At 62.6% G+C, this 113,903-nt stretch carries 105 protein-coding genes and 1 pseudogene (1 of these 106 running past the window's edge); 54 read left to right on the forward strand and 52 right to left on the reverse strand.

From position 1 onward, the window contains the following. Nucleotides 1-336 precede the first annotated feature (336 nt). Nucleotides 337-666 (forward strand): hypothetical protein, encoded by a 330-nt coding sequence (locus tag PBDP_RS13125; RefSeq protein WP_046062717.1) that lies wholly within the window; start codon nt 337-339, stop codon nt 664-666. Nucleotides 667-670: 4 nt separating this feature from the next. Here the strand turns inward: PBDP_RS13125 and PBDP_RS13130 are convergent, their stop codons facing one another. Further along, entirely contained in the window at nt 671-2,536 is a 1,866-nt protein-coding gene (locus PBDP_RS13130) for a sigma-54-dependent Fis family transcriptional regulator (RefSeq protein ID WP_212802355.1), read from the reverse strand. Nucleotides 2,537-2,893: 357 nt separating this feature from the next. Here PBDP_RS13130 and PBDP_RS13135 point away from each other — a divergent pair, with 357 nt between their 5' ends. From PBDP_RS13135 to PBDP_RS13155, 5 genes are all read left to right on the forward strand, one after another. Continuing rightward, nucleotides 2,894-3,967 (forward strand): ATP-NAD kinase family protein, encoded by a 1,074-nt coding sequence (locus tag PBDP_RS13135; RefSeq protein ID WP_109756190.1) that lies wholly within the window; start codon nt 2,894-2,896, stop codon nt 3,965-3,967. A 2-nt stretch (nt 3,968-3,969) separates the two neighbouring features. Next, complete coding sequence (locus tag PBDP_RS13140; protein WP_109756189.1) at nt 3,970-4,947, forward strand: thiamine pyrophosphate-dependent dehydrogenase E1 component subunit alpha; 978 nt, start codon at nt 3,970-3,972, stop codon at nt 4,945-4,947. 35 nt (nt 4,948-4,982) lie between these two features. Further along, nucleotides 4,983-5,999 (forward strand): alpha-ketoacid dehydrogenase subunit beta, encoded by a 1,017-nt coding sequence (locus tag PBDP_RS13145; protein WP_109756188.1) that lies wholly within the window; start codon nt 4,983-4,985, stop codon nt 5,997-5,999. Beyond that, nucleotides 5,999-7,111: an acetoin dehydrogenase dihydrolipoyllysine-residue acetyltransferase subunit gene (locus tag PBDP_RS13150; RefSeq protein WP_212802356.1), complete on the forward strand. Its 1,113-nt coding sequence runs from the start codon at nt 5,999-6,001 to the stop codon at nt 7,109-7,111. Before PBDP_RS13145 ends, PBDP_RS13150 begins: the two co-directional genes overlap by 1 nt. Nucleotides 7,112-7,195: 84 nt before the next feature. Further along, nucleotides 7,196-8,260: a 2,3-butanediol dehydrogenase gene (locus tag PBDP_RS13155; protein ID WP_232200268.1), complete on the forward strand. Its 1,065-nt coding sequence runs from the start codon at nt 7,196-7,198 to the stop codon at nt 8,258-8,260. Between the two features lie 69 nt (nt 8,261-8,329). Here the strand turns inward: PBDP_RS13155 and PBDP_RS13160 are convergent, their stop codons facing one another. The 16 genes from PBDP_RS13160 to PBDP_RS13235 all read right to left on the reverse strand — a co-directional run bounded on the left by PBDP_RS13160 (nt 8,330) and on the right by PBDP_RS13235 (nt 23,986). Continuing rightward, on the reverse strand, nt 8,330-8,884 hold the full coding sequence (locus tag PBDP_RS13160) for a DinB family protein (protein ID WP_212802357.1): 555 nt from the start codon (nt 8,882-8,884) through the stop codon (nt 8,330-8,332). Between the two features lie 266 nt (nt 8,885-9,150). Further along, entirely contained in the window at nt 9,151-10,068 is a 918-nt protein-coding gene (locus PBDP_RS13165; protein ID WP_109756185.1) for a dihydrodipicolinate synthase family protein, read from the reverse strand. Between the two features lie 135 nt (nt 10,069-10,203). Next, nucleotides 10,204-11,268 carry a trans-3-hydroxy-L-proline dehydratase gene (locus PBDP_RS13170; protein ID WP_212802358.1) on the reverse strand — a complete coding sequence of 355 codons (1,065 nt, stop codon included), beginning with the start codon at nt 11,266-11,268 and terminating at the stop codon, nt 10,204-10,206. A 119-nt stretch (nt 11,269-11,387) separates the two neighbouring features. Beyond that, a complete protein-coding gene (locus PBDP_RS13175) occupies nt 11,388-12,110 on the reverse strand; it encodes an amino acid ABC transporter ATP-binding protein (protein ID WP_109756183.1) in 723 nt (240 codons plus the stop codon). After that, nucleotides 12,103-12,753, reverse strand: a complete 651-nt coding sequence (locus PBDP_RS13180; protein WP_116832231.1) for an amino acid ABC transporter permease — start codon at nt 12,751-12,753, stop codon at nt 12,103-12,105. The genes PBDP_RS13175 and PBDP_RS13180 overlap by 8 nt, the downstream gene beginning before the upstream one ends. A 12-nt stretch (nt 12,754-12,765) precedes the next feature. Continuing rightward, on the reverse strand, nt 12,766-13,434 hold the full coding sequence (locus PBDP_RS13185; protein WP_109756181.1) for an amino acid ABC transporter permease: 669 nt from the start codon (nt 13,432-13,434) through the stop codon (nt 12,766-12,768). After that, nucleotides 13,427-15,205 (reverse strand): cis-3-hydroxy-L-proline dehydratase, encoded by a 1,779-nt coding sequence (gene lhpI, locus PBDP_RS13190; RefSeq protein WP_212802359.1) that lies wholly within the window; start codon nt 15,203-15,205, stop codon nt 13,427-13,429. Before lhpI ends, PBDP_RS13185 begins: the two co-directional genes overlap by 8 nt. 10 nt (nt 15,206-15,215) lie before the next feature. Next, entirely contained in the window at nt 15,216-16,034 is an 819-nt protein-coding gene (locus tag PBDP_RS13195) for an ABC transporter substrate-binding protein (RefSeq protein WP_212802360.1), read from the reverse strand. 233 nt (nt 16,035-16,267) lie between these two features. Then, complete coding sequence (locus tag PBDP_RS13200) at nt 16,268-17,017, reverse strand: AraC family transcriptional regulator (RefSeq protein ID WP_109756178.1); 750 nt, start codon at nt 17,015-17,017, stop codon at nt 16,268-16,270. A gap of 187 nt (nt 17,018-17,204) precedes the next feature. Then, a complete protein-coding gene (locus tag PBDP_RS13205; RefSeq protein WP_212802361.1) occupies nt 17,205-18,461 on the reverse strand; it encodes an NAD(P)/FAD-dependent oxidoreductase in 1,257 nt (418 codons plus the stop codon). After that, on the reverse strand, nt 18,458-18,694 hold the full coding sequence (locus PBDP_RS13210; RefSeq protein ID WP_116832234.1) for a 2Fe-2S iron-sulfur cluster-binding protein: 237 nt from the start codon (nt 18,692-18,694) through the stop codon (nt 18,458-18,460). The genes PBDP_RS13205 and PBDP_RS13210 overlap by 4 nt, the downstream gene beginning before the upstream one ends. Next, nucleotides 18,687-19,802, reverse strand: a complete 1,116-nt coding sequence (locus PBDP_RS13215; RefSeq protein WP_212802362.1) for an NAD(P)/FAD-dependent oxidoreductase — start codon at nt 19,800-19,802, stop codon at nt 18,687-18,689. Before PBDP_RS13215 ends, PBDP_RS13210 begins: the two co-directional genes overlap by 8 nt. Continuing rightward, nucleotides 19,799-20,731, reverse strand: coding sequence for a 4-hydroxyproline epimerase (locus tag PBDP_RS13220; protein ID WP_212802363.1), 933 nt, complete (start codon nt 20,729-20,731; stop codon nt 19,799-19,801). Before PBDP_RS13220 ends, PBDP_RS13215 begins: the two co-directional genes overlap by 4 nt. 124 nt (nt 20,732-20,855) lie before the next feature. Continuing rightward, nucleotides 20,856-21,776: a hypothetical protein gene (locus PBDP_RS13225; protein WP_212802364.1), complete on the reverse strand. Its 921-nt coding sequence runs from the start codon at nt 21,774-21,776 to the stop codon at nt 20,856-20,858. 133 nt (nt 21,777-21,909) lie between these two features. After that, nucleotides 21,910-22,581 (reverse strand): GntR family transcriptional regulator, encoded by a 672-nt coding sequence (locus PBDP_RS13230; protein ID WP_109756172.1) that lies wholly within the window; start codon nt 22,579-22,581, stop codon nt 21,910-21,912. Nucleotides 22,582-22,819: 238 nt separating this feature from the next. Next, on the reverse strand, nt 22,820-23,986 hold the full coding sequence (locus tag PBDP_RS13235; protein WP_212802365.1) for an MFS transporter: 1,167 nt from the start codon (nt 23,984-23,986) through the stop codon (nt 22,820-22,822). Between the two features lie 137 nt (nt 23,987-24,123). On the opposite strand from PBDP_RS13235, the gene PBDP_RS13240 reads away from it, so the two are divergent. Both PBDP_RS13240 and PBDP_RS13245 read left to right on the forward strand, forming a co-directional pair. Further along, entirely contained in the window at nt 24,124-25,515 is a 1,392-nt protein-coding gene (locus tag PBDP_RS13240; protein ID WP_212802366.1) for an aminotransferase-like domain-containing protein, read from the forward strand. A gap of 258 nt (nt 25,516-25,773) precedes the next feature. After that, entirely contained in the window at nt 25,774-27,921 is a 2,148-nt protein-coding gene (locus PBDP_RS13245) for a TonB-dependent siderophore receptor (protein WP_212802367.1), read from the forward strand. A 51-nt stretch (nt 27,922-27,972) separates the two neighbouring features. On the opposite strand, the gene PBDP_RS13250 is transcribed toward PBDP_RS13245, so the two are convergent. After that, the gene (locus PBDP_RS13250; RefSeq protein WP_212802368.1) at nt 27,973-28,707 is read right to left on the reverse strand and encodes an SDR family NAD(P)-dependent oxidoreductase; all 735 of its coding nucleotides are present in this window, start codon (nt 28,705-28,707) and stop codon (nt 27,973-27,975) included. Between the two features lie 304 nt (nt 28,708-29,011). Further along, nucleotides 29,012-29,218, reverse strand: coding sequence for a tautomerase family protein (locus PBDP_RS13255; RefSeq protein ID WP_212802369.1), 207 nt, complete (start codon nt 29,216-29,218; stop codon nt 29,012-29,014). Between the two features lie 128 nt (nt 29,219-29,346). Between PBDP_RS13255 and PBDP_RS13260 the strand changes: the two genes are divergently transcribed. Then, nucleotides 29,347-30,270, forward strand: a complete 924-nt coding sequence (locus PBDP_RS13260) for a LysR family transcriptional regulator (RefSeq protein ID WP_109756167.1) — start codon at nt 29,347-29,349, stop codon at nt 30,268-30,270. Between the two features lie 177 nt (nt 30,271-30,447). Here the strand turns inward: PBDP_RS13260 and PBDP_RS13265 are convergent, their stop codons facing one another. Further along, nucleotides 30,448-30,882 carry a nuclear transport factor 2 family protein gene (locus PBDP_RS13265; protein WP_212802370.1) on the reverse strand — a complete coding sequence of 145 codons (435 nt, stop codon included), beginning with the start codon at nt 30,880-30,882 and terminating at the stop codon, nt 30,448-30,450. Between the two features lie 219 nt (nt 30,883-31,101). On the opposite strand from PBDP_RS13265, the gene PBDP_RS13270 reads away from it, so the two are divergent. Beyond that, nucleotides 31,102-32,004 (forward strand): ADP-ribosylglycohydrolase family protein, encoded by a 903-nt coding sequence (locus tag PBDP_RS13270; RefSeq protein WP_212802500.1) that lies wholly within the window; start codon nt 31,102-31,104, stop codon nt 32,002-32,004. A gap of 640 nt (nt 32,005-32,644) precedes the next feature. Next, nucleotides 32,645-33,007: a DUF6124 family protein gene (locus tag PBDP_RS13275; protein WP_212802371.1), complete on the forward strand. Its 363-nt coding sequence runs from the start codon at nt 32,645-32,647 to the stop codon at nt 33,005-33,007. Nucleotides 33,008-33,125: 118 nt separating this feature from the next. Here PBDP_RS13275 and PBDP_RS13280 read toward each other — a convergent pair whose 3' ends face one another. Then, a complete protein-coding gene (locus tag PBDP_RS13280) occupies nt 33,126-34,022 on the reverse strand; it encodes a LysR family transcriptional regulator (RefSeq protein WP_212802372.1) in 897 nt (298 codons plus the stop codon). Between the two features lie 90 nt (nt 34,023-34,112). Here PBDP_RS13280 and PBDP_RS13285 point away from each other — a divergent pair, with 90 nt between their 5' ends. The 3 genes from PBDP_RS13285 to PBDP_RS13295 all read left to right on the forward strand — a co-directional run bounded on the left by PBDP_RS13285 (nt 34,113) and on the right by PBDP_RS13295 (nt 38,600). After that, nucleotides 34,113-35,534, forward strand: coding sequence for an MFS transporter (locus PBDP_RS13285; RefSeq protein WP_240337729.1), 1,422 nt, complete (start codon nt 34,113-34,115; stop codon nt 35,532-35,534). Beyond that, nucleotides 35,531-36,805, forward strand: coding sequence for a glucarate dehydratase family protein (locus PBDP_RS13290; protein ID WP_212802373.1), 1,275 nt, complete (start codon nt 35,531-35,533; stop codon nt 36,803-36,805). The genes PBDP_RS13285 and PBDP_RS13290 overlap by 4 nt, the downstream gene beginning before the upstream one ends. A gap of 610 nt (nt 36,806-37,415) precedes the next feature. Further along, on the forward strand, nt 37,416-38,600 hold the full coding sequence (locus tag PBDP_RS13295; protein WP_109756162.1) for a porin: 1,185 nt from the start codon (nt 37,416-37,418) through the stop codon (nt 38,598-38,600). 145 nt (nt 38,601-38,745) lie between these two features. Here the strand turns inward: PBDP_RS13295 and PBDP_RS13300 are convergent, their stop codons facing one another. The 11 genes from PBDP_RS13300 to PBDP_RS13350 all read right to left on the reverse strand — a co-directional run bounded on the left by PBDP_RS13300 (nt 38,746) and on the right by PBDP_RS13350 (nt 47,965). Continuing rightward, entirely contained in the window at nt 38,746-40,242 is a 1,497-nt protein-coding gene (locus PBDP_RS13300) for a nitrite reductase (protein WP_116832247.1), read from the reverse strand. Continuing rightward, on the reverse strand, nt 40,239-41,081 hold the full coding sequence (gene cobA / locus PBDP_RS13305) for a uroporphyrinogen-III C-methyltransferase (protein WP_212802374.1): 843 nt from the start codon (nt 41,079-41,081) through the stop codon (nt 40,239-40,241). Before cobA ends, PBDP_RS13300 begins: the two co-directional genes overlap by 4 nt. A 39-nt stretch (nt 41,082-41,120) precedes the next feature. After that, entirely contained in the window at nt 41,121-42,299 is a 1,179-nt protein-coding gene (gene nirJ, locus PBDP_RS13310) for a heme d1 biosynthesis radical SAM protein NirJ (protein WP_212802375.1), read from the reverse strand. 29 nt (nt 42,300-42,328) lie between these two features. Next, a complete protein-coding gene (ahbB, locus tag PBDP_RS13315) occupies nt 42,329-42,865 on the reverse strand; it encodes a siroheme decarboxylase subunit beta (RefSeq protein WP_116832249.1) in 537 nt (178 codons plus the stop codon). Further along, nucleotides 42,840-43,283, reverse strand: coding sequence for an Lrp/AsnC family transcriptional regulator (locus PBDP_RS13320; protein ID WP_163853895.1), 444 nt, complete (start codon nt 43,281-43,283; stop codon nt 42,840-42,842). The genes ahbB (PBDP_RS13315) and PBDP_RS13320 overlap by 26 nt, the downstream gene beginning before the upstream one ends. Further along, nucleotides 43,276-43,788 carry a siroheme decarboxylase subunit beta gene (gene ahbB / locus PBDP_RS13325; protein ID WP_212802376.1) on the reverse strand — a complete coding sequence of 171 codons (513 nt, stop codon included), beginning with the start codon at nt 43,786-43,788 and terminating at the stop codon, nt 43,276-43,278. The genes PBDP_RS13320 and ahbB (PBDP_RS13325) overlap by 8 nt, the downstream gene beginning before the upstream one ends. Next, nucleotides 43,785-44,243 (reverse strand): Lrp/AsnC family transcriptional regulator, encoded by a 459-nt coding sequence (locus tag PBDP_RS13330; protein ID WP_109756155.1) that lies wholly within the window; start codon nt 44,241-44,243, stop codon nt 43,785-43,787. The genes ahbB (PBDP_RS13325) and PBDP_RS13330 overlap by 4 nt, the downstream gene beginning before the upstream one ends. Before the next feature lie 2 nt (nt 44,244-44,245). Beyond that, entirely contained in the window at nt 44,246-45,424 is a 1,179-nt protein-coding gene (locus PBDP_RS13335) for a cytochrome D1 domain-containing protein (RefSeq protein WP_109756154.1), read from the reverse strand. Further along, nucleotides 45,421-45,723 (reverse strand): c-type cytochrome, encoded by a 303-nt coding sequence (locus PBDP_RS13340; RefSeq protein WP_212802501.1) that lies wholly within the window; start codon nt 45,721-45,723, stop codon nt 45,421-45,423. The genes PBDP_RS13335 and PBDP_RS13340 overlap by 4 nt, the downstream gene beginning before the upstream one ends. A gap of 229 nt (nt 45,724-45,952) precedes the next feature. Then, nucleotides 45,953-46,261: a c-type cytochrome gene (locus PBDP_RS13345; RefSeq protein ID WP_163853888.1), complete on the reverse strand. Its 309-nt coding sequence runs from the start codon at nt 46,259-46,261 to the stop codon at nt 45,953-45,955. 24 nt (nt 46,262-46,285) lie between these two features. After that, nucleotides 46,286-47,965 carry a cytochrome D1 domain-containing protein gene (locus tag PBDP_RS13350; RefSeq protein WP_116832254.1) on the reverse strand — a complete coding sequence of 560 codons (1,680 nt, stop codon included), beginning with the start codon at nt 47,963-47,965 and terminating at the stop codon, nt 46,286-46,288. A gap of 267 nt (nt 47,966-48,232) precedes the next feature. Here PBDP_RS13350 and PBDP_RS13355 point away from each other — a divergent pair, with 267 nt between their 5' ends. The 6 genes from PBDP_RS13355 to PBDP_RS13380 all read left to right on the forward strand — a co-directional run bounded on the left by PBDP_RS13355 (nt 48,233) and on the right by PBDP_RS13380 (nt 53,959). Continuing rightward, nucleotides 48,233-48,967: a CbbQ/NirQ/NorQ/GpvN family protein gene (locus PBDP_RS13355; protein ID WP_370873808.1), complete on the forward strand. Its 735-nt coding sequence runs from the start codon at nt 48,233-48,235 to the stop codon at nt 48,965-48,967. Next, nucleotides 48,951-49,535: a cytochrome c oxidase subunit 3 family protein gene (locus PBDP_RS13360; protein ID WP_212802377.1), complete on the forward strand. Its 585-nt coding sequence runs from the start codon at nt 48,951-48,953 to the stop codon at nt 49,533-49,535. Before PBDP_RS13355 ends, PBDP_RS13360 begins: the two co-directional genes overlap by 17 nt. 12 nt (nt 49,536-49,547) lie before the next feature. Further along, the gene (locus PBDP_RS13365; RefSeq protein WP_212802378.1) at nt 49,548-49,793 is read left to right on the forward strand and encodes a cytochrome C oxidase subunit IV family protein; all 246 of its coding nucleotides are present in this window, start codon (nt 49,548-49,550) and stop codon (nt 49,791-49,793) included. A gap of 278 nt (nt 49,794-50,071) precedes the next feature. Then, nucleotides 50,072-50,512: a c-type cytochrome gene (locus PBDP_RS13370; protein WP_134924098.1), complete on the forward strand. Its 441-nt coding sequence runs from the start codon at nt 50,072-50,074 to the stop codon at nt 50,510-50,512. A 3-nt stretch (nt 50,513-50,515) separates the two neighbouring features. Further along, a complete protein-coding gene (locus PBDP_RS13375) occupies nt 50,516-51,943 on the forward strand; it encodes a cbb3-type cytochrome c oxidase subunit I (protein WP_116832258.1) in 1,428 nt (475 codons plus the stop codon). 177 nt (nt 51,944-52,120) lie between these two features. Beyond that, nucleotides 52,121-53,959: a nitric oxide reductase activation protein NorD gene (locus PBDP_RS13380; protein ID WP_212802379.1), complete on the forward strand. Its 1,839-nt coding sequence runs from the start codon at nt 52,121-52,123 to the stop codon at nt 53,957-53,959. A 4-nt stretch (nt 53,960-53,963) separates the two neighbouring features. Here the strand turns inward: PBDP_RS13380 and PBDP_RS13385 are convergent, their stop codons facing one another. Both PBDP_RS13385 and PBDP_RS13390 read right to left on the reverse strand, forming a co-directional pair. Beyond that, the gene (locus tag PBDP_RS13385) at nt 53,964-54,164 is read right to left on the reverse strand and encodes a protein DnrP (protein WP_109756144.1); all 201 of its coding nucleotides are present in this window, start codon (nt 54,162-54,164) and stop codon (nt 53,964-53,966) included. Next, nucleotides 54,161-54,844, reverse strand: a complete 684-nt coding sequence (locus PBDP_RS13390; protein ID WP_109756143.1) for a Crp/Fnr family transcriptional regulator — start codon at nt 54,842-54,844, stop codon at nt 54,161-54,163. The genes PBDP_RS13385 and PBDP_RS13390 overlap by 4 nt, the downstream gene beginning before the upstream one ends. 664 nt (nt 54,845-55,508) lie before the next feature. Here PBDP_RS13390 and PBDP_RS13395 point away from each other — a divergent pair. Together PBDP_RS13395 and PBDP_RS13400 are read left to right on the forward strand one after the other, a co-directional pair. After that, nucleotides 55,509-56,699, forward strand: coding sequence for an NnrS family protein (locus PBDP_RS13395; protein WP_212802380.1), 1,191 nt, complete (start codon nt 55,509-55,511; stop codon nt 56,697-56,699). A gap of 16 nt (nt 56,700-56,715) precedes the next feature. Continuing rightward, on the forward strand, nt 56,716-57,153 hold the full coding sequence (locus PBDP_RS13400) for a hypothetical protein (RefSeq protein WP_370873809.1): 438 nt from the start codon (nt 56,716-56,718) through the stop codon (nt 57,151-57,153). Between the two features lie 169 nt (nt 57,154-57,322). Here PBDP_RS13400 and ytfE read toward each other — a convergent pair whose 3' ends face one another. Further along, nucleotides 57,323-57,997, reverse strand: a complete 675-nt coding sequence (ytfE, locus tag PBDP_RS13405) for an iron-sulfur cluster repair protein YtfE (protein ID WP_116832261.1) — start codon at nt 57,995-57,997, stop codon at nt 57,323-57,325. Between the two features lie 160 nt (nt 57,998-58,157). On the opposite strand from ytfE, the gene norR reads away from it, so the two are divergent. The 7 genes from norR to ubiT all read left to right on the forward strand — a co-directional run bounded on the left by norR (nt 58,158) and on the right by ubiT (nt 64,874). After that, nucleotides 58,158-59,690, forward strand: coding sequence for a nitric oxide reductase transcriptional regulator NorR (gene norR / locus PBDP_RS13410; RefSeq protein WP_109756139.1), 1,533 nt, complete (start codon nt 58,158-58,160; stop codon nt 59,688-59,690). A 206-nt stretch (nt 59,691-59,896) separates the two neighbouring features. Further along, nucleotides 59,897-60,544: a pyridoxamine 5'-phosphate oxidase gene (gene pdxH, locus PBDP_RS13415; RefSeq protein WP_212802381.1), complete on the forward strand. Its 648-nt coding sequence runs from the start codon at nt 59,897-59,899 to the stop codon at nt 60,542-60,544. Between the two features lie 88 nt (nt 60,545-60,632). Further along, complete coding sequence (gene moaB, locus PBDP_RS13420; RefSeq protein WP_212802382.1) at nt 60,633-61,187, forward strand: molybdenum cofactor biosynthesis protein B; 555 nt, start codon at nt 60,633-60,635, stop codon at nt 61,185-61,187. Continuing rightward, on the forward strand, nt 61,184-62,431 hold the full coding sequence (locus PBDP_RS13425; RefSeq protein WP_176687982.1) for a molybdopterin molybdotransferase MoeA: 1,248 nt from the start codon (nt 61,184-61,186) through the stop codon (nt 62,429-62,431). Before moaB ends, PBDP_RS13425 begins: the two co-directional genes overlap by 4 nt. A gap of 81 nt (nt 62,432-62,512) precedes the next feature. After that, nucleotides 62,513-63,508 carry a ubiquinone anaerobic biosynthesis protein UbiU gene (gene ubiU, locus PBDP_RS13430; RefSeq protein WP_109756135.1) on the forward strand — a complete coding sequence of 332 codons (996 nt, stop codon included), beginning with the start codon at nt 62,513-62,515 and terminating at the stop codon, nt 63,506-63,508. Between the two features lie 11 nt (nt 63,509-63,519). After that, nucleotides 63,520-64,410, forward strand: coding sequence for a U32 family peptidase (locus tag PBDP_RS13435; RefSeq protein ID WP_109756134.1), 891 nt, complete (start codon nt 63,520-63,522; stop codon nt 64,408-64,410). Beyond that, nucleotides 64,404-64,874, forward strand: a complete 471-nt coding sequence (ubiT, locus tag PBDP_RS13440; protein WP_116832266.1) for a ubiquinone anaerobic biosynthesis accessory factor UbiT — start codon at nt 64,404-64,406, stop codon at nt 64,872-64,874. The genes PBDP_RS13435 and ubiT overlap by 7 nt, the downstream gene beginning before the upstream one ends. Nucleotides 64,875-65,026: 152 nt before the next feature. On the opposite strand, the gene PBDP_RS13445 is transcribed toward ubiT, so the two are convergent. The 3 genes from PBDP_RS13445 to PBDP_RS13455 all read right to left on the reverse strand — a co-directional run bounded on the left by PBDP_RS13445 (nt 65,027) and on the right by PBDP_RS13455 (nt 68,411). Next, a complete protein-coding gene (locus PBDP_RS13445; protein WP_109756132.1) occupies nt 65,027-65,704 on the reverse strand; it encodes a Crp/Fnr family transcriptional regulator in 678 nt (225 codons plus the stop codon). 263 nt (nt 65,705-65,967) lie between these two features. After that, complete coding sequence (gene narL, locus PBDP_RS13450) at nt 65,968-66,615, reverse strand: two-component system response regulator NarL (RefSeq protein WP_109756131.1); 648 nt, start codon at nt 66,613-66,615, stop codon at nt 65,968-65,970. Beyond that, a complete protein-coding gene (locus tag PBDP_RS13455; protein WP_109756130.1) occupies nt 66,612-68,411 on the reverse strand; it encodes a HAMP domain-containing protein in 1,800 nt (599 codons plus the stop codon). The genes narL and PBDP_RS13455 overlap by 4 nt, the downstream gene beginning before the upstream one ends. A gap of 309 nt (nt 68,412-68,720) precedes the next feature. On the opposite strand from PBDP_RS13455, the gene PBDP_RS13460 reads away from it, so the two are divergent. The 12 genes from PBDP_RS13460 (at nt 68,721) to PBDP_RS13515 (ending at nt 85,110) form a co-directional block, all read left to right on the forward strand. Next, a complete protein-coding gene (locus PBDP_RS13460; protein ID WP_371925652.1) occupies nt 68,721-70,022 on the forward strand; it encodes an MFS transporter in 1,302 nt (433 codons plus the stop codon). Continuing rightward, complete coding sequence (locus tag PBDP_RS13465) at nt 70,000-71,397, forward strand: NarK family nitrate/nitrite MFS transporter (RefSeq protein WP_116832268.1); 1,398 nt, start codon at nt 70,000-70,002, stop codon at nt 71,395-71,397. Before PBDP_RS13460 ends, PBDP_RS13465 begins: the two co-directional genes overlap by 23 nt. 64 nt (nt 71,398-71,461) lie before the next feature. Further along, a complete protein-coding gene (locus tag PBDP_RS13470) occupies nt 71,462-75,235 on the forward strand; it encodes a nitrate reductase subunit alpha (protein WP_116832269.1) in 3,774 nt (1,257 codons plus the stop codon). Between the two features lies 1 nt (nt 75,236). Beyond that, the gene (gene narH / locus PBDP_RS13475) at nt 75,237-76,775 is read left to right on the forward strand and encodes a nitrate reductase subunit beta (RefSeq protein ID WP_116832270.1); all 1,539 of its coding nucleotides are present in this window, start codon (nt 75,237-75,239) and stop codon (nt 76,773-76,775) included. A 2-nt stretch (nt 76,776-76,777) separates the two neighbouring features. Next, nucleotides 76,778-77,533 (forward strand): nitrate reductase molybdenum cofactor assembly chaperone, encoded by a 756-nt coding sequence (narJ, locus tag PBDP_RS13480; protein ID WP_116832271.1) that lies wholly within the window; start codon nt 76,778-76,780, stop codon nt 77,531-77,533. Next, on the forward strand, nt 77,526-78,206 hold the full coding sequence (gene narI / locus PBDP_RS13485) for a respiratory nitrate reductase subunit gamma (protein ID WP_163853865.1): 681 nt from the start codon (nt 77,526-77,528) through the stop codon (nt 78,204-78,206). The genes narJ and narI overlap by 8 nt, the downstream gene beginning before the upstream one ends. Nucleotides 78,207-78,216: 10 nt before the next feature. Then, a complete protein-coding gene (locus tag PBDP_RS13490; protein ID WP_212802383.1) occupies nt 78,217-79,185 on the forward strand; it encodes a peptidylprolyl isomerase in 969 nt (322 codons plus the stop codon). Nucleotides 79,186-79,210: 25 nt separating this feature from the next. After that, nucleotides 79,211-80,203: a GTP 3',8-cyclase MoaA gene (moaA, locus tag PBDP_RS13495; RefSeq protein ID WP_212802384.1), complete on the forward strand. Its 993-nt coding sequence runs from the start codon at nt 79,211-79,213 to the stop codon at nt 80,201-80,203. 272 nt (nt 80,204-80,475) lie between these two features. Then, a complete protein-coding gene (locus PBDP_RS13500) occupies nt 80,476-82,491 on the forward strand; it encodes a ribonucleoside triphosphate reductase (protein ID WP_109756122.1) in 2,016 nt (671 codons plus the stop codon). 31 nt (nt 82,492-82,522) lie between these two features. Then, nucleotides 82,523-82,684, forward strand: a complete 162-nt coding sequence (gene nrdD, locus PBDP_RS30120) for an anaerobic ribonucleoside-triphosphate reductase (RefSeq protein WP_109756121.1) — start codon at nt 82,523-82,525, stop codon at nt 82,682-82,684. Continuing rightward, nucleotides 82,681-83,376, forward strand: coding sequence for an anaerobic ribonucleoside-triphosphate reductase activating protein (locus PBDP_RS13510; protein ID WP_232199924.1), 696 nt, complete (start codon nt 82,681-82,683; stop codon nt 83,374-83,376). The genes nrdD and PBDP_RS13510 overlap by 4 nt, the downstream gene beginning before the upstream one ends. A gap of 114 nt (nt 83,377-83,490) precedes the next feature. Then, nucleotides 83,491-85,110, forward strand: coding sequence for a methyl-accepting chemotaxis protein (locus PBDP_RS13515; protein ID WP_116832275.1), 1,620 nt, complete (start codon nt 83,491-83,493; stop codon nt 85,108-85,110). 165 nt (nt 85,111-85,275) lie between these two features. Here the strand turns inward: PBDP_RS13515 and PBDP_RS13520 are convergent, their stop codons facing one another. The 4 genes from PBDP_RS13520 to PBDP_RS13535 are packed head-to-tail and all read right to left on the reverse strand — an operon-like array spanning nt 85,276 to nt 88,403. After that, nucleotides 85,276-86,643: a 4Fe-4S binding protein gene (locus tag PBDP_RS13520; protein ID WP_212802385.1), complete on the reverse strand. Its 1,368-nt coding sequence runs from the start codon at nt 86,641-86,643 to the stop codon at nt 85,276-85,278. Continuing rightward, nucleotides 86,631-87,485, reverse strand: coding sequence for an FTR1 family iron permease (locus tag PBDP_RS13525; RefSeq protein WP_109756117.1), 855 nt, complete (start codon nt 87,483-87,485; stop codon nt 86,631-86,633). The genes PBDP_RS13520 and PBDP_RS13525 overlap by 13 nt, the downstream gene beginning before the upstream one ends. A gap of 22 nt (nt 87,486-87,507) precedes the next feature. Next, on the reverse strand, nt 87,508-87,870 hold the full coding sequence (locus PBDP_RS13530; RefSeq protein WP_109756116.1) for a cupredoxin domain-containing protein: 363 nt from the start codon (nt 87,868-87,870) through the stop codon (nt 87,508-87,510). Nucleotides 87,871-87,872: 2 nt separating this feature from the next. Next, on the reverse strand, nt 87,873-88,403 hold the full coding sequence (locus tag PBDP_RS13535; protein ID WP_109756115.1) for an iron transporter: 531 nt from the start codon (nt 88,401-88,403) through the stop codon (nt 87,873-87,875). 203 nt (nt 88,404-88,606) lie between these two features. Here PBDP_RS13535 and PBDP_RS13540 point away from each other — a divergent pair, with 203 nt between their 5' ends. Then, the gene (locus PBDP_RS13540; protein WP_028237016.1) at nt 88,607-88,834 is read left to right on the forward strand and encodes a DUF3079 domain-containing protein; all 228 of its coding nucleotides are present in this window, start codon (nt 88,607-88,609) and stop codon (nt 88,832-88,834) included. Between the two features lie 143 nt (nt 88,835-88,977). On the opposite strand, the gene PBDP_RS13545 is transcribed toward PBDP_RS13540, so the two are convergent. From PBDP_RS13545 to PBDP_RS13555, 3 genes are all read right to left on the reverse strand, one after another. After that, nucleotides 88,978-90,717, reverse strand: a complete 1,740-nt coding sequence (locus PBDP_RS13545; RefSeq protein WP_116832279.1) for a dipeptidase — start codon at nt 90,715-90,717, stop codon at nt 88,978-88,980. 354 nt (nt 90,718-91,071) lie between these two features. Next, nucleotides 91,072-93,072, reverse strand: coding sequence for a peptidase U32 family protein (locus PBDP_RS13550; RefSeq protein ID WP_212802386.1), 2,001 nt, complete (start codon nt 93,070-93,072; stop codon nt 91,072-91,074). A gap of 118 nt (nt 93,073-93,190) precedes the next feature. Then, a complete protein-coding gene (locus PBDP_RS13555) occupies nt 93,191-94,759 on the reverse strand; it encodes a sensor domain-containing diguanylate cyclase (RefSeq protein WP_109756111.1) in 1,569 nt (522 codons plus the stop codon). 127 nt (nt 94,760-94,886) lie between these two features. Here PBDP_RS13555 and PBDP_RS13560 point away from each other — a divergent pair, with 127 nt between their 5' ends. Further along, on the forward strand, nt 94,887-95,345 hold the full coding sequence (locus tag PBDP_RS13560; RefSeq protein WP_212802387.1) for a metallophosphoesterase family protein: 459 nt from the start codon (nt 94,887-94,889) through the stop codon (nt 95,343-95,345). A gap of 6 nt (nt 95,346-95,351) precedes the next feature. Here the strand turns inward: PBDP_RS13560 and PBDP_RS13565 are convergent, their stop codons facing one another. From PBDP_RS13565 to PBDP_RS13575, 3 genes are all read right to left on the reverse strand, one after another. Further along, nucleotides 95,352-96,254, reverse strand: coding sequence for a sugar phosphate isomerase/epimerase family protein (locus PBDP_RS13565; protein ID WP_116832281.1), 903 nt, complete (start codon nt 96,252-96,254; stop codon nt 95,352-95,354). Nucleotides 96,255-96,431: 177 nt separating this feature from the next. Then, complete coding sequence (locus tag PBDP_RS13570) at nt 96,432-97,601, reverse strand: Gfo/Idh/MocA family protein (RefSeq protein ID WP_212802388.1); 1,170 nt, start codon at nt 97,599-97,601, stop codon at nt 96,432-96,434. Nucleotides 97,602-97,619: 18 nt separating this feature from the next. Further along, nucleotides 97,620-98,543, reverse strand: coding sequence for a TIM barrel protein (locus PBDP_RS13575; protein WP_212802389.1), 924 nt, complete (start codon nt 98,541-98,543; stop codon nt 97,620-97,622). 127 nt (nt 98,544-98,670) lie between these two features. Between PBDP_RS13575 and PBDP_RS13580 the strand changes: the two genes are divergently transcribed. After that, nucleotides 98,671-99,726 carry a LacI family DNA-binding transcriptional regulator gene (locus PBDP_RS13580; protein WP_212802390.1) on the forward strand — a complete coding sequence of 352 codons (1,056 nt, stop codon included), beginning with the start codon at nt 98,671-98,673 and terminating at the stop codon, nt 99,724-99,726. A gap of 237 nt (nt 99,727-99,963) precedes the next feature. On the opposite strand, the gene PBDP_RS13585 is transcribed toward PBDP_RS13580, so the two are convergent. Beyond that, the gene (locus PBDP_RS13585) at nt 99,964-101,040 is read right to left on the reverse strand and encodes an alkene reductase (RefSeq protein ID WP_109756105.1); all 1,077 of its coding nucleotides are present in this window, start codon (nt 101,038-101,040) and stop codon (nt 99,964-99,966) included. A 50-nt stretch (nt 101,041-101,090) separates the two neighbouring features. Beyond that, on the reverse strand, nt 101,091-101,930 hold the full coding sequence (locus tag PBDP_RS13590; protein ID WP_109756104.1) for a pirin family protein: 840 nt from the start codon (nt 101,928-101,930) through the stop codon (nt 101,091-101,093). A gap of 120 nt (nt 101,931-102,050) precedes the next feature. On the opposite strand from PBDP_RS13590, the gene PBDP_RS13595 reads away from it, so the two are divergent. The 6 genes from PBDP_RS13595 to PBDP_RS13620 all read left to right on the forward strand — a co-directional run bounded on the left by PBDP_RS13595 (nt 102,051) and on the right by PBDP_RS13620 (nt 108,057). After that, nucleotides 102,051-102,965, forward strand: a complete 915-nt coding sequence (locus PBDP_RS13595; protein ID WP_212802391.1) for a LysR family transcriptional regulator — start codon at nt 102,051-102,053, stop codon at nt 102,963-102,965. 289 nt (nt 102,966-103,254) lie between these two features. Further along, nucleotides 103,255-104,580 (forward strand): flavin-containing monooxygenase, encoded by a 1,326-nt coding sequence (locus PBDP_RS13600; RefSeq protein WP_212802392.1) that lies wholly within the window; start codon nt 103,255-103,257, stop codon nt 104,578-104,580. Further along, on the forward strand, nt 104,580-104,990 hold the full coding sequence (locus PBDP_RS13605; RefSeq protein WP_003201555.1) for a RidA family protein: 411 nt from the start codon (nt 104,580-104,582) through the stop codon (nt 104,988-104,990). Before PBDP_RS13600 ends, PBDP_RS13605 begins: the two co-directional genes overlap by 1 nt. An 11-nt stretch (nt 104,991-105,001) precedes the next feature. Next, nucleotides 105,002-105,676, forward strand: a complete 675-nt coding sequence (locus PBDP_RS13610) for a DUF1028 domain-containing protein (protein WP_212802393.1) — start codon at nt 105,002-105,004, stop codon at nt 105,674-105,676. Beyond that, a complete protein-coding gene (gene argE, locus PBDP_RS13615) occupies nt 105,669-106,838 on the forward strand; it encodes an acetylornithine deacetylase (protein WP_212802394.1) in 1,170 nt (389 codons plus the stop codon). The genes PBDP_RS13610 and argE overlap by 8 nt, the downstream gene beginning before the upstream one ends. Nucleotides 106,839-107,076: 238 nt before the next feature. Further along, on the forward strand, nt 107,077-108,057 hold the full coding sequence (locus PBDP_RS13620) for a gamma-aminobutyric acid-binding protein (RefSeq protein WP_232200263.1): 981 nt from the start codon (nt 107,077-107,079) through the stop codon (nt 108,055-108,057). A gap of 210 nt (nt 108,058-108,267) precedes the next feature. On the opposite strand, the gene PBDP_RS13625 is transcribed toward PBDP_RS13620, so the two are convergent. Continuing rightward, entirely contained in the window at nt 108,268-109,179 is a 912-nt protein-coding gene (locus tag PBDP_RS13625; protein WP_003201562.1) for a LysR substrate-binding domain-containing protein, read from the reverse strand. Nucleotides 109,180-109,627: 448 nt separating this feature from the next. On the opposite strand from PBDP_RS13625, the gene PBDP_RS13630 reads away from it, so the two are divergent. Beyond that, a complete protein-coding gene (locus PBDP_RS13630; protein ID WP_109756098.1) occupies nt 109,628-110,245 on the forward strand; it encodes a hypothetical protein in 618 nt (205 codons plus the stop codon). 201 nt (nt 110,246-110,446) lie between these two features. Here the strand turns inward: PBDP_RS13630 and PBDP_RS13635 are convergent. Next, nucleotides 110,447-110,800, reverse strand: a pseudogene (locus PBDP_RS13635) (type 1 glutamine amidotransferase family protein); the annotation flags it as partial. A gap of 250 nt (nt 110,801-111,050) precedes the next feature. On the opposite strand from PBDP_RS13635, the gene PBDP_RS13640 reads away from it, so the two are divergent. The 3 genes from PBDP_RS13640 to PBDP_RS13650 form a co-directional block, all read left to right on the forward strand. After that, a complete protein-coding gene (locus PBDP_RS13640) occupies nt 111,051-112,058 on the forward strand; it encodes an ABC transporter substrate-binding protein (protein WP_109756097.1) in 1,008 nt (335 codons plus the stop codon). Nucleotides 112,059-112,169: 111 nt separating this feature from the next. After that, entirely contained in the window at nt 112,170-113,162 is a 993-nt protein-coding gene (locus tag PBDP_RS13645) for a helix-turn-helix domain-containing protein (protein ID WP_109756096.1), read from the forward strand. A 69-nt stretch (nt 113,163-113,231) separates the two neighbouring features. Continuing rightward, a protein-coding gene (locus tag PBDP_RS13650) for a SphA family protein (RefSeq protein ID WP_116832292.1) crosses the window boundary here: on the forward strand, nt 113,232-113,903 show its 5' portion. The gene runs 261 nt beyond the window's last position; the window shows 672 of its 933 coding nt (coding positions 1-672); it begins with the start codon at nt 113,232-113,234; its stop codon lies off the right edge, out of view.

Below are 113,903 nucleotides of genomic sequence, written 5' to 3' on the forward strand. Positions count from 1 at the left end.
ATTGGTTAGTAATTTTCTCTCTACCATTTTCTAGATTTTCGCGTCACTAGGGTAGGTAGTTGGAATTCAAATTAAATTTGTTTATTTTCAATAAGTTAATCTAATAACCTCTACCTGTTTGTAGGATGGCTATCGCCTGGGCAGCCATTGCAGTGGATGAAGGCAAGCCAATACCCGTGGCGAGGGAGCTTGCTCCCGCTGGGCTGCGAAGCGGCCCCAGGAACGCAACGCCAACGCGGCGTGCCAGGCAGATAGGGGGCCTGTTCAAATGCTGGCCCCTTGCTCATTTGTATACGGTCAAACTTCTTTCCTTTCAGAAAGTTGGGCGACAAACCTATGCGTATTTCTATGTGGGTCGTAACGACGTTTCTCCTGGCCGCCGTCTCGCTTGAGGCCCAGGCCAGGGCGCTGACGCAGAACCAGCAATCGGTGTGCCGCTGGGGTTCGGACATTGCGGCGGGCGCGCAGGCGTCGAAGCTGTCTGGCGTCAGCCTGTACGGCGCGCGGAAGAAGCTGCAAGTGCGCAAGTTTCCCCGGCCCTGGATGCGCATGACGGCCCTGGGCATTACCGAACAGACCTACAACAGCGCGTCGCGTCTCAAACCCGTGGCGGTCAAGCAGACCTACTACGAACAATGTGTCCGCCATGAGCTGGCGCGCCGGTAGGCCCTCAGGCCGGGCTGCGGCCAGGCATTTCGATGCCGTGCTGGTGCACCCGTCGATACAGGGTCGCCCGGGAAATGCCCAGGGCCCGGGCGGCGGCGGTGGGTTTCCAGCGATGACGCACCAACGCATCGAGCAAAGCCTGGCGTTCCGGGCTGGCACTTGGCTCCGACCCATGATCGGTGGCGTCAGCGCTGTGCATTGATTCGGGCAGGTGGCTGAGTTGGATCACGCTGGCTTCGCACACCGCGCAGGCATAGCGCAGCACATGGCGCAACTGGCGGACATTGCCCGGCCAGTGGTAACCGAGCAGACATTCCAGGGCTGCGCCGCTCAATTGCACCGTTTCTCCGCACAGCGCTGACTCCTCGACAAGAATCCGATTGATCAGCGCCAACCGATCGCTGCGCTCGCGCAACGGTGGCAGTTGGAAGCGTGCGCCGCCCAGGCGGAAATACAGGTCCTCGCGAAACTCGCCGGCGGCCACCAGGGTCTCCAGGTCGCGGTGGGTGGCGCAGATCACCTGGATGTCCACCGCTTTACGGCGCGATGCCCCCAGCGGCGCCACTTCACCCTCGGCCAGTACCCGCAGCAGGCGGGTCTGCAAGGCCAGCGGCATGTCACCGATTTCATCCAGGAACAAGGTACCGCCATCGGCCTGTTGCAACAGGCCCTGCATGCCTTTGGCCGAGGCGCCGGTGAAAGCGCCGGCGACGTAGCCGAACAATTCGCTCTCGATCAGGCTTTCGGGAATGGCGGCGCAGTTCAACGCCACGAATGGACGATCACGACGCTGGCTGGCCTGGTGCAACTGGCGGGCGAAGACTTCCTTGCCGGAACCGGTTTCGCCCTGGATCAGCACCGGCAGGTTGCGATCCTTGACCCGCACCGCCAGGCGCAGGCTGTCGGCCAGGCGCGGGTCGATCTCGGACGGGTTCAGCGCGACCCGCGGACGCACACTGGCCCGATGGCGTGGTGCGCTCAAGCGGCCATGCATGGCGTGGTCGAGCGGACAGAGGCTTTCGTCCCGGGCACGGTGCAGCAGTTGCTGGTCGAACACCTGGCCGATGTGTTGTGGCAACTGCCCGTAATGTTGCAGCAGGTACTGGCGGGCGGCGGGGTTCAGGGCTTGCAGGCAGCCGTCGTCGTCCCAGGCGAACAGGAAGTCCGGCTGGCTGTCGACGTAGCCGGGGTTGCGATGGGCCCGCAGCACCCAGTAGCCCTGGGCGCTGCTCATGAAAAACGCCTGTTCGATCTCTCGGGCGCTCTGTACCACCATTTGCCGTATCAGGTGCTGCGAGCGTCGATCGTCCGGCGAGCGCACCGCCGAGACGTCCAATACCCCGAGCAATTCACCCTGGGGGTCGAACACCGGCGCGGCGGAGCAGGTCAGGCCAATGAACGCCGCGCGGAAATGGTCGCGCTTGTGCACCGTCACCGGGGCCTTGGCGGTGAGCACCGCCGCCACGCCACAGGTGCCTTCTTCGCCCTCCGACCAACAGGTGCCCAGGTACAAGCCGGCCTTGCGGCAGTCGTTGCGGATCGTGGTTTCCACTCGATAGTCGATGGTCTGGCCCTGGGCATCGGTCAGTAGCACGCAGTAGTCGGCATCGCGCACTCGGCCATGCAGGCGGGCGACTTCTTCGCTGGCGATATTGAGGAACAGCTCGGAGCGTTCGCGGCATTGCTTGAGCACGTCCTGGGACAGGATGCGCGGACCCTGCAACGAACCGGGGTCCAGGTGATGTTGCTCCAGGGACCGGCGCCAGGAATCGAGGATTAGGTCCGGGACGGGCAGTTGTGGCAATTGGTTCGCGTTTTTCACCACGCGACTGACGCAATCCACGTGCGCCCGGGAGTGAGCGGAAAGCATAGGGGCCTCCGATTCAGCTTCTTATCGTTGTGCGCACATTAAGCGCCGTTCGCCGGGGACAGACAAGCTCGACCGGTTGTTCGGCCCGTGTGAGACGCCACGTCTCAGGGTCTCGCCGAAGCCTCGTGCAACCTGACATGGAGCGTCTCACCAGAGCTCGCTCCGCTGCATTGAACAAACCGATGGGACCGCTCTGGTCCGGGCTTTTCGAAGATTTTTTTCGTTACTGGCACCGCCCTTGCTCTACCTCTGCAACCCGCTCGACGGGGCATCCAATAATAACAACGAGGTGCCTATGTTTTCCTGCCCATGGTCTGGCTGTCCAGACCGTTCGCCTATCCCCGCCACGGTGGCGCCATGAGTCGCCGGCCACTGACCGTGGGCATCATCGCCAACCCCGCATCGGGCCGTGACGTGCGGCGCCTGACCGCCAATGCCGGGCTGTTTTCCAGCACCGACAAGGTCTCGGTGATCCAGCGCCTGCTGGCCGCGTTCGGCGCCACCGGCATCGAGCAGGTGTTGATGCCCACCGACATGATCGGCATGGCCGCCGCCGTGCTGAAGAACAGCCACAGCCGCCAGGCCCGCAGCAGCCATTGGCCGGCCCTGGAGTTCCTCGACCTGACCCTGCGCCAGACCGTCGAAGACACTCGTCGGGCCGCGCGTCTGATGGCCGAACGCGAGGTGGCGCTGATCGCCGTGCTCGGCGGCGATGGCACCCACAAGGCGGTGGCCGCCGAAGTGGGAGACATCCCGTTGCTGACCCTGTCCACCGGCACCAATAACGCCTTTCCTGAGTTGCGCGAGGCCACCAGTGCCGGACTGGCCGGCGGGTTGTACGCCAGCGGACGGATACCGACGCAGATCGGTCTGCGACGTAACAAGCGCCTGCTGGTCTGCGATGCCGGCCGTGGCTTGCGCGAAGTCGCCTTGGTGGACGTGGCCGTGTCGCCGCTGCGCTTTGTCGGCGCCCGGGCCATCAGCCGGGCACAGGACCTGGCCGAAGTGTTCGTGACCTTCGCCGAGCCGCAATCCATCGGCCTGTCGGCGCTGTGCGGGTTGTGGTTCCCGGTGTCACGCCAGGCACCGGGTGGTGCCTGGATGCGCCTGGACCCGCAATCGCCCGAAGCGCTGTTGGTGCCACTGGCTCCCGGCCTGTTGCAAGGCTGTGGCGTGCTCGCCGCCGGCCCCTTGGAACCCGGCGTCGCCCACGGCCTGTCGCTTTCCAGCGGCACACTGGCCCTGGATGGCGAGCGGGAAATCGAATTCAACGTCCATGACCGGCCCACGGTCACCCTCGATGCCGGCGGCCCGCTGAGCATCGATGTCAACGCGGTACTGGCCTACGCCGCGCAACAGCGTTTGTTGGCCATTGGCCGTGAACACCCGCAACACCCTCTGAATCTTCAAGAAGACACCTCGGGAGAATAAAAATGTCGACACCGCTCACCCACGATCAATTGCTGCACGCCTACCAGGTGATGCGCACCATCCGCGCTTTCGAAGAGCGCTTGCACGTGGAGTTCGCCACCGGCGAGATTCCCGGTTTCGTCCACTTGTATGCCGGCGAAGAAGCGTCGGCCGCCGGCGTCATGGCCCACCTGGGCGATGACGATTGCATCGCGTCCAACCACCGTGGCCACGGCCATTGCATCGCCAAGGGCGTGGATGTCTACGGGATGATGGCCGAGATCTACGGCAAGAAAACCGGCGTCTGCCAAGGCAAGGGCGGCTCGATGCACATCGCCGATTTCGAGAAAGGCATGCTCGGTGCCAACGGCATCGTCGGTGCCGGCGCGCCTCTGGTGGTCGGCGCTGCCCTGGCGGCCCGGCTCAAGGGCACCGACAGCGTCGCTGTGGTGTTCTTCGGTGACGGCGGCTCCAACGAGGGCGCGGTGTTCGAAGCCATGAACATGGCCTCGGTGTGGAACCTGCCGTGCCTGTTCATCGCCGAGAACAACGGCTACGCCGAAGCCACCGCTTCCAATTGGTCGGTGGCCTGCGATCACATCGCCGACCGCGCCGCCGGGTTCGGCATGCCTGGGGTGACGGTGGATGGCTTTGACTTCTTCGCCGTCCACGAAGCCGCCGGGGCTGCTGTCGAACGCGCCCGTGCCGGGGAAGGGCCGTCGCTGATCGAGGTCAAGCTGACGCGCTACTACGGCCACTTCGAGGGCGACGCCCAGACTTACCGGGCCCCCGATGAGGTCAAGCATTTCCGCGAGAACCAGGACTGCCTGATGCAGTTCCGTGAGCGCACCACCCGGGCCGGGCTGCTGTCGGCCGAGCAGTTGGACCAGATCGATAAGGAAGTGGAGCAACTGATCGAAAACGCCGTGTACAAGGCCAAGTCCGATCCCAAGCCCACCGCGGCGGACCTGCTCACTGACGTCTACGTCTCCTATCCCTGAACGCCCTTTATAAAACAAGAATAGAGAATCCCATCATGGCGAGAAAAATCAGCTATCAGCAGGCAATCAACGAGGCCCTGGCCCAGGAAATGCGCCGCGACTCCAGCGTCTTCATCATGGGCGAGGACGTGGCTGGCGGTGCCGGCGCGCCTGGTGAAAACGACGCCTGGGGCGGTGTGCTTGGTGTCACCAAGGGCCTTTACGACCAGTTCCCCGGCCGCGTGCTCGACACGCCGCTGTCGGAAATCGGTTACGTCGGCGCGGCTGTGGGAGCCGCCACCTGCGGCGTGCGTCCGGTGTGCGAACTGATGTTCGTCGACTTCGCCGGGTGCTGCCTGGACCAGATCCTCAACCAGGCGGCGAAGTTTCGCTACATGTTCGGCGGCAAGGCCTCCACGCCCCTGGTGATCCGCACCATGGTCGGTGCCGGCCTGCGCGCCGCCGCCCAGCACTCGCAGATGCTCACGTCCTTGTGGACGCACATTCCGGGGCTGAAAGTGGTGTGCCCGTCATCGCCTTACGATGCCAAGGGCTTGCTGATCCAGGCGATCCGCGACAACGACCCGGTGATCTTCTGCGAGCACAAGTTGCTCTACAGCATGCAGGGCGAGGTGCCGGAAGAGCTCTACACCATTCCCTTCGGCGAGGCCAATTTCCTGCGCGACGGCAAGGACGTGACCCTGGTGTCGTACGGGCGCATGGTCAACACCGCCATGGACGCCGCGCGCAGCCTGGCTGGGCGTGGCATCGACTGTGAAGTCATCGACTTGCGCACCACCAGCCCGATGGACGAGGACAGCATCCTCGAAAGCGTCGAGAAGACCGGGCGCCTGGTGGTGATCGACGAGGCCAACCCACGCTGTTCCATGGCCACCGATGTTTCGGCCCTGGTGGCGCAAAAAGCCTTTGGCGCGCTCAAGGCCCCGATTGAGATGGTCACCGCACCGCATACCCCGGTGCCGTTCTCCGATTCGCTGGAAGACCTGTATATCCCCGACGCGGCGAAGATCGAGCAAGCCGTGCTCAACGTGATCGAGTGGAGCAAGCGCTGATGAGCCAGATTCATACCCTGACCATGCCCAAGTGGGGCCTGTCGATGACCGAGGGCCGGGTCGATACCTGGCTCAAGGAGGAGGGCCAGGCCATCACCAAGGGTGATGAAGTGATGGACGTGGAAACCGACAAGATTTCCAGCAGTGTCGAAGCGCCGTTTTCCGGAGTCCTGCGCCGGCAGATTGCCCGGCAGGACGAAACCCTGGCGGTCGGCGCCTTGCTCGGGATTGTCGTTGAGGGCGAAGCCAGTGACGCCGAGATCGATGCGGTTATCGAGCAGTTCCAATCAACTTTTGTCCCCGGTGACGCGGCCGATGAAGACAGCGGACCGAAACCGCAGAAAGTCGAGTTGGACGGGCGGGTCATCCGTTATTTCGAGCGTGGCGAGGGCGGCACGCCGCTGTTGCTGGTACATGGTTTCGGTGGCGACCTGAACGGTTGGTTATTCAACCATGAAGCACTGGCAGCCGGGCGTCGGGTCATTGCCCTGGACCTGCCGGGCCATGGCGAGTCCTCGAAAACCCTGCAACGCGGTGATCTGGACGAGCTGAGCGGAGTGGTGCTGGGCCTGCTCGATCACCTCGACATCAACGCTGTGCATCTGGTGGGGCATTCCATGGGTGGGGCGGTGTCGCTGAACGCCGCGCGCCTGATGCCCCAGCGAGTCCGCTCGCTGACCTTGATCGGCAGCGCCGGGCTGGGCGCGCAGATCAATGGCAGCTACCTGGAAGGTTTCGTCGAAGCCGCCAACCGCAACGCCCTCAAGCCGGCACTGGTGCAACTGTTCTCCAATGCCGAACTGGTCAACCGCCAGATGCTCGACGACATGCTCAAGTACAAGCGCCTGGAGGGGGTGGACGCTGCGCTGCGGCAACTGTCAGCGACGCTCTTCAAGGACGGTCACCAGCAGGTGGACCTGCGCGAGGTCGTGCAGGCCGGCCACGTACCGACGCTGGTGATCTGGGGCAGCGACGACGCAATCATCCCGGTGGCCCACAGCGAAGGGTTGAGTGCCCAGGTCGAAGTGCTTTCCGGCCAGGGCCACATGGTGCAAATGGAAGCAGCCGAGCAGGTCAACCGGCTGATCCTCGGGTTCATCGAACAGCGCTGATCAAGCGGGCGGCGAGGTGGTTCGTCGCCCCGACAAACTTCTGGAGGCAACGTCATGAACGTTTCAATCAAGCCTACCCGCAGCATGCGCGCCGCCGTCTGGCATGGCCGCAACGACATCCGCGTCGAAGACGTGCCACTGCCGGTTTCGCCGCCCGCCGGTTGGGTGCAGATCCGTGTGCAATGGTGCGGTATCTGCGGCTCCGACCTGCATGAATACGTGGCCGGGCCGGTGTTCATTCCGGTGGACGCGCCGCACCCGCTGACCGGGATCAAGGGCCAGTGCATCCTCGGTCATGAGTTCTGCGGCGAGATCGTCGAACTGGGGGCCGGCGTCGAAGGCTTCAGTGTCGGTGAGCCGGTGGCGGCTGATGCCTGCCAGCACTGCGGCACCTGCTATTACTGCACCCATGGGCTGTACAACATCTGCGAGAACCTGGCCTTCACCGGGCTGATGAACAACGGTGCATTTGCCGAACTGGTCAACGTACCGGCCAATTTGCTCTACAAGTTGCCTGCTGATTTTCCGGCCGAGGCCGGTGCGTTGATCGAGCCGTTGGCGGTGGGGATGCACGCGGTGAAGAAGGCCGGCAGCCTGTTGGGCCAGAACGTGGTCGTGGTTGGTGCCGGTACGATCGGCCTGTGCACCATCATGTGCGCCAAGGCCGCCGGCGCGGCCCAGGTGATCGCCCTGGAAATGTCCGGCGCGCGCAAAGCCAAGGCCCTGGAGGTCGGGGCCAGCCATGTGATCGATCCGAAGGAGTGCGACGCCCTGGCCGAAGTTCGTCGTCTGACCGGCGGCCTGGGGGCCGATGTCAGTTTCGAATGCATCGGCAACAAGCACACCGCCAAGCTGGCCATCGACCTGATCCGCAAGGCTGGCAAATGTGTATTGGTGGGGATCTTCGAGGAGCCCAGCGAATTCAATTTCTTCGAGCTGGTGTCCACTGAGAAGCAGGTGCTCGGCGCGTTGGCCTACAACGGCGAGTTTGCCGATGTGATCGCTTTCATCGCCGATGGGCGCCTGGACATCTCGCCACTGGTGACCGGCCGCATCCAGCTGGAGCAGATTGTCGGCCAGGGCTTTGAGGAACTGGTCAACAACAAGGAGCACAACGTGAAAATCATCGTGTCTCCCGCACGGATCTGAGAGCGCCCGGGTGGGCGATTTGGCGATGGTCGGCAGCGGCCATCGCATTTTTTCACACGGAGTATCGATTCAGTCAGGCAGATAGTCCCGCCAGACATGCCCTTCGTTGAGCCGCAGTTGTGGTTCTTCCTGTTGCCGGAACGGGCGGTCGCAATCGAGGAAAAACTCATCGAGCTGCGGCGGCTTGATGCCGGTGCCACTGAGCATCCCGTGGACTTGGCCACGGTGGTGGATCTGGTGTTCGAACAGGTGCAGCAACAGCCGGTCGATCCGCTCACGCACCACGCCGTCCACGCGTACCAGCTCAACGCAGCGGGCGAGGTCTCTTTCTCGCAGGCTTTCGCACAATGCCAGCAGTTGCCGGTCGGCTCGGGTTTGGCTTTCCTTCAGTTGGGCAAACGCCAAGGTTTCGGAAAAGTCCTTGATCTGGCCGTCCCGGTCACCTTCCAGAGCGGTCAGGTAATAGCGGTCCACTTCCAGAATATGGCAGAGCGTGCCTTGTATGGATGGGAAGAACCCCGTGCGCGGCGCCGCGTATTCGGCTTCGCTCAACTGCGCGCAGGCAGTGAGCAGTCGGTGATTGGCCCACTGATTGTTCAGGGCCTGGGCCAGGAAATAGTTCATGGGACACCTTGAATCCCTGTGGGAGCGAGCGTGCTCGCGATGATGGCGGCACATCCAGCATAGTCGATTCAGACAGACCGCTATCGCGAGCAGGCTCGCTCCCACAGTTTTATTGCGTGTGTTCACGATTCGGTATTCACCACCAATCCTGTGGGAGCGGGCTTGCTCGCGAAGACGGCGGCACATGCAGCATAGTCATATCAGACAGACCGCTTTCGCGAGCAAGCCCGCTCCCACACAGGGTGCCCTTGCTTCAGGGGGAAGTCCTAAAGCCCCACATCCGGCAACATCGGCCGATTCGCCAAAGCCTTGGCCATGATCTGCTCCACAAACAGCCGGTCCGCTTCCGGCAGGGCCAGGCGCGGCGGGCGGGTGAGGGCGCTGCCGCGGCCGGCGATGGCTTCGCACAGCTTGATGCATTGCACCAGGTCGGCGCGGGCGTCCAGGTGCAGGATCGGCATCAGCCATTCGTAAATCGGCATCGCTTCGGCAAAGCGCCCGGCGCGGGCCAGGCGGAAAATGGTCTCGCCTTCTTTCGGAAATACGTTGGACATGCCCGAGACCCAACCTTCGGCGCCCACGGCAAGGCTTTCCAGGACCACGTCGTCGAGACCTGCAAACAACACAAAACGGTCGCCGACTTCATTGCGTACGTCGATGAAGCGCCGGGTGTCGCCGGAGGAGTCCTTGAAACACACGACGTTGTCGCAATCGGCCAGGGAGATCAGGATGTCCGGGGTCACGTCGTTCTTATAGATCGGCGGGTTGTTGTAGACCATCAACGGCACGTCGGCATGCCGAGCGACGTAGCGGAAATGCTCGGCGGTCTCGAACGGCTTGGAGCCGTAGACCAGCGCCGGCATCAGCATCACTCCGTCGACCCCCACCTTGCGCACCGCGTTTGCGACCTTGGCCGCCTGCACGCTGGTGAACTCGGCCACGCCGCAGATCACCGGTACGCGGCCACGGGAGGCGTCCACCGCGACTTCGGTCACGGCGATCTTTTCCTCGGCGCTCAGGGAAGTGTTTTCCCCCACCGACCCGCAGACCACCAGGCCGGAAACGCCATCACGAATGACGTTGGAAATCACTTGGTGGGTTTTTTCCAGGTTGATGGAAAAGTCATCGTTGAATTGGGTGGTGACGGCAGGGAAGACGCCGCTCCAGTTGATGCGTTTGCTCATGGTTGTCTCCGGTTGTTAATAGTGTTTTCTAGAGCCTGTAAACAAGTTCACTGCAACCCTGTGGCGAGGGGATTTATCCCCGCTGGGCTGCGAAGCAGCCCCCTGAGTCCCGATGGAACACCGAGTTGTCAGGTTTTAGGGCCGCTCCGCGCCCCAGCGGGGATAAATCCCCTCGCCACAGGGCCAGGTATCCGAAAGCCGATAGCCCTGCGGCCACGGATCGGCCGGGTCGAGCAACAGCTGATGGGTGCCGGTGATCCACGCGCGCCCGGCGATGCACGGATAAATCGCCGGGCGTCCGGCCACGTCGGTCAGCGAATCGATGCGGCAGTGGAATTCGGAGCCGATGATCGAGCGGCCGATAAAGCGTTCGCCGACTTGCATCAAACCTTTGGCGTGCAGTACCGCCATGCGCGCCGAGCAGCCGGTGCCGGTGGGGGAGCGGTCGATCTTGCCCGGCTGAATCACCACGGCATTGGCGCCGGTGGCGATGCCGTTTTCCTGGACGATGGGCGCGGCGATCTGGCAGAACGAGATGTGCGACCAGTCGGGGTTCAACGGATGGACAAAGCCCAGTTGTTCATTGGCGGCCCGGGTGATTTTCAAGCCCACGGCCACCAGCTCGGCGGCCTCGTCCGGGCGGATGGCGAAGCCCAGGCGCTGGGCGTCGACAATCACAAAACTGTCGCCGCCGTACGCCGTGTCCACCTGCAACGAGCCCAGGCCCTCGACTTCGATCCAGGCATCGAGGCGGTCGGCGAAGGAGGGCACATTCTTGATCTCGACCCGTTGCACCTTGCCGTCGCGGCAGTCGGCCACCGCTTCGATCAGGCCGCCCGGCGCTTCCAGCACCAAGCGGGTCTGGGGTTCGGTCATGGGCAGGATGCCGCTCTCCAGCAGCACGGTGGCGACGCACAACGAGTTGGAGCCGGACATCGGCGGGGTGTCGGCCGGCTCCATGATGATCCAGGCCATTTGCGCCCGTGGGTCCTTGGCCGGCACCAGCAGGTTGACGTGGCGGAATACGCCGCCACGGGGCTCGTTGAGGACGAAGTTGCGCAGGGTCTGGTCCTGGGCGATCCAGCGGGACTGTTCCCACACCGTGGCGCCGGGCGGTGGGGCAACGCCGCCGACGATCACGTCACCGACTTCGCCTTCGGCGTGGCAGCTGACGACATGGATGATTTTTGATGAGCGCATGAGTCAAGTCCTTGTGTTGTCTGTTCGGGCCTCATCGCGGGCAAGCCTTGCTCCCACAGGGTTCTGTGGCGTACACAAAAACAGTGTGGGAGCGAGCCTGCTCGCGATGAGGCCATTCGCTATTTCACCGATTTAAGGAAAGCCGCCGTCTCCGGCTGCATCGGATTGCCAATCACCTGGTCCGGCGGCCCGATCTCATGGACCCGGCCGTTGCAGAAGAACGCCACGCGGTCGGACACGTCCCGGGCGAAGCGGATCTCGTGGGTCACCAGCACCATGGTCATGCCGTCTTCGGCGAGCATGCGCATGGTGTCCAGCACTTCGCCCACCAGCTGCGGATCCAGGGCCGAGGTGGCTTCGTCGAACAGCATGTAGTCCGGCGACATCGCCAGGGCCCGGGCGATGGCCATGCGTTGTTGCTGGCCGCCGGAAAGCTTGCCGGGGAAGGCCTTGAGCTTGTCCCCCAGGCCCACATGCTCAAGCTGCTTCACCGCCAGCGCCTCGGCGTCCTGTCGGCTCTTGCCCAGCACCTTGCGCGGCGCCAGCATCACGTTTTCCAGCACGGTCAGGTGGGGGAAGGCGTTCCATTGCTGGAACACGATGCCGATCTTCTGCCGCAGGCGATTGAGGTCGGTGGCGCGGTCATGGACCTCGATGCCGTCCACGCGGATGCTGCCTTTCTGGATCGGCTCCAGGCCGTTGATGCACATCAGCAGGGTCGACTTGCCCGAGCCGGAACCGCCGATGATCGACACCACTTCACCTTTGTCCACCGTCAGGCTCACACCCTTGACCACTTCCAGGTCACCGAAGGACTTGTGCACGTTTTCGATCTCAATCATTTTCCTGCCACCTTCTTTCCAGACGTGCGCCGAGACGGGCGACCACCAGGCTCATGACGTAGTAAATGAGGCCCGCGATGCACAGCACCAGCAGGGGTTCCTGAATGCGCGTGACGATGGTTTGCGAAGCACGCAGCAATTCGACGATGCCGATCCACATCACCAGCGCGGTGTCTTTCATCACGCCCAGTACCAGGTTCAGCCAGCCGGGAAAGGCCACCCGCGTGGCAATCGGCAGGACGATGAAACGCAGGTCCTGCACATAGCTCAGGCCCAGTGACCGACTGGCCCGGCGGGTGCTCAACGGCACCGCCAGCACCCCACCGCGGACGATTTCGGTGAAGTACGCGGCGGCGTAGACCCCGAGGACGATGCAGCCCACCGCGAAGGCGCTGAGGTTCAGGCCGGCGATGCTCTTGAGGGAGTTGAACAGCACGAACTGGATCAGCAGCGGCACGCTGCGAAACGCGTCCAACACCCAGGCCAACGGCAGGCTGGCTCGCGGCAACAGGGCCCGCAACAGGCCGAACAGTAATCCGGCCAGGGTGCCCAGCAGGATCGACCAGACGGTCAGTTGCAACGTGACCCAGGCCCCGTCCAGCAAGAACAACAGGTCGTTAACGGTGAGGCTTGTAGAGAACATGACCAACCCTCCTCAGTAACGAAACAGCCGCCAGGACAACAGCCGGGCCAGCCCGACGATCAGCTTGGCGATCAGGTAATACAGCACCGCCGCGAGGGCAAAGTATTCGAAGGTGCGGAAGGTCTTGACGTTGTATTCCTGGGTGACGCCAGTGAGGTCGTTGTTCAGGCCGACGACTACGCCCAGGGACGTCATCAGCACCGCCCAGACCATCTGGTTGGTCAACGGATAGAAGACGATGCGCAACAGTTGCGGGACGATGATCATCCGGTAGGCCTGGAAAGCGCTCATCCCCAGGGAGCGGGCGGCGCGCATTTGCGTACTCGGCACGGCCTTGAGGCCGCCACGGAAGTTTTCCGCCAGGTAACCGGCGTTGTTGAAGGTGATCCCGGCCAGCAGGGCCAGCCAGGAACTGACGTGCAGCCCGAGGGAGCCGAGGCCGAAGTAGAGGATGTAGATCTGGAACAGCGAGGGCGTGTTGCGGGCGATGGACACCCAGCCATTGCCCACGCCTCGCAGCAAGCGATTCGGGGCCTGGCGCATCACCGTCAGCACCAGGGCGATCAGCACGCCGAAGATCATCGACAGCGCAGCGGTCTCGAAGGTCACCCAGGCTCCGGCGAGCATGTCGGGCAGGGCGCGCAAGGCCGGACGCCATTGGAAGCTGTAGTCATCAAACATGGATCGGGCTCCCCCTGCGGGCAGTGGGTTGCAGCCACATCGGCGGCTGGCCGGAGGTTGCGGCGGTGCAGGCGGCCTCGACGCATTCGGCAAGGGCGGCAAAGTGCACGCCGCGACCGACCAGGCCGGGTGCGTAGTGAGCGTATTTGCCGGAGTTGGTCATCAGCGTGGTGGCTTGGGGCGGGATCACCGGTTCGCCCAACATGCACCAGCAGGTGTCGGTCACCAGCACCGCGCCGAAGGCCTCGATGGCCGCCAGGTATCCGGCCTTGCGCGCCTGTTCCAATACCGTTCGCCCGCAGGTGATTGCCAGCACTACATACGGATGCTTGACCCGCCCCGCGCACAAGGTCGCGAGGGTGGCGAATTCGCTGAGGGAGAAATGCGGATTGCCCAGGGACACCACGTCCACCCAGTTGTCCCGGGCGCTGTTGAGCTCGCGCCAACTGGCGAGCAGGCCAGCGACATTGACGCTTTCCTGCGGCAAGGTGGCGTCGTTCTCCATGACATTGGCAGGGTCGAGGGCTTCCGGCGTCACCCCGGCGATGTGGAACAACGGCGCGGCGCTGGTGGTGGCGAATGCGGCGCCGAAGGCCTTGAGGTCGTCCAGGCTCGGGGCGGCATGTTCCAGGCCGCGTATCAGCGGGATGCGCCGGCCCGCCAAAGCGCCGATGTGATAACCCAGCAGCGGATAGAAACTGTCATCGACGTTGCCCAGCGCCGGCACGTCGATGATCAGCCCGGCCTTGCGCCGGTCGTCGAGATGACAGCCAGTCAACGGCGCCCGTCCGCACAGGGCAATGCAGATGTCGAGGAAGTCCGGGTACTTCTGCGTGCGCGCTCCCAGCACGCTGTTGGCATAGACCACCGCGTTGGATTCGGCCCAGACGATTTGTTCGCCGGCCTTGGGCGCGGTGTCCAGCAGGTAGGGCGCGCAGGTGAAACTCAGTTGCGCGCCCATCGCCATGTAGGCATCGCCCAGGGCACTGGCCGGCTCGCCCAGGGCCGGATCGACACCCAGTTCGCGCCAGCGACGCTGGTCCACGGAGATGGAATTGAGGGTGGTGGGCACGCGGACTTTCGCGCCCCACCGCACCAGTTGTTCGGCAAAGCGCAGGCTCGCCGGGCCGGTGTAGATGCAGCCGTCGATGTGGGCCTGGGTCACGTTTAGCAGTTGCGTGGCGCCCTGGATCTCGGCCATGCGCAACACAATCTGCATCGCCACTTGGGCCGCCTTGCCGTGAGTGCCGTCGAGCAACGCTTGGTCCTGTTCGGTCAGGTCCAGGGTCGAGGGAGTGGGCGGCTGCCGGCAGACGTCCGAACCCTGCCAGCCGTCGTTGGGGCGGCGGCCAGACAGCGTCAGGACGTCGCCCTCGAGGCGGACAAAGCCCTGGCCGCGCAACCTGTTGAAAGCCTCGTGCCCCACGCACAATACCGGCAACGAGCGTTGGAAAATCACCTGGGCCACCAGCACGCCCAGGGTCAGGATTTCATCGGCTTCGGCCAGCACCAGGGCCGCAGGTGCATGGCCGTTGCTGATCAACTCCATCAAGACGCTGCTGCCGGTGCATGAGCCGCGTCCGCTGGGAATCGCCAATACGCGCCCGGCCAGGCGTTCACCGCTCAACGGGTGATGCCGATCGATGACCTCGCCGCTGGCCGGATCGACCCCGCCCCAGAAACTCAGGCCGACTTCGGCGAACAGCAGGGCGCCCTGGGCGGCCCCCCCCACCAGGCTGCGGCCTTTCACACGGACAGGCGTGCTTGGCATGCACCGATCCTCAATAGTAGACCTGGGGAACGGTCAGGTTGGCCGGCGGGATGTCGGTGCCGACCCATTTGACGAACAACTCCTTGTACCGCCCAGTGCGCACTTGCTGATTGACGAACAGGTTGAGGTAGTTGAGCAGGCCGTACTCGTTGCGCTTGGCGCCCAGGGACACGTAGTCGATGACATAGGGCGCATCGCCGGCGATCTTCAGGCCCTTGTACTTGCCCGACTTGATGGTCGCGGCGGCCACGGTGTTGGTCACCACGGTCGCGTCAATGTGCCCTTGGGCGACCGCCAGCAGGGTGTCGTTCTGCGACTGATAGGCGCGGAAACTGCCGCTGCCCCAGCTCTTCTGGTCCTTCTCCAGGGCGATGGCTTCGTAGGTACTGCTGGTGTTGCCCAGGTTCTTGCCCTTGAGGTCGGCGTAGCTGTTGATGCCGGTGTTGTCGCGGGTCAGCACGACCATTTGGAAAGCGAAGTAGGGCACGGTCAGGCCGACGGTCTTGGCCCGTTCCAAGGTGTCAGATGTGGAGGCGACGATCACATCGGCGCGGCCGGACAGCAGCGCGGGGATTCGGTCGGAGAACGGGGTTTCCACCACTTCGGCATCGACACCGAGGACTTTCGCCAGATCGTGGCAATAGTCCACGTCGAAGCCCGCCGGGTTGTTTTTTTCATCACGAAAGCCCATGGGTGGGAAGTCCAGGGTCACGGCACAGCGTAGTTTGCCGGAGCCGATGATGTCGTCGAGCTTGTCGGCGTGGGCGGGGGCAATGAAAAGCGGGGAGAGGACAACGCTGAGGGCTACGGCCAATGCAGGGTTTTTCATAAATGCCTCGCTGTCGAATAAATGCGGTGAGATATCGTATTGAGGATTTCGTATACGATATTAGATAAGCAATCGGCATGCCTGTTTGCGGTCGCGTCGCGGTAATGCCACTGGAAGGCTGATCTAGAGGCTTTCAGGCCGCGCGGTACCACGTCGGGCAGGGGGCCGCGCTGGGGCTGTGTGTTACAGATGGGAGCAGCCATGGGGGGCGACGCCCCATCGGGGAACAGGCGTCAGTGCTGACTCTCGCGATACTGGCTGGGCGACAGGCTGGTCAGGGCACGGAACTGGCGGCTGAAGGCGCTGTGGTCGGTGTAGCCGCAGCGCAGGGCGATTTCGGTGATCGGCAGGTCTTTGTCGAGTAACAGCCGCGAGGCTTCTTCCAGGCGTGCCTTGTGAATCATCTGCCGCGGTGTGAGTTGGAAGATGCGTTTGCAGTGCCGCTCCAGTTGCGCCACCGACAATTGGGCAATGGCGGTCAGTTCGGCCAGGCTGATGGGGCGGGCGAAGTGGCTTTTGATATGAGCATCCACCGCCGCCAGTTTCTGGAAGGCTGGGTGGCTCGACTGGGGCAATTGCAGGTCACGGGAAATGCCGGCCAGGCCGACGACCTGGCCGTTTGGGTCATGCAGGGCGAGCTTGTGGGTCAGGCACCACACGGGTTGGTTGCCGTAATACAGATGCAGTTCGAGCTGGTCGGCCAACTCCCGGCCGCTGGCCAGCACCCGGCGATCCTGTTCGGTGTACAGCGGGCCGAAGCGTTCGGGGAACACCTGTTCGGCGGTGAGGCCGAGCAAGTCCGCGCTGTGCTTGAAACCGCAGCGCCGGGCCAGGGTTTGGTTGACGAAGGCGTAGCGGGCTTGTTTGTCCTTGATGAAAAACACCACGTCCGCGAGGGTGTCCAGCAGCGGGGCGATGGGTTGCAGGCTGCGCAGCAGGGTGTCCAGGTCACAGGGCGCGAGGGAAGTGAGCGAGGGATACATGGCCGGCGTCGTCTTTTTTGTGGAAGCGATGGCGCAGTGTCAATCGAAAATGCGCTGCCTGTCACGCCGCTATCGCGAGCAGGCTCGCTCCCACATGGGGTCCTGCGGTGCCGCAAAGTTGAAGTTCACCTCAAATCTCTGTGGGAGTTTGTGGTGAGTACAGGTCTGAGTGGGATGTGTGTCGGGTTCAGGTGGGTGGGGTTTCTTCCAGGGCCAGCAAGGTCTCGATACGCGCCGGGCTGAAGGGCGGGCGGGGTGTGGGCGGTGTCCAGCCGAACAGGTGTTCCAAGGCGGCGCCGCACACTCGGCCCTGGCACGCGCCCATGCCGCAGCGGCTGGCCAGTTTCGCTTCGCGCCAGTTTTCATGGTCGACCAGTTCGCCATAGGGCACGTCTTCGCAGCGGCAAACCAGGGTGTCAGCCGTGGCCAGGGTCTTGAGCTGTGGATCGAGGGTGAAGGCTTTGTTCAATGCCTGGGCGAAACCCTGCCAGCGTGTGCGTTGGGGCCACAGACGCTGGGCCGCCGCAGTATTGCCGACGGCGGCGTGGCCGGCGATGGCGCCTTCCACCAGGGCCAGTTCACTGCCGCCAAAACCGGTGCATTCTCCGGCGGCGTAATGTTCGACGCGGGTGGTGGCTTGCCAGGCGTCAACGGCCAGGGCCTGGTGTTCAACCGCGCAGCCCAGGGCCTGGCCGAGCTGGGTGTTGGGAATCAGCCCGAAGCCACAGGCCAGCCGATCGCAAGCCAGTTCGATCGTCTTGCCTTGTTGCAGCAGGCACACGCCCTCGAGTCGCTCCCGCCCGAGTGCTTCCACCACATAAGTACCGGTGCGGTAGTGTCGGTCGAACAAACCGAACGACTGGAAAAACTTGCCCGGCCAGCGGGGCAATTGTGCAGCGAAACCGGCGACGGCGGTGCGACTGGCTTGCTCGGCGATGCGCACCAGCTGCGCACCTTGATGTTTCGCCGTGGCGGCGCTTGCCATTAGCAAGGGGCCGCTGCCAGCGATCACCAGCCGTTCGCCGCGCACCGGCAGGCCACCCTTGATCAGTGCCTGCAAGCCGCCAGCTCCGGTCACTCCGGGCAACGTCCAGCCGGGGAAGGGCAGCAGCAATTCCCGGGCGCCAGTGCAGAGGATCAAGCGCTCGTAAGTGATCTGCCAGCCGCGCTCGGCATCCTCCACCAACAGGGTCTTGTCTCCTGCACAGGCGATTACCCGCGCGCCAGCGTGACAGCGGACGTTAGTGCAGGCATGCAACCGGTCTCGCAGACGGCGTGCCTGGGTCGGCAGGTTGGCCTGGGGACCGTCGCGCCAGATCTGCCCGCCCGGTAGCGGATTGTCGTCCAGCAGCACAATGCGCGCGCCGCTGTTTGCCGCGGCGAGGGCGGCGGCCATGCCGGCGGGGCCGGCACCGATGATCAGCAGGTCGGTGGTTTCGTTCATGGTCGGGTCTGCACGTGCATGCCGTCGTGGCAAAGGGTTTGGCAGGCCAGGCGTCGACGGCCGTCGATCAGCACCCGGCATTCCTGGCAGATGCCCATGCCGCACAAGGGCGCCCGGCGCTGACCGCTGACCGAGGTACGACTACAGCCGTCCGCCCCCAAGGCCAATGCCGCCGCGACGCTGGTGCCATCAGCGACTGACAGGGGGCGACCGTCCAGGAATAAGTCAGGCATGGGCCGGTTCTCCGAGAAAGCGCTGTGGCAGGTAAGCTTGAGGGGCAAGCGGCGAGGTTTCGTTGAACAGTTGGGCGACCAGCAAATCGGCCGTTGCGGGCGCCGTCGTGACGCCCAGGCCTTCGTGACCGACTGCCAGCCACAGGCCCTTGCGCTGCGGATGTTGGCCCACCAACGGCAAGCCGTCGGGGCTGGCCGCGCGAAAACCGGTCCAGGCACGAATGCCGTTGAGCTGCGCCAACCCCGGCATATATTCGACGGCGCGCTTGAGCATCTTCGCCAGCATCAAGCCTTCCACCTGTGGGTCGACGGTGCCGAACTGCCGCGAGGCGCCGATGAACAATTGCCCCGTTGGGCGTGGCTGGATATTGCACGCCACTGACGGCCCGCTGGCGTTGTGGGCGCTGGTGACATAGCCCAGTTCCACCAACGTGTGGGTGACGGTGGCGGGGTAGCGATCAGTGATCAGCAGGTGACCTTTTTTCGCTTCGATAGGCAGCTCCGGGCACAGCTCGGTGGCCTGGATGCCATTGGCCAGGACCACCGCGTCGGCGCTCAGCCAGCGACCATCGTCAAGGCGCACGCGCTGGCCGTCGACTTCGCTGACGCGGGCGCGCTGCTGGCGAATGTTGGGCGCGTCGAGCATCCAGCGCGCGGCAGCCGGGGCGTAGAGAATGCCGTCACCCTTGATCAGCAGCCCGCCTTCCAAACCTTCGCGCAATTGGGGTTCACGCTGATGCAGGGCGGCGCGGCCAATCAGTTCGCAGGCTTCGCCATGGGCCAGCAGGTTCAGGTATTTACTGTGGGCCACCGCCATTTCCTCGGCATTGGCCGCCAGCCACAGGGTGCCGTTGTTGCGCCAGGCGCAGGCCTCGGGCAGGGCCGGGGCCAGTTCGCGCCAGCGTTGCAGGGAATATTGACTGAGGGCCAGTTCCGCCGGGTTGTCATCCAGCACCAGCAGGTGGCCCATGCCGGCCGCCGTCGCGCCGTGCCAACCAGCGTCGAGCACCAGGACTTTCAAGCCGCGTTGGGCCAATGTCCGGGCGCAGGCAGCGCCGATGATGCCGGCACCGATGATGATCACGTCGGCGACCTGGCCCTCGCTCACGGACGAATGCCCCAGGCGAACGGGTCATCCGCTTCGATGACCAGCGTGGTCTCGGCACTGATGTAGGCACGGCCGCGAATGGTCGGCACGATGCGTTCGCCCGAGCGTTCATAGGAGCCTTCGAACTCGCTGCCAATGACACTGGCCTGGCGCCAGATCTGGCCGGGTTGCAGTTTTCCATCGGCGGCCAGGCACGCCAGTTTGGCGCTGGTGCCGGTGCCGCACGGGGAGCGGTCATAGGCCTTGCCCGGGCAGAGCACGAAGTTGCGGCTGTCGGCTTGCGGGTCGTCGGCGAACAGTTCGATGTGGTCGATCAGGCCGCCGTCCTCTCCGCGAAAACCCTGCTGCTCCAAGGCTTGCTGCACGGCGTAGGTATAGGCGGTCAACACGTCGAGATTATCGCCGGCCACGCGCTGGCCATGCTCGGCGATCAGGAAAAACCAGTTGCCACCCCAGGCCACATCGCCCACCACCGGGCCGATGCCGGGCACCTCCAGGGCCAGTGCCTTGCGGTAACGGTAGGCCGGCACGTTGCGCACGCTGACCGAACGGTCCTCATGCAAGGTTGCTTGCACCGTGCCCACCGGGGTTTCGATGCTGTGCACACCGGGGCCGATCCTTCCCAGGTGGGCCAGTGACGCCACCAGGCCGATGGTGCCGTGGCCGCACATGCCCAGATAGCCGCTGTTGTTGAAGAAGATCACTCCGGCACAGGCGCCCGGGTCCACCGGCTCGCAGAGCAGCGCCCCCACCAGCACATCGCTGCCGCGCGGTTCCAGCACGCAGGCGGTGCGCCAGGCATCGTGCTGCTCGGCCAGACGCTGCCTGCGCTCGGCCATGCTGCCCTGGCCCAGGTCGGGAAAACCGTCGGTGACCAGTCGGGTCGGTTCGCCGCCGGTATGGGAATCGATCACGGTGATGCGTTTCATGGGGCCACGTCCGTTTAGATGAGTGAACGCAAGCGTGGCCCGCGCCGGGGGGCGACGGCTTGATGGGTTTATCTGCCGCTGATGACGAAATCGGCACAGTACGGCAGCAGCCAGGTGAGCCTGATCAGGCGTTCCTGTCTTGCCATCGCCATTCAATATGCTCGGTATTGATCCCCAAGGCCTCGAACTTCTCGGCCACATACCGCAGGCAGGCGCCGCCGTCGGGCCTGTAATGCCCGGAAGCATCGTTGACCATGGCGATCACATGGTCCATACGATGTTCGGTGACCTTGAGCTCCCCGGCACACATGACCGGCCTGCCACTGCCAAGCTGGCTATGCCTGACGTAGTTGGCCCGGTCGCTATGCTCCCAGCGCTTATAGATAATGGCGTGTTCGGGTGTATAGACCCATGTGTAACTATTGGACTGGTCGTTGGGGGCGAGCAGTTCACTGGTGTGTGTCTTCAGTTGATTGCCGATCAACTTACCGTCCCACATTCCGATCAACTGACCCACGCCGTCTATTTTCGATGGGTCATAACAGCGCCAATGCATCAGGTCGCCGATAAAGGGCATCCACCTGATCGGATAGGTCTGGGCGCTGAGATCGATGGATCTATGGTCGGAATTCTTCCAGTCGGAGAAGTGAACATGACCTGACCATACGAATTGCAAGTGCGCGGATGAGTTTCTGAGCCATGTGTCGATCCGTTTGAATGAGGTATTGGCGTAGATGTCATTGGCTTTGATCAGCAACGATTCCAGCGCCCAGTCATCAGAAGCGATCGGGTGTGCGACGGGCACCTGGTAGAGGGCCAGTCCGTCAATTTCCCCGAGCGAGATACGTGCTCGACCGAACATCCGGGCAATGTCGATATCCACGTGGATGACTTGCCCCACTCTGGGGGCTTCGCAGAACAATTGCATCTGGCCCAGGGGGCCCATCGAGATATAGATGCTGTCGTCCGTGCCCGCCCAGTTTTGATTCTTTATGGAAGCTGTAACAGAAAGGCTGTCGATGAAGGTGTCGAATGGAGGTGTCATGGTTGAAAGCAAGTGTCTGTTTCAGATAACGAAGGCACCTGATTCTAGGGCGGCGTCGGACAGTCGCTGCGGTACATATGTATAGGTCCTCAAGAATACCGGGTCGATCATCGACTCGGTATTTCGGGCGGGCTCAATGGTTGGAAGGCAGGAACTCGAACAGCGTCTTGCAGACCCCGGCGATGTGTTCGTCCAACAGCTTCACCGCCCGTTCGACATCACCGGCACGGCAGGCGTCGAGGATTTCCCGGTGCTCGTGGTCGGCGCGCTCCTTGCCGGCGGAGAGGCTCATTTGCATGCGCAGATAGCGCTCCAACTTGTCGTGGACCGAACGGATCAAGCTCACCAGGAAGGGCCGTTGGGCCGGTTCGTAGAGACAGGCATGCAGCTGCCAGTTCAGTTCGGCCCAACGACCCACGTCGTCTTCACCGATGAATTCACGGCAGATGCTCTCGGCCCGGGCGAAGGTCTCTTCGGTCATATTGGGAATCGCCAGGCGCAACGCCTTGTCCTCCAGCAGCATCCGCACCTCGAACATCTGCGCCAGCTCCGCCTCGGAAATGCGCGTCACCATCGCTCCGCGATTACGCTGGAACATCACCAGGCCCTCGGCCTCCAGACGCTTGAGGGCTTCGCGTACGGGGATCTTGCTGACGTTGAACTGGCGGGCGATGTCGTCCTGGCGAATCGGCTCGTCCTCGGCAAAGTGCCCAGCCACGATGGCATCGCGCAGGTGGCGGGTAATGATTTCCGAAGTGGAGGGAGTGTTGCCCAGGTCGGGCAGGTTGAACTTGGATAAAGTCACGGCGGCGGGTCGTTCGGCTTAGATGGGGATATGGTATACGACTTTGCCGGGGTGGTCCTTGAAGCAGGCGATGAAGCAGCCAAGGGTACGAAACTGTGGCGAGGGGATTTATCCCCGCTGGGCTGCGCAGCAGCCCTAAAACCTGACATTGCGGTGTGTCAGGCAGATAGGAACCGCTCATCTTGGGGCTGCTGCGCAGCCCAACGGGGATAAATCCCCTCGCCACAAGGTTTTGTGTTCAGCAGTGGGACAGGCGAGTCACATAAGCTTCTGTCCGGACGATACGCCATCCAGTGACAGACGCCCCAGCCAGCAGCGCCAGGCCGAACACGATCAACGCCACGTCAGCGCCAAAAACGTCAGCCAGCAGCCCGGTCACCACCACCGGGATGCTGAACCCGACATAGGCGAACAGGAAGAATCCGGCGCTGACCCGGGCCTTTTCCACGCCGGCCATGGCGGTGACGGCTGACAGCCCGCCCAGGTACAGGAAGCCATAGCACGCACTGCTGGCACCCAGCGCACCAAGCAATACGGCGGCCAAGGAACCGGCACTCGCGCCCCAGGCCAGCAACGCGTAGCTCACCGGCAGGATCAACAGCCCCAGGCCCGTAGCCCTGGCCGGTTGCATGCGCCGAACCCAGGGTTGGAAGAGCAAGCCGCAACTGATGACCGTGAAGGTCGACAAGCCAGACCAACGCTGCAAATCGTGAGTCGCCAGCACCGAGGGCAATATGGCGATGACCAGGCCCGAGGTCGCCCAGGCCAACAGCATGGAAAAGCTGTAGGGCAGGCTGCCGGCGGGAAACAACGGCAGGCGCAGCAGCGGTGCGTCTTTGATTTTTCGCGCCGGGTCCGGTAGCCGCCAGACCACGCCGATCGCCATGGCCGCCAACATCAGTTGCAACCAGAAGCTGCCGGGAGTGGCGCTGTGATGGACGAACAGGAAGAGACTGGTCAACGCCGCGCCCAGGCCAAACCCCAGGGAAGTGCTGGCGGTGACCCGGTTGGCCGGCGAGCGGGGGTCGCCGGTTGCCATGAGCTCGGCCATATAGGCGGTCGATGTGGCCGAAGCCAGCCCTGTGCCGATTCCCATCATCAGGCGTGCCACGCCCAGGGCCTCCAGGCTTGGCCAGAGCAGTGTCACCAGCGTCGCCAGCATCGACAATCCGAGCGCGACCAGGATCAACGGCTTGCGCCCCACCCAGTCGGCGAGCCCGCCGAATGCCAGCAAGACGGGCAGGACGCCCAGCACATAACCGGAAAACGCCACCGCCGTGGCGCCGGCCCCATAGCCGGACAACTGCGCATAGGTGGTGTACAGCGGCGCCTGCAAGTTGACCGCGAGGGTGATCAGGCAAAGGCCGAAAGCCAGTCCCCAGGAGTGTCGATGCTGTGGGTTCAAGGGTATTCCTTAAAGGGTGTGCATGAGGTCCCGGGGACTATCACTGCCGGGCACACCGCAAACAAGGAACAGACGCCGGCCATTTGTGTTTAACTGTTTTCTGAAAAATCGAGAACACTTAGTCAAGAGTGCCCGCCGTGGATCTGAAGATTGATCGCAACGTTGCCGAGCCCGTGATCCGGCAGCTCGTGACGCACCTCATGGGCTGGATCAATGCCCATGGCATTCGTCCTGGCACACGGATGCCGTCCATTCGCCAACTGGCCCGGGAAAATGGCCTGAGCCTGTCGAGCGTGATCAAGGCCTATGATCAACTGGTCGCCAGCGGGGTGCTGGAGTCCCGGCATGGCGCGGGTTTTTTTGTCGCGCAGCGGTTGGCCCGGCCGGTAGCGCCGGCACCTGAAGCGGATAACGCACCGTGGCGGTTGTTCGACAATGAATCGACGCAGCTCAAGCTGGGGTGTGGCTGGCTGCCCGACGCCTGGCGCGACGACACCGACCTGGGCCAGGCGATCCGCCAGGTGGTGCGCAGCGACAACCACGCGTTGTTCAACTACAGCACCCCGTTAGGCTCGCCGCATCTGCGCCTGCACATTCAAAAGCGCCTGGGTCTGATCGACATTCACGTCGACCCGGCGCAGATCATCACCACCCAAGGCGCCAGCCAAGGCCTCGACCTGCTGGTGCGAACCCTGCTCAAGCCCGGTGACCTGGTGCTGGTGGAAAGCCCCGGCTACTACAACCTGTTCAATCTGCTGAAGCTGCATGGGGTCAAGACCCTGGCGGTGCCAAGAACCGCGCAAGGCCCGGACACCGTTCGCCTGGAACAGCTTCTCGGCGAGCATAAGCCCTCGTACTTCTTCATCAACAGCATGTACCAGAACCCCACCGGAACCAGCCTGGCGCCGAGCGTGGCCTATCGTTTGCTGCAACTGGCAACGGCCCATGACTTTCGCCTCATCGAGGACGACATTTACGCCGATTTCCAGAATGGCCCGACGTCACGCCTGGCCTCCCTGGATGCCCTGGACCGGGTGATCTACCTGGCGAGCTTTTCCAAGACGCTGTCCAGTTCGCTGCGCATCGGCTACGTGGTCGCCCATCCCGACATCATCCAGCGCCTGGCCGAAGTCAAGATGATTACCGGCATCGGTTGTTCGTTGCTGGCGGAAAACGTGGTGGCGACGTTGCTCGCCAACGGCGCCTATCGCAAGTTGATCCAGCGCTTGCGCCAGCGCCTGAACAAGCAGATGGCAAGTACGCTGCGCCAACTGGACCCGGCCCACTGGGAGGTATTTGCCGAGCCGATGGGGGGCATGTTCGTCTGGGCCAGGCCGCGGGGCCTGGCGGCACAACGGGTGCAGCAGATCGCCCGGGAATTGCAAATCCAATTGTCCCAGGGCTCGACGTTCCTGCCTCAGGGTGAGGACTGCGACTGGTTGCGGTTGAATGTGGCTTATACCCAGGATCATCGTGCGCAGGTGTTCTTCCAGCGGGTGGAGCAGGACTCGATTGCGGCGGGCCAATAGGGGATGGGGGGATTGTTCTGGCGCCATCGCGAGCAAGCTTTGCTCCCACAGGGGCGAGCAGGGGCAATCACAAGACTTGTACCGCTGTAGATCCCTGTGGGAGCAAAGCTTGCTCGCGATGGCGGACTGGTCAGTCACAAAAAATACCAGTGTTAATGGGAATAGATATCAAACGACAATGAGTTACTGTATCTTTCGCGACACATTTTTGTCAGCCTCCCGATGTGGGTGGCTTGTTTCCATTAGGATTGTGCATCGATGCGTCGGATTCTCGTTTCACTGTGTGTGCTCCAGGCTTATTCCGTTTCCACCTGGGCTGAAGAGCCAACCCCTGCCAACCCCGCGACCCTCGAGCTGCAAGCCACGGACATCGTCGGCGCTGCAGACTATGAGTCAGCACAGGGCCCGGTGAAGGGCTATCACGCCACCCGCTCAGCCAGTGCCACCCGTACCGACACGGCGATCCATGAAACCCCGCAATCCATTTCCGTCGTGTCCCGCGATGTGGTCGAAGACCTCAGTGCCACGCGCCTGCAAGACGCCCTCGATTACGCCGGCGGGGTAGGCCGGGCCAACAACTTCGGCGGCCAGGGACTGACCACCTTCACCGTGCGCGGTTTCACCACCGGGGAGTTCTACCGCAACGGTTTCCCGATCAACCGTGGCTACCCGAACATGCCGGACGCCAACACCATCGAACGACTGGAAGTCCTGCGCGGCCCGGCCACCATGCTCTATGGCCGTGGCGACCCGGGCGGTACCTTCAACGTGGTGTCCAAACAACCGTTGGCCGAGCGCAAGGTGACCCTGGGCAGCCAGGTCAGCGACCAGGGGATGCGTCGCGGTACGCTCGATGCGTCCGGTCCATTGGACGAAGAAGGGCGCCTGGCTTATCGCCTGAACGTGATCGGTGAGGGCGGTGATACGTTCCGTGATCACGTCGAGACCGAGCGCTACGGTGTTGCGCCAGTGGTGACCTGGCAGGTCAGCGACACCACGCGCCTGACCTTCGAAGGCGATTTCATGCGTAACAATGCGCCGTTGGACCGTGGCTTGACCCATTACGCCGGCCAGCGCGGCACCGCGTCGCGCGATACGTTCTTCGGCGAAAAAGACGCCGGCAAGCTGCACAACGACAACAACATGTTGCAGGTGCGTTTCGAGCACATGCTCAACGACGACTGGACCCTGGCCGGCGGTACCCAATGGCTCGACGGCACCTTGCAGGGTAATGCCGTGGAAGGCAACGGCATTGCCGCCGATGGGCGTACCCTGGGTCGCAACTTCAACTACCGCAAGCTGGAATGGACCGACCGTGACACCCAACTCAACCTCACCGGGCATTTCTCCACCGGCGGGTTCGAGCACACGCTGTTGACGGGCATCGAGTATGAAGACTACGACTACCAGTCCATCATCCAGCGCTCCGCCGCGGGCACCGGTGCCTACCCGATCGATATCTTCGACCCGGTGTATGGCCAGCCGCGTCCGGCACTGACGCGTACGCCCACCGATGACCAGGAAAATCTCAAGACGTTTGGCGTATTCGTGCAGGATCAGGTGGCGTTGACTGAGCGCCTGAAGGTGTTGGCTGGGGCGCGGTTTGAGCGATTCGAGCATGAGTACGAATCCTTCGTCCCTCAGGCTCGGCCCGGTAGCCGTAACTGGGACAAGACTGAAAATGCTGTCACCCCACGCCTGGGGGTGATCTACGATCTGACCGATACCGTTGCGCTCTACGCCAACACCGCGCGCTCGTTCAAACCCAACACCGGAGCCAGTCGCCAGGGGCAGGGTGAGGGGTTTAAGCCGGAAGAGGGCAAGTCCTACGAAATGGGCGTCAAGTGGGAAGCGCTGGATCGTCAGTTGAGCGTTGATGCGGCGATCTACCAGATTGAAAAGCGCAACGTACTCACGCCCGATCCGCTGGATTCCACCTTCAACGTGGCTGCCGGGGAAGTGCGCAGCCGTGGTTTCGATTTGAATGTGGCGGGCAATTTAACGCCAGAATGGCGCGTGATCGGTGGCTACGCGTATGTAGATGCCGAAGTGACCAAGGACATCAATATCCCAACCGGCACCCGCTTGCTCAACGTGCCCAAGAACTCCTTCAGCCTGTTGAACGTCTACGAGTTCCAGGACGGTGGCCTCAAGGGGCTCGGCCTGGGCCTGGGCGCCAGGTACGTCGATGAGCGGGCCGGCAATACGGCGGCCAGCACCTTTACCATGGACAGCTACACCGTCGTCGACCTGCTCGGCTACTACAAGGTCAACGAGCGGATCCGCCTCAACCTGGACCTGAAGAACCTGTTCGACGCCGACTACGAAGAGGGTGCATTCGGTGGCGTCTATGCCTACCCAGGCGCACCGCGGACCGTGCAGGCCGGCATCTCCTACACGCTCTGAATCCAGTGCGTCATGAAAACCCCGAAGGTCCTGCCTCCGGGGTTTTTCTTTTCACCACTTGCCGCTGCTCATGCCGCCGTCCACCGGCAGTATCGCGCCGGTCGTGAAATCAGCGCCCGCCAGGTACAACACGGCTTCGGCAATCTCCTCGATGGTGCCCACGCGACCGGCCGGGGCCAGGTTGTCGAGGAAGTCGCGGTGCGCCGGGTCGTGCATGGGCGTGTCGATGATGCCGGGGGCGACCGCGTTGACCTTGACGTTGTGGGGCGACAGTTCCAGGGCCAGGGCGCGGGTCATCTGGTTGACGCCGCCCTTGATCAACACCGGCAGGGCTGCCGGTACCTGGATGTTCGGTTGCAAGGCCACGGCAGCCGAAATGTTGATGATGAAGCCTTGCCGGCGCCCGATCATGTGTGCGGCAGCGGCCTGGCTGGCATAGACGAGCCCCTTGAGGTTGGTGTCCAGCAGCGCGTCCAGGTCCTGGGGGCTGTATTCGACGAAGGGTTTTGGCAGGAAGAACCCGGCGTTGTTCACCAGCCCGTCAACGGCGCCAAAAGCCTCGACGGCTTGGGCGATGAGGGCGGCTGAAGTGGCCGGGTCAGCGATGTCGCCGGCCACGCCGATGAAACCGGCCGGGTGACCGAGCTGGGCAGCGGCAGCGTCCAGGCCGGACGGGGAGCGGGCATTGCCCACCACGTTATACCCCTGGGCCAGGAACGCCTTGACCAAACCCAGGCCGATCCCGCTGGAAGCGCCGGTGATGATGACGGTTTTGTTGAGGCTCATGATTGACTCCTGATCACATTGAGTTGAACCGGTGCGCCTGTATGGCGGTGGTTGAGCTCAGGGTATTGATGCCTCAGAGTTTGATAAATAAGGCTTCTGGTACTTGAGTTGATACGTCATGTAATCAATGACTGGATCAACACAAGCCACTGTGGGAGCGAGCCTGCTCGCGATAGCGGTACATCAGCCGACTCAAATGTTGACTGACGCACCGCTATCGCGAGCAGGCTCGCTCCCACAGAGTTATTGGGGTGATAGACATAGAAAGCCCGGTCAATCGGACCGGGCTCGAAAGGGCAGAGCGTTATTCCTTCGGAAGACTTCGATACTCCGTCGTGGTCATTCCCGCATATCCCCAGTTATCCGTGTCCACTTCCTCTATCACGATATGAGTCAAGTGTGGGTCCTTGCCCAGCACGCGCTGGAGGGTTTCGGTGATTTCGGAAATCGCCTGGGCTTTCTGTTCCCGGGTCACGCCGTCACGGGTAATTCGCACGTTTACGAAAGGCATGTTGCACTCCTGCTGCTGAGATAATGCGCAGGAGTATTCCCGCGCCATTGAAGGACCACTGTATTTATACGCCGCAGGCTGATAAACAGGCTTTTGGCAACTTCAGTTGATACGCGGTGTAATCAATCATGAAACGTCATTTCGAAGATCTGCAGTTGGGCAGCATAGAACTGTTCTGCCTGGCGGCGGAGGCGGGCAGTTTCACGGCAGCGGCGCAGTTGGCGGGGGTTACTCCGGCGGCGGTGAGCCGCTCGATCTTTCGCCTGGAAGAGCGCCTGGGGTCACGACTTTTCGTGCGCACCACCCGCAGCATTCGCCTGACCGAAGCCGGCAGGACCTATTTCGAACAATGTCGCCAGGCGTTGACGCAACTGGTCGAGGCGCAACAGGAAATGATGGGGGCGCAATCGGTGCCGTCCGGGCAACTGCGTATCAGCCTGCCCACCACGTACGGTCATCACCGCATCCTGCCCTTGCTGCCGGCCTTTAGGGCGCTGTACCCGCAAGTGACTGTAGACCTGCACCTGAGCAATCGAAACATCGATTTCGTCGCCGAGGGGTATGACCTCGCCATTCGGGTACGGGCCCAACCCGACTCGTCGATGATCGCCCGGCTGCTGGAAGACGCGAAACTGGTGGTGGTCGCGTCCCCGGATTATCTGCGCAAGGCCGGCACGCCCCAGGCCCTTGAAGACCTGGACGATCACGAGTGCATCCAGTTCGAATTGCCCAGTAGCGGGCGACGGATTTCCTGGTTGTTCAATGTCGAGGGCAAGGAAAAGGAAGTATTCGGCGAAGGGGGCTATTGCTGTTCGGATGATGTGCTCGGCGGGGTGACGCTGGCCAAGCATGGCGCCGGCTTGTTCCAGACCTACAAATTCATCGTGGAACAGGAGCTGGCCAACGGGCAACTGGTGGAGGTGCTTGCGCCTTTCGCGGGGCGCTCACGGCCGTTCACCTTGCTGTATCCCCATGGCCGGTACGTGCCGCAACGGGTGCGTGCTTTTGTGGATTTTCTGCTGCAGTACCGGGAGCAGTGGGCCGCGATATGAGGGGAAAACACAACGGGCGAGAAGAGCAAACCGTGGCGAGGGAGCTTGCTCCCGCTGGGCTGCGTAGCGGCCCCAGGATTTTGCGGTTGCTGCGCAACCGAGCGGGAGCAAGCTCCCTCGCCACAATGGATCACCATAAACTCAAATAATGCACTAATTACCCGGCCTAGCTCGTTATCAGAACCGAAACGCCTGACGCCCGATCAGCAGCCATTTGCCATCCTTCTGCTTCTGCCAGATCTGGAAGTTCTCGATTTCCGTCGGTACCACTTCAGTGCCCTTGATCGCCTGGGCCGAGAAGTGATTGCGCACCAGCGCCACGTCACCTGACAAGGTGATTTTCTGGTTCTGCATCTCCAGGGTCTTGAACGCGCTCTTGCCGGTTTCGATATCGGCGATGAAGGCTTTCTTGTCCTGGATGTTACCGCTGGAGTGCCCGTAGGTGAGGTTTTCGGCGGCCAGGGCCTGAAGTTGTGGGATGTCTTTATGTAGCATGGCTTGGGTCAAATGATCGACCGCCTGGGCTACTTCTTGCTCGGGCGATGTAGCGGCTGCTGCTGCATAGCCGCTGAACAGGCACAGCAAGCTGATGACCAATGTGGCTTTTTTCATGGGGATTTCCTTGTTGTTGTAGGTATCAGGAACGCGAGCGATGTGCTCTCATCGGTCATCGTACAACTTGTCTGGTGATGGGGAAACTGCCGAGTGAATGTACGTTGCGTTTTCGATAAAAAAGATTGCGATCAGGTTCCTTGGGCACGCCCAGCCGTTATCATCTCGCTGGATGTACGCCGCTCCTGCGCGGACGAACTCGCAACAGAAGGAATCAGGATGTCCCCGACACTTTCAGACCGCTATCGCGGATGCTTACTGGGCTTGGCGTGTGGTGACGCCGTTGGCACTACTGTTGAATTCCAGCCTCGGAATTCCTTTACCCCTGTGACCGACATGGTCGGTGGCGGCCCCTTCAGTCTCAAGCCTGGCCAATGGACCGATGACACATCGATGGCTTTGTGTCTGGCTGAGAGCCTGTTGCAAAAGCGTGGTTTTGATGCGGCTGACCAGATGGGCCGATACCTCAATTGGTGGCATTGGGGTTATCTGAGCTCCACTGGCGATTGCTTTGACATTGGTATGACCGTTCGCGGTGCACTGGAACGCTATCAGTCCCATGGCGACCCATTCGCGGGGGATACCGCTGCTGATACGGCTGGCAATGGCTCGCTGATGCGACTGGCACCGGTCGTGCTGTTCTTTTATCCGGATCGCGAACGCATTCGCGATTTTGCGGCTCTGAGTTCACGCACAACCCATGGGGCGACAGAGGCGGTGGAGTGTTGCCAGGTGTTGGCTGATGTCATTGGCAACGCATTGACCGGCGCGTCAAAGGCGGATGTGTTGCGTGTGCCGTCTGAGCAACTGACCGAGGCTAAAGTGATAGCGCTTGCCCAAGGGGCGTATCAGGGAAAAGGTCGGAGTGAAGTGTCAGGCACTGGTTATTCGGTGGCTTCCTTAGAAGCAGCGCTGTGGTGCTTTCATCAGACGGACAATTTTGCTGATGCGGTGCTGGCCGCGACGAACCTCGGCGACGACGCTGACACCACCGCTGCCATTGTCGGCCAGGTAGCGGGGGCATTTTACGGGGCGCAGGCTATTCCCTCCGGTTGGTTGCAGAAGTTGTGGATGCGACAAGAGATTGAAGCCATGGCGGATGCGCTTCACTTGCAGGTCTGAGCCGCTTTTCAAGTAGTGATTTACCGTTCACCACTACCCTGTGAGTCCAATCGGTCTATGAGGAACCGCAGGTCAATATCGGGCAAGGTGCCATTTGATAACGCAACAAGTTGTAGCCGGCCAACTGTAGGGATATTCCCCAAAGCATCCGCCAACGTATTATCTACGGCATGATCTCGTTTAATAACGATGAGGCCAAAGCGTCCCATAAGACACTGTATTTACACCCATACAGCCCCATGAAATAACGAAGAAAAGTCGCCATGTTTAATTTCCGTAAACATATCCAGCGCGACACGTTTAAATACATTCCACATAGCGCCCCAAAGGCTACGAGACCTTGCGTCCTTACTTACGCATGCGTCAGAATCCGCTGGCTTGTGCGCTTTGCCCCTGGCTTCTATCGTTTACCTGCCACTGCCCATCAGTGGTCGGGTTTAGTCGCCCATCAGGTTTGGTAAGGTGCTTGAGCACCGTTCAGTCAGGTTATTTATATTCCTGCACTAAATGGTGGTTGTGCGCAGGGCGTCCTCGGGCGCGCCGGGTTTTACCAATTCCTACCGGTCGACTAACCTGCGTACAGCCGCCACCCTTCTTTTAGTCGAGAACGGTTGCAGCTCCAATGTAGGAATTGTTAATTATGTTCAAAGTAACTCCGAACCCCCCGGATATCGACTCGGTACTCTACGGCGACTCTCTCGACCCTGAAAAGTTGAAAGAGGCGGCAGACCGCGCGCTCAAGCACTACCTGAACCCCAGGGCAACGAAAACGCAGATACCGCCCCGCAAGCCCAGCACGATCTTCACCATCGACGCAGCGGTGGATGACGAAACGTTACTCGTTGAGGCGTGCGAATCCTTGGCATCCGCCAGCGTGATGGTCAGCGACCTCACCGATTTGACGGACGGCCCAAGGCGCCAAACGATGCTGGTGCTGCAACGGGTCATCATGTTGGGTGAGCTAGCGGTCAATCGAGTACTGGATAACTACAAGCCTGGGTAGTCGCCAGGTAGTGTTGTGGGGGCGCCGCAAGCGCCCTCACAACCTAAGTCCATGAAGCTCGGTGGAACGTTGGGTTCCGTCAGGCACTGCCAACCGCGTGGGCCTTGTTGCTCCGCCTTCACAATCCTTCCCGAACCGCCCCCCGAATCCCCTCCAGCAACATGGTGAACGCCGGGTTGTCGTTGTCCTCGCGCCACACCAGGTGCAACTCGCTTTGCACTCCTTCGCCCAGGTCGATCTCGCGAAACACCACCTGCTTGAACACCACGCTGGTGGCGCAACGCGGTACCAGGGCCAGGCCCATGCCGGCGTTGACCAGCGCCAGGATCGTCAGCGACGACCCCAGCCATTGCACGAATTGCGGCGCGACCCGGGCCGAGCGCAGCATGCCGGTAAGCAGTTCGTTGAAGGGCGGGTAGGCGGTGTGGGAGTACATCAGGAACGGCTGTCCATCCAGGTCCTGGACGCTGACGGATTCGGCGCTGGCCAGCGGATGCCCGGCAGGCACCGCCAGCACGAAGGGCTCACGCACCAGGCATTCGGTGGCGTAGCCGGTTTCCAGCAGCGGCGAGCGGACGATGCCCAGGTCGATGCGCCGGGCGCGCAAGGCTTCGTGTTGTTGGTAGGTGTTCATTTCCGCCAGGACGATCTTCACTTGGGGCTGTTTCAGCCGCGCCTCGGCAATCACCTTGGGTAAAAACTCATACACCGCACTGCCGACGAAGCTGATGGTCATCGAGCCAATGTCGCCTTGGGCAAAACGTTTGGCGGCTACGGCAGCTTGTTGCGCCTGTTCCAACAGGTTTTGCGCCTCGATGAAAAACGCCCGGCCGGCGGCGGTAAGCGCCACGCTGCGGGTACTGCGGGTGAACAGCTCGACGCCCAGGTGATGTTCCAGCAATTGGATCTGCCGGCTCAGCGGTGGCTGGGTCATGTTCAGGCGTTCGGCGGCGCGACGGAAGTTGAGTTCGGTCGCCACGGTGGTGAAGCAGCGCAACTGGGCCAGTTCAAACATTGATTCAATCCAGGTATCAATCAAGTGCCAAGTTAGATTAGACGGGAACAATCCACCGCGTCCATCATCGTCCCGTTCCCCACAAAAACAATGATCGGGAGGCACCCCTTGAATAACGTAACGGACTCCACCCATGACAGCACCCTGGCGCTCGCGGCGGCCAAGGTCAAACGTCATGTCCTGCCGCTGGTGGTGGTGATGTTCATCGTCAACTACATCGACCGGGTCAACATCGGCTTCGTGCGCAGTCACCTGGAAACCGACCTGGGCATCGGTGCCGCGGCCTACGGGCTCGGCGCCGGGCTGTTCTTCATCGGCTACGCGCTGTTCGAAGTGCCGTCCAACATGCTGCTGCAACGCTACGGCGCGCGGGCCTGGCTGACGCGCATCATGTTCACCTGGGGCGCGGCGGCCATGGCCATGGCCTTTGTGCGCGGCGAGACCAGTTTTTATGTGCTGCGCTTCATCCTCGGCGCGGCGGAGGCGGGGTTCTTTCCCGGCATCATCTACTACTTCACCCAATGGCTGCCCGCCAATGAGCGCGGCAAGGCGATGGCGATCTTCCTGAGCGGCTCGGCCATCGCCTCGGTGATTTCCGGCCCGGTGTCCGGCGCCTTGCTGCATATCAGCGGGATGGGCCTGCATGGCTGGCAGTGGATGTTCCTGATCGAAGGTTTCGCCTCCATTGTGCTGTGCGGGTTCGTCTGGTTCTGGCTGCAATCGCACCCGAGCCAGGCCAAATGGCTGACGACTGAAGAAAAAACCGTATTGATCGCCGCCATCGCCGAAGAGCAACGGGCCCGGGAAGCGGCGCAAGTGATCAAGCCGTCGATGTTCAAGTTGCTGGCCGACCGACAGATCGCGCTGTTCTGTTTCATCTACTTTTCCATCGCCCTGACCATCTACGGCGCCACGTTCTGGCTGCCGAGCATGATCAAGAAAATGGGCAACCTGGGGGACTTCCAGGTCGGTTTGCTCAACTCTATCCCGTGGATCATTTCCATCGTTGCCATGTACGGCTTTGCCGCCCTGGCCGGCAAATGGAAGTTCCAGCAGGCCTGGGTTGCGGTGACGCTGGTGGTGGCTGCGTTCGGCATGTTCATGTCCACCACGGGTGGGCCGATCTTTGCCTTCGTGGCGATCTGTTTTGCGGCGATCGGTTTCAAGGCCGCGTCGGCGTTGTTCTGGCCGATTCCTCAGGGCTACCTGGATGCGCGCATCGCCGCGGCGGTGATCGCCCTGATCAACTCCATCGGCAACCTCGGCGGCTTCGTGGCGCCGACGGCCTTCGGTTTCCTGGAGCAAACCACCGGGTCCATCGAAGGTGGGCTGTATGGGCTGGCAATCACCTCCCTGGTTGCCGCCGTGGTGATTTTCTTTGCCCGCACCAAGCCGGGCCGCGATACGCCGAATTCATTGTCCGGCCGACCTGAAACCGTTGCCGATACCGTTGCGGGTCAACCGGAAAAACCCCAAGCCTTGAACCCTGGCCCATCGGGAGCCGCTGTATGAAGATCAAACGCGTCACTGTCACCCCCATCGCCTTTCGCGACCCACCTTTGCTCAACGCCAGCGGCATCCATGAGCCGTTCGCGCTGCGCTCGATCATCGAGATCGAGAGCGACAACGGTTACATCGGCCTGGGGGAGAGCTACGGCGATGCGCCGGCCCTGGCGATCCAGCAGCAGTTGCAGAGCCAGTTGATCGGCCTCGATCCGTTCAATCTCAACCAGTTGCGAGCCATCGTCCAGGCGACCGTCGCCGCGCAGAAACCGCCGAGCCTGGCCGGTGCCGAACTGGCGCCGGGTTCCCATGCGAGCAAGGCAGTGAGCAATGCCTATTCGGCGTTCGAAGTGGCCTGCCTGGACCTGCAGGCCCACTACCTGAACGTGCCGCTGGTGGACCTGTTGGGTGGTGCGATTCGCGACGAGATTCCGTTCAGCGCCTATCTGTTTTTCAAGTATGCCGAGCACATCGATTCGCCGTATCCGCCAGACAGTTGGGGCGAGGCGCTCGACGAGCAGCAGATCGTTGCCCAGGCCCGGCGGATGATCCAGGACTATGGCTTCAAGAGCATCAAGCTCAAGGCCGGTGCCCTCGATCCAGAGCATGAAGTCGCCTGCATCAAGGCGTTGAAACAAGCGTTTCCCGGCTATCCGCTGCGCATCGATCCCAATGCCAACTGGTCGCTGGAAACCTCGATTCGCATGGCCGAGCTGCTGGGCGATGACTTGCAGTACTACGAAGACCCGACGCCGGGGCTGGAAGGCATGGCCGAGCTGCACAAGCGCACGGGACTGGCGCTGGCGACCAATATGGTGGTCACCGATTTCGACGAGTTTCGCCGTAGCGTAGCGTTGAACAGCGTGCAGATCGTATTGGCTGACCACCATTACTGGGGCGGCCTGCGGGACACCCAGGCCTTGGCGAAAATGTGCAGCACCTTCGGCCTGGGCGTGTCGATGCATTCGAACTCGCACCTGGGCATCAGCCTCATGGCCATGGCCCACGTGGCGGCGGCGGTGCCGAACCTGGACTATGCCTGCGACACCCATTACCCGTGGCAGGAACCGGATGAGGAAGTGGTCAAGGGCGGCAAGCTGCCGATTGTCGACGGCTGCGTGAAGATCACCCGGGCGCCTGGCCTTGGCTTGGAACTGGACCGCGATCAGCTGGGCAAGCTGCATGACCAGTTTCTCAGTTGCGGCATCCGCCAGCGCGATGATGTGCGGCAGATGCAGCGCTACCGGCCGGAGTGGAAAACCGTCAAGCCGAGGTTCTGATCCAAAGGTGAGGGGGCCTGCTGCGCAGGCCAGCGGGAGCAAGCTCCTGTGGCGAGGGGGGATCTGTGGGAGCAAGGCTTGCCCGCGATGAACGATAACGCGCTTCAACTGTTCGACCGCGGCGCGGTTATCGCGGGCAAGCCTTGCTCCCACAGATAAATCCCCTCGCCACAGGTCGGTGGTATTGATCCCCCCTACATTCCCCGGCCATCCTGCGGCCCCCACCCAAAGTACCGCACCCGCCTGCATCGGGGTCTTACACCCAAACTGCCGCACCCGCCTGCATCGGGGTCTTACACCCAAACTGCCGCACCCGCCTGCATCGGGGTCTTACACCCAAACTGCCGCACCCGCCTGCATCGGGGTCTTACACCCAAACTGCCGCACCCGCCTGCATCGGGGTCTTACACCCAAACTGCCGCACCCGCCTGCATCGGGGTCTTACACCCAAACTGCCGCACCCGCCAGCCTCGCCGTCTTACACCCAAACTGCCGCGCCAGGCCGGCGCTTCCAAAGCATTCGCCAATTGCCTCCAAGGCAGCGTATGACGCGCCCCGGCGCCTTTCGATAATCGCCTCCGACATCCCGTCCCCTGTTGCGGAGCGCGCCATGCACAACAATAAAAATACCCGCCAACGTTTTTTGCCTGCAGTCCTCGCCGGTGTTTCGAGCCTGGGCCTGATGCCTTGGGCCAACGCCGAAATCATGCTGTATGACAAGGACCAGACCACCTTTTCCACCGACGGTTACATCAACGCCTTTTACGTCAACAGCGACGTGGACCGCGCCGGTGAGCAGTACGACCGTCGGCAGGCGCGGGTCAAGATGGGCTTCTTGCCCAACTACCTGGGCTTCAACATGGGCAAGCAGGTCGATGACCTCAAGCTCGGTGCCCGGGCCTCGTTCTGGGTGACCATCAACGACAGCGAAACCAACGGCACCGACACCGCCATCGACGTGCGCCAGTTCTACGGCACCGTGGCCAACCCGGAGTGGGGCGAGGTGCTGATCGGCAAAGACTTCGGTCTGTTTGCCCGCTCCAACATCCTGCTGGACGAACTGCTGGCCGGTTACGGTCAGGTCAGCGACACCCTGGGGCTGGTAGACGGCGGTGGCGTCTCGTTCGGCAACATCGGCAGTGGTTATCCGTACCCGTTCCCGACCTCGCAGATCACCTACCGCACGCCGGTGATGGATGGCTTGCGAGTGGCGGTGGGAATCATGGACCCGGTGGACACCAACGACAACAGCGCCACCGGCAAGGCCTACCAGGAGAACCCGCGTACCGAGAGCGAGATCACCTACCAGTTCGACCTGGGCGGGGCGAAGATCTACAGCTGGCTCAACGGCAGCTACCAGACCTCGGACAATACCGACTCCACCGTCGAATCGGTCACTTCCAAGGGCCTGGGGTATGGCGTGCAGGCCAAGATGGGCGGGTTGTCGCTCACCGGTTCGGGGTTCCAGGCCAAGGGCATCAACCCGTTCTTCACCAACAACGCCGGTGAAGCCACCCTGCGCAATGTCGACAGCAAGGGCTACCTGTTGCAGGGCTCCTACAAGCTGGGCAAGAACCGCCTGGCGCTGTCCTACGGCAAGACCGATGACGACGGCAATGGCGTGGTGGGCAGTGGCGCCGATTACGAAACCCGTGGCGTCGCGTTGTTCCACGACATCAACGACAACCTCAAGCTCGTGGCCGAGTACAACCAGTTCGAAATCAACGGCCACGATACCAGTGCCCAGAACGAAGACACCGACACCTTTGCGGTGGGGGCGGTGCTCACCTGGTAAGGGGGGCGACGCTGTCTGTGGGAGCAAGGCTTGCCCGCGATAGCCACGCCGCGGTCAAACAGTGGAACCGCGTTATCGTTCATCGCGGGCAAGCCTTGCTCCCACAGGCCTTTGCTATTGGGGCTGCGCATCAGCCCCCTTTTTTTCAATGAGACGTCCCCTCGGCGAACTCGATCTTGTTGCCGACGTTGTACTTGCCCGAAGGTTTGTTCATGGGCAGGCGCTTGATCTCCTTGAGGGTGTTGCTGTCGTAGACGATCAGCGCGCCATCGGTATCCCAGATGCTCACTAGCAGGTAGCGGCCATCGCGGGTGAACTCGACGTGGGCGGCGGTTTTGCCGGGCACGGGTCGCAGGGTGTGGGCGATTTCCAGGGTCTGTTTGTCGATCAGGTGGATGGCATCGTTGTCGGGGCCGAAGAACACATCGGTCCAGGCGTAGCGCGAGTTGGCGTGGCTGCGCAGGAAGAAACCCGGCCCCAGCGTGGGGATCTGCTTGATGACTTTCCAGGTGTCGAAGTCGATCACCGAAATCAGGCCCTTGCTGATGTTGGGCGTGGCGAACACCCAATGCCCATCGCGCTTCCAATAGGTCCCCGAGCCCAGGTGGGGCATGCCCGGCAAGGCGATGTCAGTGACGACCCGGCCGGTGTCGAGATCGATCACCTGTCCGCCCTGAGCCTTGCGCGAGGTGGCGAGCAATTGCCGGTAATCGGGCGAGAAGGAAAAATCGTCCAGGTAATCCTCGGCCTCGATACGCCTGGGCACAAAGTCCGGGTTCGGCCCGGTGGACAGTTCCCAGACCTCTTTGACGTCTTTCAAAGCCACGATGAAGCTGTTGCGCGGCGGCGCGGTATAGACCGCACTGACTCGCGACGCCTGGCCGTCCAGCCCCACCGTTGCAAGGGTCTTGACCGGTGACAGGTCGCGGGCATCGAGCACTACCAGATTGCCGGGCAGGGTATTGCCCACCAGCACCCAGCGACCGTCCTTGCTCACCGCCAGGTTGCGGGTATTGAGCCCGGCCCGTACCTCGGCGATGAGCTTGAGGTTATGCAGGTCATACAGGCTGATCCAGCCGTCCCGGGAGGCGAAATAGACGAAGCGCCCGTCGGGGGAAAATTTGGGGCCGCCATGCACCGCAAAATGTGAGGCGAAGCGCGCCAGGACTTCGAAGCGATCGCCGTCGACGATATTGACGTGATGATCGCCAGCCTCCACCACCACGAACAGGTTCAGCGGGTCGGCGTGGTGCTGGGGTTTATCGGGCAGGGTAGCGACATCCGCCAGCAGGCGATGACTGCGACGAGTGTCGTCCTCGCTCCAGGTCGGTTCGACGGCGGGCGGACGCTGGAGATAGTGGGTCAGGCCATCGATCTGCGCAGGCTCCAGCACCGCACCGAACGCCGCCATCTGGCTGGCCGGGCGTCCATTTTCGATCACCTGGCGGATCTCGTCGGGTTTGATCCGGCTCAGGCTCTGGGGCAAGAGCGCCGGCCCGGCGGCGCCGATGCGATTCACCCCGTGGCACTGCTGGCAGTGTTGCTGGTAGGTCTGTTCGGCCAAGGCCAGGTCCGGTTCAGCCGCCGTAGCGCCCGGGACGACACCGATCCACAACAACGGGGCAAGCCAGCCGATTCTCATGATGCCACCCTCGCGATACCAGACTGGAGCGGTATGGCCGGGTGCAGGCGGGCCGGATGCTCCAGTAGCTGATGGGCGAACAAACCGACCACCTTGCCGATCACCGTCAAGGTCGGCAGGCCTTCGGCGCACGCCAGGGCCATCTCCGGCAATTGCTGGAGGGTGCCGCGCAGGACCTGCTGATCGGGCCGCGTGCCGTTGCTGATCAACGCCGCCGGGGTATCGGCCGCCAGGCCTGCCGCGATCAGCCGCGCGGCGATGGTGCCCAGGTTCGACAAGCCCATGTAGAACACCAGGGTCTGGCTGTCATCCGCCAGGCTTTGCCAAGGCAGGTTCAAATCGCCTTCGCGTTGCAGGTGGCCGGTGATGAACCGGCAGGAATTGACCAGGTCGCGATGGGTCAGGGGAATGCCGGCATAAGTGCTGCAACCGGCTGCGGCGGTGATGCCCGGCACGACTTGGCAATCGATACCCCGGGCCAGCAGATACTCCAGCTCCTCGGCGCCGCGACCGAAGATGAACGGGTCACCGCCCTTGAGTCGCACCACCCGTTGTCCCTGGTCGGCCAGGTCAGCCAGCAGTTCGTTGATCTGCGGTTGGGGCAGGCTGTGGCAACCGGCGGCCTTGCCGACGTAATGCCGGGCGCAGGTCAGTGGGATCAGGCTGAGCAATTGCGGGCTGATCAAACGGTCGTAGACCACCGCGTCGGCCTGCATCAACAGACTCCAGGCGCGCAGAGTCAGCAGGCCCGGGTCACCGGGACCGGCGCCGACCAGGGCGACTTCACCCGGTCTGAAGGGCGATTGCAGGGCAGCGGGCAAAACGATGGAGGCAGGCATGGGACTTCCTTGGTTCGATATCAGGTTCGCCGTCGGTTATCAGGCGCAGGGCGTCGCAACGCTGGGGATCGCGTGCAAGCCGATTTCTTCGTCGCTGAGGTGGCAGCCGGGGTCCTGGCCCCAGAGGTCGCCGTCGGCCCAGGCGCGGGTGCGGGTATTGCCGTTGCAGATCGCCAGCCAGCGGCATTGCCCACAGCGGCCACCCACGGCCCGCGGGTGTTCGCGCAGCTTGAGCAGCAGGGCATCGGGGCGCTCTGACCAGAGTCTCTTGAATGGGGTCTGGCGGACATTGCCCACCGAGTGCTGCCACCAGTACGTGTCGGGGTGGACCTCGCCGGTATTGTCGATGTTGGCGATGCCGCTACCCGACGCGTTGCCGCCCCAGGCCCGCAGCATCCGTTCCAGTGCGGTGTAGTGTTGCGGTAGTCGGCGGGATACCCATTGCAGCAACAGGATCGCATCGGCGTCGTTGTTGCCGCTGACGAAGTCACTGTCGCGGCCCTGTTCAATGTCGTGCCAGGCCCGCTCGAAGATCAAGGCCATGGCCTCGCGGCTCATCTGCTGGTGGGCATCGAGCTTGCGACTGCGCTTGCCGCGTCCGCTGTAGTTCAGATGCGACAGATAGAATTTCTGCACATCGTATTCGTTCATCAGGTCCAGCAACCGGGGCAGTTGAGCATGGTTCTGCTGGGTGAGGGTGGTGCGCAACCCGACCCGGATCCCTTGTTCGCGGCAGAGCCGGATGGCCGCCATGGAGCGGGCGAAACTGCCCTTGAGCTGGCGGAATTCATCGTGGATCGCTTCCAGGCCGTCGATGCTGATGCCGACGTAGTCGAAGTGTGCCTCGCTGATTTGCTGGATATTGCTCGCGTCGATCAGTGTGCCGTTGGTGGACAGGGCGAGGAAAAAGCCCTTGCCGCGGGCATAGGCGCTGAGCTGGAAGAGGTCGTCGCGCAGCAGGGGTTCGCCGCCGGACAGGATCAGCACGCGCACCCCGGCATCATGCAGGTCATCGATGACCTGGAGCGCCGCCGCGGTGTCCAGTTCATCGCGAAACACGCTGTCGGCCGAGGTCGCATAGCAGTGTTTGCAGGTCAGGTTGCAGCGCCTGAGCAGGTTCCAGATCACCACCGGCGGGCGCTGGCTGCCCGGTGGCGCGACTCGTGGAGCGGGGCATTGCCCGGCCAGGGCTCGCAGGTAGTGGCTTATCCTCAACATAAAAGCGCTCCTTCGGTCGGCATGCGGGTTCAGCCCAGGCTTGGCGACAGGCGCAGGCCGGTTTTTTTCAGGATGCGGCTGCTCACCAGCATGTCGTCGGCGGCACAGGCGTCCCCCAGCAGGTAGCGCAGGTGTTCGCGGTAGCTGTCGATTTCTTCGCGGCTACGGCCATGGACCATGGCGAACAGGTTGTAGCGCCAGCCGGGCCGGCGCGGGCGCCGGTAGCAATGGCTGACGAAGGGCTGCGCGCCCAGCAGCGCGCCAAGGCGCGAGATGTCGGCGTCGGCCACGTCCCAGACCGTCATGCCGTTGTGGCGATAGCCCAGGCGATAGTGATTAGGCACGGCCGCGATGCGGCGGATCGCGCCTTCGGCCTGCAAGCGCTTGAGCAGGTCGAGGGTGGATTCCACACTCAGGCCCAGTTGCTCGGCCAGCCAGGCCCAGGGGTCTTCGAGCAAGGGCAGGCCGGCCTGGGTCAGTTCCACCAGCCGCAGGGCCAGGGGCGTTTCATCCAGCCGTGGTGGCGCTTGCCACAAAGACTCAGACGGGGAAATACAGGCCGACATGGTAGGTCTCCTCTTTGGGCAGGTTCAGCGGCACCAGGCCGGTCAGATGTTCGATGCGCAGCAGGGTGTCGTTGATCGCCTGTTCGCTGGGGCAGGCGAGCACGAACCACATGTTCCAGGCGTGCTCGCGGCGGTAGTTGTGGGCGACCTCGGGCATGTCCGCGAGCAGCTCGGCGATGGCCTCGAAGCGCGGCTCGGGCACCGCCAGCGCCGCCAGGGTGAACGCACCGCCCAGGCGATCGATGTCGAACATCGGGCCGAAGCGGGTGAGCACGCCGTCGTTGAGCAGCTCATGCAGGCGGTCGAGCAATTCGCTAGCGCTGCTGTCCAGTTCATGGGCCAGGGCCTGCCAAGGATGACGGACCAGCGGCAGTCCCAGTTGCAGGCGATTGATCAGGCGGCGGTCGAGGTCATCCATCGATACGGGCTCCGGCCGGCGCGGCGAAACGTCCGCCGCATTGCTTGAACAGGTGCGTGCTGAACAGCAACTGGTGGGGCAGGTCGTCCAGCAGATGCTCTTCCAGCAGCGCCTGGACCTGGGCTTCGACACGGTCACGCTGGCGACCGTGGATCATGCAGAACAGGTTGTATTGCCACTGGGGCAGACGCCGGGGGCGTTGGTAGCAAAGGCTGATGCCCGGCGCCTGGCCGAGGCGACGGCCGACTTCATCGACCAAGGCGTCGGGCACGTCCAGCACCAGCATGGCGTTGGCGGCAAATCCCAAGGCGCGATGGTTGACCACCAGGCCTACGCGGCGGAACAGGCCCTGTCCATGCCAGTGCTGCATCTGCTCGAGCACCTGTTGCTCGCTGGCCTCGATCTGCTCGGCCAGGGCCTGGAAGGGCCGCGATGTCAGGGGCAGGCCGGTCTCCAGCAGACGGCGCAGTTCCAGTGACTGTTGCTCACTCAGGGCGTTTTTCATGGGGTGGCCTCCAGGGCAAAGCCCAGGTCGATGCGATAGGCGGTCAGCATGGGCAGGTCCAGCGGGGTGAGACCAGTGTCGTGTTCCAGTTCCTGGAGGATGTTTTCCAGGTGGGCACGGGTGGGGCCGGTCAGTACGAACCACAGGTTGTAGCGATGTTCCCGGGCATAGTTGTGATTGACTTCCGGGTATTGGCTGATGCGTGCCGCCACCTGGTGCAAGCGGTCTTCGGGCACAGCCAGGGCGGCCAGGGTGCTGGCGCCGGCCCGGGTGTGTTCGAACACCGGGCCGACCCGCGACAAGGTCCCGGCCACTTGCAGGTGTTGCAGGCAGTCGATGACCTGGGCTTCGCTGCAGCCCAAGGTCTCGGCCATGGCTCGATAGGGCTCGGCGCACAACGGCAGGCCATGCTGGAATTGATCGATCAGGCGCCGGGCCAGTGAGCTGGATGTCATGGTCAATACCCCGGCTTGTGCGCGCGGCTGCTGAAGAAAATACCGCTGGGGCTCAGGGCCGGCAGGCTGCCCAGGCGTTCGAGCCGATACGGGTTCCAGACCTGTACCTCGCCACCGTCCCGGGCGGACAGCCACAGCTGGTCACCTCGTGCGGTGAACTCCATGTGCAACACGGCCGGTCCCGGTCGCAGGTCTGCGACGACGGCGTGAGTCTGGGTGTCGATGACCTGGACGCGGTCGTTGTCCGGGTAGGCGAAGTTGACCCACAGTTGCCGGCCGTCCGGTCGCGCGGTGACGAACACCGGTTGGCCGGCCACGGCGATGGCGTCGGTCTGCTGCCAGTCCCGGGCATTCATCACCAGTACCTGGTGATGCCCGACGGCAGGCACGAAGGCTTGCTGGTCGGCCAGGGCCCAGCCTTCCAGATGCGGCATCTTGTACACCGGGAGCCGATCCTGGCCGCGCCCGTAATGCCCCAGCACCCGTTTTACGCCGTGTTCCGGATGCCACAGGTCGAGTTGGGCCATGCCGTCTTCACCGAACAGCCCGGCCATGTAGTAACGCCCATCCGGGGTGATCAGTGCGTCGTAGGGTTGTTGGCCGATGGCGGTGAAACGCTCGATGCTCGGGGTGAGACCCTGGCTGAAGTCGGCGGTCCAGATCTCGCCGGTGTCGAACAGGCTGAACACGAAGCGTTGTCCCGGGGCGTCCACCAGACCCACCACTCGCGAACGTTTCTTGCCGTCAGGCAAGGGTGTGGCCGGAATGTCGGCGACCTGTTCCAGGGTCTGGGCATCGAACACCTTGACCCCGCCGGGTTCGTAGTTGGAGACGGCGATCAGCTTGCCGTCCTGGCTGATCGCGCCGCCGATGCTGTTGCCGCCCTGGATGATCCGGCGGTCGATGCGCGCGCTCAGCAGGTCGACTTTGCTCAGGCCACCATCGCGGCCGAACACATAGGCGTAGCGCTGGTCGCGGGAGAACACCACCGAGGCGTGGGAGAGGTCGCCCAGGCCTTCAACGCGGGCGAGGGCGGTGCGGGTATCGCTTTCGATGATTTGCAGGCTGCCGTTGGCACGCTCCACCACTACGCCCAGATCGCCGGTGCCGCGCAGCGGTGTCTGGGTGCAACCGCAGAGCAGCAGGGCGATGGCCGTGAAGGACAGGAAAGAACGGATCATGAGGCGGGTTTTCCTTGAAGGAGCCGGTCCACCAGCCAGCGAATGTCGTCGGGCGCAAGCAGCGATGCCCAACCGGGCATGGCGCTGCCGGGCCGTCCGAGGGTGACGGTGGCGATGAGGCTGTCGCGGGATTTTCCGGCCAGGGCTTCGAGGGTCAGGGGTGGGCCGAGGCCGCCGGTCATGTACAGGCCGTGGCAGGCGCCACAATCCTGGTCCAGCAGGTGTTGCAGTTGGGCCTGGCGCTGGCTGTCGGGAGCGGCCAGCACGCAGGAGGAAAAAATAAAGAGGAGGGTGGTCATCGAGGTGGTAAAGCGCTGTCGTTCCATGACGTCCTCCGATATTGAGTTGCATCGCTTTTGTGGCGAGGGAGCTTGCTCCCGCTGGCTGCGCAGCAGCCCCTTGGGTTTACCTGACACACTGAGTCGCCAGGTTGCTATTGGGGCTGCTGCGCAGCCCAGCGGGAGCAAGCTCCCTCGCCACGGGTTTTGTGTCAGGCAGGTCCTGCCTACAAGGCCTTTTCTGCCTGTGTTATTTAAGGGTCAAGACCCACGCAGCGAGGATCTTGGCCTCTTCTTCCGTCACGGGGTTGGCCGGCATCGGCATCGGTCCCCAGTTGCCTTGCGTACCCTCCTTGATGTGCTTGGCGAGCACGTCCTGGGCCCCAGCGACACCGGCGTTTTTTGCCGCGACCTCCTTGAGCGCCGGGCCCACCACCTTGGTGTCGATGGAGTGGCAGGCTGCACAGGGCTTGCTCTTGAACAGCGTCGGGCCGTCTTGTGCCAGCGTCGGTAGGCTATAGGCGGCGGTCAGGGCCAAGGCAATCAGAATAGGCTTCATGGTTTTTCCTCTTATTGATGGGGCTCAATAGATGTCGTGTTGGGTGTTGTAGACGTTGAATTTCCCGGTAGGGGTGATCAGGCGCTTGTCCTTGATCACGTTCTTGACCTTGAGGGTCTTGTCGTCGATCACCACCAGCGCCGACTCGTCTTCCTGGCCACTCCAGACCGAGAACCAGACCTCGTCGCCGGCCTTGTTGTACTCCGGCTGCACCACGCGTAACGCGCCTTTCTTGATACCGGCGTACTCGGCAATCGGCAGCACGGTGTAGCCGGCGTCGAGCTTGTTGATGTCGAATACCGCCACCGACTGGCTGAGCTTGGCGTCGGGGCTGAGGGTGGTGTCGACATACAGATGGTTGGACGCGGGGTGAGTCTTGATGAACAGCGAGCCGCCACCCTGGCCCTGCAACGAGCCGACCTGTTTCCAGGCGTATTGCGGGTGTTTGATCGGGTCGGTGCCGATCAGCGAAACCCCGGCGTCGCCCAGGTGGCTGGTGGCCCAGACCGGTCCGTAGAGTGGGTGGTTGAAGTTCGCGCCGCGTCCCGGGTGCGGGGTCTTGCCCACGTCCACCAGGGCGGTGAGCTTGCGTTCCTTGGAGTCGATCACCGCGACTTTGTTGGAGTTGTTGGCGGCCGTCATGAAATAGCGATGGCTGCTGTCCCAACCGCCGTCATGCAGGAACGGCGCGGCGTCGATGCTGGTGATGGTGAGGTTCTTGATGTCCTGGTAGTTGACCAGCATCACCTTGCCGGTTTCCTTGACGTTGACGATGAACTCCGGCCATTCGTGGGAGGCGATGATGGCCGCGACCCGAGGTTCCGGGTGGTACTGCTGGGTGTCGACGGTCATGCCGCGGGTCGAGACGATCTGCTTGGGCTCCAGGGTCTCGCCGTCCATGATGGTGAACTGTGGCGGCCAGTACGAACCGGCGATGGTGTATTTGTCTTCGTAGCCTTTGAACTTGGAGGTTTCCACCGAGCGGGCTTCGATGCCCACCTTGATTTCCGCGACCTTGGTCGGCTCCTTCGGCCACAGGTCGATCATGTCGATCTTGGCGTCCCGGCCAATCACCAGCAGGTAGCGACCTGATGCCGAGATGCGCGAGATGTGCACCGCATAACCGGTGTCGATCAGCTTGACGATCTTCTTGCTGTCGCCGTCGATCAAGGCGATCTTGCCGTCGTCGCGCAGGGTCACCGAGAACAGGTTCTGCAGGTTGAGGGTGCTCAGTTGCCTGGTCGGCCGGTCCTCGGGCTTGACCAGCACTTTCCAGGTCTTGCGGGTTTCGGCCATGCCCCATTCCGGCGGTGTCGGCGGGGTGTGCTGAATGAACTTGGCCATCACCGTGATCTGGTCTTTGGTCAGGGCGTTGGAGGTGCCCCAGTTCGGCATGCCGGCGGCCGAGCCGTAGGTGATCAGCGCCTCCAGGTAGGCCTGGCCGCGTGACTGGGTGATATCGGGTGTCAATGGTTTGCCGGTGGCTCCTTTGCGAAGGACCCCGTGGCAACCGGCGCAGCGCTGGAAGTAGATTTCCTTGGCCGAGTCGAAGTCGGCCTGGCTCAGGTCTGGCGCGCCTTCGGTCTTGACCACGCGGGGTTGCTCCGGCGCAGTGGTTTGGTCGGCGAAGGCGTGGGGGGCGGCCAGCGCTGTACACAGCGCCGTGACCCGCAGGGCCCACGATTTTTTGTGGCTGATCAGCATTCCATTTCTCCTCAGGCGTGACCTGCGCTGCGCAGTAATTGACGTTCGGCGCGCAGGTTCTTGGTGCGATGCAAGGCTATGCCCAGGCCGGTGGTTGGCCGCTTGACGGCGATCAAGTTTGCCGGCCGCAACCCTTGCCAGGTTGTCGCAGGGCACCGTAGCGTGGCCTGCAATCGTGTTGTCTGATCAGGCCTTGCCATGAACGCTATCCACACTTTGCAGCACCCCGACGAACCTTTTTATCAACCCCAGGACAACGAGCAGGCGATGTTCGAGCAGGCCTGGCATCACGGCATGCCGGTGCTGATCAAGGGCCCTACCGGCTGCGGCAAGACCCGTTTCGTCCAGCACATGGCCCACCGCCTGAAACTGCCGCTGTACACCGTGGCCTGCCACGATGACTTGAGCGCGGCCGACCTGGTGGGCCGTCACTTGATCGGCGCCCAGGGCACTTGGTGGCAGGACGGTCCCTTGACCCGGGCGGTGCGCGAGGGCGGCATCTGTTATCTGGATGAGGTGGTCGAAGCGCGCCAGGACACGGCCGTGGTGTTGCATCCGCTGGCCGATGATCGTCGGCAGTTGTACCTGGAGCGCACGGGCGAAGTACTGCAGGCACCGCCGTCCTTCATGCTGGTGGTGTCCTATAACCCGGGTTACCAGAACCTGCTCAAAGGCATGAAGCCAAGCACTCGCCAGCGCTTCGTGGCGATGCGTTTTGGTTATCCGGCGGTGGCCGATGAAGAGCGCATCGTTGCCCGTGAGGCGAACGTGGACATGGCCTTGGCGGCCCAGGTGGTGCGCCTGGGACAGGCGCTGCGTCGGCTCGACCAGCATGACCTGGAGGAAGTCGCCTCGACGCGCCTGCTGATCTTCGCCGCGCGCATGATCGGCTCCGGCATGGACCCGCGCCAAGCCTGCCTGGCCTGCCTGGCCGAGCCATTGAGCGACGACCCGCAGACCGTTGCCGCGTTGATGGACGTGGTCGATGTCCACTTCGGCTGAAACCATCGCCTTGCCCCGGCGCTTGCCCGGGGACCTGGCGATGTGGTTTTTCATCCTCGCCGAGCTGTCGGTGTTCGCGCTGTTGATCCTGGCGTTCACCGTCGCCCAGGCGTTGTACCCGCAGGTCTTCAGCGAAGGCCGGCAGTTGCTGGACCGCTCCACGGGCCTGGCGATGACCCTCAGCCTGCTGACCGCCGGCCTGTTCGCCGCCCTGGCCCAGGAGCAGGTCAGGCAGGACCGACCGCGTCGAGGTGCGTTGTTGTTGTGTGTGGCGTTGTTGCTCGCCTGCGGTTATGTGGGGATCAAGCTCGGCGAATATGCCCACCTGCTGGCAAACGGCTTGGGGATGGAGCACGACACGTTCTTCACCTTGTACTGGATCCTCACCGCGTTTCATTTTCTCCATGTGCTGTTGGGCATGGTGATCCTCGCCTGGCTGGCCGAAGGTTGCCGACGTCGGCGCTACGGTGCGCAGGAACATAGCGGGTTGGAGTCCGGCGTGTTGTATTGGCACATGGTCGATCTGGTCTGGGTGCTGCTGTTCCCGGTTGTCTACATCCTTGATTGAGCGGAGGTGCTCATGTCGGCTTCCCATGTCTTGATCGCCTGCTGGACGGCGCTGGCTGTGCTGAGCACTGGCACCGTCGCCCTGGGCCAGGCCGCTGCCAGCGGGTTGGTGTCCATCGCCATCCTGGTGCTCGCGGTGGCCAAGGCCTGGCTGATCGCCGACGGTTTCATGGAACTGCGCCATGCGCCGCGGTTGTGGCGGCGGTTGGTGTTGAGCTGGGCGGTGGTGCTTGCGATTGCAATCTCATTCACGCTCTGATTCCCGATGCAATCCCCTGTGGCGAGGGAGCTTGCTCCCGCTGGGCTGCGAAGCAGCCCCAACAGCAACAACTCAATCCATCTGGCACACCCCGTCAGCAGGTTTTAGGGTCGCTTCGCAACCCAGCGGGAGCAAGCTCCCTCGCCACAACAGCTCACCTGCCTTTCGGGCGGTGTTGGAACAACCCACCAAAACCATCGGAGATTCTTGATCGCCATCAAGCGGTTTCTGACCCCGCGCTTCCTAGAATGAACACGCCAAGCAATGAGGAAGCGACCATGTCAGATACCTTCACCAAAGGCATGGCCAGGAATATTTACTTCGGGGGAAGCGTGTTCTTCTTCCTGATATTCCTGGCCCTGACCTACCACACGGAACAGACCTTTCCCGAACGCAGCAACCAGGCGCAACTGACCGAATCGGTGATACGCGGCAAGGGCGTCTGGGAGCGCAACAACTGCATCGGCTGCCATACCCTGTTGGGCGAAGGCGCGTATTTTGCGCCGGAGCTGGGCAACGTAGTCAACCGGCGCGGTGGCGAGGAAGCCTTCAAGCCGTTCCTGCAGGCCTGGATGAAAATGCAGCCGCTGAACGTTCCGGGTCGTCGGGCCATGCCGCAGTTCAACCTGAGCGAGCAGGAGGTCGACGACATCGCCGAGTTCCTCAAGTGGAGCTCGAAAATCAATACCAATGGCTGGCCGCCAAACAAGGAGGGCTGAGAGATGAGCATGGCTAATCCGCATCTGAAATTCGCCTCGCAGGCCGTCGCCAAACCCTACTTCGTGTTTGCCCTGATGCTGTTCCTGGGGCAGGTGCTGTTCGGTTTGATCATGGGCCTGCAATACGTGGTCGGCGACTTCCTGTTCCCGCTGATTCCTTTCAACGTGGCCCGCATGGTCCACACCAACCTGCTGATCGTCTGGCTGCTGTTCGGCTTCATGGGCGCGGCGTATTACCTGATACCGGAGGAGGCCGACCGCGAACTGCACAGCCCGAAACTGGCGCTGTTGCTGTTCTGGGTGTTCGCCGCCGCTGGCGTAGCGACGATCCTGGGCTACCTCTCGGTGCCTTATGCGACGCTGGCCAAGTTCACCGGCAACGACTTGCTGCCCACCATGGGACGCGAGTTCCTGGAGCAGCCGACCATTACCAAGATGGGTATCGTGGTGGTGTGCCTGGGGTTCCTCTACAACATCGGCATGACCTTGCTCAAAGGTCGCAAGACCACCGTCAGCATGGTGATGATGACCGGCCTGATCGGCCTCGCGGTGTTCTTCCTGTTCTCCTTCTACAACCCGGAAAACCTCGCTCGCGACAAGTTCTACTGGTGGTGGGTGGTGCATCTTTGGGTGGAAGGCGTCTGGGAACTGATCATGGGTTCGATGCTCGCTTTCGTCCTGATCAAGATCACCGGCGTGGACCGCGAAGTGGTGGAAAAATGGCTCTACGTGATTATCGCCATGGCGCTGATCACCGGGATCATCGGTACCGGTCACCACTTCTTCTGGATCGGTGCGCCCGAGGTCTGGTTGTGGGTCGGCTCGATCTTCTCGGCGATGGAACCGCTGCCGTTCCTGGCGATGGTGGTCTTTGCCTTCAGCATGGTGAAGAACCGTCGTCGGCACCACCCGAACCGCGCGGCCACGTTGTGGGCCAAGGGCACCACGGTCACCGCGTTCTTCGGCGCGGGTGTCTGGGGTTTCCTGCACACCCTGGCTCCGGTCAACTACTACACCCACGGTTCGCAACTGACCGCGGCCCACGGTCACCTGGCCTTCTACGGTGCCTACGCAATGATCGTGATGACGCTGATCAGCTACGCCATGCCGCGCTTGCGGGGCTTGGGTGAAGCGGCGGACGAACGCTCGCAGCGCCTGGAGATCTGGGGCTTCTGGTTGATGACCCTGTCGATGGTGATGATCACCTTGTTCCTCACCGCGGCCGGTGTCGTCCAGGTCTGGTTGCAGCGCTGGATGGCCGATGGCAGTGCCTTGCCGTTCATGGCCACGATGGATCATTTGAAGCCGCTGTTCTGGGCGCGACTGGTCAGCGGTATCGGCTTCCTGGCCGGGTTGCTCTGCTACCTGTTCAGCTTCCGTCAACGTGGTCGTGCGGCCCTGCGTGCACCGGCGGCGGTGGTGCCTTCTTGAGAGGCCAGCACTGAATCCGTGGCGAGAACGCCTTTGTGGCGAGGGAGCTTGCTCCCGCTTGAGCGCGAAGCGCTCACAAAATGGGTCTGCTGCGCAGCCCAGCGGGAGCAAGCTCCCTCGCCACAAAAGCAGTGCGAGCCAGTCCCTTCACTGCAGCGGGTCGATAGGAGAGTAACCATGGCATTCACCCTAGAGCTGGAAGAGTGGGTCGGCAGTGTCTGGCACCGTTTCATCACCCGCCGCGCCAGTGCCGATTTTCCCGAAGCACGGGTCGAGTTGCTCCCCCGGCAACGCGCGTTGCAGGTACTGTTTCGCGCCACCGGCGGTGCGTCTCACCTGGGGGTGGAGGCCGTCAGCGATCGCGACCTGCTGCTGCGTCGCAACCTGTTGCAGCAGATCGCCGGGACCTGCAAGCAAGTCCCCCTGGCCTGGTGCGATAACGATAACCTGCGCCTGCCGGCGAGCCTGGCGGCGTTCCCCGATGTCGGGCTCAACGAGGAATTGTATCGCTGGCTGGCCTTGCTGGCCGCACAGGCGGGACCGATGACGCACTGGGGGCGGGACAATCAGCGCTGGACCCTGGCGGTGTTGCAGCGCTACCCGGCACTGCGGCCTCGCTACCGGCGCTTGGTGGACGCACACCTGTCCCTGCGCCCCGATCCGGCCACGCTCAACCCGGCCGAAGCCGCCCTGGAGCATGCGTTGTGCCAAGCCCTGCGCGAACCGGGCAGTGTCGAACATTTTCCACGCAGCGAGCGGGCGGCCTGGCCGTTGCCGCTGTGGCTGTACCCACCCCAACACCTGGGCAATCCCCAGGCCGCCGACCTTGAGGAGTCCGAGCAATACCTGGCGACACCACCCGGCGAACAGCAGGGCGGTCGCAAGCGCGCAGAGCGAATCGACGACACCAGCCGCGACGGTGGGCTGTTGATCGTGCGCCTGGAGAACCTGTTCAGTTGGACCGAACACGTGGACCTGGATCGTTGGGCAGATGACAGCGAAGACCCGGACGCCGCTCGCGTCGCCGAGGACCTGGATCAATTGACCTTGTCGCGCACCCGCTTGCGCAAGGGCGGCGGCTTGAAACTGCACCTGGACCTGCCCCCGGCCGATGTGGACGACATCCCGTTGGGCGCAGGCATCCTCTTGCCGGAATGGGATTACCGCAAGCAACGACTGCAGGACGACTTCGTCAGCCTGCAAACCTTCACCCCTCGCGATTGCCAGCCCCAGCCGTTGCCCGCACGCCTGCGAAGCTCGGCCCAGCGCCTGCGTCGCCAGTTCGAACACTTGCGCAACGATCGTCAATGGTTGCGCCAGCAAACCCAAGGCTCGGAACTGGACCTGCAAGCCTGGCTGGACTTTCATGTCGAGCGCCAGCACGGGCAGTGCAGCGAGCGCGGGTTGTTCATGGACCAGCGCCAGACGCGCCGTGACCTGGCCTGTCTGCTGCTGGCCGATCTGTCGATGTCCACCGATGCCCACCTCAATGACGAGCACCGGGTGATCGATGTGATTCGCGACAGCCTGTTGCTGTTCGGCGAAACCCTGTCGGTGCTGGGGGACGATTTTGCCTTGTACGGGTTCTCTTCTCTGCGTCGCCAGCAGGTGCGCCTGCATGAACTCAAGGCTTTCAACCAGCGTTACGACGATCACACCCGGGGACGGATCCAGGGGCTGAAACCGGGTTACTACACACGCATGGGCGCGGCGATTCGCCAGGCCACGCAACAACTGGCGCTCTGCAAGCGCCGGCGCAAACTGTTGTTGCTGCTCAGTGACGGCAAGCCCAATGACCTGGATCTTTACGAAGGCCGCTACGGCGTGGAAGACACCCGCCAGGCGGTGCTCGAGGCGCGGCGCCAAGGGCTGACGCCGTTCTGCATCACCATCGATCGCGAAGCGGGGGATTACCTGCCCTACATGTTCGGGGCCAACGGCTACACCCTGATTCGCCAGCCCGAGCAACTGCCGCTGCGTTTACCGCAGTTGTATCGGCAGTTGACTCAGGATTGAGGGTTCAGGCGATGCTGCGAGGCAGCCAGAAGAACATGACGATGCAGAAGATCGTCAAGCCGACACAAAACCAGGTGAAGCGCCGCAGCCGGCGCTCGCCGGCCAACGCCGCTTCGGCTGGCAGGGGCATGCCGCACTGGCGGCACTCGGTTTCATCGACGGGGTTGGCCTGTTGGCAATACAGGCAAGTGGGCTGTGCGCTCATTCGAATTGTTCCAGGCGCAGGCGATCGAGAATGGCGATCTGGCGACCGTCCTGAGTGATGATTTTTTCATCGATCAGGCGACGGATGATCCGCGAAAAGGTTTCCGGCTGGATCGACAAGTGTCCGGCGATCAACTGCTTGGCCATCGGCAGTTCGAACTGGCTGTCCACGGTTTGCAGGCGTACCAGTTGTGTCAGCAGGTAGCGAACCACGCGGTGAGTGGCGTTCTTCAGCGACAGGGTTTCAATCTCGTTGACCCGTTGGTGCAGGCGCACGCAGAGCTTGCCGAGCAGGGCGAAGGTCAGCCGGCTGTTGCTTTGCAGCAAACGCATGTAGGTGGCGTTGGACAGCCGGTACACCTGGGTCGGACCGACGGCTTCGGCGGACGCGACGTAGTTGGGCGTGTCCATCAGCATCATGGCTTCGGCGAAGGTCTGGCGCTCACCGATCACCTCGAAGACTTTTTCCTGGCCGTCCGGGGTCAGCCGGTAGATTTTCACGGCGCCGGAAATCACGAAGTAAAACGCCTGCGCCGGTTCTCCCTGGCGGAACAGCGGGTCGCCCTTGTCGATGTTCAGCAGTTGGCTGTTACTCATCAGTTCGTCGAGCTGTTCTTCGTTCAACGGCTCGAACAGGTGATGGCTGCGCAGAATCTGGTGATGGACACGGTGGAGCACCATGGCATGGATCCTTGTTGTGGCAAATGATGGGGTCGGGGTCAGACCAGGCTCAGGGACAGGCCGCTGGCAAGCGCCACGACGCAGGAGAGCACGAAGAACCAGGTAAGCGGCAGAACGACAGATTTCATGGAGAGCCCCGGCAACGAAGGTAATGCCAGGCCTGAGCAAGAGCCGGGCCAGACCTGAGGACATTGATTGGCGGGGCGTTGGGGTTGAGGAGGGTAGAAATGACCCTGGTGCAATAGGGTTAAAACAACCATGAAAGGGTCATAAATACCCCCGTTCGCCTACAGTCCCTGTGGGAGCACAATGCTGTACACAAAAAAAGTGATGGACCTGTGGCGAGGGAGCTTGCTCCCGCTCGGCTGCGAAGCAGTCGTAAACCGGCGGGTGCGGAGTGTCTGATGCTCCGCATTTGGCGGGTGTAGGGGCCGCTTCGCGGCCCAGCGGGAGCAAGCTCCCTCGCCACGGGGTTATCGAATGCCTTAAGTGAGCTCCCACAATGACCCTGTTCGGCAAGCCCCTTGCTAGTGCCTGTTCGAGGCGGGAGGTTGCCGATGAGCTGGCTTGATCTGAGACAAGGCCTGCCGGTGTCGATAGCCGATCATTCGAACCCTGGTTTGTCGTCCCTCGCTGACGGTTCAGCGAGGCAAAGGAGTGGTGTATGCAAGTGCTTGACCGTCGCAAGGCCATGGCCATCGCGCCGCTGTGGCGCCTGGCGTTTCGGCCGTTTTTTTTGGCCGGTTGTGTGTTGGCGCTGCTGGCCATTCCCTTTTGGCTCGCGGCGTTTACCGGGCGCTTGTCGGCCTGGCAACCGGCCGGAGGTTGGTTGGCCTGGCACCGGCATGAACTGTTGTTCGGTTTCGGCCTGGCAATCATCGCCGGCTTCCTGCTGACGGCGGTGCAGACCTGGACCGGAACCCCGGGGCTCAGCGGCAAGCGCTTGGCAACGCTGGCGTTGTTGTGGCTGGGCGCGCGGCTGGCCTGGTTGGCCGATGCGCCCTGGCCGTTGCTGGCGCTGCTGGAGCTGGGTTTTGCCCTGGCGGTCGCCGTGTTGATGGGCGTGACGTTGTGGCGTGTGCGGCAGAAGCGCAATTACCCGATCGTGCTGGTATTGCTGCTGTTGGCCGCCGCCGATGGCTTGTCCGTGTATGGCCTGCTCCAGCACAACGAGGGCTTGCAGCGCCAGAGCGTGCTCACCGGCCTGTGGCTGGTGGCGGCGATGATGGGGTTGATCGGCGGACGGGTGATTCCGTTCTTTACCCAGCGAGGCCTCGGGCGGGTCGAGGGCGTCGCGCCATGGCCGTGGCTCGATCGCCTGTTGTTGGCCGGTTCGGCACTGGTGGCGTTGTTGTATGCCTTCGGCCCGGCGCTGGCGGCCAGTACCTGGGTCGGCCTGTTGTTCGCGGCGTTGGCGGTGGGGCACGGGATTCGACTGGTGCGTTGGCATGATCGGGATTTGTGGCGGGTGCCGCTGCTGTGGTCGTTGCACCTGGCCTACGCTTGGCTGGCGGTGGCCTGCCTGGGCATGGCGCTGTGGCACTTCGGCGTGCCGGTGAACCCGAGCCTGGCGGTGCACAGCCTGACCATCGGTGCCATGGCCGGGTTGATCCTGGCGATGATTGCCCGGGTCAGCCTGGGCCATACCGGGCGTCCCCTTGAGCCGCCGATGGGCATGACCCTGGCCTTCATCCTGCTGAACCTGGCGTGCCTGAGCCGCGTGCTGCTGGTGCTGCTGTTGCCGTTGGCCGGGTTGTGGCTGGCGGGGGTGTGCTGGACGTTGGCGTTCGGTTTATACGCCTGGCGTTATGGGCCGATGCTGTTGAAGGCCCGGGTGGATGGGCATCCGGGATGAGTCGAGGGGATCGATGATGTATGGGGTTTTGCTAATCACTCATCTATTGGCGGCTATTGCTTTTATCGGCACGTTGTTTTTCGAGGTTTTTATCTGGCATGCCGCCCGCCGGCCCCTGGCCCAAGGCGTCAAAGACGCCGCCGACCAGGCCATCGCCAAGCGCTCGCGGCACGTCCTGCACGGCGTTGTGCTGGTGTTGTACGGTGCTGGCCTGGCCCTGGCCTGGCAGCATCGCGGCGCATTGAGCCAGCCATTGAGCAGCAGCTTCGGCCTGCTGTTGAGCCTGAAGATCCTGCTGGCGCTGAGTATCATCGGTCACTATTTGTGGCTGGCGTACTGGCTCAAGAGCGGTCGCCTGACACCCAGCCGAGCCTGCTGGCTGCGCCGCAGTATCCTGGGGCACATGCTGCTGATCGTGGTGTTGGCCAAGGCGATGTTCTATTGGCAGTTTTGAGCGGGAGAGTGAAAGAAAATTTTGAGGTCATTGCAAATAGGGTGAGCAACATCAATCCCTGTGGGAGCGAGCCTGCTCGCGATGGCGGTGTGTGAGGCACCTCGTACCGACTGATCCGACGCCATCGCGAGCAGGCTCGCTCCCACAAGGGGTATGCAATGCTTGAGAGTCAGCGGGCAGGCTTCATCGCATTGACGAACAACACATTGTTTTCCAGGTGAATGTGCTGCATCAGATCATCACGAAACTCCACCAGCCCGCGATACAGGGCGCGCCAGGTGTTGCAGGCGTTGGCGGGTGGGGTGATCTGGTCGGTCAGGGCGAGCATGGTTTCCAAGGCTTCACCGTGCTGGTCATGTTCGTAGCGCAGGACCTGGATCGGCGCCGAGGCTCGTTCGCCGAGGCCCTGTTGCAGCATCGGGAACAGGACCTGTTCTTCCTTGAGCATGTGGCCTTCGAGCTCCTGATACATGTCCTGCAGGTGATCGGCCAGGCCGTTCGGGCAGTTGGGGCGCGCACCGTGGACCTGCTCGACGCGCCGGGCCAGGCGGATCAGTTCCGGCAGTTGTTCGCGATGGCGCGCATGGTAGCGCTCCAGGATGTGGGCGATCAGCAGGGCCTGGGGCTCGTCGCGCCAGTCATGGCCGAGTTCGCCGGCGGCTTGCAGCGTGCGCAAGGCATCGGCGATGAGCAACGGGTTCAGGCCCTTGCCCAGCGCGGCTTCGCGCAAGGACTTTTGCCCGCCGCAGCAGAAGTCGAGGTTGTAATGATGGAAAGTGCGCGTGGCACCGGGAATGTCGCAGGCCAGTTGGCCAAGGCTTTGTTCCAGCAGATCGAGGCTCATCATGTTTCCTTGGGTGGAATCCCGGGGAGGGACAGATGAGCGGACTTTGCAGTCGGTATGCCAGATTCAACCGATTGAAAATAAAGCATTAAATTTTTTGCAGGGTGATTGTCACCCTGATTGTGAAGGGTCAAACGAACCCTGGAGGGTCATCACTACCATGCTGCGTGAAAGCCTGGCCGCCGACCTGATCGTCGAGCTGCCCAATGCGGTGCGATTGCAGCGCCTGGTGCAGACCCTGCGCGAATACTTCAACAGTGGCGCCGTGGGGCTGCTGCGCCTGGACGATGACAGCCTCAGGCCCGTGGCCACCGTGGGGCTGGTCCACGAAGCGTTGGGTCGGCGCTTCGTGATTGCCCAGCACCCGCGCCTGGCGGCGATCATGGCGTCGCGCGAACCCACCTGGTTCGAGCCGGACAGTCGCTTGCCGGATCCTTATGACGGTTTGCTCGACAACCACGTCGGCGAGCCGCTGCCGGTGCATGACTGCATGGGCGTGAGCCTGTACGTGGAAGGCCGGCTCTGGGGCGCGATCACCCTGGATGCGTTGCACGCCGGCACCTTCGACAGCCGCGCCCGGGAGGAACTCAAGCGCTGTACGTTGCAGATCGAGGCGGCGGTACGGGTCACTCGGCTGGAACAGGAAAACCGTAGCTTGCGAGCCTCGCGCAGCGACCAGACGGACCTGCGCCTGCCGGCCGAAGAGGGCGAGATCCTCGGGCGCAGCGAGGGCTTGCAGCAGTTGCTCAATGAGCTGGACGTGCTGGCCGACTCCGAACTGCCGGTGCTGTTGCTGGGGGAGACCGGCGTGGGCAAGGAGTTGTTCGCCCGCCGCCTGCATCGCCTGTCCCGGCGCGGCCACAAGCCGTTGGTCCAGGTCAATTGCGCAGCGTTGCCGGAGTCCCTGGCTGAAAGCGAGTTGTTCGGCCACGTCAAAGGTGCGTTCTCCGGGGCGACTACCGACCGTGCCGGGCGTTTCGATGCGGCCAATGGCGGTACGTTGTTTCTCGATGAGGTCGGTGAATTGCCGTTGAGCGTGCAGGCCAAATTGCTGCGCACCTTGCAGAACGGTGAGATCCAGCGCCTGGGGGCGGACAAGCCGCTGCACGTCGATGTGCGGATCATCGCCGCCACCAACCGGCATTTGCCCGACAGTATTCGCGATGGGCTGTTTCGCGCCGATCTGTATCACCGGCTTTCGGTCTACCCGGTGCCGATCCCACCGCTGCGCGAGCGCGGTCATGATGTGTTGATGCTGGCCGGGCACTTTCTCGAACTGAACCGCACGCGACTGGGTTTGCGCGGCTTGCGCCTGTCGCCGGCGGCCGAACAGGCACTGCTGGCGTACTCCTGGCCGGGGAACGTGCGGGAGCTGGAACACGTGATCAGTCGCGCCGCGTTGAAGCAACTGAGCCACGGCGCCAATCGCAGCTTGATCATGACCTTGGAACCGCAGGTGCTGGATCTGGACGTCAATGCCAGCGCAGCCTCGGCCCAGGCGCTGCCTGAACAAGCCCTGGAGGCTCTGGATGCACCAATGCAACCCTTGAGCGAAGCCGTCGATGGTTGTCAGCGCCAGGCGATTCTCAAGGCCCTGGAGCGTTGCGGGCAGAACTGGGCCGGGGCGGCGCGGCTGTTGGAGGTTGACCCGAGCAATCTGCATAAGCTGGCGCGGCGGTTGGGGCTCAAATAGTGGTTTGCCTGTTACACCGAGGCGTCTTCATCGCGAGCAGGCTCGCTCCCACAGGGTGCTTGTGAACACAGTCGATCCACTGTGGGGGCGGGCTTGCTCGCAAAGAGGCCGGCACATTCACCACAAGAGCCGGCATTGACAACGATCAAGGCCCGCCAACGCCGCAGAATCCACACTGGCCAAAACCCATAGTGGAGATCACCGCCATGCCCCTTTCCCTGGCCAAAATGCGCCGCCAGTACACCCTCGATGGCCTGGATGAAGCCCAGGCGCCGGACGACCCGATGGTTTTGTTCGGGTTGTGGATGCAGCAGGCCCGCGACACCGAAAGCCCGCCGGTGGAAGCCAACAGCATGGCCCTGGCGACGGTGGACGAGCAGGGCCAGCCTCATTGCCGGGTGCTGTTGCTCAAGGGGTTCGGTCCGGACGGCTTTGTGTTTTTCGGCAACTACGACAGCCTCAAGGGCCAGGACCTGGCGGTCAATCCCAGGGCCGCGATGACGTTTTTCTGGCCGGGGCTGGAACGGCAAGTGCGCATCGAAGGGCCGGTCCACAAACTCGCCCCGGCGTTGTCGGATGCCTATTTCGAGTCCCGCTCCGTGGCCAGTCGCCTGGGGGCCTGGGCGTCGCCACAAAGCCAACCATTGGCGGATCGGGCCGTGCTGGAAACCTTGCTCACGCAGACCGAACAACGCTTCGCCGGCCAACCGGTGCCGCGTCCGGCGCATTGGGGCGGTTATTGCCTGCGACCGGAACGACTGGAGTTCTGGCAGGGCCGTGCCGACCGTTTGCATGATCGTCTCGACTATCGCCTGCAAGACGGCGCCTGGCAGCGCACGCGTCTGGCGCCCTGACGCCGAGGGAGGTACCTCCAAGGAGGAATAGGCCCGGCAACGATTGCGGTTCAGGCTGGGCCATCTTTTTCCGATAGGACGGCTGATCATGGCCCATCTGACGCAACGTCTCTTTCAACCGTTGAACATCGCGGTCCTCACCATCAGTGACACCCGCACCTTCGACACCGACACCTCGGGGCAGACCCTGGCGGACCTGCTGCAAACGGCCGGGCATGTGCTCATCGACCGTGGCCTGGTGAAGGACGATATCTACCAGATCCGTGCCCAGGTCTCACAGTGGATCGCCGACCCCAAGGTGCAGGTGGTGTTGATGACCGGCGGCACCGGTTTCACCCCGCGCGACAACACGCCCCAAGCGGTGGCACCGTTGCTGGACAAACAGGTCGACGGTTTCGGCGAGCTGTTCCGCCAGGTGTCGCTGGCCGAGATCGGCATGTCCACCCTGCAATCGCGAGCGTTGGCGGGCATGAGCAACGGTGTGCTGGTGTGCTGCTTGCCGGGTTCGCCAGGAGCTTGTCGGACCGGTTGGGAACAGATCCTGGCCGGGCAACTGGACAGCCGCACCGGCCCGTGCAATTTCACCCCCCACCTCAAGCCGCAGCCAGGCATTGCCCTGCTACCTTGTGAGGCACGTTCATGAGCCGCGGCGGGTGTGGCAGCGTCTGTGACAGTGGTGCGCTGATGCCGGTGGATGAAGCCATCCGCTATTTGCTGGATCAGGCGCCGCTGCCGCCTCCGGTGCAGCGGGTGGCGCTGGACCAGGCCTTGGGTCGCGTGCTGGCGACCGATGTTCGCTGTCCCATGAACCTGCCGCCGTGGGACAACAGCGCCATGGACGGTTATGCCCTGCGGGCCGCCGACCTGCCGGTCGATGGCGGTTATCTGACCTTGGCCGGGCGCATTGCCGCCGGGGAGGCACCGGGTCAACCATTACAGGCCGGGCAGGTGGTGCGCATTTTTACCGGCGCGCCGCTGCCGCCGGGGGCTGACACGGTGGTGCCCCAGGAAAGTTGCCGGGTGGAAGGTGAGCGGGTCTGGCTGCCACCAGTCAAGGGCGCAGAGCATGTGCGCAGGGAAGGTGAGGAAATGCAGCGCGGGGACCGTTTGCTCCAGGCCGGAAAACGCTTGCGCGCCCAGGAACTGGGGTTGCTGGCCGGTGCCGGGATTGCCCGGGTAGAGGTCTATCGCCCCTTGCAGGTGGGCCTGCTCAGCAGTGGCGATGAACTGCGCGAACCCGGCCAAACGCTGGCGCCAGGGCAGATCTACAACAGCAATCGCCACAGTCTCATGGCGCTGCTGCGCGGCTGGGGCCTTGAGGTACATGACTACGGCGTCATGCCTGACAAGCTGCTTGCCAGTCGTCAGGCCTTGAGCCTAGCGGCAACCGAATGCGACTTGCTGCTGACCTCCGGCGGCGTGTCGGTGGGTGAGGAAGATCATCTCAAGCAAGCGATCGAAGCCCTGGGTAGCGTTGACCTGTGGCGTCTGGCGATCCAGCCGGGCAAACCCCTGGCCTTTGGCGAGGTGGCCGGCAAACCCTGGATCGGGCTGCCGGGCAACCCTTCGGCGGCACTGATTACCGCGTTGATCGTCGTGCGGCCGTTCCTGTTCCGGGCCCAGGGCATGGATGAGGTGTTGCCCACGGCGTTGCAGTTACCGGCCGGGTTCGACTGGTTGAAACCCAACCGGCGACGGCAGTACCTGCGGGCGAAATTGACCCCGGCCGCCGATGGCTCGCTGTGTGTCGAGCTGCATCCCCAGCAGAGTTCGGCCATGTTGGCGGCCGCCTGCTGGGCTGATGGCTTGGCCGTGGTGGAGTGCCAGGCGCAAGTGCATAAGCACGACAAAGTGATGTATCTGCCGTTCGCGAGCCTGATGCATTGACGGCAATTGATTGCCGTCAAGGTGGCCGGCCGAGGGCTGGCTAGACTGGCGGCGCCCTTAGTTTTCTCACGAGGATGCCCCATGCAACTGGTTTGCCCGGCAGGGAATCTGCCTGCCCTCAAAGCGGCGGTGCGCCAAGGCGCCGATGCCGTCTATGTCGGCTTTCGCGATGACACCAATGCCCGGCACTTCGCCGGGCTGAACATGGACGACAAACAGTTCGACGCGGCTGTCGCGCACATCCGTCAACACCAACGCAAACTGTACGTGGCGGTCAACACCTACCCGCAACCCAAGGGCTGGGAGCGCTGGCAACGGGCGGTGGACCGCGCCGCCGATTTTGGCGTGGATGCGTTGATCGCTGCCGACCCCGGTGTGCTCGGTTACGCCCGCCAGCGCCATCCACAGTTGGCGTTGCATCTGTCGGTCCAAGGCTCGGCGACACACGCGGCGGCACTGGCTTTTTACGCCGAGCGCTATGACATCCGCCGCGCCGTGCTGCCACGGGTACTGTCCCTGGCCCAGGTGCGGCAGGTGGCGGCGGCCAGTCCGGTGCCGATCGAGGTCTTTGGTTTCGGCAGCTTGTGCATCATGGCCGAAGGCCGTTGTCACTTGTCTTCCTATATCACCGGCGAGTCGCCGAACCTGTGTGGAGTCTGTTCGCCGGCCAAGGCGGTGCGCTGGAGCGAGGACGCCCAAGGCCTCAGCGCACGCCTGAGCGAGGTGCTGATCGACCGCTACACCCCCGAAGAACCGGCCGGTTATCCGACCTTGTGCAAAGGCCGCTTCCTGGTAGGCGGCAAGCGCTTCCATGCGTTGGAAGAACCCACCAGCCTCGACACCCTCGACCTGCTGCCGGAACTGGCGGCCATCGGTGTCGAAGCAGTGAAGATCGAGGGGCGCCAACGCAGCCCGGCCTACGTTGAACAAGTGACCCGGGTCTGGCGCGCCGCACTGGACGCCCACCAGGTCGCGCCGCAACGGTTCCGGGTGCAGGAAGAATGGCGCCAGGTGCTGGCGGGTTTGTCCGAAGGCAGCCAGACCACCCTGGGTGCCTACCATCGATCATGGCAATGAGGGGAGGCCAGATGAAACTCAGCCTGGGACCGGTCCTGTTTTACTGGGACAAAGCGCAACTGGGGAATTTCTATGCCGAGATGTCGGCATTGCCGCTGGACGTGATTTACCTGGGGGAAACCGTGTGTTCGAAACGCCGGGCGTTCTCCCTGGATCAATGGCTGGGCCTGGGGCGCGAGCTGCAAACCTGCAGCCAGGCACAGATTGTGTTATCGAGCCTGACGCTGATCGAAGCGGCCTCGGAGCTTTCTTCGCTGCGCCGCCTGTGTGACAACGGTCAATTGCTGGTGGAAGCCAACGACATGGGGGCGGTGCAGTTCATGGCCGAACGCAAGCTGCCCTTTGTCGCAGGTCCGGCGCTGAACCTGTACAACGGCCACGCCCTGGCGCAATTGCAAGACAGCGGCATGATCCGCTGGGTGCCGCCCGTGGAGTGCTCGGCGGCGCTGATCGGCGATGTGCTGGAGCAGGTGCGGGACATGGACCGCGACGTGCCCGAAGTAGAGATCTTCGCCTACGGCCATCTGCCCTTGGCGTACTCGGCGCGCTGCTTTACCGCCCGGGCCGAAAACCGGCCCAAGGACGACTGCCAGTTCTGTTGCATCAACTACCCCGACGGGCTGGCGTTGAGCAGTCAGGAAGGTCAGCAGTTGTTCACCCTCAACGGCATCCAGACAATGTCCGGCGAGGTGACGAACCTGCTGGCCGATTACAACGCGCTGATGGCCTGCGGTGCCGACGTGCTGCGCCTGAGCCCGCGCGCCCAGGGCATGGCCGAGGTGGTCACGGCCTTCGACAAGGTGCGTCAGGGCGAGGCACCACCGCTGTTCGTGGACGGTTGCAATGGCTATTGGCATGGTCACGCCGGCATGTTGAAGGTAGAGGAGGCGGGTCTGTGTTGAGTCCGAAGAAGTGGCTGCTCAAAGGTGCCGACCGCTTGCTGCCGCTGGTGGGCAAGGTGCCGTTCGTGGTGCAACGGCTGACGTTGCAGCAGGCGCTCAACCGTTGCCTGGCCGAGCCGCTGCGCGATGGCGGGTTCGATGTGCTGCGCGGGCGTTGGTTGTGCCTGCGCGTGCCCGACCTGAAACTGTGCTGGTACCTGACCCTGGCGCGGGACGGACTGCGCATCGCCGAACGGGCCGAGGCCCAGGTCACCATCAGTGGCAACTGGCGTGAGTTTCTGCTGCTGGCCAGTCGTCAGGAAGACCCGGACACGTTGTTCTTTCGTCGCCGGTTGGTGATCGAGGGGGATACCGAGCTGGGGTTGGCGTTGAAGAACTTGATCGACAGTCTTGATCCGGAGGTGTTGCCGCCGTGGCTGTGGCGCAATCTGGAGCGGGCGGGCAAGGGGTTGGCGGCAAGTTAAGGCAGATTGCATTGGCTCTTGTGGCGAGGGGATTTATCCCCGCTGGGTCGCGAAGCGGCCCCATTCAATGTGCCCGATACATGGCCTTGGGACTGCTTCGCAGTCCAGCGGGGATAAATCCCCTCGCCACAAGGGAACTGGGTCTGGGCCCACTATTGCTGGTAAGCCTCCAGCTCATCCTCGGCCAGGATGCGAATATTGCGCCGCTCCATGGCAATCAACCCCCCATCCACCAACCGATGAAGAATCCGCGAAAACGTCTCCGGCTGGATCCCCAGCTTGGAAGCCACCAGACGCTTGGACACCTGCAACACCACCTGACCATCCCGCGGATCGCGTTCCTGCAACAGGAAATTGATCACCCGCCGACTGGCACTGGCCAAGGTCAGGTTGTCGATATCCTTCAGGCGCTGGTGCAGATGGATGCTCATGCTCGCCAGGATCGCCAGGCAGACCTTCGGTTGGTCCTCCAGGGCGTTCCGGTAATGGTTGCCTTCGACACTCACTAGCACGCTGTCCTTGATTGCCGACGCGCTGACCGGGTAGCAACGGGCCTGGCTGAACAACAGGGCCTCGGCGAAGGTCTGGCCGGGCTGGATGATTTCCACCAGGTTTTCCTGGCCCTCGCCGGTCACCCGATACAACTTGATCTGCCCACTGACCAGCAGGAAAAACCGCTTGGCCGGGTCGCCCTGGTGCATGAGCGTGCTGTTGCAGGGCAGGCGCTTGAGGACGGCGAGGTTGCACACGTCCTCGAAAATCCGCTCCGGCAGTTGGCTGAACAGGTGATGACGACGCAACAGTAAAACGATGGAAGGGTGGGTCAGCATGGCGTACCTCCGCGTGCCGTCATGGTAGGGCCCAAGTCGCCGTCGGCCTATGCCTCGGCAGGCCTACCTCGGAAGAGGGATGGGAAGCGGCCGTGCCAGTCTGTCAGTCAAATCAATGCCTGCAGAACACAGATATTGTGGCGAGGGAGCTTGCTCCCGCTGGGCTGCGCAGCAGCCCCAAAAAAACAGGGCCGCTGCGCGCCCCAGCGGGAGCAAGCTCCCTCGCCACAGGTTGTGTGTTTATTCATGGATCCCAACCAGAGCTAGCCCACCCCGCGCAAATGCTCCATCGCCCACACTGCGGCTTCGACCCGTGAACGCAAGCCGAGCTTGTGCAGCAGGTTCTTCACATGGACCTTGACCGTACCTTCGGTGATGCCCAGTTTGTGTCCGATGACTTTGTTGCTGTAGCCACCGGCGATGGTCTTGAGTACCTGGCGTTCGCGCTCGGTCAGTTCCACATCGGCCTGGCGCGGCGGGGAGCGCAGGGCCTGGGCCATGACGCGGGTCAGGCCGGGGCTGATCACCAGGGCGCCGTTGAGGGCGTCGCGGATGTACTGGATCAGCAACTCGGGCTCCATGTCCTTGAGCAGGTAACCATTGGCGTCCAGGCGCAGGGCGTCGCGGATGTCGTCCTCGGCGTCGGATACGGTGAACAGCAGCACCTTGCCGGTGTAATTCATGGCACGCAGCCGACGCAGGGTCTCGATGCCGTTCATCTGCGGCATGTTGTTGTCCAGCAATACCAGGTCGGGCTTGAGCGGCTCGATCAGGGCCAGGGCTTCTTCGCCGTGGTTGGCTTCACCGACAATCTGCAAATCGTCTTCAAGCTCAAGCATCTGGCGGATGCCGCGACGCATCATCGGATGATCGTCGACCAGTAGCAGGGTGTGGCGCAGGGGGGCGTTCATGTTGCGAGGCCTTCGGTGTGTTGGCCCAGGAATTCCGGTTGGAAATGCACCTGGATACGGGTGCCCTGGGGTGTTCGGGAGAGAATCTGCAATTGGCCACGCAGGCTGCGGGCCCGCTCGTTCATGATGTTCAGGCCATGGTGCTCGCGCTGGTCGACTTCGCCACTGAAGCCGCGGCCATCGTCTTCGATCGACAGTCGTACGGTCTCGCCTTCCTGGCGCAGTTCGAGCCAGGCGTTTTCGGCATGGGCGTGGCGCAGGCAGTTGGACAGCGCCTCGCGGGTGATCTGCAGGATGTGGATCTGCTCGCTGGCCGACAGCTCGAAAGCCAGGCTGTCGACGAACAGGTGCACCTTGAAATCGCCTCGATTGGAGAACTCTTCGGCGGTGTCCTTGAGCTCCTCCACCAGGCCGTCGTCGTGGATCTGCAAGCGGAAGGTAGTCAGCAGTTCGCGCAATTGGCGATAGGCATTGTTCAGCCCTTCGCGCAGCTCACCGGTGACGGTTTCCAGGGTCTGCACCGGCTCGCCTCGACGCATCAGGGTCTGCATGCGGCTGACTTGCAGCTTCATGTATGACAAGGCCTGGGCCAGGGAGTCGTGGAGTTCGCGGGCGATGATCGTGCGTTCGTCGAGCAGCAGCAGGCGATGGTCCTGTTCGCGCTGACGTTTGAGGGACAGCGACGTGCCGATCAGGTTGGCCAGGGCTTGGATCAATGCGGTTTCCCACGGCTGCGCCGTGTGGCCGTCGACAAAATGCGCCTTGAGCTCACCCAGTTCATTGCCCTGGTTACTGATGCTGAAGGCCTGTGGGCGCGCAGCGTTGTGTTTATGGCAACTGGCGCAATCGCTGCTGGCGCAGACCTGACGGCTGGCGGCGCCGTGCAGGGCCAGTAGATGCCTGGCCGGGGCCTGCAATTGCCCTTGCAGGCACAGCGTCAGGCGCAGGCCCGGCAGGCGCTCTTGGAAGCGCCGGATCAACTCGTCCAACCCTTCGGCATTGGCCTGTCGCGTCGCCAGGCTGCGACTGCTCTGGTACAGCAGCTCCAGGGCGGCGTTGGCGTGTTGCAGGTTCAGGGTCTTTTGCTGGACCTGGTTTTCCAGGGTGCGGTGGGATTGTTCGATGGTCTCGGCCATGGTGTTGAAACTGGTCGCCAACTGGCCCAGCTCATCCTCGGACTGATGATTGACCCGCACCTGGAACTCGCCCCGGCGAAAGCGCTGGGTGGCGTCGACCAGTTCCTGCAAGGGCGTGACCACACCGTACTGCAATTCATACAGGCCGATCAGCAGGATGATCATGGTGCTGAACAGCGCCATGCCCTGGATCGTCTGCTGCCAGCCTTGTTTGTGCTCGCTCTGGCGTTGCAGCAGGGTGACGAACTGATCCAACTGCTCAACGAAAGAGTTGGCGCTGTTCTGGAAAAACGCCGAATCGCCGCGCTCGATGGCCGGGCGCAGGGTCTGGTTCCAGCGTTGCACCAGGTTCTGGTAGCTCTGGTGCAGGGAAGTCGTCGGCCCGTCTTCCAGCACGGCGCGCAGGGCCGGGCTGTCGAGGCGTTGTTGCAGGCTGGCGATGATCGCCGGGATGTCGTCGTTGGCTCCCGCCGCCAGTTTCCAGCTCAGGTGGTAGGTCTCCATGCGCACGGAACCGGCGGTGTTGATGGCGGCGGCGTCGCCCTGGCTGAACCAGGCGATCAACCCGGCGCTCAAGGAACTGGCCAGGGCCAGGATGGCGATCAGGATCACCGCCAGCCCGGCGCGAGCGGGCAGGGAACTGCGCAGCCAACGCATCATTGACGCGGGCCTGTGGGGCAAAACTGTGAACCGAGCATAGGAGGCGCCCTGGACCTGGGGGGTGTAGCAGCCAATCCTGGGCGCACTACCTCTAAAGAGTTGTCGGCCGCTCCGTTTCCATAAAAGCTTCGGCAGACTTGTTCAAGATATTGATAAATAAAGGGTTTTATCGATATCGGAATCTACCTCCTTGGAGGTAGACGGGCCAAGCATAGGCCTGTACCGCCCCGGGGCACGTTGACCCAAGTCAAGTTTTTGCGGGGTTCGTATCACTAGGCTGCGCTCATCGAACTGACGGAGTGCATCGTGATGCGAGCGCAAGTGCAACAAGGGCTGGTACTGGGGATGAGTACCCTGGCCTTCACCGTGTGCTTCATGGTCTGGATGATGTTTGCCGTGCTCGGCGTTCCGATCAAGGAAATGCTGGCCCTCAACGAAACCCAATTCGGCCTGCTGGCCGCCACCCCGGTGTTGACCGGTTCGCTGGTGCGTTTGCCCCTGGGGCTTCTGACCGACCGCTTTGGCGGACGGATCGTGTTCTTCCTGCTGATGCTGTCCTGCGTGTTGCCGCTGTACCTGATCACCCTCGCCACGGCCTTCTGGCAGTTCCTGGTGCTGGGCCTGTTCGTCGGCCTGGCCGGTGGCTCGTTCTCGGTGGGCATCGCCTACGTCGCCAAGTGGTTCGACAAGCAGAACCAGGGGTTTGCCATGGGCGTCTTCGGTGCCGGCAATGCGGGGGCGGCGGTGACCAAGTTCCTCGCCCCGGCGCTGATCGCCTTCGGCTCCTGGCACCTGGTGCCAAAAGTGTTCAGCGCGATCCTGTTCATCACCGCACTGTTGTTCTGGTTCCTCACCAGCGAGAAAAAGGAACACAGCGGCACCGGCGGCGCGACGTTGCGCGAGCAATTGAAAACCCTGAAAGAGCCGGCCGTGTGGCGCTACTGCCAGTACTACTCGATCGTGTTCGGCGGCTACGTGGCCCTGGCCCTGTGGATGACCAAATACTACGTGCAGGAATACGGTTTCAGCCTGCAAAGCGCAGCGTTGCTGGCGGCGTGTTTCTCCCTGCCCGGTGGCGTGCTGCGAGCCGTCGGTGGCTGGATGTCCGACCGCTGGGGCGCCCAGAGCGTGACCTGGTGGGTGTTGTGGGTCAGCTGGATCTGCCTGTTCCTGCTGTCCTATCCCCAGACTCAACTGCAAGTGAAGACCGTCAACGGCATCGTCGATTTTCACATCGGCCTCAACGCCACGCTGTTCACCGTACTGCTGTTCGTGATGGGCATCGCTTTCGCGTTCGGTAAGGCCTCGGTCTTCAAGTACATCGCTAACGACTACCCGAAAAACATGGGCGCAGTGTCCGGCATCGTCGGCCTGGCCGGCGGCTTGGGCGGGTTCGTGCTGCCGATCATGTTCGGCGCCCTGGTGGACCTCACCGGCGTGCGCTCGTCCTGCTTCATGTTGATGTACGGCGTGGTCTGGGTCTCCCTGACCTGGATGTACTTCAGCGAAATGCGCAAGCGCCCGCTGCTGGGTAAACAGTCGTCGGCCAGCCAATCCCCGTTTTCCAGCATTGCCCAAGGAGAAGAACATGTCCGTTCTGCAAACGCCTGAAAAAGGCCCGGTCATTCATGATTGGCGCCCGGAAGACCCCGCATTCTGGGGCCGCAGCGGCAAACTGACCGCCCGGCGCAACCTGTGGATTTCCATCCCGGCGCTGCTGTTGGCTTTCGCGGTGTGGATGGTCTGGAGCACGGTGATCGTGCGCCTGAACGCCATCGGCTTCAGCTTCAGCACCGACCAGTTGTTCTGGCTGGCGGCATTGCCGGGGCTGTCGGGTGCGACCTTGCGCATCTTCTATTCGTTCATGGTGCCGATTTTCGGTGGCCGGCGCTGGACAGCCCTGAGCACCGCGTCGCTGTTGGCACCTGCACTGTGGATGGGCTTCGCCGTGCAGGATCCGACCACGCCCTACAGCGTGTTCGTGCTGATCGCGCTGCTCTGCGGTTTTGGTGGCGGCAACTTCGCCTCGAGCATGTCCAACATCAGCTTCTTCTATCCCAAGTCCCAGCAGGGCACGGCCCTGGGCCTGAACGCCGGGCTGGGTAACCTGGGCGTGTCGGTGATGCAGTTCTGTGTACCGCTGGTGATTTCCTTCGGTGTGTTCGGCTTCATGGGCGGCCAGCCGCAGGTGTTGGCTGACGGCAGTTCGCTGTGGCTGCAGAACGCCGGTTTCATCTGGGTGCCGTTCATCCTTGCCGTGACCCTGATCGCCTGGTTCGGCATGAACGATTTGTCCAGCGCCCGTGCTTCGTTCAGCGAGCAGGCGGTGATCTTCAAGCGCAAGCACAACTGGCTGATGTGCTGGTTGTACCTGGCAACCTTCGGTTCGTTCATCGGCTTCTCCGCCGCCTTTCCACTGCTGATCAAGACCTCGTTTCCGGAAGTCATCGCCCTGAAATTCGCCTTCCTCGGGCCACTGGTGGGTGCGCTGGTACGGCCGTTGGGCGGCTGGCTGGCGGACAAGCTCGGCGGCGCGAAAGTCACTTTGTGGAACTTCGTCCTGATGATCGCCATGGTGTTCGGGGTCCTGCACTTCCTGCCTCAAGGCGGCCAGGGCGGCAACTTCTACGGCTTCCTGGGCATGTTCATGTTGCTGTTCATCACCACTGGCGTGGGCAACGGTTCGACCTTCCGCATGATCCCGGTGATCTTCCGCACCCTGCATGAAAAAGCCGCCCTGGGGAAAAAGCCCGAGGTGCGCGAGCAAGCGATCAAGAACGCCGGCAAGGAATCGGCCGCGGTGCTGGGTTTCAGCTCGGCCATGGGTGCCTTCGGTGCGTTCTTCATTCCTAAATCATTCGGCTCTTCGATGGCCCTGACCGGCGGCCCGGAGATGGCCTTCTACATGTTCGTCGGCTTCTACCTGAGCTGCATCGTGGTGACCTGGTGGTGGTACGCCCGCAAGGGCGCCGCAACACCTTGCTAAGCCGAACCTAAACCTGCGTGGGCGGGGCGCAGACCCCGCGGAGCAAGCCTGAGAGGAACACACTGTGAGTCATTTATTGGATCAACTGCGGTTTTTCAACCGCAAGCAAGGCGAGTTTTCCGATGGTCACGGCGAGACCCGCAAGGAGTCCCGGGACTGGGAGAACGTCTACCGCTCCCGCTGGCAGTACGACAAGATCGTGCGTTCCACCCACGGGGTGAACTGCACCGGCTCGTGCTCGTGGAAGATCTACGTCAAGAACGGCCTGATCACTTGGGAAACCCAGCAGACCGACTACCCGCGCACTCGTAACGACCTGCCCAACCACGAGCCACGCGGTTGCCCTCGCGGCGCGAGCTACAGCTGGTACATCTACAGCGCCAACCGGCTCAAGTACCCGAAGATCCGCAAGCCACTGCTCAAGTTGTGGCGCGAAGCCCGGCAGACCCTGGCGCCAGTGGAAGCCTGGGCCAGCATCGTCGAGAACAAAGCCAAGGCCGACTCGTACAAGAGCAAGCGCGGCATGGGTGGCTTCATCCGTTCCAACTGGGAAGAAGTCAACGAGATCATCGCCGCCGCCAACGTCTACACCGTCAAGGAGCACGGCCCGGACCGGGTTGTGGGCTTCTCGCCGATCCCGGCCATGTCGATGGTCAGCTATGCCGCCGGCTCGCGTTACCTGTCGCTGATCGGTGGCGTGTGCCTGAGCTTCTATGACTGGTATTGCGACTTGCCACCAGCCTCGCCCATGGTCTGGGGCGAGCAGACCGACGTGCCGGAATCGGCCGACTGGTACAACTCCAACTACATCATTGCCTGGGGCTCCAACGTCCCGCAAACCCGTACCCCTGACGCCCACTTCTTCACCGAGGTGCGCTACAAGGGCACCAAGACCGTGGCGATCACCCCGGACTATTCGGAAGTCGCCAAGCTCACCGACCTGTGGCTCAACCCCAAGCAGGGCACCGACGCCGCCCTGGCCCAGGCCTTCAACCATGTGATCTTCAAAGAGTTCCACCTGGACAAGCCGAGCGCCTATTTCACCGAATACGCCAAGCGCTACACCGACCTGCCGGTGCTGGTGATGCTCAAGCCGATGCTCGGCGCGGCGCCCGGTGCCGGTTACCAGCCGGACCGTTTCCTGCGGGCCAGCGACCTGACCGACAACCTCGGCCAGGAAAACAACCCGGAATGGAAAACCATCGCCCTGGATGCCGCCGGCGAACTGGTTTCGCCCCAAGGCTCCATCGGCTATCGCTGGGGTGAGAAGGGCAAGTGGAACATCCTGCCCCGTGAAGGTGGCGAGGGGCGTGAGATCGACCTCAAGCTGAGCCTGATCGGCGGCGACGTCGCCGAGGTGGCGTTCCCATACTTCGCCGGTGAAGCCCAGGAGCACTTCCAGCATGTGGCCGGTGAAGCGGTGCAGTTCCGTCGGGTGCCGGTGCACAGCGTGGTGCTGGCCGATGGCAGCGTGGCGAAAGTCGCCACCGTATTCGACCTCTCGGCGGCCAACCTGGCCATCGACCGTGGCCTGGGCGGCGCCAACGTTGCCAAGGACTATAACGACGCCTCGGTGCCCGGCACTCCGGCCTGGCAGGAGCAGATCACCGGTGTGAGCCGCGAGAAGGCGATCCAGATCGCCCGTGAGTTCGCCGACAACGCCGACAAGACCCGTGGACGCTCGATGATCATCGTCGGTGCGGCGATGAACCACTGGTACCACATGGACATGAACTACCGCGGGCTGATCAACATGCTCATGCTCTGCGGTTGCGTCGGCCAGACCGGCGGCGGCTGGGCCCACTATGTCGGCCAGGAAAAACTCCGTCCGCAATGCGGCTGGCTGCCCCTGGCCTTCGGCCTGGACTGGAACCGTCCGTCACGGCAGATGAACGGCACCAGCTTCTTCTATGGTCACAGTTCGCAATGGCGCCACGAGAAGATGAGCATGCACGATGTGCTCTCGCCCCTGGCCGACAAGTCGCAGTTCCCTGAGCACGCCCTGGACTACAACATCCGCGCCGAACGCGCCGGCTGGTTGCCGAGCGCACCACAACTCAACACCAACCCGCTGCACATCTGCCGTGATGCCGCCGCCGCGGGCCTGGAGCCCAAGGACTACGTGGTCAAGTCGCTGCAGGACGGCTCCCTGCGCTTTGCCTGCGAGCAACCGGACAGCCCGGTGAATTTCCCGCGCAACATGTTCATCTGGCGCTCCAACCTGCTGGGCTCCTCGGGCAAAGGCCACGAGTACATGCTCAAGTACCTGTTGGGCACCAAAAACGGCGTGATGAACGAAGACATCGGCCAGGTCGGCGACTGCAAGCCTACCGAAGCCGAATGGGTCGACGAGGGCGCCATTGGCAAGCTCGACCTGGTGACCACCCTGGACTTCCGCATGTCCTCGACCTGCGTGTATTCCGACATCGTCTTGCCGACCGCCACCTGGTACGAAAAAGACGACATGAACACCTCGGACATGCACCCGTTCATTCACCCGCTGTCGGCGGCTATCGATCCGGCCTGGGAATCGCGTTCGGACTGGGAAATCTACAAGGGCATCGCCAAGGCGTTTTCCGCTATGTCGGTCGGCCACTTGGGTGTGGAAAAAGACTTGGTTACCGTGCCGTTGATGCACGACAGCGTCGGCGAACTGGCCCAGCCGTTCGGCGGCACCGACTGGAAAAGCGCCGGTGTGGCGCCGGTACCGGGCAAGAACGCACCGAACCTGCAGGTGGTGGAGCGCGACTACCCGAACATCTACAAGCAGTTCACTTCCCTGGGCCCGATGCTGGAGAAACTCGGCAACGGCGGCAAGGGCATCAACTGGAACACCGACACCGAAGTGAAGTTCCTCGGTGAGCTGAACCACAAGGAAGTCGAAGCGGGCATCAGCCAAGGGCGGCCAAAAATCGACAGCGCCATCGACGCTGCCGAAGTCATCCTGTCCCTGGCCCCGGAAACCAACGGCCATGTCGCGGTGAAAGCCTGGGCGGCGCTGTCGGAATTCACCGGCATCGACCACAGCCACCTGGCGGTGTCCAAGGAGCACGAGGCGATTCGTTTCCGTGACATCCAGGCCCAGCCACGCAAGATCATTTCCAGCCCGACCTGGTCCGGCCTGGAAGACGACCACGTGAGCTACAACGCCGGCTACACCAACGTCCACGAATCGATCCCATGGCGGACTATCACCGGTCGCCAGCAGTTCTACCAGGATCACCCGTGGATGCAGGCGTTCGGCGAGCAGTTGATGAGTTATCGGCCGCCGGTCAACACCCGCACCATCGCTGGCGTGAAAGGCAAGCGCAGCAATGGCCAGACCGAGATCGTTCTGAACTGGATCACTCCGCACCAGAAGTGGGGTATCCACAGTACCTACAGCGACAACCTGCTGATGCTCACCCTCAGCCGTGGCGGCCCGATTGTCTGGCTCTCGGAAATCGACGCCAAGCGCGCCGGCATCGAGGACAACGACTGGATCGAGTGCTTCAACGTCAACGGCGCATTGACCGCCCGGGCGGTGGTCAGCCAGCGGGTCAAGGAAGGCATGGTGATGATGTACCACGCCCAGGAACGCATCGTGAACGTGCCGGGGTCGGAAACCACCAAGACCCGTGGCGGCCACCACAACTCGGTGACCCGCGTGGTGCTCAAGCCTACCCACATGATTGGCGGCTACGCCCAACAGGCCTACGGCTTCAACTATTACGGCACGGTCGGTTGCAACCGCGACGAATTCGTCGTGGTGCGCAAGATGGCCAAGGTCGATTGGCTCGACGGTTCCAGTGGCGATGATCTGCCGCGTCCACTGCCGACTGATATCGAGGAGAACTGAGATGAAGATTCGCTCACAAATCGGCATGGTCCTGAACCTGGACAAATGCATCGGCTGCCACACTTGCTCGATTACCTGCAAGAACGTCTGGACCAGTCGCGAAGGCATGGAATACGCCTGGTTCAACAACGTCGAATCCAAGCCGGGCATTGGCTATCCCAAGGAGTGGGAAAACCAGGACAAGTGGAAGGGCGGCTGGATCCGTAACGCGGACGGTTCGATCAACCCGCGCATCGGCGGCAAGTTCCGCGTGCTGGCGAACATCTTCGCCAACCCGGACCTGCCGAGCCTGGACGACTACTACGAACCGTTCGACTTCGACTACCAGCACCTGCACACCGCACCGCTGGGCGAGCACCAGCCTACCGCGCGACCACGTTCGGTAGTGTCCGGCAAGCGCATGGAGAAGATCGAGTGGGGTCCGAACTGGGAGGAAATCCTCGGCACCGAATTCGCCAAGCGGCGCAAGGACAAGAACTTCGACAGGATCCAGGCGGACATCTACGGCGAGTACGAAAACACCTTCATGATGTACCTGCCGCGCCTGTGCGAGCACTGCCTGAACCCGGCGTGCGCGGCGTCCTGCCCAAGCGGGGCGATCTACAAGCGCGAGGAGGACGGCATCGTCCTGATCGACCAGGAAAAATGCCGCGGCTGGCGCATGTGCATCAGCGGCTGCCCGTACAAGAAGATCTACTTCAACTGGAAGAGCGGCAAGTCGGAAAAATGCATCTTCTGCTACCCGCGCATTGAAGCGGGTATGCCGACCGTCTGCGCTGAAACCTGCGTTGGCCGCATCCGTTACCTCGGCGTGCTGCTGTATGACGCCGATCGCATCAGTGAAGTGGCGAGCACTGCCAATGAGCAGGACTTGTACGAGAAACAACTGGAGATCTTCCTCGACCCGAACGACCCGGCGGTGATTCGCCAGGCCCTGGCCGATGGCGTGCCGCAGTCGGTCATCGATTCGGCGCAACGCTCGCCGGTCTACAAAATGGCCGTGGACTGGAAACTCGCACTGCCGCTGCACCCGGAATACCGCACCTTGCCAATGGTCTGGTACGTGCCGCCACTTTCGCCAATCCAGAACGCCGCCGCGGCTGGCACCGTGGGCATGAACGGGGTGATCCCGGATGTCGACAGCCTGCGCATTCCGCTGCGTTACCTGGCGAACATGCTCACCGCCGGTGATGAGAAACCGGTCAAGCATGCCCTCAAGCGCCTGCTGGCGATGCGTGCCTACAAGCGTTCCGAGCAGGTCGACGGCGTGCAGGATCTGCAAGTGCTGGCCGACGTTGGCTTGAGCGTGAACCAGGTGGAAGAGATGTACCGCTACCTGGCGATTGCCAACTACGAAGACCGTTTCGTCGTGCCAAGCGCTCACCGCGAAGACGCCATGAGCGATGCGTTCGCCGAGCGCTCCGGCTGCGGTTTCAGCTTTGGCAGCGGTTGCAGCGGCAGCTCCGACACCAACATGTTCGGTGGCAAGAAGGCCAACCGCCGCGACGTGATCAAAACCGTGCAGTTGTGGGAGGAATGAGCATGCGCATTCTCAAGGTGATTTCGTTGCTGCTCGATTACCCGACCGAGACCCTGGTGGCCGGTCGGGATGAGCTGGAACAAGCGATTCTCCAGGCACGGGAAATCAGTCCCAACCAGCGCGCCGGGTTGTTCGAATTGCTCGAGGTGATCTGCGGCAAGGACCTGATGGACGGCCAGGAGCACTACGGTGCGCTGTTCGGCCGCGGCCGTTCGCTCTCGCTGCTGCTGTTCGAACACGTGCACGGCGAGTCCCGCGACCGCGGCCAGGCCATGGTCGACATGATGGCCCAGTACGAAGAAGCCGGTTTCGCCATCGGCATCAAGGAACTGCCCGACTACATCCCGCTGTACCTGGAGTATCTCTCCACCCGCGAAGACATCGAGGCCCGCGAGGGCCTGGCCGATGTAGCACACCTGCTGGCCTTGCTCGCGGCGCGCCTGGAAGAGCGTGAAAGCGCCTACGCCAGTTGCTTCCGGGCCTTGTTGCAGATCTCCGGGGCCGAACCCCAGGGCGCGGTCGCCGAACTGCGTGAGCAGGTCAAGGCCGAGCCACGGGACGACTCCCTCGAAGCCCTGGACAGGGTCTGGGAAGAAGAGGCAGTGGATTTCATGAAGGCCGAGCAGCAAGACCGTTGCAGCTCGATGCCAAGCGCGCCGGGCAAGGCGCGGGACGAAAGTGCGGTACCGCTGCACTGGGTGGATTTTCAGCATGAAGGGCTGGCCGCAGCGCCAGCCGGGGAGGTGGGCAATGTCTAAATGGGATCTGTTGTTGTTCGGGGTCTACCCCTATATCGCCCTGGCGATTTGCCTGATCGGTAGCTGGGCGCGGTTCGACCTGTCCCAGTACACCTGGAAGGCCGGTTCGAGCCAGATGCTCAACAAGCGCGGCATGCGCGTAGCCAGCAACCTGTTCCACATCGGCGTGCTGTTCGTGCTGGCCGGGCACTTTGTCGGGCTGCTGACGCCATCGGCGATTTACCACCATGTGCTGAGCACCGAGAACAAGCAGTTGTTGGCGATGGTCTCCGGCGGTTTCTTCGGCGTGCTGGGCCTGATCGGCCTGGTGATGCTGCTCAACCGTCGCCTGACCGACCCACGGGTGCGTGCCACGTCCAATGCCTCGGACATCCTGGTGTTGGTGGTATTGCTGGTGCAACTGGTGCTGGGGCTGATGACCATCGTCGCCTCGACCGCACACATGGACGGTTCGGTGATGGTGATGCTGGCCGACTGGGCCCAGAACACCGTGCTGTTGCGTCCGGTTGAAGCCGCTACCTCGATCGCACCGGTGGGCCTGGTCTACAAGCTCCACGTGGTGCTGGGCCTGACCTTGTTCGTGTTGTTCCCGTTCACCCGTCTGGTCCATGTCGTCAGCGCGCCGGTCTGGTACCTGGGGCGTCGTTATCAAATCGTTCGGCAGAAGTTTTGAGGAGAAGATCATGGCGAGTGGATGCGGATGTGGCGGTGGTGGCGGCGGTAGTGGTGGCTGCGGTTCCTCGGCAAAAGCGGCAGCGGTGATCGCGCCGGTTGTCGATACCGAACCGGCGGGGACGGTGCAGTTCGAGCCGGCCCAGGCCGGCCCGGTGGCGGAGGATCAAGCGCCGCAGTTGATTGCCAGCAGCGAGCAGGAATGGCCAATCATCAGCGTCAACGGGGTCTCGATCACCCCGCAGGCGATGGCCCAGGAGCTGCAATATCACCCGGCTGACAGTCGCGAAGAGGCGGTCTACCAGGCGGCACGGGCCCTGGTGATCCGCGAATTGCTCCAGCAACGTATCGCCGAACTGGGCCTGGCGTTGCAGGTCGGTGCCGGTGAAAACGAAGAAGAGGCAGCCACGCGGTTGTTGCTCGAGCGTGAGGTGCAGGTGCCGCAGTGCGACGAGGCCACCTGCCTGCGTTATTACGAAAGCAACCGGGCGCGGTTTCACAGCGCACCGCTGCTGGCGGTGCGGCACATCCTGCTCGAATGTGCCCCGGACGATGCCGAGGCCCGCAGCCTGGCCCATGTACAGGCCGAGCTGCTGCTGGAACGGCTGGACCAGTTCCCCGGCAGTTTCGCCGAGCTGGCGCTGAAGTATTCGGCCTGTCCGTCCAAGAAGCAGGGTGGCTCGCTGGGGCAGATCAGCAAGGGCCAGACCGTGCCTGAGCTGGAGCGGCAGTTGTTCACCCTGCCGGCGGGCCTGGCCAGCAAACCGCTGGAAAGTCGCTACGGCTGGCACGTGATCAGCATCGACCAGCGCATCGATGGCCAGCCGTTGCCCTATGAGGCGGTGGCGACGGCGATTCGTACCCAGTTGCAGCAGGGCGTTTGGCAAAGGGCGCTGGTGCAGTATCTGCAAACCCTGATCGGTGCGGCGGATATTCGCGGCATTCACCTTCAGGGCGCCGACTCGCCGCTGGTGCAGTGAGCACTGGCTCAATCGGGGGATATACATGAACGCGGTGTTGCAGGACGGGTTTGGGCGCCAGATCGATTATTTGCGGATGTCGGTGACCGATCGTTGTGATTTTCGTTGTGTGTATTGCATGGCGAAAAACATGACCTTCCTGCCGCGTCAGCAAGTGTTGACTCTGGAGGAGTTGCAGCGCCTGGCGCGGTTGTTCGTCGGCCTGGGGGTGAAGAAAATTCGCCTGACCGGTGGCGAGCCGCTGATCCGTCCGGGCATCGTCGGGCTGTGTCGCGACATTGCGGCGTTGCCCGGCCTGCGGGAACTGGTGATGACCAGCAACGGCTCGCAGCTGGGGCGCCTGGCTCAGCCGCTGGTCGAGGCCGGGGTCAAGCGCATGAACATCAGCCTCGACAGCTTGGACGGCGAGCGCTTTCGGGCGATCACCCGTAACGGCAACCTCGATCAGGTGCTGGCCGGCATTGAAGCGGCGAAGGCGGCCGGTTTCGAGCGGATCAAACTCAACTGCGTGGTGATGAAAGGGCGCAACTTCGATGAAGTCCCGGCGCTGGTGCAGTACGTCATCGAGCAACGGATCGACATCAGCTTCATCGAGGAAATGCCCTTGGGAGAGGTCGGGCGTTCCCGGGGCGAGTCGTTCTGTTCCAGCGATGAGGTCCGGGCCGAGATTGCCCGGCATCATCGCCTGCTCGACAGCGCCGAGAGCAGTGGCGGACCGGCGCGCTATGTGCGCCTGGAGCGTCATCCGGATACTCGGATCGGGTTCATTTCACCCAACACCCATAACTTCTGTGCCAGTTGCAACCGTGTCCGCATGACTGTCGAAGGGCGCTTGCTGTTGTGCCTGGGACAAGAGGATTCCCTCGACCTGCGCGGCTTGCTGCGGCGTTATCCGCTGGAAGACCAACCGGTGATCCAGGCAGTGCAGCAGGCGCTGCGCGGCAAGCCACTGCGCCATGACTTCAATCCGGGTGGGGAAGTGCAGATTGTGCGGTTCATGAACATGAGTGGGGGCTGAGCCTCGCCGCAACTGTGAATGTACCGCCGCCATCGCGAGCAGGCTCGCTCCCACATTGGTTTTCAGGCGACTGCAATTTCTGCGTACCCCGAAAATCCCCTGTGGGAGCGAGCCTGCTCGCGATGGCGGCAGCAGGGGCGGCAGCACTTCCTGCGGACCCACCCTCGATTCTTGACATCGATCAATTGCAACCCAGGCTTTTGGCCGTACTCTCCACTGCATGTTGTGTCTATAGAATTAAAAAAAGTCTATATGTAGTGTCTGGAGCCAAAATGCAGAGCACGTTGATCACAGTAGGATGTAACCGCTTGCACAAGCGCGATGGCAGTGTGGTTGCCTTTGACGCGGACAAGATCCGCCAGGCGCTGATCGCTGCGGGCAAGGCCACGGGCGAGTACGCCGAAGCCGAAGCCGAGGGGCTGCTCAAGGCGGTGTTGGCGCGGTTGGAAGGGCAGGCGCGGTTGAACGTCGAGCAGATCCAGGACCGGGTCGAGCGAGTGCTGATGGACGCCGGTTACTTTCTCTCCATGCGGGCCTACATCGTCTATCGCGAGCAACACGGACGCCTGCGTCGGGATCGCCGTACGTTGGTGGAAGTCGCCACGTCGATGAACGAATACCTGGATCGCGAAGACTGGCGCGTGCAGGCCAACGCCAACCAGGGCTATTCCCTCGGCGGGCTGATCCTCAACGTATCGGGCAAGGTCACCGCCAACTACTGGCTCGACGAAGTTTATAGCCAAGCCATCGGTGAGGCGCATCGCGAGGCTGACCTGCATATCCACGACCTGGACATGCTCGCCGGCTACTGTGCCGGCTGGTCCTTGCGCACCCTGTTGCACGAAGGCCTCAACGGCGTGCCAGGGCGGGTCGAGGCCGGGCCGCCCAAGCATCTGAGCAGTGCCCTGGGGCAGATGGTGAATTTCCTCGGCACCCTGCAAAACGAATGGGCCGGCGCCCAGGCGTTCAGCTCATTCGACACCTACCTGGCGCCCTATGTGCGCAAGGACCAACTCAGCTACGACGAGGTCCGTCAATCGCTGCAGGAGTTCATCTACAACCTCAACGTGCCGTCGCGCTGGGGCACGCAAACCCCGTTCACCAACCTCACGTTCGACTGGGTCTGCCCACAGGACCTGCGCGAACAGATCCCGGTGATTGGCGGCGAAGAAATGCCGTTCGCCTACGGTGACTTGCAAGCGGAAATGGAGCTGATCAACCGCGCCTACATCGAAGTGATGCAGGCCGGCGATGCGAAAGGCCGGGTGTTCACCTTCCCGATCCCGACCTACAACATCACCCATGACTTCCCCTGGGACAGCGAGAACGCCGACCGCCTGTTCGAAATGACCGCCCGCTACGGCCTGCCGTATTTCCAGAACTTCCTCAACTCGGACATGCAACCCAACCAGGTGCGCTCGATGTGCTGCCGCTTGCAACTGGACGTGCGCGAGCTGCTCAAGCGCGGCGGCGGCCTGTTCGGCTCGGCGGAACAGACCGGTTCCCTGGGCGTGGTGACGATCAACTGTGCCCGTCTGGGCTACCTGTACAAAGGCAATACCAGCGCATTGCTGCAACGCATCGATGCCCTGATGGAATTGGCGAAAGAGAGCCTGGAGGTCAAGCGCAAGGTTATCCAGCATCACATGGATGCTGGTTTGTACCCCTACACCAAGCGTTACCTGGGCACGTTGCGCAATCACTTCTCCACCATCGGTGTGAATGGTCTGCACGAAATGCTGCGCAATTTCACCGATGACCAGCAAGGCCTGCACACCGAACAAGGCCGGGAATTCGCCCTGAAGCTGCTGGATCACGTACGGGCCACGCTGCTGCGTTTCCAGGAAGAAACCGGCCACCTCTACAACCTGGAAGCCACGCCCGCCGAAGGCACCACTTACCGTTTCGCCAAGGAAGACCTCAAGCGCTACCCGGATATCCTGCAGGCCGGCAGCCCGCTCGCACCGTACTACACCAACTCATCGCAACTGCCGGTGGGCTTCACCGAGGATCCGTTCGAAGCCCTGGAGCTGCAGGACGAACTGCAATGCAAATACACCGGCGGCACCGTGTTGCACCTGTACATGGCCGAGCAGATTTCCTCCACGCAGGCCTGCAAGCAATTGGTGCGCAAGGCCCTGGGGCGCTTCCGCCTGCCGTACCTGACCATCACGCCGACCTTTTCCATCTGCCCGGTGCACGGCTACCTGGCCGGCGAACACGAGTTTTGCCCCAAATGCGACGAGGCCTTGCTGCTGCAACAACAGCGCCAGGGCAGCGTTCACTGACCCGATCCATCGACCGCAAGGAGCTTCATCCATGAGCGCATCACAATCTCTTCCGCAGGCACAGCGTCAACGTTGCGAAGTCTGGACCCGAGTGATGGGTTATCACCGCCCGGTGGCGGCCTTCAACCCGGGCAAGCAATCCGAACACCGCGAGCGGGTGCACTTCACTGAACGCGCGGCCGGGCGTCCATGAGTCGAGTGCTACGGGTCGGGGGCATGGTGCCCCTGACCACCCTCGATTATCCGGGCCAACTGGCGTGCGTCCTGTTCTGCCAGGGCTGTGCCTGGCGTTGTCGTTACTGCCATAACCCGCAACTGATCCCGCCGCGCGGCAGCGAGGAGGTGGATTGGTGCCGGGTGCTGGCGTTCCTGCAACGCCGTCAGGATCTGCTCGATGCCGTGGTGTTCAGCGGTGGCGAGCCGACCTTGCAGGACGGCCTGGCGCCGGCCATGGAGGAAGTGCGGCAGATGGGCTTTCGCATCGGCCTGCACAGCGCCGGCATCAAGCCGGCGGCCTTCGCCAAAGTGGTCGGGCAAGCCGATTGGGTGGGGTTCGACATCAAGGCCTTGCCCGAAGATGCCCTGGACGTGACCCGGGTCGAAGGCAGCGGCGCCGCGAACTGGCGCAGCCTTGACCATCTGCTGGCCAGCGGCGTGGATTACGAATGTCGCACCACCGTGCACTGGCACCTGTTCGACCCCGAGCGCCTGTTGACCCTCGCCCGGCGCTTGAGCGAACGGGGCGTCACACGGTTTGCCGTGCAACTGGTACGTACCGCGCGGATGCTCGATCCGCATCTTTCCAGCGTCTCGGCACACCGCTTGCAACCTGAACTGTGGGCCGCGCTGCGCGAGATGTTTCCTTCGTTCGTGTTGCGCAGTTGACCGAGCGCGGGAATGAGCGACCGACAGCGGCCCGGGATGACCGGGCCCTTCTTTTTTTTCAAGGTTTTCAAATGCGCTGCCAGCCGGCAGGTAGTTGAACAGGGAGCATTTGACATGACCAGACTCACCACCGCCCGACGTATCGTGCTCGGTTTCGCCATCGCACCGCTGGCCTTGATCGCCTTGACGTTCTACGCCTTGAGCGACCTGGCGATGTTGCGCGACCAGGCCGAGCAGGTCGTCAGGCAGGATTGGCCGAAGATCGATCCGATCATGGTGATCGCCACGGGCGTGCGCGATAACGCCAGGAATACCCGGGACTTGCTGATCGACAAGAACAATGCGCAGGTCCAGCAATCCATCGACGCCACCCGGCAACGGATTACCCAGGCCTTCGCCACGCTGGAGCCGCTGTTCGATCAGCCCGAAGGCAAGGCCGCGTATGCCGAACTGAAGAAACGTCGCGAGGCCTATGTGGCGGCGTTCGTCCAGGTGCAGGCGTTGATCCGCCAGGGCGCGACGGAGGAGGCGATGACGCAGCTCAAGCAAGGAGTGATCCCGGCGGAGCGCGAGGTGTACAAGAGTCTCGAAGGGATCATGGCGATGCAGGGCAAGCTCTTCGTCGAGCGTGAGCACCAGGCACAGGCGCGCTACAACGATGCGCGACGCAACATGCTGGCGATGGTGCTGGCTTGCCTGGCCCTGGTGAGTACTGTCGCGATCCTGGTGACCCGCAGCGTGACCCGTCCCCTGGGCGGTGAGCCCGATGACGCGGCGCGGGTGCTCAGCCATATCGCCCAGGGTGACCTGACGATCCGCGTACCCGTGGGTGTCGGCGCCAATGACAGCGTGATGAGCAACATGCACGACATGCAGCAGAGTCTCAACAGCATGGTCCGGCATATCGCGGCCTCGGTGGATCGAGTGGCCAGTTCCTCCGAGGAGCTGAGCGCCGTGAGCAGCCAGACCAGCAGCACCTTGCAGTTGCAAGGCCAGGAAATCGAACAGGCTGCCGCGGCCGTGAACCAGATGACCGCGGCGGTGGATGAAGTGGCGCGCAATGCCGTGAGCACCAGTGAAGCTTCGCGAGTATCCGAGCAAACTGCCCAGCGCGGTCGTGAACAGGTCCAGGAAACGGTCGTTTCCATTACCGCGCTGGCCGAAGGTGTCACGGACAGTTCCGGGCGAATCCAGCAACTGGCCGGACGGGTCCAGGACATCAGTTCGGTGCTGGATGTGATCCGCAGCATCGCCGAGCAGACCAATCTTCTGGCCCTGAACGCCGCCATCGAAGCGGCCCGTGCCGGCGATGCCGGGCGTGGCTTTGCGGTGGTGGCCGATGAAGTCCGCGCGTTGGCTCATCGGACCCAGGATTCGACCCGGGAAATCGAGGGCATGATCGGCAACATCCGCCTGGACAGCGGGCACGCGGTGAGCTCCATGCAAAGCAACAGCGAGCTGGTGCAGGTCACGCTGCAAGTCGCCCAGCGTTCCGGCGATGCCCTGGACGAAATCGCCCGCTCGATCTCGCAGATCAACGAGCGCAACCTGATGATCGCCAGTGCCACCGAACAGCAGGCCCTGGTGGCGCGAGAGGTGGATCGTAACCTGATGGGTATTCGCAACCTGTCCGAGCAGGTCATGCTGGGCGCCCGGCATACTGATACGGCGGGCCAGGACTTGGCGCAGATGGCCGGGTCACTGCATGAGACGGTGGCGCGGTTCAAGGTGTAGGTGACCATCGCGGGGCAGGTGTGCGCGGCAATCGCGTACACCTGATATCCCCTGTGGGAACGAGCCTGCTCGCGATGGCGTTGGGTCAGCTTGTGGTGATGTTGGATGTGCCGGCATCATCGCGAGCAGGCTCGCTCCACAGAAATCCAGATGTTGGAGCCGTGATCACCATCCCCAGAATTGCAGCCACCAGCCATAGCCCACCAGGCCGCTGGCCGATACCAGGCAGGCCATGGCGAGCAGTCGCCGGACGGGTGATGCGGTTGTTTGTTCCAGACGCCTATAGCCCAGCCACAAACTCCAGGCTATGGCCGCTACCAGCAACCCGGCCCGTGCCGGTTGTACCCACTCCAGCAGCAGTCCTTCATAGCGCAGCAGTTTGACCGTGGTGGCCGACAAGCCGAGGAACAACCCTGCACCGCCGAGGGGCGTCAGGGTGATGGCCAAGGGCCAATATTGTGCGCTGTCACCCGTGAGTCGCGCCGCAAGACGCATCAGCAGCATCAGCGAAGTGCCTATCAGCAGCGCACTCGTGCCCAGGTACGCAACAATGCAAAAACCATCGAGCCAGCTGAAGCTGTCATTGAGCTGCGGATAGTGCGTCAGCAGCCACCAAGGTGCGTTGTCCTGGAGTGCCCACAGCCAATCGTGACTGACCAGCCACTGGGCCAGGCTCTGCTTGAAGTCAATGAACCAAGGGCTGACGGTCCACTGGAAGGCGCCCATGGCCAGGCCGATCACACCGAACAGCAGCAAGCGAGCATCCCAGGCTGAAAGCGTGTTAGCCGTCGAATGAAGGATTTCCTCGTTGCTGGAGCGGGCAATCAGCCGCACCGCGTCGCGCTGGCCGCTGCAGCGACCACAGGCGTGGCAATCGGCGGCGCCGCGCAGGCGACGGATGTCCAGCAGCGGCGCGCAATTGGGAGGAGGGCGACGCGGCGGCGGGTTCTCCAGCCAGCGTTGTTCGTCCACCTGGAAGTGCACCGGCGCCAAGCGAGCCAGCAGGGAAAAGACACCGCTGACCGGGCACAAGTAACGGCACCACACCCGCTTGCCCCGGGCGAACAACAGGCCGACGATCACCGCGGCAACGGTCGAGCCACCCAGGATCAGCAGCGCCGCCTGGGCATAGTCGTACACGCTGATCAACTGGCCGTAGACCGTGGTCAGGCAGAACGCCAGGGTCGGCCAGCCGGCCCAGCGTAACCCGCGCGGCACCCCGAGGCCCTTGCCGTAATGGCTGGCCCATTCGCTCAGGGCGCCTTCCGGGCACAGCACGCCGCACCAGAGGCGACCGAACAGCACGATCGACAGCAACACGAACGGCCACCACAGGCCCCAGAACAGAAACTGTGCCAGCAACGTCAGGTTGTCGAACAGGCGCGCCTGGCTACTGGGCAGTGGCAGCAGGGCCGGTATCACCAGCAGCACCGCGTAGAACAGCACCACCGCCCATTGCACGACACGAATGGTTGCACCGTGGCGCCGCATGCCGTCGCCCAGGCGCTGGAGCCAGGGGGTCAGGTCGGGCATGGCAGGTTTTCCGCCTTGCGTGGGCGCAGCCAGCCCGCGACTAAGCCCCAATAGCCCAGCCACACCAGCAGTGTCATCGCGCTCGGGCTGGCTCGATAGCCGGTGAAATCCGCCAGGAACCCACCGAAACCATGACCGTCGTCGAGTATCGCGCTGCTGTCCCACAATGCGTCGCCAATGCCGCGATACACCGCCTCGGGCCAATCCATCGCAAGCAGTTGCCCGCCGACCCGCTCGATACCACTGACCAGCAACGCCGCGCCCAACAGCAGCAGGATCGCTTCGCTGATGGCAAAGAACCGCGGCCATGAGATGAACCGGCGACTGCTGTGCAACAAGGAGACGGTCAGCAACGACAGTACCAGCCCGGCCAGCGCACCGACGGCGAACAGGCCCAGTTGCGGCCCTTGCAGGCGCGCGCCGGCACCGTACAGGAAAACCACGGTTTCACTGCCTTCGCGGCTCACGGCGAGTAACGCCAGCAGCAACAGCCCGAGGCCGCCCTGGCGGCTCAGGCGCTGGTCGGCGTGGCGCGTCAAGTCATGCTTGAGCGTCCGCGCGTTCCGGTGCATCCAGCCTACCATCTGCACGATCAGCAGGCTGGCGACCAGGGCCAACGACGCCTGGAACCATTCATTGGCGGTACCGCTCATGGCTTCGCCGGCCAGCAGGATCAGCCCGGCCAGCACGCCGGAAAGCAGCAAGCCCAGCGCCGCGCCGGTCCATACATAGCGCAGCAGTTGGCTGGCTTGTTGCTGCCGGCTGACCCAGGTCTGGAGAATCCCGATCACCAACAACGCCTCGACGCTTTCGCGCCAGACAATAAACATCGATTGAGTCATGCAAATGCCTCTTGCTGGCCGATTACCGGGCGAGAATCCCGCCCTCGGGCAGTTGCGGATTGAATTCATCGAAAAACGGATAGTGCCCCGGGCGCAGCGGGTGGATCACCACGAAGGTGGTGACGCCGGGCGAGAGCACTTTCTCTACGCGCAATGGCGTGCTTTCGAACTCCGCCGGGCCCTGGCCGACGTTCTTCAGCACGATCTTGAAGCGTTGCCCGGCTGGCACTTCCAGTTGCGGCGGCGTGAAATGCCCGTCGCGGATGCTCAACTCGTAGGTCGGCAGTTCGGCATGGGCGATCGAGGGCAGCATCAAGCCGGCCAGCGTCAACCAGGCCAGGCGTCGATGAGCCGCGATGTGCCGGGGGCAGGAGGAGCGGCCCATGCTCAGTACCCGCCTTTTTTACCGATCCCGGCGTAGACGAATTCGTAATGCAGTTCGCAGCGGTCGAACCAGGGTGCCACGCCGGTTTCCTTGTCGGTATGACGACCGAGGGAGCCGTGGCCGCCAGGTGGCAGGACGGTGAAGGTCAGTTGATATTTGCCAGGGCCGAGCAGTTTGACGTTGTCGCCATAGTGCGGCCCGTCGTTGGCGACCATGGCGTGGAAGTCACCCTTGAGCTCGGTGTCGTTGCCTTGTTTCTTCAGTTGGAACGACACATTGAGATAGGGCACGAAACTGCCTTCCTGGAAGCCCTGCTTGTTGTCCGCCGTGGCGCGGATGTCGGCTTCCAGGTGGACGTCGGAATCGGCCGTGGCCCGCATCATCCCGGCCGGTGCCATTTCAATCGGCTGCAGATACACCGCACCGACCTCCAGCCCCGGGCACATTTGCGGTTCGCCGATGGGGTATTCCTTGGCCTGGGCCAGCGGTGCGAGAAACAGCAGGGCGAGAGACAGCGGAGCAAGGGTACGCATGGTGACTTCCTGGACGACGTTAGAGATGGCCGAGTCTAGGAAGCTTTGCTGCGAATAATAATGATTCTTGTCAATTTTCAGCGCGAATTTTTGATCGGCGAACGTCGGTTCGCTGCCGTGCGGCTGTTCTTGATCGGGATCAAGGGAGGCAGGGCCCCGACGCGCTAGGGTGCGGGTACACCCATCGGTCAAAAGGGGTCGTCATGGCAAAGCCTTTTCCCATCAGTCCCAAACATCCCGAGCGCATTTGCTGGGGCTGTGATCGTTACTGTCCGACCAGTGCGCTGGCCTGTGGCAACGGTGCCGATCGCACGATGCACCCGGCCGAGATGATCGGGGAGGACTGGTACCTGCATGGGGATTGGGGGCTGGAGCTGGTGGACATTACCGCCAAGGTCATTGACCCAAGCGCAACCCACCTGAAGGAATGAAATAAAGCTGTGGCGAGGGGACTTTCCCGCTCGGTTGCGCAGCGACCGCAACATCCTGGGGCTGCTGCGCAGCCCAACGGGGATAAATCCCCTCGCCACAATGAAAACCAACAGACCTTGATAACGGTCCCGTGCTGGGCCGATCAGAGCTTCGGCAACTGCCCGATCCGTCCCATCATCTCAGTCACGATCTGCAAGTCCAACAGGAACTGCTCGACCGTCTTGAACTCGTTGTCGTTGTGGCCGGTGTACTTGACGTCGGGCATGGCCAGGCCGAACTGCACGCCGTTGGGCAAGTCGTGGACCGATGTGGCGCCAGCGGAGGTGCCGTATTTGTGTTCCATGCCGAGATTCTCAGTGGCGACGGCCAACAGGGCCTTGACCCATTCACCCTCGGGGTTGCGGTACATCGGCGCGTCAACGGAACAGTCGAAGGCCACCGCAACGTGGGACTTCTTGCTCCAGGCGGCCAGCTTGTCGGCAATTTCAGTCTTGAGGGCCTCGGGGGTCTTGCCGACTGGCACTCGCAGGTTGACCGCCAGCTTGAAGGTTTTTTCATCCATGCCAACGTAGGTCAGGGACGCGGTCAGCGGGCCCATGAAGGCATCGGAAAAGCCAATCCCCAGTTTGCTACCCAGGTAGTCCAGGCCCCAGTTGTCGGCGGCGTAGCGAGCGGCGTCGGTGATGTGGTTGTGCTTGAGTGCGACCTTGCCGTCGAGGCTGTTGATGAAGTCCAGCATCCTCGCCACCGGGTTGACGCCGGATTCGGGTTCGGAGGAGTGCGCGGAAACGCCGGTGAAGGTCAGCTTGACGTCCTTGCCGACGACCTGGGTGCTCACTTCGAAGTTGCCACCGTTACGCTTGGCATAGTCGGTCGCGGCTTTGAGCAGGCTGGCGGCCAGTTCGGCGGGCTTGTCGCTGGCGAAGGTGGCAACGGAGGTCGACGGAATCTGATTGGTCGCCAGACCGCCCGTCAGCGCGGTAATTTCTGCTCCCTTGCCCTGTGCGGCACGCCGGGTGAAGTTCGCCATGACGGTACCGTAGCCTTTCTCGGCAATGATCACGGGGTAGCCGCCATCCAGCGCCAGGTTGTAGCTGGGCGTCGGGTTGCGTTCGAAGTAATAGGGGATCGCGTCGCCAGTGGTTTCCTCGGTGGTGTCGACCAGCAGCTTGAAATTGCGCGCCAGCGGCAGTTTCTCTTCCTTGATGATTTTCATGGCGTAGAGCGCCACGACGATACCGTTCTTGTCATCCTCGGTGCCGCGGCCATACATGCGGTCGCCCACCAGGGTGACCTTGAACGGATCGAGACGGGTGCCGTCCTTGAGCACCCAGTTTTCCGGCGTCACCGGCACCACGTCGGCATGGGCGTGAATGCCCACGACTTCGTCGCCGCTGCCGTCGAGGGAAATCTCATAGACGCGGTTGTCGATGTTGCGGAAGTTCAGGTTGAAAGACTCGGCCAGGCTTTTGATCTTGGCGGCGATCTTGAGGAATTCCGGGTTCTCGTGCTGGGCTAGGCCGTCCTTGCGAAAGGTCGGGATGGCGACCAGTTCCTTCAGCGTCTCGGTGGCTGCGTTGCCGTACTTCACTCGGGCATAGAGGCCCAGCAGGCGATGGATTTCGTTCTGCTGTTCAGCCGAAAGGGTTTTGTTAGCGACGAAGGCGTCGATGGCCGGGCCGAGGTTGGCGGTCTTGGCCAGGTCGCTCTTGGCCACGCTTGCCAGGAACTGCCGGAAATCCGTGACTGAGGTGTCAGAGAAGGTTTTGACGATGGCCGCGCTTTGTTGGGCGGTGATGTTGGCGAAGGCCGGCGTGGTCATCGATGCGAGGCTGGACAGCATCAGGGTGGCCATGGCCAGGTGTTTGAGCGAGAAGTCCATTGCTGGGCATTCCTTTGCAGGCTGTAGGGGTTAAGTGTCTGATTTGTGACACAAACATTTACAACCTAACAGGCGAGTGCGGGGTAGGGGAGTCTTGCGGGGGAATCTGTCGCACAGTGAGGCAAAAACGGCGCAGAAATGAAAAACAGTGTGGGAGAGCTGGCACCCATCTGGTCTGAGTTGAATGTTGGACCTGTGGGAGCGAGCCTGCTCGCGATGACGGTGGTCCGGTCAGTCTCTCTACAAGCTGGCCCACCGCTATCGCGAGCAGGCTCGCTCCCACAAGGGATCTGTTCATAAGTGTAGTGAACACCCTCAGCCCAATGTGGGAGCAAGCTCCCACATTGCTCATGCTTAATGCGGTGCGCGGGGGATCGTCTTGAGCAGGTCTTCAGGGCTGATGTAGCCGACCACGGGCTGCGCCGTGCTACCGGGCAATGGCAGGTCAAGGATGTGCCCCTTGATCTTGCCGACCACGTGCATTTCGCAGGGTTTGCAGTCGAACTTCAGCGTCAGCACTTCATCACCGTGGATCAGTTGCATTGGCGCGACCTTGGTGCGCACGCCGGTGACGCCCTTGGCCTGCTTGGGGCAGAGGTTGAACGAGAAGCGCAGGCAGTGCTTGGTGATCATCACCGGCACTTCACCGGTTTCCTCGTGGGCCTCGAAGGCCGCATCGATCAGCTTGACCCCGTGGCGGTGATAGAAATCTCGGGCCTTCTGGTTGTAGACGTTGGCCAGGAACGACAGGTGCGATTCCGGGTACACCGGCGGCGGGCTGGTCTCGGCCTTGCGGCCACCGCGTGGGTGGGCCTCGATGCGGGCGGCGGTGAGGGCTTCGATGGCTTCACGGCGCAACGCCTTGAGCTGCGAGTTGGGGATGAAGAACGCCTGGGGCGCATCCAGCTCGATTGCGGTGGCGTGGTACTCGGTGGTGCCCAGCTGACCAAGCAGGTCGTGCAATTGTTCCAGGGCTTGCTCCGGCTTGTTGGCCAGGCCGAACGGCCCGTCCAGGGTGACGCTGGCGCTGATGCCTTCTTCGCTGGTGGCGGTCAGTTCCAGGCGCGCTTCACTCAGGCGCGCAACCCAGGCCAGGCCGACCCGGCGCTCGGAGGAGGCCTTGAGCAAGGCTTGCTGCCAGTTGTGATCCAGGTTGCGGCTCAACGGGTGGTTGGGGCGCAACTGGTACATGCCCGCCGGCATCTCGTTGGGTTCGACGCGGTAGCGGTAACGCTTCTGGCCGTCCTCTTCGAATTCACCCTTGGGTTCGGCGATGTTCGCGCGGAAACCGACGACTTCGCGCTTGACCAGCACGTTGAGCCCATCGCCGTTGGACAGCGGATCGAAGGTCACCACTTGCAGGTCGCGCTTGCCGACTTTCTCCACCACGCCCACCGGCACGCCAGTGAACGTTGGCGAATCGAAGGCGCCGATGTCGATCTTGCGCTCGCTGACGAAATAGTCGGTGCTGCCACGGTGGAAGGTCTTGTCCGGATCGGGGACGAAGAAGTGCGCGGTACGGCCGCTGGACGCGCGGGCCAGGTCCGGGCGGTCTTCGAGGACATCGTCCAGGCGCTGGCGGTAATAGGCGGTGATGTTCTTCACATAGCCCATGTCCTTGTAGCGCCCTTCGATCTTGAACGAACGCACGCCGGCTTCGACCAGGGCGCGGATATTGGCGCTCTGGTTGTTGTCTTTCATCGACAGCAGGTGTTTTTCATAGGCGACCACGCGACCCTGGTCATCCTTGAGGGTGTAGGGCAGGCGACAGGCCTGGGAGCAGTCGCCACGGTTGGCGCTGCGGCCGTTCTGGGCGTGGGAGATGTTGCATTGGCCGGAAAAGGCCACGCACAGCGCACCGTGGATGAAGAACTCGATGGTCGCTTCGGTTTCGTCGGCGATGGCACGGATTTCCTGCAGGTTCAGCTCACGGGCCAGGACCAGTTGCGAGAAACCGGCCTGGTCGAGGAACTTGGCCCGCGCCAGGGTGCGGATGTCGGTCTGGGTGCTGGCGTGCAGCTCGATGGGCGGGATATCCAGCTCCATCACCCCCAGGTCCTGGACGATCAGTGCGTCGACGCCGGCGTCGTACAGTTGGTGGATCAGCTGGCGGGCCGGCTCCAGTTCATTGTCGTGCAGGATGGTATTGATCGTGGTGAACACCCGGGCGTGGTAGCGATGGGCGAACTCCACCAGCCGGGCGATATCGCCCACCTCGTTGCAGGCGTTATGACGCGCGCCGAAACTCGGGCCACCGATGTACACGGCATCGGCGCCATGCAGGATGGCCTCGCGGGCGATGGTCACGTCGCGGGCGGGGCTGAGCAATTCCAGATGATGTTTGGGCAAGGACATGTATTTTTTATCAGGCTGGTCACGGACGAAGCGAGCATTGTAGCCGCCAGGCGCCTGGTCGGCACCTGTGGCCTTGGGTTTGCGCGATCCTGACCGATGCGCGGCGCTCCCGCGGGGCTCACTCCGGCGTCGAGCCGGCGCTGCACCAGCGGTTTCGCCCGGTGTTCTTGGCCAGGTACAAGAAGGCGTCGGCAGCCTTGATCAGCATGGCCGGGGTGACGTCCTCGCCGCTCGGCTGGCTGGTGGTGACGCCCGCGCTGACAGTCACCAGGCCCAACGGATGATCGCCGTGTTCAATGTTCAAGGCCCTGACGGCTTCGAGGATTTGCTGGGCGACCTTGGCGGCACCGGCGCTGTCGGTGTTTGGCAGCAACACGGTGAACTCTTCACCGCCATAGCGGACCGCCAGGTCGGCCGGCCTTTTGATGGTCTGCCCGATCGCGGCGGCAATTGCCCGCAGGCAATCATCGCCGGCGGCATGGCCGTACCGGTCGTTGAAACGTTTGAAGTAATCGACGTCGAGCATGATCAGGGCCAGGGACGAACCCTGGCGCCTGGCCAGGCGTAGTTCATCGGCCAGGGCGATGTCCAGTCGCCTGCGGTTGCCCAGCCCGGTCAGGCTGTCGGTCAGCGCCATGTCGCGCATGGCCTGGTGGGCGCTGCGAATCTGCTTCTCCATGGTCATGCGGTAGCGCAGTTGGCTCAATACGATTAGCCCGAAGCCCACCAGTACCGCGATCAGGAAAATCAGCACCAGACCGGTCTTGAGCAAGTCGCGGCGCCAGGGCGCGATGATCGATTCGCGGGACAAGCCGGCTTCCACCACCAGCGGATAGGTGGTCAAGGCGCGATAGCCATACAGCCGCTCGGTATCGTCGACGACGGCCCTGGCCTCCGCGACGCCCTGATTCGACGTGGGCAAGTAGTTCCTGAAGATCACGCTATTGACCAGGCTCTTGCCAATCACCGAGGCGACGAAAGGACGGCGCACCAGAATCGTTCCGCTGCGTGTCGCCAGGACCAGCGCCCCTTTGTCATCGATCTTGAAGTCACCGTAGTAATCGACGAAATAGCTGACCTTGACCGTTCCGAGCAGCACACCGGCGAATGAGCCGTCGGGATTGTTCAAGCGCCGGGAGACAGGGATGATCAGGTCGTTGGTGGATCGGCTCTTGATCACTGTGCCGATGCGCACGCTTCGGTCCTCGTGAGTACGGTGATACTGGAAGTAGTCGCGGTCGGCGTTGTTCGCCGGCTCCGGAATGTTTTCCTTGTCCGTTACCAGCCACTGACCGTCCGGGCCATAGATAAACAACCCGTGCAGTTGCGGCATGATCGCGGCCTGCTGCACCAATAGCTTATGGATGCGCGGCACGTCCAGGTTCTGCAGGCCGTCGCCCTCCACGCGTTCGGCGAGGGCAGCGGTGACCACATCCACTTGTCGAATGGTATCTTCGGCGTGCTGGGCCGTCGCCCGTGCCAGGTTCGTCACCGAATCCCGGGCAGACGCAAAAGCGGCGCGGTAGTCGCGCCAGGTCCGCCAGCCTTCGACGGCCAGGAAGGCGATGATGACTACCAGCATGAAGCTCACGGTCAGGCGCAATGCCGCTCCGGCCCGGACTGCTTGGGGGGAAAAGGCTTCATCAGAGCTTTCGATCTTTGGCTCTGGCCGTTTGCGTCCGAGCATCAACATTTCCTTTTACGACGGGTCTGCGCACTATTGATGCGAAGCCTATCTTATTCGATTTCAGCACGTTAGCTAGCTGCGACGAGGCAGGTATAACCGGCGACACACGATTGGGGAGAAAGGTTTCATGAAAGTTGGCGTCATTTCCGATACCCACGGCCTGCTGCGCCCCGAAGCGCTTGCCGCGCTGCAAGGCTGTGAGCGGATCATTCATGCCGGCGATATCGGCAGCCCGGAAATCCTCAACGCCCTGGCTGCCATCGGCGAGCTGCACGTGGTGCGCGGAAACAACGACCTGGAGGCCGAGTGGGCAGGGCACCTTGCCGATTGCCTGCAATTCGACCTGGGGGGGTGGCAGGTCCTATTGGTCCATGACCTCGCGGATGTGCCGGCAGCACTCGACCCGGGCGTGAGGCTGGTGATCACCGGCCATTCCCATAAACCGCTGATCGAATGGCGTGGCGAGCGGCTTTATCTCAACCCTGGCAGCGCCGGCCGGCGACGGTTCAAGTTACCGGTGACGCTGGCGCTGCTTGAGGTGAGTGAACAGGCGATCGAGCCGCGGCTGGTCGGGTTGTTGGAATGAACCCGTCTACCTGAAGTACTTGTCGATGTAGGCCTGGATTTCCTTGCGCATGAAGCGCCCGGAGTCATCCGCCCGTTCTTCCCAGCCGAACACGCAGGCGGTGACGATGCCGTCGAAGCCGGTCTTGGCCAGTTCGCTGAAGAACAGGTCCCAGTCGATCTCGCCCTGGTGCATGTCCATGTGTTGGTGGACGGTGACTTTGGCGCCAGGTGGGTTGACGATGTAGCGCAGGCCGGAGGAGGCCTTGTGGTTGTAGGTATCGGCGATGTGGACATGGGCGATCATCGACCCGGCCTCGGCGATCATGGCCTTCATGTCATCGCCGAAGTAGAAGGTGTGCGGCGTGCAGTAAAGGAACTTGACGTTGTCCGAGCCGATGGTCTTGAGCATGTCGAGGGCCGGGTGCAGGGTTTCGCACCAGTCTTCCGGATGCGGTTCGACGTTCAGCGTGACGCCCTCGCTTTCCAGGATCGGCACCAGTTCCTCCATCGAGCGCCACCAGGCCGCTTCGCTGGACTCATGGCTGTGCACGCCACCGCAGCAGCTGACTTTATGCCCGCGATCCGGTGAAGGCCCGCGACCGAACTCTGAATTCATGGTCGTGCAGCCCATCTCCACGGCGACCTGGATGGCTTCCTTCCAGTAATTCACCGCTGCCCGGCGTTCGTCTTCATGGGGGCTGGCCCAACGATACATCGGTAACAGCGAGGCCAGTTGCAGGTTATGGTCGCGCAGGGCTTTCTTGAACTCGGCGATGCGCTCCTTGTGGGCGCGGGGGCGTACCCACCAGGGCAGGAAGTCTTCCCGTGGTGACAGCTCCAGGTATTCGTAGCCGAGCTCGGCGGTCTTGCGGCACAGGTCCGGCAGGCTCAGATGGCGGTGCATGTAGGGGTCGAGGGCGATTTTCATTGTTGTTCTCCTTAGGAAACGCTCATTACCGTGGCGAGGGAGCTTGCTGTGGCGAGGGGATTTATCCCCGCTGGACCGCGAAACGGTCCCAAATGGATCTGCTACTGCGGTGTATCAGAATGGAATGTCGGGGGCCGCTTCGCGCCCCAGCGGGGATAAATCCCCTCGCCACAGGGGTCAATAGGCGACCCAGGTTGAATCCCGGTTGGCTGATTCAACGCAGCGTTCGACCCAGCGTACGCCTTCCACGCCGGCGTTGATGTCGGGGTAGCGCAGGGCGGCCAGCGTCGCGCTGTCGCCATGGTTGGCCGCATCCATGGCCAAGGCGAAGCGGCGATAGAGATTGGACCAGGCTTCGAACAACCCTTCGGGATGGCCGCCACCGATGCGGTCGTCCTGCAGCGCGTCGGGGTGCAGGTAGCCCATGCCGCGTTCCAGGATCTGCACGGGTTGGCCCTGGATCTCGAAGCTCAGTTGGTTGGGCCGTTCGTCCCACCATTCAAGGCTGGCACGGGAGCCGATCACGCGGATTTTCTGCCCATGCATGGAACCGGCATTCACCGCGCTGGACCAGACCATGCCCATGGCGCCGCCTTCGTATTCCATCAAGGTGTAGGCGTTGTCCTCCAACGGGGCGCGGCTGGCGACGAAGCTTTGCCGGCTGCACATCAAGCGTTTGATCTTGAGGTCGGGCAGCATCACTTTGGCCAGGTACAACGGGTGGGTGCCGACATCCCCCAGCACGTAGCTGGGCCCGGCCTGGCGCGGGTCGACGCGCCACTGGGTGGCCTGGTTCTGCGCCTCCACCGGCGCACTGTGAAAACCATGGGCAAACTGCATGTGCACCATGCGGATCTCGCCCAGTGCCTGCGCCGCGATCATCTCCCGGGCCTGTTCGATCAACTGGTGCCCGGCGTAGCCGTAGGTCAAGCCAACGATGCGCCCCTTGGATTGCGCCAGGGTGCGCAGTGCCTCGGCCTGTTCGAGGGTAAAGCACAGCGGCTTTTCGCAGACTACATGCAGCCCGGCTTCCAGAGCGGCGCGGGTGATGGCGTAGTGGGTGCCGTTGGGCGTGGCGATCGACACCGCCTCGATCCCATCGGGACGTTGTGCCTCCAGCTCGAACAGGCTGAGGTAGTCCGGATAGCAGCGCGCAGGGTCGATACCCAGTTGCTCGCCAAAGGCCTGGCCGCGGGCGGGATCGATATCCAGCGCCGCGGCGACCAATTCGAAATTCCGGTCGCGCAGGGCGGCCGAGCGGTGGATGTAGCCGATCTGGCTGTGTTCACCGCCACCGACCATGGCCCAGCGGATGGGACGCGTAAGGGTTTTGCTGCCGTTGATCATGACGTTGTCCTTGTGCGATCAGAAACCGATGTGGGCCAGGTAGGCGCGGCTGGCGGCCACGTCGTCGAGGCTGGTGGCGGCGTTGCGTGGGTCGCGTTCCTGTTCGACGGTGATGCAGCCCACGTAACCCAGTTCATGCACGAGGCTGTGCAACCCCGGGTAATCGATGACGCCACGCCCGATGGGGCACATCACGCCCCGGGCGCAAGCGGCGAAGAAACGGATGTGTTCGTTCAGCACCTGGTCGAAAACCACCGGGTCGATGTCCTTGAAGTGCAGGTAGTCCAGGCGATGGGCGTAGGTGCGCAACGAGGCGACCGGGTCCATGCCGGCGTAGTAGAGGTGCCCGGTGTCCAGGCACAGCCCGGCGACTTCATCGGGAATCTCGTCCATCCGGCGCGCCAATTCATCGGCGAACTCGATGTAGCCACCGGCGTGAGGATGGATGACGGCGCGGATGCCGTAGGTGTGCCAGGCGAGGTCGGCGATGGCGCGGATGTGCGTCATCATGGTGTTCCAGCGTGCATCGTCCAGGCGCGGGGCGCGGTCGGAGTGGCCGGCTGCGTAGTCACGTTCCTCGTGGCCCCAGTCGATGATCACCAGATAGGGCCCGGCATGACGCTGCCCGGCTTGCCGTTCCATGGGCGGCAGTTGTTTGAGCAGCGTGCAGATGTCGTGGGTCTGGCGCAGCAGTTCAGGCAGGTTGGCGGGGCTTACCAGGTCGTCGAAGATCGTCCCGGCGACCACATGCAGATCAAGTTCGGACAAGGCTGGGCTGACGGTTCCGACGTCTAACGGCAGGTAACCGTACGGCCCCAGCTCGATGCCGCGGTAGCCGGCCTCGGCCGCTTCGCCAAGCACTCGGCGCCACGGAGGCAGGAAAGGGTTCTTGACGTCGTCGACGCCCCAGCAGCAAGGCGCGGTGCAAATGTGGATCGTCATGGGGCACTCCGGCTGTGTTTGTTTTTATGTGCTTGGCCTGATGCTATTGGGTTGCCGCAGAGGGGGCCATGGGGTGATGGCTTAATCTGTCAAAACCCCTCATGATGCCTCGAAGAGGTGTCAAGACATGTCAGAAAAACCACGTCGTAAACTGCGTCCCACGATGGCCGATGTCGCTCGAGAAGCCGGAGTCAGCCTGTCCACCGTCGACCGGGTGCTGAACCTGCGTGCCGACGTGCGCGCCGACACCGCCCAGCGCATCGCTGCGGCGGCCGCGCGGTTGGGGTTCCATGCCAAGGGCGTTATCGAGCAGCGGGTGCTCAACGACCGCCCGACCTTGCGGCTTGGCTTCCTGTTGCAGAAAAGCGGCGTGCCTTTTTACCAAGGGCTCGCCCACGCGTTGTCGAACGCCGCCGCGACCTGCACCCGCGCGCGGATTCGCGTGGTCATCGGTTATCTGGACGATCTCGACCCGGTCGTCGTGGCGCAACGCATCCTGGCCTTGCGCGACCAAGTGGACGGCCTGGGCGTGGTGGCGGTGGATCATCCCCGGGTCCGGGAGGCGGTTGCGCAATTGCGCGAGACCGGTGTTGCGGTGGTGGCGCTGCTGTCGGAGCTGTCCAGCGCCGCCGGTACCGGTTACGCAGGCCTGGACAATCGCCTGACCGGGCGCACGGCGGGCTGGTTCGTCAGCCGCCTTGCCGGCCAACCCGGGCCGGTGGCCGTCATGCTCAGCAGCCAGCGTTTCCAGTGCCAGGAGTTGTGTGAGCTGAGCTTTCGCAGTTATCTGGCGGATCACTCCGGTGAATGGGAACTGCTCGCCTCGCGCCTGACGCTGGAGGACGATGAATTCGCCTATGGCAACACGTTGGACTTGCTCACGGCGGAACCTGATCTTGTCGGGCTTTACGTGGCCGGAGGCGGCATTGCGGGGGGGTTGCGGGCATTGCGGGGCTTCAAGGAGCAACAGCTTCGCTTGCCCATCGTGGTGTGTCATGACCTGACGCCTCTGACGCGTGACGCGTTGAAGGCGGGGCTGGTTCAGGCCGTGCTGTCGCATCCGGTCGTGGCGCTGGCGGAGCAGGCCGTCGACGCCCTGGTCGAGGCCGCGACAGCCTCGCCACCCGGACCGGCGCCGAAGCGGGTGGTGCCGCTGCAGATCGATGTGCCTGAGAGCATCTGACCCCGCTAGGGGGTGCCCATGCAAAAACGTGTGGGAGCGAGCCTGCTCGCGATGGCGGCCTGACAGCCGGCCTGGCTCTTGCGGGGGTACACCCATCAGATTTGTTTGAGCAGGAGCTGTGGGAGCAAGGCTTGCTCGCGATGGCGCGGGGGCAGTCGGTATGGAGGGTGACTGACACATCGCTTTCGCGAGCAGGCTCGCTCCCACAGGTCTCGGGCGTTAAGCCTGCTGGCCTGCTTAGGCTTTAGTCAGGGTTGGATAATCGGTATAACCACGTTCGTCGCCCTGGTAGAACGTCGACGCGTCAGGGGTGTTCAGCGCTTGGCCCCGTTTGAAACGTTCCACCAGGTCCGGGTTCGCCAGAAACGGCGTGCCGAACGCTACCAGGTCTGCTTCACCACGGCTGATGGCCGCGGCTGCACGTTCGGCGCTGTAGCCGCCGTTGGCAATGTAGGGCCCGCCGAAGCGGCGCTTGAGTTCCAGGAAGTCGAACGGGCCTTCGCCCAGTTCCACGATGTGCAGGTAAGCCAGGCCATAGCGGCTGAGCATCCGGGCCGTGTAGTCGAAAGTCGCCTGCGGGTTGCTGTCGCTCATCGAGAAATAACTGAAGATCGGCGACAGGCGAACGCCGACTCGGCTGGCACCGAAGACTTCGATCACCGACTCGACCACTTCCTTGAGCAAACGCGCGCGGTTTTCGATCGAGCCGCCGTAGGCATCGGTACGTTGGTTGGTGCCGTCGCGCAGGAACTGGTCGATCAGGTAGCCATTGGCGCCATGAATCTCCACGCCGTCGAACCCGGCCAGTTTCGCGTTGGCCGCAGCCTGGCGAAAGTCGGCGACCACGCCTGGCATTTCATCGAGCTCCAATGCCCGTGGCAGTTCGTAGGGCTTGAGGCCTTCGGGCGTGTAGATCTCCCCGTCGGCCTTGATCGCCGAAGGGGCCACGGGCTGGGCGCCGTTGACCTGCACCAGCGGATGAGAAAGACGGCCTACGTGCCAGAGCTGCAGGAAGATCTGACCGCCCTGGGCATGCACTGCGTCGGTCACTTGTTTCCAGCCAGCGATTTGTTCGCGGGTGAAGATCCCTGGCGTACGCAGGTAACCCTTGCCCTGGGCCGACACCTGGGAGCCTTCGCTGATGATCAGGCCGGCGCTGGCGCGTTGGCTGTAGTACTCGGCCATCAGGGGCGTGGCTGCATCGCCTGCTCCTGCGCGGCTGCGGGTCATCGGCGCCATGACCATGCGGTTTTTCAGCGACAGCTTGCCGACTTGAGTACGGGACAACAGAAGATCGAGACCGATGTCAGTCATGATTCACCTCTAAGGGAGCGGGTATGAACAGGGATTGAGTCGAGGGGCGGTCAGGCCAACCGACCCTCTTGTTGCAACTGGGCGCCGATGCGCTGGATTTCTTTCTCACCCTTTTCCAGGGCGGCCTGGCTGGTGTGCACGGAGTAATAGCCCATCACCAGGTCGTGGGGATGCTTGACTGCTGAGCCCAGCACGAAGGACGTCGCGCCCCGGGCAACGATGTCGATGGCCGCGGCGGACTCTTCGAATACCACCATTTCTCCGGTATTGACGTTGCCGCCAGCGTCGAGGCTGCCGCCGTTGACCGCCAGCCAGGCGACGGTGTGCCCGGCCGGTGGCGTGTAGCGCCAGCGCTCGTTGTCCTGCAACTGCACGGCGAGGTAATTCATGTCCGCCGGGGAGGAGACGCGGCTGCGGGCTGCGCCGTAGTGGCCGAGCAATACCCGCGCCGGTCCTTCCCGGGGGATCTCGGCGGGCGCCAGGTAGAGGCTGTGGGCCGGGGCATTTTCTTCTGCCGCCGGCAGCGCCACCCAGAGTTGGAAACCTTGGATCGGCGTGCCATCGACCGGCCGGGCGGTGTGCCATACGCCGTTGCCGGCTTGCATCCACTCCATGCCGCCGCTAGGCAGCGTGCCGGACTGGCCCGTGGTGTCTTCGTAGATCACCTGGCCTTCGATCATGTAGGTCAGCGTGGCGATCCCGGAATGAGGGTGCATGCCGAACCCCCTCTGCATGGCGTCGGCCTTGAACCCGAAGAGATCGAGAAATACGAAGGGCTTGCAGAGCTGGCCCAGGTCGCCGGGGCTCATGAGCCGGGTGATCGGCCCGTGGCTGCTGCCGGTGGTGCGATGGACGATGGCGCGCGGTGGTGCGGCGACGATGCTGTTCATGGGGGCCTCCAAGTCATGGGCGTTGAGCCTCGATGGGAGAAGGATAAGTGCCTGGCAATGGATTGATTAGTCGATACAATCGGATTGAACTCATCCATTAAACGAAGGAATGTCGACGCCATGCTCGATCTCAACGATGTCGCACTGTTTGTCCAAGTGGTCCGCAGTGGCAGCTTCGCCGAGGCGGCCAGGCGCTTGGGTATGCCTGCCAACACCGTCAGTCGCCGGGTCCAACAGTTGGAGGCGCAGTTGGAGTCGCGACTTCTGCAGCGCTCGACCCGCAAACTCACGTTGACCCAGGTAGGCCAGGGGTTTTATGAGCGCTGCGTGGAGGCGGTGGATGGTCTGATGGAGGCAGGGCAGGAACTGATGATGGGCAGCGAAGAGCCCAGCGGCCTGGTGCGCATCGCGGCGCCGGCGGATTTTTTCGATTTTTTCCCGATGGAATGGGTGGCCGACTTTTTAGCCGCGCACCCGCGTGTGCAACTCGATTTCGTGCTCAGCGATGCCCGTGTCGACCTGATTGCCGACCGCATCGACGTGGCCTTTCGCGGCGGTCCGTTGCAGGACTCGGGGTATGTCGGTCGCCAACTGCTCCAGAACGACGGTGACGGCATGGTTGCCAGCCCCGCGTACATTGCCGCACGCGGTGCACCGCTTGCGCTGCAGGACCTGGCTCACCACGACGGCGTGAGTTTCGCCCACCCCAGCGGCTTGACCGACTGGCGACTCGTCGGCCCGGACGGCATCGAGGAGCACGTGCAGATCGCCAGCCGCTTCCACGCCAACACCGCCCAAGCGTTGCGCAGGGCGACCGTCGCCGGTCTGGGCATCGCCGTGCTGCCGGGGGCACTGAGCGCCCTCGACCTGGAAGCCGGCAGGTTGGTGCGCGTGTTGCCGCAGTACCAACGCAGCGGCTTCGGCCTGAATGTGCTGTATCCGAGCCGACGGCAGTTGCCGCTGGCGGTTTCGGCGTTCATCGGGTTGGTGATGCAGAAGCTGGAACTCAAGGCGTTTCCGGCACGGATGCAGTGAATTGGCCAATGCGATCTGCGCAGCCCAGCGGGAGCAAGCTCCCTCGCCACGGGAGCGATGTGCTCCAAGTCTAATAAGATGTGCTTTGTTGCCGTGATCATCACGCTCGGGCAATAGCCCATTTTTTTCCTTCCTAGCAACGACAAAAACCCTCGTTTCGCAAATCCGCGCCTGCCAACACAATCGCCTCGACACCTCATTTCGATAGTCGCAATCGCAGAACAAAAAATCAGAACCCGAGGCGGCGCCATGCCGGCCTGAACCAACCCTCTGCCGGAAGTGCACAGACATGCCCGTTGAAACCCTACGCATCGATACGCTTGTTATAGGCGCCGGCCAGGCCGGCGTGGCCATGAGTGAACACTTGAGCAGACAAGGTGTGCCTCACCTGGTCGTGGAGCGCAATCGGATTGCCGAGGCCTGGCGCACGGCGCGTTGGGATTCGCTGGTGGCCAACGGCCCGGCCTGGCATGACCGTTTTCCTGGCTTGGAATTCGAGGGACTCGACCCTGATGCCTTCGCCGCCAAGGATCAAGTGGCCGATTACTTCGAGGCCTATGCGCGCAAGTTCAATGCGCCGATCCGTACCGGCGTGGAGGTCAGGAAAGTCGAGCGCAATGTCGGCCGCCCGGGGTTCACCATTGAAACGTCCGAGGGCCTGATCGAGGCCATCCATGTGGTCGTTGCCACCGGGCCATTCCAGCGACCGGTGATTCCGCCCATCGCACCTGAGATGGCGACGGTCACCCAGATTCACTCCGCGCAGTATCGCAATCCGCAGCAGTTGCCCGAGGGGGTGGTGCTGGTGGTGGGTGCCGGGTCGTCGGGGGTGCAGATCGCCGATGAACTGCAGCGCGCCGGCAGGCAGGTCTATCTTTCGGTGGGCGCCCATGATCGCCCGCCACGGGCCTATCGCAACCGCGATTTCTGCTGGTGGTTGGGGGTGCTGGGCGAGTGGGACGCCGAGGCGGTCCAGCCAGGCAAGGAACACGTCACCATCGCGGTAAGCGGTGCCCGTGGCGGCCATACCGTGGATTTCCGCCGCTTGGCCCACGAGGGCATCACCCTGGTGGGGCTGACGAAATCGTTCAACGGCAGCGTGGTGACCTTTGAATCGAATCTTGCCGAAAACATTGCCCGCGGCGACGAAAACTACCTGGCGCTGCTGGATGCTGCCGATGCTTACATCGCCCGCAATGGCCTGGATCTGCCCCTTGAACCTGAAGCCCGCAACCTGCCGCCCGACCCGCAGTGCCTGACCCAGCCGATCCTGGCGTTGGACCTGGTCGCCGCCGGTGTGACCAGCGTTATCTGGGCCACCGGCTACTCGGTGGATTACAGCTGGTTGAAGGTCGACGCCCTCGGCGCCAACGGCAAGCCTCGGCATCAGCGCGGTGTGTCCAGCGAGCCGGGCCTGTACTTCGTCGGCTTGCCGTGGTTGTCACGTCGGGGCTCGGCGTTCATCTGGGGCGTCTGGCATGACGCCCGGCATATTGCCGACCACATCGTGAAGCAACGCATTTACCTCGCTTATCAAGATGCTGCCCAGCGCCAGGCCTCGGCGCTCGACAGCGATTCACACCGTTCGAAAACCAGTCTCTCGGGAGTCCGCTGATGCCTACTCACACACGTATTCGCATGTTCAACACCAAGGACACCTACCCGAACCAGACGCTGGACAACGACCTGTGCCAGGCCGTGCGCGCCGGCAACACCGTTTATGTGCGCGGCCAGGTCGGCACGGACTTCAACGGCCAACTGGTGGGGCTTGGCGATCCACGCGCCCAGGCCGAGCAAGCCATGCGCAACGTCAAGCAGTTGCTGGAAGAAGCCGGCAGCGACTTGAGCCATATCGTCAAGACCACGACTTACCTGATCGACCCGCGTTACCGCGAGCCGGTGTACCAGGAGGTCGGCAAGTGGCTCAAGGGTGTGTTTCCGATCTCCACCGGGTTGGTGGTCAGTGCCCTGGGCCAGCCGCAGTGGCTGATGGAAATCGACGTGATCGCGGTGATCCCTGAATAAAGGAACGGAACATGACCTTTTCCATCGTTGGGCGCTGTGCCGAAACCGGCCAGCTGGGCATCGCCATCAGTTCCTCGAGCATTGCCGTCGGCGCCCGTTGCCCGTGGTTGCGGGCGGGCGTCGGTGCGGTGTCGAGCCAGAACATCACCCTGCCGGCCCTGGGACCGCAGATTCTCGATGAACTGGCCGGCGGCCTGGTGGCGCAGGCGGCGCTGGAGCGGACCCTGGCACGCAATGGCTACAGCCAATACCGGCAGGTGGCGGTGATCGATGCCGAGGGGCGCACGGCGATGTTCAGCGGCGAACACACCCTGGGCACCCACAACGCAGTGGCCGGAGAGCAATGCGTGGCGGCCGGCAATCTGTTGGCCAATGGTGGGGTGATCGAGGCCATGGTCGCGGCCTTCGAGCGCAGCGGTGGTTGTCTTGCCGCACGCTTGATGAATGCGTTGCAGGCCGGGCAGGCGGCGGGCGGTGAAGCCGGGCCGGTGCATTCGGCGGCGCTGTCGGTGGTTGACGACCTGACCTGGCCCATCGTCGATCTGCGGGTGGATTGGGCCGAGGAAAATCCCATCGACGAACTGGAAAGACTCTGGCTCGCCTATCAGCCGCAACTGCAGGATTACCTGATCCGCGCACTCGATCCGACCCAGGCGCCGAGTTATGGAGTGCCGGGCGATGAGTGAGCTGCGCAGCCGCGTGTTGCTCGAACGGTTGGTGGGTTTTGCCACGGTCAGCCGCGAGTCGAACCTGGCCTTGATCGAGTTCGTGCGCGACTACTTGCAAGGGCTGGGTGTGGACAGCGAGCTGATCTACAACGCCGAGCGCACCAAGGCCAACCTGCTGGCGAGCATCGGCCCCGCGGCGCCCGGTGGCGTGGTGTTGTCCGGACACACCGATGTAGTGCCGGTGGACGGACAAGCCTGGACGGTCGAGCCGTTCTACCTGAGCGAGATGGACGGCAAATGGTTCGGGCGGGGTACGGCGGACATGAAGGGGTATCTGGCTTCGGTTCTGGCAGCGGTGCCAATGTTTCTCGCCAGCGCGCTTCGGCGACCGGTGCATCTGGCGTTCTCCTATGACGAAGAGGTGGGTTGCCTGGGCGTTCACAGCCTGTTGGACGTGTTGGTTCGGCGAGTTCCCCCACCAGCCTTGTGCCTGATTGGCGAACCCACCCAACTTCAACCGGTACTGGGGCATAAAGGCAAGTTGGCGATGCGTTGCCACATCAAGGGGGCGGCCTGTCATTCGGCCTACGCACCTTACGGCGTAAATGCCATCGAGCAGGCGGCGCGCCTGATCGGCCGGTTGGGGGAGATCGGCGCAGCGCTGGCCGATCCCTTGTTGCATGACGCGCGCTTCGATCCGGCTTATTCGACGGTGCAGGTCGGCGTGATCCAGGGCGGTACGGCGTTGAACATCGTCCCGGCCGATTGCCGTTTCGATTTCGAAGTGCGCGCCTTGCCGGGTTTCGATCCGCAGGTGGTGGCCGAGCAATTGCAGGGGTATGCCGAACAAACCCTGCTGCCGGCGATGCAGGCGGTAGCGAGCGACACGGCGATCCGTTTTGAAGCGCTGTCCGCCTACCCGGGCCTGGCGACCGCGCCTGACAGCGCCGCCGCCCAACTGGTCGCGCGACTATGCGGCAGCGAGGCTTTCGGCACCGTCGCTTTCGGCACCGAAGGCGGCCTGTTTCACCAGGCCGGCGTGCCAACGGTGGTCTGTGGCCCCGGCAGCATGGACCAGGGGCACAAGCCCGACGAATACGTGAGCATTGAGCAAATGGCCGCCTGCGATCGCTTGATGGATCGGCTGGCGAGCTATCTCTGTGAACCCATTGATTGCTGACCGCCAGGGTGCCTGAGGAGAACGATTTCAATGGACGGAGATTCCTGGTGGTCAGCTAGGCGACAACGAACAGGCCGACAAGAGCCTTTGCTGTAGACCATACCGCCCGTGTTTACGGTCACCTTTGAGTCCCGTCACCGGCTCGTGCGGGCGAGCCGGCATTTCGAGGAACCGCTTCATGTCCAGATCCTTGCGTTGCAATATTGCGTGTGCACTGGCGTTGTTGAGTACCAGCGTCATGGCCGCGCCCCAGAGCTTGACCGTGATTTCCTTTGGCGGCGCCACCAAGCAGGCCCAGGACAAGGCCTACTTCCAACCCTTCAACGCCAGCGGTGCGGGAAGCATCGTGGCCGGCGAATACAACGGCGAACTGTCGAAGATCAAGGCCATGGTCGCGGCCGGCCACACCAGTTGGGATGTGGTCGAAGTGGAAAGCCCCGAGTTGCTGCGTGGTTGTGAGGAGGGCTTGTTTGAAAAGCTCGACCAGACGGCCCTGGGCGACCCGGCGAATTTTGTCCCGGGGGCACTCACCGAATGTGGCGTGGCCACCTATGTCTGGTCGATGGTCCTGGCTTATGACCAGAGCAAGCTCGCCAAGGCGCCGAAATCCTGGGCGGACTTCTGGAATGTGGCCGATTACCCGGGCAAACGCGGTTTGCGCAAAGGGGCCAAGTACACCCTGGAAATCGCCTTGCTGGCCGATGGGGTCAAGGCCCAGGACTTGTACAAGGTGTTGAACACACCGGAAGGCGTGTCCCGGGCCTTCGCCAAGCTGGACCAGATCAAGCCGAACATCCAATGGTGGGAAGCCGGCGCCCAACCGGCGCAATGGCTGGTGGCGGGGGATGTGGCGATGAGTGCGGCCTATAACGGGCGCATCGCGTCGGCACAAAAGGAAGGCATGAAGCTGAGTATTGTCTGGCCACAGAGCCTGTACGACCCGGAGTACTGGGCCGTGGTCAAGGGCACGCCGAACAAGGCCTTGGCCGAGCAGTTCATTGCCTTTGCCAGCCAGCCACAAACGCAGAAGGTGTTCTCGGAAAACATCCCTTATGGTCCGGTGCATCGCAAGACACTCGCGTTGTTGCCGGCGGCGGTACAGGAACAGTTGCCCACCGCCGAGGCCAACCTGGCTGAAGCTAGGGCCGTGGATGCCGAGTTCTGGGTCGACCATGGCGAGGAACTGGAACAACGCTTCAACGCCTGGGCGGCTCGCTAGACACCGAACGTCCCATCAATTGTAAATACGGACCTGTGGCGAGGGGATTTATCCCCGCTGGGGCGCGAAGCGGCCCCAAAATACCGACAAACTTAGCGTGTCAGGCAGATAGATCTGACTGGTTTGGGGGCTGCTGCGCAGCCCAGCGGGGATAAATCCCCTCGCCACAAGAGTGAGTGTTTAGCAGGGCGATGGTGTGGGCTGGTTGGCTCAGGCCAACCATTGCCTGAACTGTTCCTTGCAGTAGTCGACGAACAACTGGGCCGGCTTGGTGAGGTGAGTGCGTTTGAGCCAGCCTGCCACCAACGCTGAACCGGTCACGTCCTCGGCGATGTCGACGCACACCAGGTGTTGCCCATCGTAGGTGCAGGTGGAGTGCGGACGGGTCACCAGCACGGCAAAACCGAAGGACTGGCCGACCATGCCACGCACCATCTCGATGGACGGCGAGCTGAAGACGATGTTGGGCGTCAGGCCCAGCTCCTCGAAGATACTCACGAAATAGGTGCGACTGGGTTGTACGTCCAGCAGGATCATCGGTTCGAGGGCCAGGTCGCGCAGCGACACCTGGGCCTGATCGGCGAAGCGATGGCCCGCCGGCAAAAGCGCATAGGGGCGTTGCGGTGCCGTGAGTGCTTCGGTCTCGATGGTACTGTCGAGGTCGTGTTCATAGAAAATCGCCAAATCGAAACGACCACCGGTGAGACCTTGTACCAACTCCTGTTGCTCGCCATCCTGCACGCGGATTTCCACCCCGGGAAAGCGCTGGCGAAAGCCGGCGATCAGTCGTGGCAGGTAGAGCGGGGCGACGGTTTCGAAGCAGCCGATGTCGATCTGCCCGCTGACCACATCATTGTCGGCCAGCGCGTTCTGCTCGAACTCCCGGGCCATGCGCAACAGCTCCTGGGCCTTGCGATAGAAGCGCGCGCCACCGGGCGTCAACGATACCCCCTGGGCGTGATGACGAATGAGCAATTGCACACCGAAACTGTCTTCCAATCCCTTGATGGCGGTGGCGATCGACGGTTGGGCGATGTACAGCTTGCGGGACGCTTCAGCGACGCTGCCACATTCGACGGTGGTGACGAAGTACTTCAGCTGACGCAAGGAATAGGACGCCACGGGCACACCTCGATACGGATGATTACTGCCTACCTTACCTTGTGCACAAGGAGTAAGGGGCGGGCATTGATACGGATTTTTCTGGGCAGTGACGATATTCAGGCTGGCTTGGGGATGAGCGCCTGAAAAAAACGCCTGCCCACGTATCGTTGGCGGGCGTCTGGGAAAGACCCGCGCAGACAGGACGGACTGGCCGGATACGAGGCTCAGTCCACCGGAATCGGCGGGGAGGTCGCGCGATCAGCCACCAGGCGGATAGATACATATGGAGATGGTGTGGGAGCTCCAGGCGTTTGCGGTGCGGATGGGGTAGATGAGCCGTGGCGCTCCATTTTGCATTTTTTATCTCGGCGACTAGTCTCAGTTGGCGTGCTCTGGAGGGGCCTTGAAATTCTGGACGAGTTCAACAGCGGCCCGATGTCAACCCGATCAAGATAGGGATAATCTTATGCCGGTTGTTTTGCATCAGTTCACTGTGGCCGTCGGCGGCGTCATGAATCCAGGTTATCTCGAGGCGTTGGAACTGGCCCGACAGTGCGCGACCCATGCCCATACCCAGGCCCTACCGGGTGCTGGTATTGCCCACGGCTCTTGTTGGGCCGCATTGGCAACCGTGCCCAATCCGGGCGCAGGTTTTCCCTTGGGGAATGCCGTAGCGGGCGGGGCGGCCTTGCCGTATGGCGTGGTCTTTGGAAATTCACGCTTTTCAATCGTTGGCGCCTTGGCTGTAGTGCCCGGCGCGCCTGCGGTCGGGTTTTCCGGTCATGCGGAGCGTAACGCCTTGGTGGTGGCGGGCGGCAATGGCTTGGTGCCCTATGGCCTTGTCGCGCCGAATGCCGGTGATTGGGTGATGTATGTGCAATTGCATCCCTGCGTGTATTGCTTGCCATGGCTGCAAGGCGTCGGAGGTGGGGGGCTTCTTAATCCTTTTGCGGGGTTGATCGCCGGGGCCCAGAACCTTCATGTCTGGTATCGCTGGGCACATAATCCGGTCGGTTGTGCTGCCAAGGACACCTGGAACGGTTTGCCGTTGGCGACCAAGCTCGCACAGATCAATACCTGGTAAACAGACCCGGCGATCGAAGAAACACTTGTGGGGGAGAGCCTGCTCGCGATGACAGCGGACCAGCCACATCAATGTTGACTGACATACAGTTATCGCCAGTAGCGTTGCTCCCATCGGTTTTGTTCTGGTTTTCATAAAAGAACGCCTGCCCAAGCATCATTGGCAGGCGTCTGGGAAAGACCGGCGCAGAAAGGAGGGACTGGCCTGGACCGAGGCCCTGCGTAGCCACTGCACCAGGTCGACACAGTCGATCATCGCCTGTTGTATGTCCGGGGCGCCGGGAACGATCAGTGTGTCGATGAGCGTTCCGTCGAGCTCATGCAGGGCACAGGTATCTAGCACCAAACCTTCGGCAGTTCGCATCAACCCACCTTCCAGGCTCGCGGTGTGCATTGCATAGCCGGGCAGGCCACGTTCGGTCATGGCTTTGGTGGCGGCTCAGAAAACGGTCTGGGCACCGGTGAGGTCCAACAGGCCCATCTGCGGGTAAGCCAGGAACACCAGTGTGCGTGGCTGGGAAATGGACTCGGCGGCGATCCCCACATCCAGGGTCATCTCGTTCATGATTGCTTCGCGCTTGGTATTCGTCGGGGACGATTGGGGGAGCAGGCACCGCTACTGTATCGCTTTGATGCAGGTCTCCAAAGATTATCAAGCGATCGCGCCGGTGAGCGCGAGACTCATGGGCTCTGGTGCGAACATTTAGGTGCTATTGTTATGCTATCTAGGTATTTAAATTAATTTTCTTATAGCTTTAAAGTCGTGGCCTTCAGTCTTTTCAACTTACTGTGAGGTTCACCAGACCATGGCTTTCAAGCGTTCTGCGCTCACCTTGTTGGTTTCCCTGGCGGCCACTGCGCTGCTCAATCCCTTGGCCCACGCCGAAGGCAAGATCAGCATCGCCCAGCAATTCGGTATCGGCTACCTGATCCTCGATGTGGTGCGCGACCAGCAGCTCATCGAGAAGCATGGCAAGGCCCAGGGCCTGGATATCAAAGTGGATTGGAACAGCATTTCCGGCGCTACGGCGATGAACGAGGCCTTGCTGACCGGTGCCTTGGATGTGGTGTCGGCGGGAGTTCCGCCGATGCTGACAATCTGGGATCGGACTCGCGGCAAGCAGAATGTGAAGGCCATCGCCTCGCTGGGGTCGATGCCCAATTATCTGCTGACCAACAACCCGAACGTGAAGAGCCTCAAGGATTTCACCGACAAGGACCGGATCGCCGTTCCGGCGGCGGGTGTCGGCTTCCAGTCGCGCACGTTGCAGATCGAAACCGCCAAGGTGTTCGGGAACGACCACTTCAAGAAGTTCGACGACATCTCGGTCAGCCTCCCGCACCCGGATGCGACGGCGGCGCTGATTGCCGGCCAGTCGGAAATCAATTCGCACTTCTCCAGTCCACCGTTCCAGTATCAGGCACTGCAAAGCCCCAACGTGCACAAGGTGCTCAGTTCCTATGATGTGCTGGGTGGGCCGGCGACGTTCAACGTGCTCTACACTACGGAAAAATTCCACGACGAAAATCCCAAGACCTACAAGGCGTTCTACGACGCCCTGGTGGAGGCACAAGGCATTATCCAGGCCGACAAGCCGGCGGCTGCCCAGACCTACATTCGCGTGGAACAGTCCAAGTTGCCGCTGTCGCTGGTGGAAAAAATCGTCACCGACCCTGAAATCGACTTCACCGTCGTTCCGCAACGTACCTACATTTACGCCGAGAAACTGCACGAACTGGGCGTGTTGAAAAACAAGGCCGACAGCTGGAAAGATTATTTCTTTGAAGAGGCCCATGCCGGCGCGGGCAGCTGAACCCTGGCCGGTTATCCGTTTTCGGCACAATTGAACGACCGGTCCACGGGGCGGAATGGAACTTGCCTGAGCTTTGACCCGTAAGCCCTGGAATCATCAAAGGTCGGGTCAATGAACAACTCCAACATGGCGCTGCCAGCGGTTTCGTCGGACCTGTTGCCGACGCTGCCAATCAATCGGTTCCGCACCACAGACATCGACGAGCACGCCCGGAACATGGGGGGCTGGCAGGTCTGCTATGACCAATTGACCCCCGGACGCTTCGACGGTGAGTTGATCGAGTTCCGCTCGGACTGGATGCAACTGGTGCGCGACCGCTCTAATCAAGCCCTGACCAAGCGTGGCATGGCCTGGGAAGGCGCCATCACTTTCAGCGTGCCGCTGAGTGCGGACGGGCCGCTCTTTTGCTCCGGGCACCCGATTATCGAGCCCAGCCTGTTGGTCGCTCGCGGCCATAACCTGCCCGAGCTGCGCACGCCCCAGCATCTGGATCTGCTCGGTGTCACCGTCGACGAGCAGGCGTTGGAGCATGTGCTGGCGTGTCAAGGCAGTCACTTTCGAATTACCGATCTTCCCAAGTGTTACCGTCTTGGCAACTCGACGCTGCCGGCCGAGCTCGCGGCGTTGTTCGATGAGCTTGAAGGGGGCGAGCAGGGGCGAGACTCATTGCTGGGGTACGAGTCGATTCGCCGTGGCCTGCGTGACACGGTGATGTTGCACATACTGGAACTGGTGGCACCGGACGAGGCACCGCCGCTCAACCCCACGGCGCGCAAGCGCATGGTCGACCGTGCCCGGGAGTACGCCTTGGCCCATGTCGATGAGCCACTGTCGATCCTCGACCTGTGCAATCACATCGGTGCCAGCCGGCGCAAATTGCAGTATTGCTTCCAGGAAACCCTGGGTATCAATCCGGTGGCCTATTTGCGGGCGTTGCGCCTCAATGCCGTGCGCCGCGAACTGCGCAGCGGCCGCCACGCCCAGGGTGTACAGGAGGTGGCGGCACGCTGGGGGTTCTGGCACTTGAGCCGGTTTTCCAGCGACTATCGGGTGCTGTTCGGCGAGACACCTTCCCAAACCCTGCGCCGCACGCATCTGTGCTGAAAACGGATAACGGCTGACCGGCCGCCTCCCTAGGATGACCCCGACACCACATGGTTGGAGGGGCATTCGATGTACCAAAATAAAAAAACAAACGTCTGGCACTGTACGTGGTTAACCCTGGGGCTGATCGGTGCATGCGGTGCTGCCCATGGCACCGAAAACGGCGCGCCGACCACGGCGGTCGGGGTCTACGATTTCGGCGCGGGCATGATGCCGCCGGCCACGCCCTTTGGCACCGTCGGCCTGCGCACCGCGTTCTATTCGGCCAACGTGCAGAAGGATCGCCACGGCAAGTCCGTGGACAACAATTTCTCCCTGGATGTCTTGTCCATCGGCGTCGCCTACATGCGCATGACCGATTACACCGTGCTGGGCGCCAAGTATGGCTTCGGCGCCGTCGTGCCGTTCTTCCAGATGGACGCTTCGCTACAGGTGCAGACGCCTGTCGGCCCACTGAACCTGGAGGCCGATCCGTTTCGCATGGCCGACATGCAGGTGCTGCCGGTGATCCTGCAGTGGACACTGTCGCCGAACCTGTTCGTCAACGCCCAGTTCCAGATCCAGGCGCCCACAGGCGACTACGACAAGAATCGCTTGATCTCGCCGGGTCTGAACCACTGGACCTTCTCGCCGATCCTCAACGCCACTTATATCTCCGACAGCGGCTTCGAAGTGTCCTCAAGCTTTGAGGCCGACATCAACACGCGCAACCACGCCACCGACTACAAGAACGGTGTCGAG

It is taken from the genome of Pseudomonas sp. St290 (assembly GCF_018325805.1).
In the GTDB taxonomy this organism is placed as follows: Bacteria; Pseudomonadota; Gammaproteobacteria; order Pseudomonadales; family Pseudomonadaceae; genus Aquipseudomonas; species Aquipseudomonas bijieensis.

Coding starts and splice junctions, on each gene's coding strand:
- PBDP_RS13360 (WP_212802377.1), top strand. CDS start 48,951: ATGTCCACTTCGGCTGAAACCATCGCCTTGCCCCGGCGCTTGCCCGGG.
- PBDP_RS13165 (WP_109756185.1), bottom strand. CDS start 10,068: ATGAGCAAACGCATCAACTGGAGCGGCGTCTTCCCTGCCGTCACCACC.
- argE (WP_212802394.1), top strand. CDS start 105,669: ATGAGTGAGCTGCGCAGCCGCGTGTTGCTCGAACGGTTGGTGGGTTTT.
- PBDP_RS13295 (WP_109756162.1), top strand. CDS start 37,416: ATGCACAACAATAAAAATACCCGCCAACGTTTTTTGCCTGCAGTCCTC.
- narH (WP_116832270.1), top strand. CDS start 75,237: ATGAAGATTCGCTCACAAATCGGCATGGTCCTGAACCTGGACAAATGC.
- ahbB (WP_116832249.1), bottom strand. CDS start 42,865: ATGTCGGCCTGTATTTCCCCGTCTGAGTCTTTGTGGCAAGCGCCACCA.
- PBDP_RS13540 (WP_028237016.1), top strand. CDS start 88,607: ATGGCAAAGCCTTTTCCCATCAGTCCCAAACATCCCGAGCGCATTTGC.
- PBDP_RS13175 (WP_109756183.1), bottom strand. CDS start 12,110: ATGATTGAGATCGAAAACGTGCACAAGTCCTTCGGTGACCTGGAAGTG.
- cobA (WP_212802374.1), bottom strand. CDS start 41,081: ATGCCTGCCTCCATCGTTTTGCCCGCTGCCCTGCAATCGCCCTTCAGA.
- PBDP_RS13270 (WP_212802500.1), top strand. CDS start 31,102: ATGTCCCCGACACTTTCAGACCGCTATCGCGGATGCTTACTGGGCTTG.
- lhpI (WP_212802359.1), bottom strand. CDS start 15,205: ATGCCAAGCACGCCTGTCCGTGTGAAAGGCCGCAGCCTGGTGGGGGGG.
- moaA (WP_212802384.1), top strand. CDS start 79,211: ATGAACGCGGTGTTGCAGGACGGGTTTGGGCGCCAGATCGATTATTTG.
- PBDP_RS13630 (WP_109756098.1), top strand. CDS start 109,628: ATGCCGGTTGTTTTGCATCAGTTCACTGTGGCCGTCGGCGGCGTCATG.
- PBDP_RS13285 (WP_240337729.1), top strand. CDS start 34,113: ATGATCGGGAGGCACCCCTTGAATAACGTAACGGACTCCACCCATGAC.
- PBDP_RS13260 (WP_109756167.1), top strand. CDS start 29,347: ATGAAACGTCATTTCGAAGATCTGCAGTTGGGCAGCATAGAACTGTTC.
- PBDP_RS13345 (WP_163853888.1), bottom strand. CDS start 46,261: ATGAAGCCTATTCTGATTGCCTTGGCCCTGACCGCCGCCTATAGCCTA.
- PBDP_RS13380 (WP_212802379.1), top strand. CDS start 52,121: ATGGCATTCACCCTAGAGCTGGAAGAGTGGGTCGGCAGTGTCTGGCAC.
- PBDP_RS13520 (WP_212802385.1), bottom strand. CDS start 86,643: ATGCCCGACCTGACCCCCTGGCTCCAGCGCCTGGGCGACGGCATGCGG.
- narI (WP_163853865.1), top strand. CDS start 77,526: ATGTCTAAATGGGATCTGTTGTTGTTCGGGGTCTACCCCTATATCGCC.
- PBDP_RS13525 (WP_109756117.1), bottom strand. CDS start 87,485: ATGACTCAATCGATGTTTATTGTCTGGCGCGAAAGCGTCGAGGCGTTG.
- PBDP_RS13145 (WP_109756188.1), top strand. CDS start 4,983: ATGGCGAGAAAAATCAGCTATCAGCAGGCAATCAACGAGGCCCTGGCC.
- PBDP_RS13590 (WP_109756104.1), bottom strand. CDS start 101,930: ATGAACAGCATCGTCGCCGCACCACCGCGCGCCATCGTCCATCGCACC.
- PBDP_RS13300 (WP_116832247.1), bottom strand. CDS start 40,242: ATGAGAATCGGCTGGCTTGCCCCGTTGTTGTGGATCGGTGTCGTCCCG.
- PBDP_RS13160 (WP_212802357.1), bottom strand. CDS start 8,884: ATGAACTATTTCCTGGCCCAGGCCCTGAACAATCAGTGGGCCAATCAC.
- PBDP_RS13210 (WP_116832234.1), bottom strand. CDS start 18,694: ATGCCTGACTTATTCCTGGACGGTCGCCCCCTGTCAGTCGCTGATGGC.
- ytfE (WP_116832261.1), bottom strand. CDS start 57,997: ATGAGCCTCGATCTGCTGGAACAAAGCCTTGGCCAACTGGCCTGCGAC.
- PBDP_RS13245 (WP_212802367.1), top strand. CDS start 25,774: ATGCGTCGGATTCTCGTTTCACTGTGTGTGCTCCAGGCTTATTCCGTT.
- PBDP_RS13355 (WP_370873808.1), top strand. CDS start 48,233: ATGTTCGAGCAGGCCTGGCATCACGGCATGCCGGTGCTGATCAAGGGC.
- moaB (WP_212802382.1), top strand. CDS start 60,633: ATGGCCCATCTGACGCAACGTCTCTTTCAACCGTTGAACATCGCGGTC.
- PBDP_RS13225 (WP_212802364.1), bottom strand. CDS start 21,776: ATGACACCTCCATTCGACACCTTCATCGACAGCCTTTCTGTTACAGCT.
- PBDP_RS13170 (WP_212802358.1), bottom strand. CDS start 11,268: ATGCGCTCATCAAAAATCATCCATGTCGTCAGCTGCCACGCCGAAGGC.
- PBDP_RS13250 (WP_212802368.1), bottom strand. CDS start 28,707: ATGAGCCTCAACAAAACCGTCATCATCACCGGCGCTTCCAGCGGGATC.
- norR (WP_109756139.1), top strand. CDS start 58,158: ATGCTGCGTGAAAGCCTGGCCGCCGACCTGATCGTCGAGCTGCCCAAT.
- PBDP_RS13140 (WP_109756189.1), top strand. CDS start 3,970: ATGTCGACACCGCTCACCCACGATCAATTGCTGCACGCCTACCAGGTG.
- PBDP_RS13395 (WP_212802380.1), top strand. CDS start 55,509: ATGCAAGTGCTTGACCGTCGCAAGGCCATGGCCATCGCGCCGCTGTGG.
- PBDP_RS13550 (WP_212802386.1), bottom strand. CDS start 93,072: ATGTCCTTGCCCAAACATCATCTGGAATTGCTCAGCCCCGCCCGCGAC.
- PBDP_RS13275 (WP_212802371.1), top strand. CDS start 32,645: ATGTTCAAAGTAACTCCGAACCCCCCGGATATCGACTCGGTACTCTAC.
- PBDP_RS13370 (WP_134924098.1), top strand. CDS start 50,072: ATGTCAGATACCTTCACCAAAGGCATGGCCAGGAATATTTACTTCGGG.
- PBDP_RS13435 (WP_109756134.1), top strand. CDS start 63,520: ATGAAACTCAGCCTGGGACCGGTCCTGTTTTACTGGGACAAAGCGCAA.
- narJ (WP_116832271.1), top strand. CDS start 76,778: ATGCGCATTCTCAAGGTGATTTCGTTGCTGCTCGATTACCCGACCGAG.
- PBDP_RS13530 (WP_109756116.1), bottom strand. CDS start 87,870: ATGGGCCGCTCCTCCTGCCCCCGGCACATCGCGGCTCATCGACGCCTG.
- PBDP_RS13515 (WP_116832275.1), top strand. CDS start 83,491: ATGACCAGACTCACCACCGCCCGACGTATCGTGCTCGGTTTCGCCATC.
- PBDP_RS13205 (WP_212802361.1), bottom strand. CDS start 18,461: ATGAACGAAACCACCGACCTGCTGATCATCGGTGCCGGCCCCGCCGGC.
- PBDP_RS13195 (WP_212802360.1), bottom strand. CDS start 16,034: ATGAAAAACCCTGCATTGGCCGTAGCCCTCAGCGTTGTCCTCTCCCCG.
- PBDP_RS13340 (WP_212802501.1), bottom strand. CDS start 45,723: ATGACCACCCTCCTCTTTATTTTTTCCTCCTGCGTGCTGGCCGCTCCC.
- nirJ (WP_212802375.1), bottom strand. CDS start 42,299: ATGTTGAGGATAAGCCACTACCTGCGAGCCCTGGCCGGGCAATGCCCC.
- PBDP_RS13545 (WP_116832279.1), bottom strand. CDS start 90,717: ATGGACTTCTCGCTCAAACACCTGGCCATGGCCACCCTGATGCTGTCC.
- PBDP_RS13265 (WP_212802370.1), bottom strand. CDS start 30,882: ATGAAAAAAGCCACATTGGTCATCAGCTTGCTGTGCCTGTTCAGCGGC.
- PBDP_RS13645 (WP_109756096.1), top strand. CDS start 112,170: ATGAACAACTCCAACATGGCGCTGCCAGCGGTTTCGTCGGACCTGTTG.
- PBDP_RS13150 (WP_212802356.1), top strand. CDS start 5,999: ATGAGCCAGATTCATACCCTGACCATGCCCAAGTGGGGCCTGTCGATG.
- PBDP_RS13465 (WP_116832268.1), top strand. CDS start 70,000: ATGTCCGTTCTGCAAACGCCTGAAAAAGGCCCGGTCATTCATGATTGG.
- PBDP_RS13385 (WP_109756144.1), bottom strand. CDS start 54,164: ATGAGCGCACAGCCCACTTGCCTGTATTGCCAACAGGCCAACCCCGTC.
- PBDP_RS13555 (WP_109756111.1), bottom strand. CDS start 94,759: ATGCTCGGACGCAAACGGCCAGAGCCAAAGATCGAAAGCTCTGATGAA.
- PBDP_RS13510 (WP_232199924.1), top strand. CDS start 82,681: ATGAGTCGAGTGCTACGGGTCGGGGGCATGGTGCCCCTGACCACCCTC.
- PBDP_RS13425 (WP_176687982.1), top strand. CDS start 61,184: ATGAGCCGCGGCGGGTGTGGCAGCGTCTGTGACAGTGGTGCGCTGATG.
- PBDP_RS13330 (WP_109756155.1), bottom strand. CDS start 44,243: ATGACATCCAGCTCACTGGCCCGGCGCCTGATCGATCAATTCCAGCAT.
- PBDP_RS13640 (WP_109756097.1), top strand. CDS start 111,051: ATGGCTTTCAAGCGTTCTGCGCTCACCTTGTTGGTTTCCCTGGCGGCC.
- PBDP_RS13560 (WP_212802387.1), top strand. CDS start 94,887: ATGAAAGTTGGCGTCATTTCCGATACCCACGGCCTGCTGCGCCCCGAA.
- PBDP_RS13255 (WP_212802369.1), bottom strand. CDS start 29,218: ATGCCTTTCGTAAACGTGCGAATTACCCGTGACGGCGTGACCCGGGAA.
- PBDP_RS13125 (WP_046062717.1), top strand. CDS start 337: ATGCGTATTTCTATGTGGGTCGTAACGACGTTTCTCCTGGCCGCCGTC.
- PBDP_RS13535 (WP_109756115.1), bottom strand. CDS start 88,403: ATGCGTACCCTTGCTCCGCTGTCTCTCGCCCTGCTGTTTCTCGCACCG.
- PBDP_RS13375 (WP_116832258.1), top strand. CDS start 50,516: ATGAGCATGGCTAATCCGCATCTGAAATTCGCCTCGCAGGCCGTCGCC.
- PBDP_RS13290 (WP_212802373.1), top strand. CDS start 35,531: ATGAAGATCAAACGCGTCACTGTCACCCCCATCGCCTTTCGCGACCCA.
- pdxH (WP_212802381.1), top strand. CDS start 59,897: ATGCCCCTTTCCCTGGCCAAAATGCGCCGCCAGTACACCCTCGATGGC.
- PBDP_RS13600 (WP_212802392.1), top strand. CDS start 103,255: ATGCCCGTTGAAACCCTACGCATCGATACGCTTGTTATAGGCGCCGGC.
- PBDP_RS13460 (WP_371925652.1), top strand. CDS start 68,721: ATGCGAGCGCAAGTGCAACAAGGGCTGGTACTGGGGATGAGTACCCTG.
- PBDP_RS13155 (WP_232200268.1), top strand. CDS start 7,196: ATGCGCGCCGCCGTCTGGCATGGCCGCAACGACATCCGCGTCGAAGAC.
- nrdD (WP_109756121.1), top strand. CDS start 82,523: ATGAGCGCATCACAATCTCTTCCGCAGGCACAGCGTCAACGTTGCGAA.
- PBDP_RS13595 (WP_212802391.1), top strand. CDS start 102,051: ATGCTCGATCTCAACGATGTCGCACTGTTTGTCCAAGTGGTCCGCAGT.
- PBDP_RS13365 (WP_212802378.1), top strand. CDS start 49,548: ATGTCGGCTTCCCATGTCTTGATCGCCTGCTGGACGGCGCTGGCTGTG.
- PBDP_RS13565 (WP_116832281.1), bottom strand. CDS start 96,254: ATGAAAATCGCCCTCGACCCCTACATGCACCGCCATCTGAGCCTGCCG.
- PBDP_RS13445 (WP_109756132.1), bottom strand. CDS start 65,704: ATGCTGACCCACCCTTCCATCGTTTTACTGTTGCGTCGTCATCACCTG.
- PBDP_RS13490 (WP_212802383.1), top strand. CDS start 78,217: ATGGCGAGTGGATGCGGATGTGGCGGTGGTGGCGGCGGTAGTGGTGGC.
- PBDP_RS13280 (WP_212802372.1), bottom strand. CDS start 34,022: ATGTTTGAACTGGCCCAGTTGCGCTGCTTCACCACCGTGGCGACCGAA.
- PBDP_RS13335 (WP_109756154.1), bottom strand. CDS start 45,424: ATGATCCGTTCTTTCCTGTCCTTCACGGCCATCGCCCTGCTGCTCTGC.
- PBDP_RS13220 (WP_212802363.1), bottom strand. CDS start 20,731: ATGAAACGCATCACCGTGATCGATTCCCATACCGGCGGCGAACCGACC.
- PBDP_RS13620 (WP_232200263.1), top strand. CDS start 107,077: ATGGCCGCGCCCCAGAGCTTGACCGTGATTTCCTTTGGCGGCGCCACC.
- ubiU (WP_109756135.1), top strand. CDS start 62,513: ATGCAACTGGTTTGCCCGGCAGGGAATCTGCCTGCCCTCAAAGCGGCG.
- PBDP_RS13575 (WP_212802389.1), bottom strand. CDS start 98,543: ATGACGATCCACATTTGCACCGCGCCTTGCTGCTGGGGCGTCGACGAC.
- PBDP_RS13500 (WP_109756122.1), top strand. CDS start 80,476: ATGCAGAGCACGTTGATCACAGTAGGATGTAACCGCTTGCACAAGCGC.
- PBDP_RS13580 (WP_212802390.1), top strand. CDS start 98,671: ATGTCAGAAAAACCACGTCGTAAACTGCGTCCCACGATGGCCGATGTC.
- ahbB (WP_212802376.1), bottom strand. CDS start 43,788: ATGAAAAACGCCCTGAGTGAGCAACAGTCACTGGAACTGCGCCGTCTG.
- PBDP_RS13135 (WP_109756190.1), top strand. CDS start 2,894: ATGAGTCGCCGGCCACTGACCGTGGGCATCATCGCCAACCCCGCATCG.
- PBDP_RS13185 (WP_109756181.1), bottom strand. CDS start 13,434: ATGTTTGATGACTACAGCTTCCAATGGCGTCCGGCCTTGCGCGCCCTG.
- PBDP_RS13400 (WP_370873809.1), top strand. CDS start 56,716: ATGTATGGGGTTTTGCTAATCACTCATCTATTGGCGGCTATTGCTTTT.
- PBDP_RS13130 (WP_212802355.1), bottom strand. CDS start 2,536: ATGCTTTCCGCTCACTCCCGGGCGCACGTGGATTGCGTCAGTCGCGTG.
- PBDP_RS13320 (WP_163853895.1), bottom strand. CDS start 43,283: ATGGATGACCTCGACCGCCGCCTGATCAATCGCCTGCAACTGGGACTG.
- PBDP_RS13200 (WP_109756178.1), bottom strand. CDS start 17,017: ATGTATCCCTCGCTCACTTCCCTCGCGCCCTGTGACCTGGACACCCTG.
- PBDP_RS13350 (WP_116832254.1), bottom strand. CDS start 47,965: ATGCTGATCAGCCACAAAAAATCGTGGGCCCTGCGGGTCACGGCGCTG.
- PBDP_RS13180 (WP_116832231.1), bottom strand. CDS start 12,753: ATGTTCTCTACAAGCCTCACCGTTAACGACCTGTTGTTCTTGCTGGAC.
- narL (WP_109756131.1), bottom strand. CDS start 66,615: ATGAACGCCCCCCTGCGCCACACCCTGCTACTGGTCGACGATCATCCG.
- PBDP_RS13610 (WP_212802393.1), top strand. CDS start 105,002: ATGACCTTTTCCATCGTTGGGCGCTGTGCCGAAACCGGCCAGCTGGGC.
- PBDP_RS13585 (WP_109756105.1), bottom strand. CDS start 101,040: ATGACTGACATCGGTCTCGATCTTCTGTTGTCCCGTACTCAAGTCGGC.
- PBDP_RS13455 (WP_109756130.1), bottom strand. CDS start 68,411: ATGATGCGTTGGCTGCGCAGTTCCCTGCCCGCTCGCGCCGGGCTGGCG.
- PBDP_RS13390 (WP_109756143.1), bottom strand. CDS start 54,844: ATGGTGCTCCACCGTGTCCATCACCAGATTCTGCGCAGCCATCACCTG.
- PBDP_RS13605 (WP_003201555.1), top strand. CDS start 104,580: ATGCCTACTCACACACGTATTCGCATGTTCAACACCAAGGACACCTAC.
- PBDP_RS13570 (WP_212802388.1), bottom strand. CDS start 97,601: ATGATCAACGGCAGCAAAACCCTTACGCGTCCCATCCGCTGGGCCATG.